Genomic DNA, 115343 nt, shown 5'->3' with positions numbered 1-115343 from the left:
GCTCTTGTCTATTTGTGGCTAGCTAGCCTCAGTCCGCTACTTGCAGTCAGCGGGGCAGTTACATACATCTTCGCCAGAACCGCACGCGCCGTCGCCGCATTTCGCGCACACGTTGGCGTCCGGCGCTGCAGCACAGGCTTGCTTGTCCAGCGTGAGTGAGACCTGAACGAGTCCTTCACAACATGGGGGGTCAAAAGTTTTGCCGCTGCGCTGGTTGCCCTCCGCCACACACCCCGTCGACTGCTTCTCCGCGAGCTCTCGCGACACGCAGTTACTGCCCTGGATCTCTCCAGGGCGGCCGCAACAGATGTGCGTCCCATTGGCGTCCTCGCACGGCCCGTCGGGACCCTTTGCGGGGCCAGCGTTGCTGCCTGACTGACACGCGACGGAAACGAGCGAAACCAAGACACAGACGATGAGTCGTTTCATGGGCCCCGGAACGCCAAGCACATCCATGCCTTACACCCCCGCGTTGCCAGGACCGTCACGGAGCGCTGCTCGCTTCCGGCTCTGCGGCGCGAATCTCGATTGGAAGCGACAAGACCAGCGGCGCCGTCTGCCCCGTACGTCCGGTGTTGACGCTACGAATGACGTTGAGCAAACATGTTGTGAGCGGGGACTTGCGCAGCGACTCAGACGTTTGCTCTTCGTCGACGGCAACTGAGGTCACGCGCCCCGTCGAGTCGATCTCCATGCGAAACACGACTCTGCCGGACAGACTAGGATCCGTCTGAAGCGAGTTGTTGTAGCAGTTGCGAAGCGGCGCTCGCAATCGCGCGACACGCTCTGCTGCGGTCTCGCGCGACCCTGGGCGCGGCGAGCCACCGCTCGGACCAGGAACCTTCGGCGCCCGCCCAGACTCGAGGCCGTAGGGCGCTAGCTCGCCAAGCACGAACCCACCCGCTGCTGCAGTGGTACCCTCAGTGCGGGGCGATGCGCTCGCAATGGGGGCGTCCGTCGGGGGTTCTGTCCGCGCGGAACTAGCTGTCAGGGCGGAGGCAACGACTGTCGGCCGCTGGACCGCAGCACTCGCTTTTGGCTCGTGCGAGTTCGCCTGGCAAGCGACCACGAGCAACCCACAAAACACCGCCCGGCTCACCCAACGAGTCTAGCTCATGAGCCAAGCCGAGCGAGCAACAACAGCCAGGCATCGCGCCGCGCTTCTCCTCCATGAGCGCGGCGCGATGCCTTGTGCTTCCCCTCAATCACTCGATCTACGCTGTGCAAGATCACACGTGGGCGGAGTTCGCAGCCTGGCCCTTCGTGGTCTCGCTCTTGACCGCGAGGCGATCGAAGACGTCCTTGGCAATCTCGTGCTCCGACTTGTTGTCGGTGGAGACCATGACGACGTAGCCGCCCTTCTTGAGCACTTCCTGGCCGAGCTTCGCTTCGTGCTCGGTCACGCCGTAGCCAATCAGGCCACCTAGCGCGCCGCCAACGACGCCACCTGCCCCAGCGCCTGCCAGAGCCGCGACGATCGGCCCCGCGGCGAGAATGCCCACACCAGGAACGATCACGGTCGCAACCGCGGTGAGACCGGCGGCGAGGCCGCCGAGTGCGATACCCGCCGCACCGCCGATCGCGGCGCCCTCGGGTGCCTTGGTGTTGTCATCGATACGAGCGAACTCGTCCTTCGCTTGCTCAGGCATCATCACGCTGATGGCCTGCTGCCGCACGCCACGAGCGTAGAGCTCGTTGATGGCAGAGCGAGCCTTGAGAGACGAATCGAACGCACCGGAAATCACTTTGTTAGTCATGGCCTGGCGAAGAGCAACTCTCAGGCCAGATGAGGAAGTGCAGCTATCGCTTGAAATTCCCTGGCTTGCCTTCGACGTGGGAGCGGCGTACTGCCTCGACTCGCCATTTTTCCATACCACATAGAAACACGCTTACCGACGTCGCCATGGCACGGTGCCCCCATACGCTCCCGCCCGCCCCACCCCACAACACTTCCTTACGGAAATATATCGCAAGCCCAGCGAGGACGGTGAGCGAGGCACACCGCCCCGTCGATGCAGTAGGGCGCGCCCAAGCGCACACTCGGTCGCTGCCGATGTGCGCTTTTGCGGCATGAGGCGACCCAAAACCGAGGCTGTTGGGTGGCACGATCTTTCCAAAGCAGGGGGCGATGCTTACCCGCACTCAGTTGATTTGGACTTGCCTCGTCATCGCCATGCTTGGGGCCAGCGCGGGAGCCGCAGTGGCTCAAGAGAAGGCACAGCCTGACCCGATCCCGACGGTCTCTGCGCCGCCTGCAGTCGTCGTCGCGGCTCCCCCCACCGCAGCCGAGAGCAACTCTGTAACGCCACCCCAGGTGGAGGTAGAAGCGGCGCCGGTGGCGGAGCTGATGGACGACACCGGCACGCGGTTGCAGGCTGTGTTCAGGCGCATCGACCGCTTCGCGGGAGTGCAGGCAGATGCCACGGATGGCGTCGTTCGTCTCCGCGGGGAAGTTAAATCCACGGAGGACGCCAAGGCCGCCGAGCAGCTCGCCAAGAGCTTCAGTGGCGTCATCTACGTAGACAATGGGCTAACGACGCCCATCGCCGTCTCCGACCGCCTCGAGCCAGTCGGAGAGCGCGCCGAGCGCTGGATGGCCGGGGTGATCGCGCGGCTCCCCTTGATGATGATCGCGCTCTTGGCCCTGATCGGCGCGTGGGCCTTGGGGCGCTACGTGAGCCAGAGTCCGCGCCTGTTGAATCGAGTCGTGCGGAAGCCGCTGCTGCGAGACATCGCCCGCCGAGTCACTCGCATGACGTTCACGCTGATCGGCGTGCTGATCGCGCTAGAGATCCTGGACGCAACCGCAGTGCTTGGCACGCTGGTGGGAGCGGCGGGCGTGCTCAGTTTGGTGGTTGGATTCGCGTTTCGCGACATCGCGGAGAACTACCTGGCGTCCCTGCTGTTGATCGGTCGACGTCCCTTCGACGTCGGTGATGCGATCGAGATTGATGGTCAGATCGGCAAGGTGATGCGCCTCACCATGCGGGAAACCGTATTGATGACGTTTGACGGAAATCACCTGAGCTTGCCGAACTCGATGGTCTTCAAGGCGAAGGTGCTCAACTTCACTCGCAACCCACGGCGTCGCTTCGAGTTCGTGGTGGGCGCAGGAGTCGACGCCGATCTTCTGGAGGCCCAGCAGCTCGGCGTGCAGACGCTCCTCGAGGCGCCTGGGGTCATCCCCGACCCCAAGCCGTTCGCCCAGATCGAAGAGCTGGGAGATTCCAACGTGGCGATCCGCTTCTTCGGCTGGGTCGATCAACGAGTCACCGATTTCGCGAAGGCGCGCGGCGAAGCGATCCGCCGAGTCAAGACGGCCTTGGACGACGCGGGCGTCGACATGCCCGAACCGACTTATCGCCTGAAGGTTCAGGAGCGTCCCGCTGCCAAGCCAAGCGCTCGGGTCGAGGCGAGTGAAGTCGATGTCGCTCCGGACGACACCATCGATCGCGAAATCGCGGTCCACCAAGCCGCGGAGACGAACCTCATCGAGGGCCCCCGGGCGCGTCCGACCGCAGCCCAGCAGGCGAGCTTGAACTGAACAAAGACCCTTCACGTTTCGGTTCCACGCGGACTTTTGTTGGGTGCCGGTCTAGACTGCAAACATGCGGCTCCCGCTCTGCCTGTTGCTTGGTTCCCTCACCCTGACCGCCTGTGGCAGCGATGACCCGTCGCCAAGCCAAGAAGCCGGACGCGAGTGCAACCACCCAGAGGGCCAGATCGAGTACTCAGCAGAGAGCGAACTCGGCTATTCGCCGGAGGCGCTACTCGACCCGTTGCTTGGTGACCACACTTGCGTCTGGAATTGGAACGACCTCTCCGGACGCGATATTTCCCCCGCCAACTTCTCCCTCCCCCCAGGAGAGGCATCCAGCACGCTACGCTTTGAACTTGGCGCAGGGCCGTTGCTCTATGGCGTGGATACACGTCCTGGGGACGGCAACGGGGCGTTCAGTGGTTGCGCGTCCACAGCGATCTTCGCCCCAGTCAAGCTCGAGCTCTCCACAGCAGACGGGGTGCTGGACGACGACTTCGAGTTCGATGTCGGTCTCTATCTGGGGAAGCAGTTGGAAGGGGAGACCCGCATCGACCCCAATCAGCTAGAAGGCTACGCCTTCAGCTGGGTCGACTCGACATGGCAGGACCGGGGGCTCTTCCTATCCATCCGCGCGGAAAATAAGAGGCTAGCTGGCGAGCTGTCACAACGCGCTGACTTCCAGTCTGGTAGCCTGATGACGTCCACCGGGGCCGTCACCGGAAGCTTCACCTGCGACTAGCCCACGTTCTTTCGCGACAGCCAAGCGAAGGCAAAGCTATAACGCGAACATGCTGCGCCTCTCGACGTTCATCGTCTGCTTGCTCGGCGCATCGCTAACGTTGGGTTGTAGGAAGTCTGCAGAGCCAGAACAGAAGGCATTGTGCAGCGCTCCTTGCCCGAAGCCTGGACCTAGCAAGGAGGTGCTCAGGTTCCCTGACGTCTGGAAAGACTTCTGCAACGGGCCACGCTCGATCCCGTTCGAGATATTTGGAGGACGCCAGTTCGTCCGCGTGACGCTGCGAGGCCCGAAGGCGACTCGCGAAATTTGGTTCCACGTGGATACAACGGGAACCAGCAAGGGGGTACAGCTCGCTCGCTCAGTCGCGGAAGAGCTCGGGTATGCAAGCATCGCCGACCTGCCCAGCGGCTTGAGCATCGCGGGACACGAGATCGCGTTGCCAACCGGCGCTGAGTGGGAGCTGCAGGACGACGTCGCCTTTCGCCGCGACTACGCGCGACGCAAAGGCTTCTCTGTGGGTCAGCTCGGCGCTGGCTTCTTGAGTCGCTTCCACGTGTGCATCGACCCAGCCTCCAAGCGCTTGAGCCTCGGTGACCCCGCTGCGCTCGAGGTGGATCCGAAAGGAGGGAACGGCATCCGCTTCGTTTCTCAGATTCTGGGGTACAACTCCGCGCTCTACCCGGCCGTCGCCGCGGCGTTGGTGAAACGAGGCGAAATAGCGCATCAATACGGCTTCCTCATCGATACCGGGGCCTCCTCATCCATGCTGGACGAGAGTGTCGTAGCGTTTCACCACGGAAAACATCCAGACTGGCCTTTTGCCAGCGGAGCGTTTGGAGACGCCGATATGCTCGGCGGAGAAATCGCGGAGCAAGTGCTGGTCGTGCCCGAGGTCACGCTACTAGCACCCGGCTACAACCAACCCACCTCCCCCCCAAATGCGCAGAAGTTGAAGGCTGTTCAATTCGTCAGTCGCCCCACCGGTCAATGGGGAATGTTCGGCAGCGTGAAAGGCCGTGGCACGATCGGGGCCGTTGGCAACGATGTGCTTGCTCGCTATCGCCTGTTGATCGACTACGCGCGTTCGCGATTGTTCTTGGCGCCAGTCCCAAACGCCGCTGGGCCACTTTGGGAGCGCGTCGGCCTGAGCTTCGAGTTCAAAGACGGCTGCCCCGTGATCCGTCGCGTCGCCGAAGCGAACTCGCCAGCCCGCAAGCTGGTCAAAGTCGGAGACACGTTACTCAGCGTGGACGGCAAAGACGCGTGCAAGCTGTGGCATCACGAGCTCACTCAGGCCCTCGCCGGCAAAGTCGGGACACTGCACGACCTGGAGCTCCAACGCGGCGGAAGGAAGCTCCAGGTTCAGGTGCCCACGGTCCGCCTGCTCAGCGGCGAATAGGGCGCAGCAGCGAATAGGCAGCGAGCGTCAGCGCAAGGTCGGTTTCAGCGCCTGCTGCAGCAGCTCGTAGCTCGCACCAAAGCCGGTATCCAAGCGACCTGGAGTCGCGCCGTATTGGCAGAGTGACGCGATCTCTCCCCCGGAGTCCTTCGCGACGGCGAACTGACGAATGGTCGGGTAGGCGGGAACGGCTGTTTGCACTCCGCTACTATCGCAAATGGTGGTCTCGTTCGCGGTCTCGCAGAAGCAGCCGGAAGGATCACAGGCAACCGGCGTGGGCAGCGCGTCGATGCAAGCGAACTGTAGGCGACTCGTGAGGCCCGCCACATCGCCGCCATTCACAGCGTTCGTGTCGATGGGCGACAAGCCGTTCAAAGAGCTGGTTATCACGCGCTGCTCCGTAGTGGGCAACATGAACGGATCGCTTGGGCTGACGTAGGTCGACGGGTCGCCAACCAACGCGGGCCAGCGGCCAGCGCTCGTGAGCTCAGCGTTCGTCCGATAGCGCGTCCGACCGGCAGCGTCTGTTTCCGCCAGGAAATCAACGGGAGCACCACCGAGGACCAATAGTTGGACTTGTTGGGCGGCACGCTGGTTGTCGCTGAACAACGGGTTCGGCTGGGGTTCGGCCTTCGCACTTCCAGCTGGGAGCATGCGTTCTTTCAGCCCCGCGACGTAGCGCTCGATCGGGTACATGAAGTCGATACCCATGCGCCGCTTTTGATCCCAGCAGCGGAGCGCCGGGTCGTCGCCGTCCCCTGAGTCGCCTTCGCACTCGGAGAACTTGCTGAAGCATCCGTCCTTCTGGGCCATCGCGCAGGAGTAGCAACACGGGTCATTCGGGTTCGTTTGGCACGTCGCGGTGGAGTGAGCAGGTAGAGCATCAGCGTCCAGCGCAAGCCAGAACTGCCCCGCAGCTTGAATCGAGCAGTCGTCCTCGTCGCCGACAACCACGACAGCGACGTTGCTACCAGGACGCAGGAACGCTTGGCGCTGTTGCAGGAGCGTGTCGTCCACTCCCTGGGCCACGACACAGGAGTTCGTCGTGTCACTCGAGCTACAGGGACCAAGCACCAGTTCCTGGTACGGTTCTGGTTCCACAAGGAATCGGTACATGGCCTCGAGGGGCATCTCGTAGCCGCAACCCGACTCTCCAACGCTCAGAATTGCGTTTTGCAGGTTGGCTTTGAAGCTTGCTACGTCTCCGCCTTCGCGGAACTCAAAGACTCCCGCGGGTGACGCTCCGGAGACTCCTGAGCGCAAGGTGGGGATCAAATGAGCTCGGTCGTTGCGGCCAGCACAAACATCGGAACCCACGCTCCCCAAGCTTGAGCTGATCAGCGCTACGTTTAAATCTTTGACAGGAGCATGGATGCGCTCGCCCGCGGCGCACGGGGCTTCCGGGTCCGTTGGTGTCGTACGAGATCCATCGGGCGCCACGCAGTCGGGATTGGTCAGGCGATCCACCAACGCGCCAACGCTCTCCGCCAGGCGCTTTTGAGTGATCCCTGTGGACGCAGAGTCGTCCACCACCAGCAACAGGTCGAGCTGGGCACCAGCGCTTCCGCCCGAAGTGGCGTCATCGGAACCTCCGCATGCGGCGGCGAGAAGTATCAAGCTAACTGTCGAGAGACCAAGCGTGCGTCGAATCATCTGAGCTAGCTACGCCGGCAGGCGCTGGGTCTACCCCCACGCGAGCTATTTTCAGCGAGCGTCAGAACAGGCTCGGCCGCAAGGCCTGCTGCAGCAGCTCGTAGCTCGCACCAAAGCCGGTATCCAAGCGACCTGGAGTCGCGCCGTATTGGCAGAGTGACGCGATCTCTCCCCCGGAGTCCTTCGCGACGGCGAACTGACGAATGGTCGGGTAGGCAGTCGCGGCGATCTGCAAGCCACCTGAGCTGCACGCGGCGTCATCCTTGGGGACGTCGCACAGGCAGAAGTCTCCAACTGGGCACTCCAGGGGAAAGGAGAGGGGCTCAAGGCAGGCGTACTGCAGGCGATTGCTGATCTGCGTGGAGTCACCGCCGTTCACGGAGTTCGTCGCCGCGGGCGCCACGCCGCTGAGCGTGCTGACTTGAGTGCGCGGCGCGTCTGACTCGACCATGAACGAGTCCTGAGGTGGTTGGTAGGTCGATGGGTTTCCGACTAGCTGCGACCAGGAGCCAGCACCGGTGAGCTCTGAGTTGTCCCTGTAGCGGATGCTGCCATCAGCTTGCGTTTCCGTGATGTAATCTGCGGGCACACCACCGAGGGTCAAGAAGTGAACCTGGTTGGGGCTTCGGGTGCCATCGGCAAAGAGCGCGTTGGCGATCTCGTCGCCATTGGCTTGAGTAATCGTCTTCTTTCGTAGACCGCCAATGTAGCGATCCACGGGGTACAAGAAGTCGATCCCCATGCGGCGCTTCTGGTCCCAGCAGCGCAAGTTGACTTCGCCCTCCGCTGGGGTGTCGATACACTCGGAGTCCTTGCTTGGACAGCCGGCTACCTGCGCTTGCGCACAGGAGTAGCAACATGAGTCATTCGGATCGATGTCGCAGGTCTTGGTTGGTCGCGCGGCGAAGACATCTGGCTCGAACGCAAACCAATACTGGCCTCCGGCCGTGACCGAGCAGTCGTTCTCGTCGCCCACCATCACCACGGCGACGGTACTGCCGGGCCTCAAGAAGGCCCTCCGCTGAGCGAGCAATGCGTCATCCGTACCCTGAAGCTGAATGCAGCTGTTCCCCGGATCCGAACTGCTACACGGGACGTGCGCCAGGGTGGCGTAGGGAGCCGGATCCGAGAGGAAACGGAACATGGCCTCGAGTGGCATCTCGAAGCCGCAGCCGCTCTGCCCCGTGCTACGGATCGCCGCCTGCACGTTGCCAACCAAACCCTCGACGTCGCCGCCCTGCCTGAGTTCGTAGACTCCGTCGGCGCTTGCCCCTGGGAGCGAGTCCGCCAGTGTCGGCACCAGATGAGCTTGATCGTCCTGTAGATCACAATATTGGCTGCCGCCCGCACCCAAGCTGGACGTGATCACGCCGACGTTGAGATCCGACACCGGCGCGTGAACGCGCTCACCGCCGTTCGGGCACGCCTCCCCAGGACTAGCAGGCGTCGAGCGCGTACCGTGTTGTGCGATGCAGTCGGGGTTCCGTAGGCGCCGGATCAGGTCCCCGACGCTTTCAGCCAGGCGCTCGTGATGCACATGGGTGCCTGCGCTGTTGTCGACCACGAAGAGCAAGTCGAGCTGGGAGCTGTAGCCTTGAGGCTCTCCTCCGACGCCACCTCCGCCGCTCGAACCGCCAGCGCCAGATCCCCCGGCGCCCGAGCCGCCGCTCCCAGCGCTGCCAGACGTTCCACCTTCCCCACTCGGCTCACCGCTCGTGGCTCCGCCGCAACCAGCCGCCAACAAGAACAACGTACTCAATCCAGCGACGCACCAACCGAGCTTCTTCATTGAAAACACCTGATCCAAGGGTGAGAGCCAAGCTCTGGCACAACGCGTGAGTCCTGCGCGGGTTCCCGAGCCAACTGGTATGTCGCCCGAGCCGGCCCAGTTGAGCGCTAGGGGGGCGAACACGATCACACGTTTTGGCTCAGACTACTTGTCGTCGAAGACGCCGCCCGCCTCTTTGCGGGCCTCACGCAAGACTTCACGGATCTGCTCGGGGGTGAGTTCAGGCTCCGGGTTACGCGCTTGCTCCAGATCCTCGAGCACGCGCGGATGCAACTTGTCGCGCGGAAGCAGTGGGGAATCGAGGAGCTGAGCGTAGTCGATGCGCAGGTCGTCGAGCTTGCTCGTGAACCAGCCACCCCACTCGCAGAACGGCTCCTCCGAGAGCAGCTCACAGGTGAGCGCGACGGCCTCCGGGTGCCTTGCCCACCAAAAGACCTTGAGCGCGTCCACCCGAAGCGAGATGGGGCGCTCGCCTTGCGGGTCGAACGACATGGGATCCCGCAGCATGCGCTTGACGAGAGCCACATCACCAACGAGCTCACCCATCGCGAGCAGGTCCAAGTACCAGCTGTAGTGGGTCACCTTCAGACCAGGCACCATGAGGTCGCAGATCTTCTCGGCGATCTGCGGCGACATTGCCTCGACCAGCGCTTGTCGAGCCAGGCCATGACCTGAAGGGTGGTAAGGCTTCAAGCCCAATAAGGCGTCCACCGCCGCATCGTCCAAGTTACGAGCCAGCACCGTGATGGCCGCCTCGAACTGCTTCTCGCGGTTCACCAAGGTTGTCTCCTCAGGGAAACCTGCATTCGGCTGATGCAACCACTTGCCGGGTGTGTAGACGCCCTCCCAACGCACCAGCCACTCGAAGGCCGTGCGTCGCGCTTGCTCCGGGTCCACGTCGGCAAGGGCGAGCAATGCCTTGGCGCGGGCTCCCGGCTGTCCCTTCTCCAGCGCCGCCACGAGCTTCTCTGGGGATTGCAGCTTGGATGTCGCGCGGGGTTTCGCAGGTGCCTTCTTCCGCTCTGTCTTCGGTTGGCCGGCCACCGGCGCGGCAGTAGCCAGCGCCGCAGCTGCTTCGTCGACGATCTCGCGCATGCTCTCCACGTGCGCGGCGAACAGCTCCTTTATTTCCGCACGGGTGAGCTTGCGACGCCTCCCGTACACGGGCCACATGACGCCATAGTCGTCGGGCCCGTCTTCCCAGGCGATGCAGCTCAGCTGACCTTGGGCATTCTTGCGCTTCAAGCCGCGCACCGCGGCGGTCAGCTCCTCCTCCGAGCTGGAGTCGCGATCTTCGACTCTCAAGAAGAGCAGGCGTCGCCCCTCCCGCGTCAGGTGATCGATGACGACCGCGCCGCTCTTCGGTGGCTTCGCAAACCCTCGCGGAGTCGGCGCCGCGGGGTTGAGATCGAAGTCACCAATCCAGAAGTAGGACCAACCCATGTGCTCTCTCCCCCGAAAACCCTGAAAGACTCGCTAGGGCGCCGCCGAGGGCGTCACTGGCTTCAGCTTGGGGCTGCCCTTGATGCTCTCCGCCTTGCCCAGCAAGTAGTCCATGATGGCGACGCCGTTCTGCGGATATTCCTCGGGGAAACTATCCTTGCCGGGCTGCTCCAGCAACACGACCGGCCAGCCAGCTCCCGCAGCGAGGCGCTGAAAGCGATAGGAGCGGGGCGCGCTCTCCGCCTCACTGCCCGTAACCACGACCATGCGCGGCTTGGCCGGCGTCTCGAGGGCGAGCTTGTCGCCGAGGGGCTCGGGCGGACCGCCGGGAGCGATGGCAAACACCGCAGAGTAAGCTTCGGAGTGCTCCGTCACGACACCGACGGCGTGCTGAGCGCCCTGCCCATAGCCCACCACGATGACGCGCTTTGGATCGATCACATTGGAGACCAGGTCAGACTTCAGTGCCGCCTGAATGGCGTCGTGGGTCGCCTCGAAAGTGCCCACATGCCAGCAAAGCCGATTCTTTCCGAGAGGCAACGACCCCGGCAGGGCGATCACTACGACGCCGCGCTTTTTCCAGTCTTTTGAGAATTCCACCCAGTTCCCGTGATTGGACGCATAGGCGTGCAGCACGACCAGCACTGGAAAGCCGTTCTTTGGGGGCTTGCCTTTGGGTATGAATGCGTAAGGCGTGCCGATAGGCGGCGGCGTCGTGTTGTAGCGATCGCGCAGGCCGGCGAGGGTCTTCTCGTAGCGCGTGGAGAAGGCAACCGCACCAGGCAGAAAGATGTAGCGAATCGTCGGGTATTCGTTGAAGCCGAGTTTGTACGCGGACTCCAACGCATCGAGCGCCTCGTCTGTACGCCCCATGAACGACAGGTTCACATAGTGCTGGAAGGCGAACTCTGCGTCCTTCGGGGAAGCGGCCACCAGCGTCTTGAATGCGGCCTCCGCCAGATCGAACTGCTTACTCTCTCGCAGGTCGATGGCATCGTTCAGCTCCTCCGAGCCCGGATCCGCCTGGGGGATCTTCGTTTCCGCAGTGTAAAGCTCGAGGGGCTTGGGAGGCGGCACGCGCACCGCCCAGGCGCGACCCTTTGCAACGAACTTACACGCCTCCACCGCGGGCTTCACGAAGCTCGACGATGCGTCCGCCTCCTCCTCCGCCACGAGATCGTCGAAGCGCTTCCCCTTCATGTAGGCGTCAGCGATGCAGCCGCAAATGCGATTCTTCTCGGCGGAAGGGAACGGTGAGTCTGTGTCGTCTCCCTTGATGCACCCCTTGATGAAGTTCGAGCGATACTGATCGAGGGACTTCTGCTCTTTTTCTTCCTCGAACTTCTTGCAAGCAAGCAGCGCGAAGACGACGAGCCCAAGCAACGCGAGCCGCTGTTTCACGCGCCGAGTATAGCGGAGTACCCCGCTGTTCCGGGTAATCACAGCGTTGCTCCCACACCACGGTATTTCAGCCGAAAACGTGAGCCTTCTGGCTGGAGCGGCTGGGCGCGCCCCAAGTAGGATCGGGGGGTGAGGTTCGCTGCGCCCAAATCAAGTCGCGACGAGGCATCGGCGCAGGTGGCGCACCACATCCAAACGCGCGGCCAGCACGTCCACTTGGTCCACCCGACCAGCGTGCCCGGCTGGGGACACACCATCGGGCTCAGTGGGGAGTTTGGCTACGAGCTGATTCTGGCCGGCGCTGCCTACCACACCACCGATGAACTGATGCATGTGCTGAACAGCGTCGCCGCACAGCTGCGTGGAGGAACCACTGATAGGTTCCGCGTCGATGGCCTCGGCAACTTCACGCTGGGTGCGTGCGACGCCTCTTGGAGCGAGCACCTGCTCGGGCGCGCCGCAGCGCACTACGGTTCTAGCAAGATATCCGCGCAGCAATTAGTGCCTGACAGAGAGCACTGGACCGTGGACACGCCGAGCCTGAGTCAGCGTTTCACGCCCGAATCCGCGCCCGCCTGGCGCTGGCTCGCTGAACCTTGGAACCTAGCTATCCCTGAAACGGCGCACGTCGCGACGACGCTCGAGATCTTACAGGGCGCCCACGCGACCCACATCGCGCGCTTCGAAGCAGACGCTTGGGAGGCCTTCGGTGACGAGCCACCGGCGGACGACGACGTGCGGGTTGTGCCGATTTCAGTGATGCTCGCGGCAGACAAGCGCATGCAGGCGCTCTTGAGCCTCGAATTGGGTGGTGAGCTGGATTTGCTGGGCGTGAAGTAGCCTCTCAAAAGTCACACAGTTCACCCCACCACTCGTCAGCGTCCTTCTCGCTGACGTCGGTGAGCGCTACTAGCTGGTGATAAGCCTCGTAGGCCTCTTCGCGACGGATGGTGTCGATGCACTCGTATTTACTGTCGAGCTTGTTAAGCGCCTTGATGTAGTCCGTCAGCACCTTCTTCGCTTCGGCGCCTTTGGCTTTCGTTGCCCCACGGTAAGCGGCCGCGAAGATTTTGCAGGCTTTCTCTCCGAAGGCTTCGTCGTCGTCGACCCAGTTGCGCAACGGGTTGTTCGCGTTGGCGGCGATCCAGGCGTCGTTCTTGGCGCCGTGAATATCTAGGTAGCGCAGCTTGCCAAAGTGCTTCCTCAGCAGCTGGGCATCGGACTTTCGCAAGCCGCCGAACAACACGTGGTTCAGCTTGGGTAGCTTTTCGATTGGGGGGAGAGCGGCGACGTCCAGGTCATACACGTCGTAGAAAGTCAGCGATTCGAGCTCGCTCAACTTGGCTAACGCTTCCGGATGTTCGACCCGTGCAAACTTCCCACGCACGAGCAGCGAGCGCAGCTTGGGGTAAGCCTTGGCGATGGCTTTGAGGTCAATGACCTTCAGCCAGCTCACCTCTAGCTGCGATAGCCGCTCGAGGCCTTTCACCGCTGGTGGGAACAGCTGGTCCACGGGCTGGAACAGCGTGAGCGAGAGCTCCTCACCCCCTGCTGCGTGTTCAACGGAGACCGAGCGGCCCTTGCCGTGGCCGTTCAACGTCAAATCCGTCAGCTCTTGATCGATGCGAACCGATAGCTTTTTGCTGACGTCGAGGCGCAGCTCGAGCAGCGACGCACCACGGAAATCCAGGTTCGATTGAGCGTGGTCGTACCAGGACAGCTCCGTGATAAGTTTCCGTGAGGCAACATACTTTATGACCCCGATGTCTCGGCCATGGTAGAAGAGGTCAGACAGCGTTCCAGCGCCGTCGAGCACTTGCCACGGCACAGGTTCATCCGCTGGCCAGGGGAGCGTCGCGTGCTTGGTCGCGCCGATGGTCATGCTGTAGTTACCCCTGACGGTGGTCTCGCCCAGCGTGATCTGGTGGTCGCCCGCGCGGTAGCGCTCCTTCTCGGCTTTCGGCACCTCATGGTCCCAGCGCTGCTGCAACCGCAGCTGGAAGGCGAAGTTGCTCCAGAAGCCGTAGCTCTGCGGCTTCATCTCGCCGCTGACGACTGGAGGCAGCTCTCCTACCGTGCGGAAATCAGATGGCACCGGCCCGTCAGCGTACATGCGCTGCATGCGGCTCTTGTGAGCGTGATGGTCGAGCACCAAGGGTTTCGCCTTGGCGAGTTGCTTCAAGGTCGGTGGCCGCTTGCCCAGCCAGTCGAAGGCAACGATGTCGGCGTTCTCACCGTCGATACCGAGCACCTGGCAGGCACCCCAGAGCCCTCCTCGGATCGGCATCGCGTAGCAGCAGTTCACCACCGGCTCATGTCCCGCAGTCATGAGCGCAGTGTCTCACACTCCGGGTCAGACTCGTATGCCGTCTCGTATCATGCCGTCCTGAGAGGCGGCCTAGCGAGACCCGCGCCTCAGCCACTGCGTGCGCTCTTCTCGCAGATTGTAGTCTGCAGGAACCGCGATCATCGTGGTGTGACTGCCGGCAGGAACGAATGCGTGGGGCGTTCCAAGGTGGCCAACCTGAACCTGCTCATCGGGCCGCTGCGCCCTCAAACGTCGGCTCCTTCGCAGGTCGAAACCTCCCTCGTCACGCAAACCGACGACGAGTTCCACGTCGGCTACGCGCGGAGCGTCGTGAAATTTCCGCAGAGTATTATTCGAGACCGTCTGGCCAGCTTGGGGCCTATCCTGCGGAGCGCGAGGTCCGAGCCGAGGTGGCGGAGTAAAGCGGCGACGACACCACTCGAAAGGCAAGATCCGGATACGCTGCTCCAACGAACCACTCCACTCACACGCCACGCCATATGACGCCAACGCGAGCAGCGTCTGCTCCGCCAGCCGCTGAGTCTCGATGGCTTCGTCAGGCCCGTCTGTGGCTAGCGAGCCAAAAGCCAGCCACATCCCGCGTCCTTCGAGGGCATCAAGCACATCTTCTTGGTGAAAGAAGACTGCGCCGCGAGCGAGCGGGTCGGCTTGGACGCCAACGTAACCCCAACCATCTTGAATCGTCCGTCCCAAGCACTCCCGCGTGAACACGCCGGCGGCCGCCAAGTCAGCAAACGCGGCAGCGATCCGATCGTTCACGGTTGCGGCTTCCCAGCTCGCTTCACGCACCTGTTCAGCATGCAGGAGCTGGTCCGTGAAGCCGTGGAGCTGCTCTAGCAAGCCTGGCGTAAGCTCCAGCACCTCACCGTACCAGTCGCGCGCACGTTCTTCGAGCACGTCGTGACACTCGGCGGGGTCCGTGTACCCTGCCACCATCTCATATTTCCACGAGGCAATAAACAGCTCGTCGTCGCCGGGAGGGAGTCGACGTCCGCGTTGCTCCCAGCGAAAGTCTGGAAGGTAGATGCGAGTTCGACCGGTGCCGTCCCAGGATGTTCTGAGCCCGCATTGCTGACAGGCGACCACGACCGCTCTGCCTATCTCTTCACCATGGTCAGCTGGCGCGTCGAGAAATGAGCCGAACGCTAGGTACAGGCCATCACTCCCAAGCGCGCTCCAGACGTCTTGCTGATGGCAGAAGCAAAAGCCGACAACGGGACCGAGCCGGGCCTCGTCAAGGGCTGCGGCAACATCAGCTGCTCGAGCGATTCCGTCATCGACTGTCATCCCCCAGTTCGTGCGGGCTACCAATCCCTGCCGCTCGAGTAGCTCGAGCGCTTGTTGCAGGCGGTCACAGTCCGTCAGTTCTGACCACTCCGCCTCGAGGCGCTGCGCGATCTCGAAAGCTTCGAGCGTCGCGCGCCAGACCGCTGCGGGATCACCCTCGGGGTCAGCTTCCGACGCACCGAGCCCGTGTTCGAAAACCGAGAGCGGGGAAGCAAGTCCCGTTCGAGCAAGCAGCAGCAAGTCAGCCTTCAAGTCGTCGAGTGCCATGATGCTCCAATCGTCTCACCGTCGGTGCTTAGCAGAGTAGCCGACCGCCTTTGGTCAGTGACCGACAGGTGTTGTCGACGCGCTCGGAGGCTTTGGTAGGAAGCCTCCCATGACTCGCGCCACTTCCCGCCTTGGTCGCGCCGCTTTCGGCGCTGGTTTCTGCTTTCTCGCGGCTTCGTTGCCGGCCGTTGCGCTGGCAGCGGAACCGCAAGCCGCTGAGCGTGCCGTGCCTTCCGATACGGCAACACCCAGCGAGGCGCCTGAAGCAGCCAGGCCCTCGCGCTGGGATTTTCAAGGTGACGTGGGGGTGCCGCGCTTGGAGTCCGGAGAGACGAAGCTGATTGGCAGCGGCGACGTCGGATACCGCGGAGATGACTACCGGCTCTCCGGTCACCTCGGCATCTCCAACTACGCAGCCGCGACCCCTGGGGCGTACAACGCGACTGCAAAGCGGTCCTTTGGGCTCGGCGGCACGTGGTCCTTGGTGAAGCCCAACGCGACCTCGTCCCTCGAGCTCAAGGGCGCCCTGGACTATACGACCTATGCCACCGTGTATATCCCTACGGATGTGAACAGCGGTGAGCTGTTCAGCGAGTTCTCCGGCATGACGCGAGGGACGCTGCTGCTTGGAGGCACCAAGGAACTCACCCCGAGCTTGCTGGTGGCGCTCGCCGGCGGCGCGGGTCTGCAGTCAGAGAACTACTACGCCTCGAGCGACGCAAACGTGGAGGCGAGCACTTCGTCGACCGCCCGCTACGTCGCTCAGGCGGACGCGCGCTGGAGGATGATCGCGGAAACGCTTGCGGTGCGCGCGCACTCCGACGTCAGCTACGCTTCGGTGACACGCACTCAGTTTGCGGTCGACTCCCTGGACGCGAACGAGCCCACCACGGACTCCTTCGCGCTGATCGAGTCGACCAACCGCCTCTTTGCGGAACTCGAAATGTTTCAATTCGGTGGCGTGGTCCCGAGCGCGTTCGTCGGGCTCGACGTCTTCTCCCTCCAGGGCAGCGCCGGCTCAGCGCTGGCCTACATCCCGTCCGTTGGAGTCGGTTTGTCGAATGCGGGCTTCACTCCCTGACGCTCTTCGCCACGCCTGCTAGCGTGGCGGCGTGGGCAAGCGGGACTCCGAGGGCACCTTCGAAGCGATCCTGAGTGGCGCGCGCAAGGTGCTCGCGCGAGATGGTCACGACGGCTTCTCCCTGCGCAAGGTCGCGGACGAATGTGGCCTGCGCCTCGGCAGCGTGCAGTACTACTTTCCCTCCAAGGACGCGCTCTTCGACGCTTGCCTGCGCGAGCAAGATGACTGGGTGAACTCGCTCATCAGCTCAGGACAGCAAGCGGTGCGCGACGGCGAGTCCGTACGCTCCGTGATGACCCGGGCGACGCTCTTCTCGTTCCACGGCGTGCGTCAACAACGCAGCGTGACTCGCTTGCGCGTGGACCACGTGAACCGCAACGAAGATCGCCTGATGTTACCGGAGCTGCGGCGGACCGCCATCTGGCTCGCAGAACAAGGGATCCCCAGGGATCAAGGCGGGCTCATCGTGCACACGTTGGTCGTCGCGGTCGTCCGCTATGCGTCCTGGGACGCCACGACGCTGATGGCCGCGACCCTCACGGAAACCGAGAGCGCGGCCATCGCTGCTGTGGAGACGCACCTGACCGCTCTCGTCGCGGCGCTGATCCCAGAGCCGCCGACGTAGCGAATCGTTCCCCTAGGGGCGCCAAACGGACTCGTAGACGGCCTCCAGGTCCAAGTCGTGGGTCGCCGGTTGCCGCGCGCGGCGCTTGAAGTCCACGAACACGCCACCACCCCATTGAAGCTCGCCGACGGCCGCGCCAACGACGATGGTGGTGGTGGAGACGCGGTCTTCAACGGGGTGGCCCCGATAGTGTCTATTCCGCGAGGCAACCGGTCCTTTCGCGTCCACACGCACGTAGAGACGGAGCTCATCTGCGTGTCGCTGCGTTGGGCGCACCGGCACTTCACAGCGCGTGACCTCACCCGGCCCGAGCTCCACCTCGAAGGGTTTGGGATATAGCAGCCAGCCGTCACCCAGGCGCTTGCGCGATTCCTCTTCGAAGGAGATGCGCGCAACCCGGGGCGCGTTGACACAGCTTTGGAGCCACACCTCCAGCACCGAGTCGCGGGTGAGCCATGGGTCTGGCTGCACCATCGTCCATTGCACTTCATCGCGCTCATACAGCCCTTCTCGCCCGAAGCGCTCCCCCAAGATGTCTGGCAGCCCGCCACTTGGGTTGCGCGACCTACGCCAAACCACGAGCGCTGCGATGGTGCCGGCAACCAGCAGCACGAGCACGATCGGCGGCATGACACCAGCGCCCAAGCCAAAGACCACCAAGACGGCGGTGTAAACCGCAGCCAACAACCCCAACACCGCAGCCGTGAACAGGCTCGCGACGATTGGATCCGCACGGAATTCTCGATAGAGCACCAGGCCGGCGGGGAGCAGCACCAAGAGCCCCGCCCAAAAGGGCCCAAACGTGAACAGCGGCACGCCGACCATGATGGCCAAGAACGCCAAGGCGAACGCCGGCCGCAAGGTCATGTTCATGACCGCCGCTTAGCACGTTTTCCGCCGCCGTCCGGAACCAAGCGGAGGGCAGCCACAACAAGGCGCTCAGCGCAGGGAATCGAGCCCGTTCGCCAAGCTCTCGACCCACGTCAGGTTCATGCTGCGGCCCGTCTCGCGAAAAGCGGCGAGCAGCTGGTCCTTGTGATCGTCGTGCCCCTCGAGAGACACCTGCACGCGCCCGATGCTCGGACCCTCCACGTGCACATCCTCTTTGAACAGATACACACGGCTGATGCGCTGCCAGGGGATCACGCCGCGAAAGCTCGGCGTCGCGATGCCGAGGCCCTGCCGACTGAAGATCACATCCCCTTCATAGCGACGCTTGGCAGACTCGACGAAGAAGTACAGCGCCAGCGCGGCGAGCAGCGACAACACGATGGTCAGTCCGTGATCGCGCAGCACATCCCAGCCGAACTTCCACACGACGCAGACCAGGAACAGCGGCGGCAGCGCAAACGCAGGCAGCAGCACCGCGCGCGTGTAGGAGGTGCGCTTGGCGACGAAGCGAAGCTCCTGGATCACCGTCTCTCGGTCGCTGTTCACCAGCGAATCAAAGTCCACGCCGATGCTTCGGGCAACGGCCAGCATCGGACAGTGTCCGATTCAAACGCCTGCTTGCGTCTCACGCACGTTCACGAGACAAGCCGGTTGACTCAAGCATGCGACGTCTGCTGGACAACGAGTGGTTTGCCGGGGCTGTTGGCGTGGTGATCGGCGGCCTCATCGTTGCAGGCCTCGTGGCCCCGGTCCCGATCTGGGTGCGCCGTGTCGCGCAAGGCGTCGGACTCCTCGCGATGGCTGCGCCCGTGCTCCCATTCATCGCGCTCATCCCTTGGCACTTCATTGCCGTGCGGCGTGGACTCATTGCGCGCAGCCGCAGGCCGTTCAGCATTGCTGTGGCCGACGGAACTCTCACCGTCGAGCACGGCGCGTCTCGGACCCACTGCGATCTGAGCGAAGTCACCGTCGCTCGACGTGCTTTCAACGACAACTTCTCCGAGTCCAGGATGCTCGAGGACGCCATCGGGCTGTTCTCCGCCAACCGCCGCGAGCTCGTACGCGTCCCCGTCGCGTCTACGGGCATCGATGAGCTGATCCGCGCCTTGCGCCAGCGCAATATCCCAATCGACGACGTGCCCGTGAGCGCACCAACCTTCCTCGATTGAACCCACGTTCTCTGCAGCGCGAGTCGCAGCCGGGTTTGGGGGTGAGGGGTGCGCCTTTGCGACCGCGCGGTGACACGTCAAAGCAGTGACTCGAGTCTCCCCATGATTCGTGTCAGACTCAGCCCATGGGCAGGCGATTGTTGAACTCCGAGTCCTATGCGAACGGCGAAGATTGCGATGACGAAGCGTGCCACAACGCCAGCGTGACGCTGAAGTGAATACCATGGTCGCCAACTCTCGCCTTTTGATCGCGTTATTGGCCTGCCTCGCGCTGAGCCTCGCGGGCTGCATCGGCGGCAAGACCTGCACCCTGATGGGTTGCGTCAGCGGTGTGCAGCTAAACCTCGCGGAATCGGTCTCCACTGAGGGCGAGCTCCTCATCACCGTCGAGGCGGACGGCGAGACGTTCAGCTGCACCCAAATCGACGGCGTCGCCAACCACTGCCCAGACTTCGAATTGCGGAGCAACACTCGCCTGCGCGAAGTCATCTTCCAGAATCACACGCCACGGAGCCTGCACCTTCGCATGCAGAGCAACGGCACAGTCGTCGTGGACCAGGACGTCACCAACATCAGCTACCAACGCTCCTACCCAAACGGCGAAGACTGCGACGACGGGTGCGCATACGCTGAGGTCGAGCTTCGCCAGCAGATGTAGGGTGACGCCACCCAGGTCAAGTCGCAGTCGTGAGCCCCGAAGCCCCAGTGAACCCGAAGCCACAGTGAGCCCCGAAGTCGCAGTACCCAGCTATCCGCTGCTCTCAGAAAGTTAATACCGCGTCGTGCCCGCCTTCGACGCCCAACAGCTACGCGAGTTCAAGCAGCAAAGCAGCGCCATCCTGATCGATGCGGAGTGCCGTCGCTTTCGCTACGCGCCGGCGGCCCGCAAAGAAGGGCGCCTCGAATACGAAGCGCAGCTCTCGCTCGAGGAGGCCAAGCGCCTCGTCTGCCAGGCGGTGATTGCGGGCGAGCCTCGCAGAGCTATCGAAGCGTGTGAGTCGATGCCCGCCATTGCCCGGTACTTCACCAGCGACTTCAACCCTGAAGACTTCGTCCCAGATCCGCGGCGCAGCGCGGGCAGCGTGCGTATCCTCACGGTACTACTGCTCGCTGCGACCGTTGCCGCGCTGTTGCTCGCCAACGGCTCTTATGGCCCTTCGGCCCTCGCTGCCATCGCGGTGATCGGCGCCTTTGCCTTGAGTCGGAAGTTCACGAGCCGCGCGCGATAGCCCCTGGTGAATCGGTCGTCGTAGGTCGGCGGCGCGGGCCATAGGAGTTGAATTGCTTCAGCTATTGGGCGAGTGAGGTGTGGGATGCATACGCGAGCGTCACGCCGACAGCGGACCATGCTAACCGCCTCTTGATGAGTCGTTGGGGGGGACTATGCATGGCGGCGCTGCTGCTCAGCTGCGCTGGCGCACAGAGTTCGGCGCGCGCACCGGAGGCAATGGAAGTTGCGGAGGAGACCGCTGCGCCTCACCCCCAACCCACTCCCGAGGGAACGCCTACGTGGACGCGCTTCTCGGAGTTGGGCGGCAATGTTCCGGCGACTCACGCAGAGCTCGACGACTTGAAGGCTCAGTCAGCGTACGTCGCGACGGTGCGCGGCCGCGTCATCTGGATGGACTTGAGAGATGCGCCGACGCGGGCGTTGCTCCCAACGGTCAGAGGTCCCGTCACGCTGACGCTGAGTGATCCGACGCCCGAGCTGATCGCCGCGGTGAATGACGTCGCACAGCGTTACCCCGTGGAAGTGCTCTGCGAGCTGCAGTGGATGGCAGAGCTGGACGAGCCGCGGGATTTGACGGTGCTCGAAGGGTTGAAGCAGGTGGAAGGGCTTTCAATCAACCTCGGCCGGGGGCAATCGGAGCTGCCCGACTTTCGCAACTTTGCGCGCTTGAAGCGGTTAACCGTCAACGCGCCCGACTCCGGCGAGAACCTCCCGGAAATAGTCCCGAGGACGCTGGAAGAGCTCGACGCGGTCGCCGACTTTTCGTCGGAGGGCTTCTATAACTTCGTGGAGCTCCCGCACCTGCGCCGCTTGTGGGTACCCAATAACCCCGCGGACTTCGAAGGGCTGAGCAACTCCGAGACCATCGAGGAGCTCAGCGTCACGCTCCAGCTCAGCCAAGAAGATGTCGCAGAGCTGCGCGGCTTGAAGAAGCTCCGGGTGCTGCAGCTCACGACCAACCGAGACCCGGCGGCGTTCAAGGCGCTGGCTGATCTACCGCAGCTGAAGGACTTGAGCTTTCCCGTGATGGGTTTCGACCAGGAGGGGATTGCACCGCTCAACGGACTCACGCAGCTCGAAGCCCTCGAGCTTCTCTATCCGCGCCGCACGGAAACGCTGCTCGCGGTGGCGAAGCTGAAGAAGCTGCGCAAGCTCACGCTGCGCGGCGCCAAGCTGAGCCGCGCTGACTTACAAAGCCTGGCTCGTCTCCCGCTGACTGAGCTGGAGCTCTCGACCTGCAACTTCGACGCGGACAGCGCCCCGGTCTTCGCAAGCTTCACTCAGCTCCACCGCCTGAATCTGATCCATTCTCTGGCGGACAACCGCGTGATCGCTGCACTGAAGAAGCTCTCAGAGCTGCGTCACCTCGGCGTCCCCGCAAACGTGGATGATGAGGCAGTCGCGGACCTACGCGACTTGGATCAGCTGCGTGAGCTCGACCTGCGCGGCAGCAAGATCAGCGAAGCCAAGCTTCCCGTGCTCGCCGCGCTGCCCGAGCTGCGCAAGCTGTGGTTCACCGCGACCCCAAGCCGCGCGACCACTGCCAAGCTGGTCGCGACGCCGCAGCTGTTGTTCTTCTCTGAAGGTCCCAGCAAGCTGAACTGCCCAGGGAGTGACTGGCCGGAGTCGTGCCAGTGAAGGTTACTTCGACCTAGCGCGCGCCTTACCTGCGCGAGACCCCAGGAGCTCCTGGCGGCTGCTCACACCGAGCTTCGAGAAAATCGCGGCGACTTGGTTTGCGACGGTGTTCGGCGAGGTGCCGCGTTTCCGTGCGATTTGCGCATTGGACGCGCCGCTGAGTAGCGCCTGATAGACGTCGGCTTCGCTCTCGGTCAGCTCGACAGGGGCACTCTGAGAGGGCTCGCTCCAGACCCGTAGCTCCATGCCCTCTACACTGAGGAGCTTCGCGGGCTGCTTGAGCAAGGTGGTGAGTAGGGACGTGGTTTCCCACTGGGATGATGTCCCGAGCTTTCTCCCGATGTTCACCACGTGGGTGCCGACGGTACTTGGCGACACACCCAGCTCGTAGGCGATCTCCTTCTGGGAGTCTCCCCGCGCGAGCCGGGTGGCCACGCGACGCTCTCCGGCGCTGAGCGCCCGGGGATCGAGCTGGCGATCGGCGTTCACATGGGCAACGACGAAACGGCGTCCGTCGCGATCGAACTGATCGATCAGCGACCAGCGGCCGGTGACCATTGGCGTCCAGGTCTCCAGCGCATCGGCGCTTCGACGGCTGCTACCTCGGGCACGGTCGATGGCGCGAGCCGCTTTCGAGAGCGCGGTCAGGGCGCTGCGCTCCGTCGCGTCACCATTCGCGTGGAGCACCTTGCCGTGCGGATCCAAGAGGGCTCCACCCTTCGGCGCCTCCACCTGCTGGGGCTCCGCCTCCAGCGCACAACGCAAGCGGTAGCCGGCTGCGAGGTGGCTCATCACCCGTTGCCAACGTTTGATCGTGGCGAGGGGGATCACACACGGCTTGCTCGAGGGGGCGACCAACGCCAGGCCCCGAGTGTGCCCCGGCGTCCACGCCATCAACGTGAAGATGTCCGCCGCGCCCGTCGCCCGATCGGCTTCCTCCATCACCGCGCTATCGACCCGCTTCCGCTTGACCAAGCCCTGGAGCGTGTCGACCGACGGCGCATAAACCAGCAGTGGCGCGATCAGCTCCGGCCGCAGATTCGAACACACACGCTCGAAGTAGTCGTAACTCTCCTGACCAACCCAGGTCTTGGGGCTCGCCGACCAAGCCTGATGGGGGGTCCCAGAGACTTCGAGCTCGGCCACGAACACGCCGCGATCCTGCTCAATCGCTGGCGCGATGAGATGACGCAGCCGAGCAAGCCACTCCACCTTGCTGGAGCGCAGGTCGTAGGCGCATTCAGCCACGGTAATCGCGTCAAACGCGCGCTGGTGTTGACGTGCCATGTTTCGAAGTCGAAGCAGTCAGGCTACCGAAGCGACCAAACGGGGCCATAGGCATTTCTTCTAGTCGGAAACACCGGCAGCGCGTTTCCACGCAGCAACTATGCTTCCACGCGCGAATCGAATAAATGCCTACAGCCGGTCGAGCGACGCCCGGCTATCGCCTGGGCGATGTCCCGCAACTCACGTCGATTGTCTTTGGGCGCCGCCTTGCTTGCAGGTGCGGCCGTGTGCTCGATTCACTCCCTCGCCGCCGCACAGGAGGCGACTCCCTGCAATCCCGCTTGCGGCGAGGGCCAGCAATGCGTGAACGGGGTCTGCATGGTCCCGGCTCCGCCGCCAGGTGCCGCTCCGCCGCCAGGTGCCGCTCCGCCGGGTGCCGCTCCGCCGCCTGCCGCTCCGCCGCCCGCTGCTGCTCCACCGCCAGGCGCCGCTCCGCCTCCGGGTGCTGCTCCACCGCCAGGGCAAGGCTATCCCCCGGGCCAGGGCTATCCTCAGGGAAACGGTTATCCGCCCGGTGGTGCACCGCCGCCCGGGCAGATGGGCTATCAGTCTGGGCCGCCAGCTGCGCCGCCTCCACCCGCCGCGCAACCTGAAGAGCGCAGCTGGGCGCTCAGCTTCAAGGGCGGCGCGTTGCTTCCAGGCTCGATGTACGTCGAGATCGCCGACGAGACCTTCGACACGGAGATGGGCGGCCTCTTCATGGCGCGCATCGAAGGCTACGTCGCACCGAAGGTCTCCGTGGGCGCACAAGCCATGCTGGCTTACCCAACGCTGAACGTGAGCGGCGTGGGAGACCAAGATCTCAGCTTGGCGAACTTCGCTCCGGTGCTCATCGCGCACTTTGGCTCCGACGCGTTCCAGATCTCTCCAGGCATCGCCCTTGGCTATCAAACCATCGACTCCGACGACCTCGACTCCAAGGTAGAGGGCTTCAGCCCGGGAGCGTTCGTGGAGCTGAGCTTCCCGCTCTCCAAGGTGCTGCGCGGCTCGGGCGAAGTCGGCTTCATCAGCCAACCTTCTGGCGGCAACGAAGACACCGAAGTGACCTTCGGGCCCATCTTCTACCTCGCCGCTGGTCTCTCGTTTGGCGGCTGAGCGACACCTCATCACGCAAGAGCCGAGGGCCCTTCGGATCGCAACAAGCTGGGGGGGAGAGGGCAGTCGCCGATGGTACTTTGTTCGACGGAGGAAGCCCCATGTCGTTCGAGTCCATCCCCGAGACGTTGCGCCAGGAACTATCGAGTGAGCCACTGCCCGTCGCTGAGCAGTGGCGTGAGCTCATCGGAGACATCGTGCCCGCCGACGTGGCGCGCCACGAACCGGAAGACGGCGGCTTCTTGTTGTCGCACCCGAAGCAGCTGCTAGAGGCTGAAAATTGCTTCGAGCAAGCGATTGTCCACGCTGGGAGCTCGCGCACGGTCGAGCCAGTGCTCCAGGCGTTGACCCTGGTTTTCTTCCTCACGGAAATCCCTGGGGACGGCGACACCTTCATGCTCCAGGTGACGAACGCCGGGGACACTGCCCACGTCGTGAACTGGTCTCACGAAGAAGGCTTCTTCACGGGTCCCGTCGCGTGGGACATCCCGAGCGTGCTCAGGATCGTGAAGGTCTGGGAGAGCAGCGACGACACGGCCAAGCGGCGCGAAGACCTGACCCCCGCCTTTGGCCGCGTCAATGCGTCGCCGTGGCCCTTCTCCTTCATCAGCGAACGGCTGATCGACGATGAGGTGCTGGAGAGCGAAACCGAGCTCAACCGTGAAGGCGAGCGGCCTCGCAACCTGCTCGATGTGGTTCAGCCGCGCGCCTGGTGGCTGGCCCACGCACTCCTGGATCAGCCCTTCGATGCGAACGCGCTGAAGAATCAGCTCGAGTGGGATCCGACGAAGACCCTCGCTGGCCCCCACATGGCGAACTTTCCACCAACGGGGTTGTACTGGCTGTGGCGCAGCTACTTCTTCGGTGAAGCGTGGCTGGACGACATCATCGCTGCCACGCGGAACAGCAAGAGCCGCCTGGTGCGCGATGCGGTCAAGCTGGTTGAAGAGCTTCGCAACGAACAGCGGCGCGAAGTCGGCGGCATTGATCTAATCAAGGTACGCCAAGCCGTCCAAGGGATCCTCGCCAAGTTGCGCAACCCTTACCCCGAGGAACTGACCTCCGGTTCGGTGAAGTTCGTGCGCGATGACAGCCTCGTCTCGCACCTGAGCGATGCCCCTGCGCCGCACCCGAACCCTCCAGAGCCGGCCAAGGACCAGCCGCTGAGCCCTTGGTGGAACACGAACTATCCAGCGATCGGCGTCTCCGGCGATGGTCGCATGCTGGTCTCAGGTCACCGCGCTCACCCCCGCGCCGGCAAGCACCCATCCATCCCGCGGAGCATCCCCTCGGTGTTCGAGATCGACGCCGAGGGCAAGGTGCTGATGACCAGCGACGCGGATCAGGTGAAGGCCGCTCACTACGTCACCAACGACCTGTTCGTCTTCGCGTTCCAGCAGAGGGTGAGCCTGTTCGAGCGTGTCGGCACCCGCGGAGTTGCCACCCAGCAAGCAACCACGGTCCACGACGGCACGCTGTTCACCGACGAAGGTCGCACCATCGTGCGCTTCAGCGGCTTTCACAACTACAACATCAACGGCCGCGACGCGCGGCTAGTCGAAGTCTTCCGCGTGGACGGCGGCGTGCTCAAGCAGATGTGCAAGGCCGAGCTCGAGCTTCCTCAAGCGGCGCTCGTGGATGGTGCGCTGGTGGTCGGCAACACCGAGAAGGGTGTCGCATTCCGCGCGGATTTGTCCGAGGTCAAGACCAAGGACTTTCAGGTGCCGACCTTGGGCAAGAGCTTCGCGGTGCGGCCCAAGCTCGACGCCCGCGAGGGGCCCGAAGTGGCGATGGAAGCACTCAACCCGCTCAACGACTGGGCGTTCCCGATGCCCAACGGCACTTGCGTCATCTTCAAGTACAACGGCACGACGTTCGACTTCTGGATCGGCGACGACCAAGGCGCGCGTCCCTTCGAACCTGCGATCGGCGGCACCCCCGTCGACTACCAGATCTTCGACGAGAGCCACGCGGCGCTGATCGCCAATCGCGCGTCGGTGTGGGAAGCCGATTTCAACACCGGCAAGGCGACGTTCCTGTTCGAGAGCGCCGGGTCGGATCCCCTGGCCATCGTCGGGCGCGGACTTGCGCAAGTCGTCGACAACGATCTGGTCCTGCATCGCCCGTCAGAAGCCGGCTACTCGCAGACGCGAATTCCTCTCGGAAACGACTGCAAGCTCCACGGCTCAATCATGCAAGGCCGCGTGCTCGCGCTCCAAGCCGCCGGCTCACCCTTGGTGCTCCTGGGCGTCGGTGAAGCCGGCGTTCACCTGCTGTGCGCCATGGATCCCGCCGACGAGCGCGCAAGCTTCGCCGTGGAGGAGTACGAGAACCCGCGCGGCATTCACCGCCTCGAGCTCGTCGGCAAAGACAAGCGTCTGTGCTTCCGTGGCTTGGCGGCTGCGCTGGACAAGCTGGCGGACTACCCCCAAATCCACACGGTCCCCGCCGAACCCTGGAAGCAACGCCCCATCGCGTAAACGCGGCAAAAAGCGGACGCCACCACTCGTTCGTTGGTCCGGCGGCATCGACGCTTGTAGCTAGCTGACGGTTCAGCTAACTACAAGCTGTGATACTGCGCGGAATCGTTGTGGTGCTGGGCCTGTGCCTCGTCTTGCCCATGGGTTGCTCGTCTGAAGATGATGCGCCAGCGTGCTTCTCCAACCGGGACTGCACGACTGATGACCCGAGTCAGGACGTCGCTTGTCGCTGCGACTTCGATGCGGGCCGTCAGAAGTGCGTCGTGCTAGCGAAGCCGGGAGAGCCCTGCGTCTACAGTGACGATTGCGAGTTCGACGGCTACTGTGCGGTTCTCTCTGACGGCGATCATCGATGCGTCACGCGAGGTGGCATCGGCGCCCAGTGCAACGACACGACCTTCTTCTGCAGAAAGGACCTCTACTGCGACGAAGGGACGTGCGTCGCGGGGTACCTCAACGAAGACGATGAATGCCGCGCGGATACGCAGTGCTTCCCTGGTTATATCTGCGACCACGAGCTCTCACCTGATCTCTCCCTGGGCCTGTGTCGCCTCAAGTTCAGCCCAGGCGCTACCTGCTACTTCAACAGCTACTCGTGCACTGCAGGTTTCTACTGTGGTTCCGGCCGCGTCTGCACTCCACAGCTCGAGGACGAAGCGGAGTGTTCCGAAGACTACGCCTGTCGATCGGGTGACTGCTTCTACGGAAGGTGCACCCGGAACCCCGAACTCAATTGCAAGTAGCCACCCGGCTTTGAAACAGCGGTCTAACGCAGCAGCTCAGCCTGGGTTTGGGGTGAGGCGCGGTGTACGCTGTCGCGCTGCCCATGAGCGACGAACAGCCTCCCCCCGAAAAGGCCACCCAAGGCACCGAGCTTCAGGGGCAAGTCGTCAAGCCGCCGTACCCCACTGACGATGGCCATGTCGTCGTCGAAATCCTGGCGGAAGACGGCGCACACGTGCGTGGCCTGTTCAAGGACTCGGGCTACGACGCAGACGTCGGCCGAGAAGGCACCCTGGCCCACCGCCAGCTGGCGATGCGCCTCTTGGATGAGCTAGACGCCCAGAGTCCACTCACCCCCCTGCTGCAGGAAGCGCATCGCATGCGCCGTGCCGCATGGAAACACAACACGAGCTACGACCTGTCCCGCCGGGGCCAACTGCTCGGCCCCCCAGAGCCCGGCGTCGTCACCCAGCCCGGGCGAAACACGGGAAAGAAGCTGGTCGTGCTCCAGGTCGAGTCCCTCGGCGTGCAGTACGAAGTCGCGCTCTTCGAAGACGGATTCGTGGTCGAGTGGGTGGACGACTGGGACCTCACCACCGAACAGGGACGCCACGACGCCTGCGCGACCGGGGTCAACTGGGTGCTCGAGCACCCCGAAGAAGCCGCGGCGCTGGGCCTACAAGTCGACCTGTTTCGCCTCTTCTACGAGTGACGTCCGCAACCAGCTCGCGCTCCCACCGATAGGAGCGGCGTGTCAGAACAACGTCCGACTCACGATGCCTTGTTTCGTGGCACCTTTGGTCGACCAGACAACGCGCGGGGACTCCTTCGTCATTGGCTCCCTTCAAGCCTGACCGACCTCGCCGTGTGGGATTCACTTCGGCTTGAGGATCCAAGCGGCCTCGATGAGGACCTACGGCCCTACTACAGCGACCTGCTCTTCTCCCTGACCTACAGGCCAGCTCAAGGGGAGCGCTCAGCAGCAACGCACCCGCACGACCTCATGGTCTACGTGCTCGTAGAGCACCAGTCTACGGTCGACCCACGTATCGCGTGGCGCATGCTGCACTACATTAGCCTCGCGCAGCGTCGCTACCTCGCGGATTCTCCAGAACGAGACATCCCCATCGTCGTCCCCGTGCTCGTGAGCAACGCGACGAAGCCGTGGCCACATGCGCTGGACCTACACTCGGCGTATCCCGAAAGCCTTCGCGCTCTCCCACAGGTCCAACCGCACGTCGCGCAACTTCACGTGATTCTTGACGACTTGCCCGCAACGACCATCGAGGAGTTGGTGCAACGTCAACTCACGGACATGGCGGTGGTGGCGCTCTGCATGCTGAGGGACGCACGCCGCTTCAACCGACTCCTCAGCTCGATTCCGCAGTGGATCGGTCATCTGAGGCGAGTTCTCCACAGCCAGCCTGGCGACTACGCGATCTTGGTGCAGTATCTGAACTCGCTCACCACCGCCGAGCAGCGCGTCCCACTTTGTGACACAATCCTCCGAGAGGCACCCGACATGGCGCAGCAATTCTTGAGCTCTCTAGACGACCTTTGGAACCGAGGCGAGGAGCGAGGTCGAACTGAGGGTCGTATTGAAGGCCGAACCACCATGCTTCGTGAGCAACTGGAAGTGAAGTTTGGCGCGCTCCCGGCGTGGGTCGATGAGCGGCTGCGCAGCGCCACGGATGAACAAATCAGGGAGTTTGCGAAGCGCATCCTCACGGAACAGAGCCTCGAGGCGACGCTGGCGACTGCCGAGCGGTCCTGACAAGAATCACCCAGCGCCCGATAATGGCGCAAGCGGACCGATGCGGTGCAGTGCTATCCACGGCCCATGAGGCACTGGAGAGGGCTGCTCACAAGTTGTGCGGTGTGTCTTGCGAGCTGCAGTGGGGCGACCCTCTCCCCCAACCAACCTGTCGTGGTCGCCAACGAAGCGGAAACGGACGAGGTCGAGGGTAAGGCTCAAGCGCAGAGGCAGGTGTGGACGTACTCTGTGTTGCTGCGCTCGCTGCTGCCGGTGACGGCGGACGAGCTGGATGATTTGCAGGCGGAGTCGCTGTACAGCGCGAGCGTACACGGGCGCCTGGTGTGGCTCGACTTGCATGGTAAGAGCGCGCGGCAGCAGCTGAAGCGCGTGCAGGGGCCAGTGTCGATCACCCTGGGCAATCTGTCCCCGGAGCTGCTCCAGCAGGTGGACGACGTCGCCAAACATTACCCCGTGGCAATTCGCTATGAGCCACCGGTGCACGCACCGCAACCTGCGGACGCATCCAGCAGCGATGAAGAGGCCGCGGCGGCTCAGCAGGATTTGTCTGCCCTCGGCAGCCTGCGCCATGTGCAAGCGCTGGTGCTCAGTGCAGGCCTGGTGGGTGACTTCCCCGACTTGCGCAAGTGCACGGCGCTGAGGCACCTGGAGGTGCTCGAACCGGAGACCCAGGGTGAGCTCTACGAGCGCCTGCCGACCGGGCTCGAGGAGCTGGTGGTCGGTTCTGTCGCGACCACGGGTTCGCCGAAGGCGCTGCTGCGCCTCACCAAGTTGCGGCGCCTGGAGCTCAGCAACTCCCGGGAGTCCCCGCTGCGTGATCTCACAGGCCTCAAGGCGCTCGAAGATCTCACCGTCGGCGACTACCTGCTCGACGAGGACCTCAAGCACCTGACGGCGTTGCCCAAGCTGCGGCGCTTCGTCACCGCTTCGCCCCTCACGAACGAGGCCCTGCGCTACCTCGCGCGGCTCCCCCAGCTGCGCGCCCTGGGCCTGCGCCAGAGCCATTTCGACGACGACGGCGCCATCAAGCTCGGGGAGCTGACCCAGCTAACGGAGCTCACGCCTCCCCAAGACCTGCGCACCGACAGCCTCATGCGCTTGGCCGGGCTCAAGAACCTGAAGGCGCTCTACCTCCACGACTCGCACCTGATCGATAGCGGCCTGCAACACCTCACCACCTTGACCCAACTCGAGATCCTCGACGTCGGCGGCAGCGGACTCACCGACGCCGCCGCACGCAGCATCGACCAGTTCACCAACCTACGCACCCTCGACCTCAGCTCGACCACCGTCGGCGACGAAACCGCCCGCGCCCTCAGCACCCTAACCAAGCTGCGTCGCCTCAACCTGCAATACACCGGCATCACCAACGCCGCCGTCCCCGCCCTGCTCAACCTCAAAGAGCTGCGCACCCTCCACGTCAACACCACGAACCTAGACGGCGACGCCTTCATCGCACTGCTGGCGCTGCCCAACCTCCACCGCTACTACGCCACCACCGGTGAAGCCGACCTGCGCGCCGCAGACCGCATCCGCGGGGATTTACGGCTGATAGACTACTATCTAGTCGACTGTGAGCATCGGAGGATCCGCTTGCCGGAGTCGGAGTGTGAAGACAACTAGCTCCCGAGCGGCGCTAGCAGGTCGTCGAGCAGCGCCTCATCCAGCTGAAGGGCACGCGCCCCGCCGCTGAGCAGAGCCTCGGCAAGGTCTGCCTTTCGAGCCTGCAGCGCGACGATCTTCTCCTCCACGGTTCCGCGCGCAATCAAGCGATGCACGAACACCGGCTTCTCTTGCCCGATACGGTGAGCGCGGTCCGTCGCTTGCGCCTCCACGGCGGGGTTCCACCACGGGTCGTAGTGGATCACCGTATCCGCCGCCGTGAGGTTGAGGCCCACCCCACCCGCCTTGAGGCTGATCAAGAACACGGGCACCTCGCCGCTCTGAAAGAGCTCGATCTGGGTCTTGCGGTTCACCGTGCTGCCAGTGAGATAGGCATAGGGAATTCCGGCGTCCAGCAGGTCCGCGAGCAGCAGCTCGAGCATCTCCACGAACTGCGAGAAGATGAGCACGCGGCGCCCCTCCGAGAGCAGCGTCTGCAGCAGCTCACTCAGGAACTTGCGCTTCGCGCTGGGCACGTTTCGCCGCTGGTTGGTCTTCACCAGGCTCGGATCGCAGCACACCTGACGCAGCTTGAGCAGCGCATCCAGCACCACGATGCGCGAGAGCGCCAGACCTCGCCGTGCAATTTCCTCGCGGACTTGCTTGTCCACCAGCTTGCGCACCGCTTCGTACAGGTCGCGCTGCGGCGCACCAAACTCGATATGGTGAGTGATGACTGTCTTTGGGGGCAGCTCCTTCGCCACTTCTTCCTTCGTGCGCCGGAGCAGGAGCGGCGCCACTCGACGCCGAAGGGCCTCCATGCGCGCAGCGTCGCCGTGCTTCTCGATGGGGCTGCGAAAGGCCTGCGCAAACGCTCGCTCGCTACCGAGCGCGCCTGGCACAGCGAACGCGAACTGACTCCACACCTCCCCCAGGTGATTCTCGAGCGGCGTCCCGGTCACTGCGATGCGCTGCTGCGCCTTAAGTCTCCTCGCGGAATTCGCAGTAGCGGTCTTGGGGTTCTTGATGGCCTGGGCTTCATCCAGGATGGCGACATCCCAGGGGATGGGGGTGAGGAGCGCCTCGTCCCGATGCAGCAAGCTATAGCTCGTCAGCACGAGATCGCACTCCATCAGCTCTGCCTCGCGCGCCTGGCGCTCGGCGCCGTGCCAGAGGACCACGCGCAGCTTCGGCGCAAACTGCTCGAGCTGCTCCGCCCAGGAGACGAGCACGCTGGTAGGCGCCACGACCAAGCTCGGCCCCTTGGCGAGCTTCTTGTGTTTCCGCGCGACCAGGTGTGCGAGCAACTGCACGGTCTTGCCAAGGCCCATGTCGTCGGCGAGCACCGCACCGACGCCGTGCTCCCCGAGCAGGCCGAGCCAGGCGACGCCTTGCGCCTGGTAGTCGCGCAGGGTTGCCTTGAAGCTCTTCGGGAGCCTGGGGCGAGGCAGCGCTCCGCCGGTGAGGGACTCACGTAGCTTGCGCAGACCCTTGCCCGTCTTGCTGTCGAGGCCTAGCGTTTCCGCGAGGTCAAGCGCCTGCCAGCGACTGATGCGGCGCCGCTCGAGCTGCTCCGAGGTCGCGAGCTCGATGACGGTATCGACGAGGGGACGAATGCGGTCGAGCTGTACTTCCGCCAGGCGCCCTGACGGCAGCTCGACGAGCATCGACTCTCCCTCACCCCCGAAATCGTCGCCGTGGGCGATGCCTCGAAGCAACATGGAGAGCAGGCTGATGCGCTCCCCTTGCACGTCGACGCCGAAGTCAAGCTCGAACCAGTCGTTTCCGCTCGGTTCCAGATCGGTGAAGTAGTCGACGGCCTCGGCGATCTCGAGGCTGTACGAAGGGTCGTAGACGACCTCGACGCCCCGAGCCTCCAAGAAGGGCCTGCCCACGCTCTGGAACATGCCCCACTCGAGCGCGTCGGGCTGAGCCCAGTGATCCACAGGGTCGATCTCAGGCAGAAATCCCATGGCCTCCAGCGACTGCCTCGCGTCTTCCTCCGCGTAGAAGTCGCGAACCAGGCGGATCCGTTCGCCGCCGATCTCGAGGAGCGTCTGCTTGGGCGGGTCGTCATCGGCGGGCGCCAGCACGTCTTCGTAACGAAACTCGAGGCGCCCCAGGTGTTCCTTCTGTCCATTGGGCAGCTCCTCGCTGAAGATCACGAGACGCGCCTTCGGGCGTCCCTGCACGACGCGGGTCGGCGTCGTGTTCGGGACCGGCAACCCGTGTTGCTGCAAGGTCGCAGCGAGGCTCGGCGCTTGTTCCTCACGGATAGGCGGCGCGGCGAGCCACTTCGCGACGTCGCCAGCAGCGCGGATCTCCCCCGTCGAACCGTCGCGAGCGTCGACGTAGTAAGGCGGATCCGTACGCACGATCAAGAGCGCTGGATCCCCGAGCTCCACGACGGTCCTCAGCAGCCCGTCCCGCTCTGCCCAGCCAAGCTTTCCGATACGTGGCGGGCCGGCCACGAGCTGCACCTGACGCAGCTCCGAATCCGCACGGCAATCCATGAGCAAGCGCTGCGTGTCGAGCGCGGCCTTCAACCCGAAGGCACCCAGGCGGCCGGTGAGCCTCGCCTCTGCACGCTTGTCCCAGGCCAGGCTCTCGATGGCTGCGTCGAGCCCCTCCCGCGAGTGCTCCCCGCCGATGACTCGCAGCGCCCCCGCCATGCTGATACCGTGGGCGTAACTCCAGTCGCCGCTCGGGGTGCGACGCTGAGTGTGAAGGGTGATCGACGCCTGTTCCCCCACAAAAGCGAGCACGAACACGAGGCGATCCCGCTGCGGCGTTGGCTCGTCCTTCCACGAACCCAGCCAGCGCTGCACCGCGGACGACGTGGACGTTCCGCTCCCATCTAGCGTCACTCGGTCCGCGCTCGAGCGCTCGCCAGCGCCATGCTTGGTCGCAACCGCGAACAGCACCGCCGCCACGTGCTTGCACTCGGAGCGCCAGCTGCAAGTGCAGCCCAAGCCCCCCGTGAGCCAGCCATCAACGCGATAGCTCCCTCGACCTCGAGAGCTCTTCACGATGCAGGCGAGTTGCCCCGTCTCATTGAGGCTCACCGGCCCGACGCTTCCCGTGACAAGCAGCTCAACGCCCAACCGCTGCGTGCCCACCGCCATGAGCTTGAATGCCCGCATCGCGACGTCGGTCCAACCAAGAGCAAGGTCCCGGCTCACGCCCCGGTTGAAGCATGACGCGGGAACCGAGCGCAAGGGCGATCCCGCTGACCAGGAAGCGCCGCCAAAGAGCTCCCCAAGCACCTGAACGACGTCGCCCCCACGTGATCCGCGAGGCAATAGCCGAGGGCGGAGAAGAAGCCGAAGAAGTTGAAGGAAACGCGCAGCCCCTATGCTGAACGCTTGTCCATGAAAACGAGGCGTACTACACTTCCGTCGTGGCACGCGGACCCCGCAATTCCTCGTCGATTTACGACGCACCAAGCTACTCGATAGCCGAGGCGGCGCGCCTCATCGGTGTTCCTCGAACGACGCTTGGCGCGTGGGTGAACGGACGAGTTACGCTTCCAAGGCTGGACGTCGTTCGGTTCAAGGTGTGATCAAGCCCGCGGCCAGCGGGTACCTCTCGTTCACCAATCTCGTTGAAGCCTTCACGCTAGCTGCGATGCGGCGGGAGCATCAGGTGAAGCTAAGTCAAATCCGCGCGGCAATTCACCTCGTCGAGCGCGAGCTTGGCGTCAGCCCAAGACAATCGTGATCGATCCGAACTTGGCCTACGGCAGACCGATTCTCTACGGAACCGGAATTCCAACCAGGATCATTGCGGACCGCTTCAAGGGGGGCGACTCACTGAACGCGCTCGCAAAGGACTACGGGGTAGAGGTAGCGTTGATTGAAGAAGCGGTCCGAGCGGCAGCGGCTTGAAGAGCCATTCACCTTCTTCGTCGATAGGTGCCTCGGGTCGGTTGAAGTTCCAACCGCTCTCACCGCCGTAAGCGGGTGGTGCTTGTTGGTTTGGCGCTGAGGTGCGGTGCGGGCGGTTCAGGGCGCTCAAAGGCGCTTGTCCTGCTTCCGTCGCGCTGTCGCCCCCGATGCGAACCCGTAGGAACCTCGCATGCGCGCACTGACTACTCGGAGCACCTCCGCGGTGATAGACTCGCGGAATGGCGATTCGGCTGGACGAGAAGGCGCAGGAGAACCTGGAGGCCGCACGTCACTTGTTGGACCGGGAAGCCGCCGACCTCTGCAGTGCCTCCGCATCTCGCGCCTACTTCGCCGCGTATCTGGCGGTCGCGGACCTGGCTCTCCAACGCGGGCACCGTTATCCCGACGGAAACTACTTTCGTCACAACGAGTTCCCCCAGCTCGCGCGTACCTGGCGCCTGCTGACGGATGATCAGCGGGACGACCTGGCTCTCATCCGCGACCGCCGCGTGAAGGCAGACTACACGCAGGACTTCGTCGACGTCTCCGAGGCCAGCGAAAGCCTAGAGATAGCCGAGAGTTTCGTCGGGCTCCTAGAGGAGGTGGCCCCATGACGACGCGTGAGGAGTGGGCCGAGCGAATCCAGGCGTTCACGGGCAGGCCAGTCCGGTGGGCGCCGGCGGACCAGCTGTGGGGCGACTACGACGGCCGCAACAACACGATCGAGATCTTCAACGTGGACGGGCCGGAGCAGCGGGAACTCTATCACAGATTACGCAGCCTACGCGAGGACCTGGAAAGCAAGCTGGGCGCCTTGATCGTGATCTTCCACACTCGCAAGGAATCGCAGCGCCTGTACTCTGACTTCATCACGAGGCAGTGGGTGGCGGAAGCCGAGGCGGCGAAGCGAATCACACCCCAACTGGCGTCAGGCCCGCGGCTCGCAACCGACGTGGAGCAGACCGAGTTTCCACCTCGCCGTGAAGAGGCAGCCTGATGCTGTTTAGCGCGCAGAGGGTCCGATCCACGGAGGGCGCCTTGGGCGTCAATCTCTTCGCCTACGAGTATCTTGCCCCTCTGCCGCAACCGTTTCCGAGCGACTTCAAACCCGACGGTCGTCGAACGCGCCTAACCAACAAGGATTGGCCTGTGCCTCCCGGAGGAAACGACGTGTTGAGCTACCTGGACGTCGTCATTCGACCGCAGCTAGATGCGTACGAACGACTCGAGTTCCTCGCTTCGCTGAAGCATCGACTCCCACCCGGCAATCCGTCCACTGCGGCCTGCGACCAGGGGTGGGCTCGCTTCTCCTGCCAAGCAAGGCTCCCCGACCGCACTGAGCTGGCCGCGCTAGTGGGTCACCTAGTGTTGTGGGTCAACGAACTCAACCAAGCCGATCAGAACGCACTCAGCTAGCCCCGGCGCACGTCGATGTACGCCGGGGCCGCAGGCGCTAGGTCGCTCGCTTCAGGACCCAGTACGCTCCCTTGTCAGCCGAATTGACGGGCGGAAAAATCCTTCCAGCATCCAGCGTGATCACCCGCTCTTCCGATGTCGGCGCTGGAAGGCGTGTGCCATCCGTGTACCCGTCCCAGTGGTATACTCCGGTTTGTGTGCACTTCTGTCCGGTACGAAATCTGCTGCCAATTGCTGCCATACTGACCTCCATTCCAAGGCCAAGCACCCGCGCTCGACTATCGAGAACGAGCCCTGCCTGAGTGTATAAACGAACGCCGAATGCGGACTTCCAATGCCCGGCGGAACCGGCGCCTTGTGCGCCGGCCGCTGTCATGAGATCCGCTCCGGCGGCTATTGCGAGCGCTTCGAGTTGCTCACGCGATCCAGCTCAGAGCCACGAGCACTTCTCCCATGCTCTGACAGCGGGAAGCGCGACTGAGGCTCGTCATTCGGCGAAACAACTGGTTTAGCTGCACCGCCGCCGACGTGTGCGGCTGCAGCACGTCCTCGGTGATCCCGAACCCAACCTGTCGGATCTGGATGGCTCTTCCTCTCGCCACTTCGGCCAGCGTCATACCAAGCGAGTAGACGTCACCCAGCGTGCCGCCGTTGCCTGAATTCCACTGCTCTAGGTCGCAATAGTATTCGGTGCCCATGGGGCCCCCGACGGTGAGCTGAAGCACCTTGGAATGCTTGTGGATGAACTGCCCAAGACCCCAATCGCAGATGATTGGACGACCCTCGTCATCAATCAGGATGTTGTCCGGTTTGAGGTCGCGATGGGTGAAACCCAAAGCGTGCGCATAGTCCAACGCCGAAGCGATCGACCTCGCGAGGGCGAGCACGTCGCCGACGCTGTAGTGCACACCCTCCGCAAGTTGCCGACGCAACGTGCTGGGGTACAGCGGCATGCAATACGACCGATCGATGGTCGAGATCGAAACACCGCACAGCGGCACGATGTTGGGATGCTCCATCGCCCGAAGGAGTTCGATCTCACACCCAAACCGCGCCTGCGCACCTGGATCGCTCGCCCAGTTTGCGTTGAGCCGCTTCCGAGCCATCGCCAACGCGAAGCAACACCCTTCATCGCACCCTCACCCCCAAACCTATTGCAGTAACAAGAGTGCTTGAATCGACTTGAGTCTCAGCCGCCGCACCACCTCTCGGGATGGTCTTGGGTGCTCTCGCAGCGGGATTTGAAACCGGCAAGGTCGGGGTCGGTGTCACTCAGGCAGATCCCTTCGGGGTAGTCGTAGGAGCCTTCGATGTGGATGCAGCACTCCGAATAGCGGGTGGGGCAGGGTTGGTTGCTGATGACTTGGTTGAGCTGGACGCAGGTGGAATAGATGGCGTCCGCCGCTTCCTCTGAATACCACTCGTGGCACGTGCCGCTGGTGCTGATGCAGCTCATCACCACCTTGGTTTCACACTCGGCGCGTTGGGGGTCGGTGTTTCCATCGGTGAAGCCACCGTCGTCATCACTGCTACAGGCGATGGTCAGGAGCGCACACGCTGCTGACGCGAGGAGAGCTGGGAGAATTCGCATCGTCGAACGGTAAGCAACGTCTGCGTGTACTGACAATGCTCCCTGCAGGTAGCAAACGCAGGTTTGTAAGACCGCACGGTCTCATTCGCTCGAGCCGCCCACCAGAACCTACATTCGCAACCGCGCGGATTCGGCGATACCAGAAGCACTGAGTTCGTCGCCTGAGGAGCGCATCGAGGACCTCGCGCTGCGGCCCCAGCTGCGACGGCTCTCGCTCCCCCTCACCCCCGTCAGGCTCCATGGGCTGCACCCAGCGACCTCCCTGGAAGAACTGAGCGTCAGCGTCCCCCTCAGAGTACCCGACGTCGTCGAGCTCCGGGCGCTGCCGAAGCTCCACACGCTGGTGCTCCGTACTGATCTGGCGCCAGCAGCTTTCAGCGAGTTGGGTGAACTCACCACGTTACGCACGTTGTGGTTCGACGGCGCGCCAAGCAGCGACATCATCGCGCAGCTGCTCGCCACACCCCGACTCCTCTTCTTCTCCCATGGTCCAGCCAAGCTGAACTGCGTCGGTAGCGACTGGCCAAAGGCGTGCCCGAATTGAGCATCGGAAGGGCCCCTGCCGGGGTGAAGACAACTAGCTCCCGAGTGGTGCTAGCAAGTCGTCGAGCAGCGCCTCATCCAGCTGCAGGGCGCGCGCCCCGCCGCTGAGCAGAGCCTCGGCAAGGTCTGCCTTTCGAGCCTGCAGCGCGACGATCTTTCTTCCACGGTTCCGCGCGCAATCAAGCGATGCACGAACACCCTGGGTAGTCCTTCGGAGGTACTGGCCAGCTATCGCAACGCATTCGAAGACGCGAACAGCTGGGACGACCAGCTGCGTGCCCTAAAAGATTTTCACCCCGGGCCGCACTGGGGCGCCCGAGTCGTCGCACGCGAGGCCTCGCTCTACGATTCGATCACCACCGGCTTGCGCAGCGCGAGGGCACCGGAGCTCAGGCTATTCACTCCCGAGCAAGCACAAACGCTGAGCGATGCAGCGGCTAGCAGCTCCGTGGATCTACGCACGAAGGGTGCGGAGGTGCGCCTCGCCATCGAGCGCTTGGCCTTACTCGTGCCACTGGTGGGCGAGGAAAAGACGCGGGAAATCCTAGAGCGCTGGGCGCCAGAGATCGCCTACAGCCCAGGCTTGCTCGTGCGGCTGCGGGACAACGGTGCGACAGCGCTGCCATAGCGCTTCCCCACGGTCATGCGCGGTCGTGGGTAGACGCCGAAAGCGAGCACTAGCGTCCGAAGGCCGCAGCAGACGCCAGCCCGGAAGCGTGCAATCCTCGCGGAGGAGGTACTTTGGTATGCGCCGACTTGTTCTTGCTTTTTCACTCTTGGGTTTTGGGGGCTGCGGGGATGACACCCAAAGCTGCACCACAGCTGGCTGTTTCGATCAGCTCACCATCGATTTGGCTCAGTCGTTCAGCCCGGACGACGCCTACGACGTCACGGTCGAGCTAGCTGACGAGACGATTACCTGCAGCGGCCAGGGGGACGCTTTCCAATGCGATGGCGTCGGAAACGCGGACTATTCTCCAGCTGCTGTGAACATTCAGGGTGGCCAGGTACGTAGCGTCGTCCTGATGCGCGCGCCGAAGACCTTTCGCCTCGTGATCGAGAGCGGCGGCAGCCCAATCGTCGACGAGACGGTCGACACCATCAGCTACTCCAGTGTGTACCCGAACGGCCCCGAGTGCGGCCCGGCGTGCCACTCCGGTCAAGTTCAACTCTGAACGCGGAAGTGGCCGCGAGCGGCTCCGAAGGACAAGCCCCACGTTCGTCGCCTTCGTGGAGTCCGTCGCGGAGCCTCTATCGCTCCCCGGGCAGGACCCGCCAAACGTGTGCAAGAAGAAGAAGCGGAAGAAGCGCGCAGCGGCTGAAGATCAGCCATCCGCTACTCCGAAGAAGGCGAAGCGCAAGCGCAAACACTTGTGGCTGGTGATCGGTCTCTCCCAGGAACTCAGCTTGCTTGGGGGCGACGACGTCTGTACGGCGGCGGGGCAAGACGACGGCTTCTATTGTTTCCGGGAGGATGGAAGTCAGTACTCCGGCAATCCTGTGAAGGGGCGATACGACTCGATCTCGAGCGGCTTCGCGCTGTCAGCCACCCGCCTCTTCGCTGGGCTCGACTACGTGGTCGGCAAGGCGACGGTCGGCGCGCGACTTGGCTACACCGTGCGCGGCAGCTCGCCAACACCGGTTGGCGGGGGAGACTTCCCCTTCCTGATCGCTGCGCGCGCCGAGTACTGGTTCGCGAAGCACGCTTATCGTACTTCGCGTCTGGGCTTTTACCTCCTCGGGGAAGCAGGTGCGGCAGAGGCCGATTCCAAGCGCGAGAAGGTGCCGGTGGAAGAAGACCGCAGCATGCCATCGAATCAGGTCAATCCAGACCAGCAGTACATGGAAGTGTGGAAGCGCGCAGGCCGAGCCTTCGTCGGTCTAGGCGCAGGGCTGCTCGTCCCCGCCGGAAAGACCGGCGGCGTCGTGATCGAGCTGCCCTTACGCGCCTACGTTCCTGCCAGTGGGTTCACTGTCGCGCCAACCCTCGGCTACGCAGCAGGCTTCTGATAGCGCGAGTGAGAGCGACCGAGCTGAGTCGCGAACACCGCTGGGGTATAAGCCCAAGCCTCGATGAAGACCCTGCTCGCCCACAACCCCGTCTGGGAACTGGAGCTGCTGTGTGCGGCTCAGGAACACCGCCATGCGCTGGATCGCGTTGGGGGCGCGCCCCGGGGCCTTCCGCTGGAGCTGTGGCCGAGCTGCGGCTCGTGCAAGCAGCCGCTCACGTTCATTGGACAGTGGCAGCACGCTGAGGGTCGGCTCGACCTCGGGGGTGCAGGCACGGTGCTGTACTCGTTCCTGTGTACCAACACGGAAACGATGATGGAGTGCCACATGCACGCCGTGGAGCCTGGTGGCGACGTCATCGCGCGCGTCGTCCTGGTGGAGAACGCCGTGGCGACGCCCACGTTGCACCCGAGGTTGAAGAGGCGCCCCGGCGCCAGCGTGGTCGTCAAAGGCTGGACGGAGGAGGCGGAGAGTGCTCCGTCGGAGTTGCTCGACATTGCGCTGTTCGGCTTCGGGGGCACGCGACAGAGCTGGCCCGCGATTGAGGACGAGTTCCCGTCACCAGCCGCAACGACCCGCATCGGTGGACGCCCGGGCTGGATCCAAGATCCCTACTTTCAGCCCAAAGACGACCCGTGGCGCTATCGCTGCGTCGCGCAGTGGACACCGCAGATCGAGCTCGCACACCAGCACCTCCAAAGCGAGCCGGCGTTCCTCGAACTCGAGAACGAACGCAGCAGCACCGACGCCCGCGTCCTCGAGCGGACCGTCAGCATCGGACACGGCAGCGCGCGGATTCGTACCCTGGGGAAACAGTGCGGGGCAATCGACGGCGCCTTCTTCAACACCACCCCGGAAGGCGGTACTCGCCTCAGCACCCCCCTGGAATCCGGCGTCCTCTCCTTGCTAGTCGACGAGCGCTCGGGTGAGTTCTGCCTGCAGTACTTCGGCCGCTGACTCGCGGGCACTCCTCGACTAGCGGACACTGACCTTTGAAAGGATCGGCGCCGCTTCCTCCGCGGGGATCAGTTCGCAGCAGTGCCGGGCCCAAGGTCAGCCAAACGGATGCGTGCAATGGCACCCGGTATGATGGTCAGGTAGACGTGCTCGCAATCGACGGCGAGGGGGCGGGACACAACTGGCAGGTTTGCTACCGAGCCGATGACGTTCCAGTGCTGACCGTCACTCAGACGAGTCACAATCAGCTCTCCCCCCAAACCCAGTCCTGGCTCTGACTTTGGGAGAAACGTGTATTACGGCTTGATTCCGCCCGGTCTCGTTGCAGCCATGGCGAGTAGCTCCCAACAGCAAAGCGAGTATCCTTGACGCGATGGGACGCGGCTACGCTTTGCTCTCACTGGGTCTGCTCGGCGTCTTGCTCGGCTGCAAGCTACTGGATCGCGACCAACCGACTGGGTCGGCTCACTTCCCGCGCTGCGAGGTCAGGAGGACTGAAGCCATCGACCTGAATACCGAGACGCCGATTGGTTCTGCTACTGATTCGCTTGCGCCATATGTCGGCGAGCGCGGCTGCTCGTGGACCTGGATCGACGAGAACCCCAGAGCGAGCGGCCCAGCTGAAGCAGGCGATGTTTCCGCGCGAATTTCTCTCGAGTTCACCTCGAACGAGGCGTTCTTCTTCGAGAATCACGTGATCGACCAGGACCCCGGGTCGCCAAGGAACTGCCCCTCCCACATCGAAACCGGTCTGAACCTTCGCATCGTCACCGACGACGGCATCGTCGACCATGAAGTCGCGCTCAACGCGAGTGTCTACGAGGACCGAATCAGCACCGATCCCGAGGTAGACCTGAGCCTGCTAGGCATTGAAGTCACGTGGGCCTCCGACTGGGACCCTGGGAGCGACAACCTCGTGATCCTGTTTCACGACGACGGCTCGACCAAAGGCTGGTTGTGGGAGGTTGGAACTCAGCCGAATGGGGCCTGGGACATCGTTGGGCTGGCGACGTGGACTTGCCCTGCTCCTTAGCGCGCACCGATCCGCCAGCTCCCTCGCCGCACCAGGTCTCGGATGCGCTTCGGCGCTCTTTTGCCGCCAAGCTTCCTGTCAAACGCACGTCGATTGAATGCAGATCCCGCTCTTGCATTCGATGTCGCGTCGGCACATCTCCCCGGTGGAGAGTGCGTGCGTGCACTGGTTGAGGGCCCAGTTGCAGAGCTGGGAGGCGCACTCGATGTCTCGGCTGCACTCGGTCCCGAGTTCTCCTGGGTCCGAACATTGATTGACGGACCAGTTGCAGAGCTCGGAGTCGCACTCGATGTCTCGACTGCATTCGGTCCCGTTGGCTGCAGGCGGCCCACACTTGTTCGTCTTCCAGTTGCAGATCAGTTCGCCGCAGTGGACGTCCGTCTCGCATGGCTGACCCGTAGAGGCGCCCGAGCCGCCCGTTCCAGAGCCGCCAGAACCTGAGCCGCCGGAACCACCAGCACCGGAGCCACCCGACCCAGAGCCGCCGGATGCTCCGGAACCGCCAGCACCAGAACCGCCTGCACCGCCAACACCCGAGCCGCCCGTTCCAGCGCCCGCGCTGCCCCCGTTGGAGCCCCCTGAGCCTCCGCCTGCGCCCGCGCCGCTGGCCCCCGCTGCGGCTCCGGCACCCGCCGCTTCGAACGCATCACCGCCGCAGCCCACAGCGCAAACCAGCAGTCCGCAGCCTGCAAACGCCGCGACCACAGCAGCCTTCCCGACCCGCATTACCGGCCGCTCCTTAGCCCCGCCTAATCCCATGCGGGAACCCTAGTCCGTTTAGGGGGTGAGGGCGAGCTTGGCAGGTGTTTTTGGCTACTCGTAAATGGGCTTGGCGCGATTGGAGAGAGAGTCCGGGCGGGCGGCCGTGAGCGTCGGTAGCCTTTTATACCGCACGGAATCGACACGCTCCTACTGCGAGCGCTGAGCTTGCTCGGGCTCGGGCTGCTGCTCGGCATCCGCGTCGAATAACCGATAGTGCTCTGGGTGCTTTGGCTTGCTCAGGCGGTGGTGGCCAATCAACCAAGTGACGTGATCCATCTCGAGCACACGCTCGAAGTGCGCGTCTTCGACTTCAATGCGATTCAACGTGCCATCGGGATCAATCCCGATCGCATCGCCGTCGACCGCCAGCGTGCGCGCGTTCGCTAGGCGATAGAGCTTCACCGCGCTTTTCCACGGGGCTTCATCACAGCTCCACTTCTGGTCGACATAGACGCACAAGCGCCAAGCATCGGACACCATCGGTGGTGCGCCAGCGCCCCACACGAACGTGGCGCGCGCCTCGGTGGGCACAGGTGCGGATGCGTAGGCCGCTTTGAGCGCTTCAGGCGGCGGCTTCGGCGGCTCCAGCGGCGGCTCCGGGAAGTAGGCAGCTAGGCCCATCTCCAAGGTCTTGAACTGCGGAAGCTGCTTCTTCCACGCTTCGGTGGGCTTCAGCTCAGGCGCCGGTCGCGCCTTCCCGCCCTCGACTATCCACAGCTCATCTCCAGGCGACGGCGGGAACACGCACGGCGACTTGCACACCACGGCATCGTTACCTAGCGGAAATGCGACTCCCTCCACGTCGCGATAGCGCTCGAACTCCACTTCAGGCACCTCGGCCTCATCCGCTTTCGCTTCCTCCAAGTCGGCGTCCGTTTCAAACTCCTCTTCGTCCGCCGGCTCAAGCACCACAGCCTTCTCTGGGGGTGAGGCACTCTGGGCAGGCGCCGCAACTCGCTCGGGAAGCGACGCAGCTTCGGACGGCAACGCAGCCTCGGACGGCAACGCAGCTTCGGACGGCAGAGCGGTGCGATCCAAGTCGCACCCAACGCACAGCGCCCCAACGCTGATCCCACTGAACAACACCATTCGCCACATAGCGCGGCCCTTCAACGCGCCTCCCCCCAAACCAAAGTCCCAGAAACCGAATAAAGACCGCGCGGACTCGCGAATTTGAGGCACCTTCAGGTTGCCAAGTGTGCGAGTGTCGGCTGTGGGCTTCTTCCTACTGCTCTGGGGTATCGGCACCATCCTCGCGTTGGTGAAGGCGAAGACACCGGCGGACACGGCGCTCGTGCTCGCTCCATCGCTGCTCGTGGTGATTGCCTATGGCGCGCAGCCGTATTTGATCGAGATACACGGCCTGATGCTCAAGATGGGCTGCCTGTTCCTCGCGGCAGGCCTGCCCGTGGTCGCGAGGGCCTACCTCGAGAGCAAGCAGAAGCGCGCCGACGAGGCGGCTCAGGATGTCTCAGGTAAGTGAGCACTCAAGACGAGAGCGCTCGCTTCTCCGAGCAGCTCTCGTCTGGCTGTCGTCTAGTGGGTCGCGGAACTAGGCGATGCGGTCGTTCGCGACTTGCCGAGCGAGCTTGGAGAACTCCTCGGGGCTGAGCTGTTTGAGTCGCGTGCCGGTGCGCTCCGGAGCGAAGTGCGCTTGCTTCGCGTACATGCGTCTCAGCTCGAATATGTCGGCGCGCGTCACACCGCCGGTCTCCAGCAGCATCTCCAGCAGCGGAGGGCGTCGCTGCTGTTGCTCGGCAAGCACGCGGGCTCGCTGACGCTGCGTCATCATGTGTTCGTTGACGGCAAGCTCGCAAAACCTCAGCGTTGACTGTTGCTGCTGATCCAGGAGCGAGAGCACTTGGCGGGGTGACAACACGCCGAGTTCGCGCGCGACCTGTCCCACGAGGGGAGTCCGCTCTGCCTGAGCGTCGAAAGCGGCCTGCAGTTGGTCATCGGCGATGGCGCCGCAGCTCACGATGTAGGCTTCGAACATCTAACCTCCTTTGAAGAGGCTAACGGCAGCTATCTCAGTTTCCTGAAGCACCTTTTTCGAAGCACCTCACCTACACGCGAATCATACAACGGCCGAATTCTCGCATCCCTGAGCGTATTCTTGCCTGCTACCTGGTGGGCGATAGCAGTTATCCCGGAGATCCTCCCGGACGTTAGCCACGGTGACGATGCCCATGCGTCTGCCACCAGCCAGCAACGACGGCACTCAGTTGGCCGCGGCCGAGGCGCAGCTGCGACTCGCATCGGAGAAGCTGCGGTTGGCGACCAGCGCAGCGAAGATCGGCGTTTGGGAGTGGGAGCTCACGACGAACAAGCTCACTTGGGACGCGCGGATGTGCGCGCTGCATGGCTTGCCGGAGGGTGCCGCCCCGACTCTTGAACTCTGGAAGCAACTGATCGCGGATGGAGATCGCGCTCACTTCGAGCATTCGACTGAGCAGGCACTCAACGGGACGCAAGTGTTCGACATCGAATTCAGGGTCACGAACGCGACCACGGAGGAACCCGTATATATCCGCGCGGCAGCATCCATCTTGAGGGATTCCGCAGGTAGGGCTGGCAGCATGGTGGGGGTCAGCTGGGATGTCACGCGGGAGCGTTCGGCCGAAGCGCAACTCAAGAAGCGAACTCGCGAGCTTGAGCGCAGCAACAAGGACCTCGAACAGTTCGCGTACTCCGCCTCCCACGACCTGCAAGAGCCACTGAGGGCGGTAGCAGGGTGTGCCCAGTTGCTGAAGGCGAGGTACGGCAAGCAGCTCGACAGCGGAGGCCATGAGCTGGTGGAGCACATGGCTGATGCGGCGCGGCGCATGCAGAGCTTGATCACCGGCCTCCTCGCCTACTCGCGGGTGTCATCCAAAGGCGCTCCCTTCGAACGCGTCTCGCTCAACGCGGTCGTTGAAGTCGCGCTGAAAAACTTGTCGTCGGCGATCCAAGACTGCGACGCCATGGTGGAGGTCGATCCGCTTCCGACGCTCTCGGGAGACCGGGCTCAGCTCGTCTCCCTCTTTCAGAACGTGATCGGCAACGCGCTCAAGTACCGGGGCAGCAAACCCCCGCACATAAAAATCCACACAGAAATAGTCAAGGGCCGCAACGTCTTCCACGTCACCGACAACGGCATCGGCGTCGAGCTTGAGTACGCCGACCGCATCTTCGAGCTGTTTCAGCGCCTCCACAGCCGAGAGGAATACTCAGGCGCGGGGCTCGGACTCGCGTTGTGCAAGAAGATCGCGGAGCGCCACGGCGGACGGATGTGGGTCAGCTCGACGCTTAACGAAGGAAGCACCTTTCATTTCATCCTCACCGCACTCGGGGAGAGGCTGGTCCCGGAGAGATCAAGATGACGCGCGCCGCCGAGATCCTATTGGTTGAAGACAGCCCAACCGACCGCCTACTGGCCATAGCTGCGTTGGAGGAGTCGAAGGTCTTGAACTCATTGCACTGCGTCGAAAATGGCGTGGATGCTCTGGGGTTCCTGCGCAAGGAAGGCCGATTCGCGGACGTCCCGACGCCAGATCTGATCTTGCTCGACCTGAACCTGCCGAAGATGGATGGCCGGGAGGTGCTGCTGCGAATCAAGGCGGATGCGCGCCTGCGACAGATCCCCGTTGTGGTGTTGACCACCTCGGAGTCCGAGGAAGACATCGCGCGAGCCTACGATTCGAACGCCAACAGCTACATCACGAAGCCCATCGACATCGAACAGTTCGTACGCGCGCTGCGGACGCTCGGGGACTACTGGTTTCAGGTCGTCACCTTGCCCGCTGAAGGACGGCGAGTCGCAGAGCCCATCCCACGCAGCTGGCCGACGGAAGAGACCAAGCGCGTGTTGCTACTCGAGGACAACCCGGGAGATGCCGTGCTCGCGTCCACCGCCCTCGAGGACGTCACAGCGTTTGGTCCGTTTGCAGTCGAGCACGTCTCGCGACTGAGCGAGGCAATTGAAGCCCTCGGACGCCACGCGTACTCGGCAGTAATCTCCGACGTGAACCTCCCGGACAGCGAAGGCGCCGACACCTGGCGTGTGCTCCGCGGCCTCGCACCAACCACCACTCTGGTCGTGCTCACCGGAAACGACAGCGAGTCAGTTGGACGCGCAGCACTGGCGGACGGCGTGGACGACTACCTGCCGAAGAATCAGGTGTTCGCGCTCCCTCGCGTGGTCAGCTACAGCGTGGAGCGTCGACTCAGTCAGGAGCGCCAGTTTCACTCTCAGCGCCTGGAGTCCGTAGGTCGCCTTGCGGGCGGCGTAGCCCATGACTTCAACAACCTGCTCACCATCATCCAGGGAAACGCAGCGCTGATCGAAACCAGCGGTTCCAAGGAGGAAACGCTGGAGGCCACGAGCGAAATCCTGGCGGCGGCGAGCCGCGGGGCGAAGCTCTCGAGGCAGCTCCTCGCCTACAGCCGCAAGCAAATGATGAGCCGTAGCGCCGTCGACCTGAATCGCGTGGTCGAGGAGACGATGCGTATGCTGGCGCGCGTGATGACCAACGTGAAGGTCACCGTCGCGGCTTCGGACCAGGCAATTTCCCTGTTTGCCGATCGCACGATGCTCGAGCAAGTCATCGTGAACCTCGCGGTCAACGCCCGAGACGCTCTGGGCGGTCGCCCCGGCGAGGTGCGTATCAGCACCAGCGTCGCGGTCGTCGACACGCCCGTTCCAGATCATTTCCCCAAGGAATCATACCCAGGCACGTTCGCTCAGTTGAGCGTCAGCGATACGGGCTGTGGGATCCCCGCCTCGTTGCTCGCCAGCATCTGGGAACCCTACGTCACGACCAAACCCCAGGGCAGCGGCCTCGGGCTCTCGACAGTCTACGGCATCGTGTCTCAGCACCAGGGCTGGATCGTGGTGGACAGCACCGCCGGTGAAGGCACGACCTTCAGCGTGTTCGTCCCGATGCACGAAGGCCCACCGGAGTCATGCAGGACGTCCTCTAGCGTCTCGGCGTCGCCAGCGACCACAGGTGGGCGCGTGCTGATCGTCGACGACGAACGTGGCGTGCGGCGCTCGAATCGGCGAATTCTCGAGCGGGAAGGTTACAGCGTGCTCGAGGCGGCGGACGGCGAAGAGGCCCTCTTGCTCGTGGAGCACACACCGGTCGACCTTGTACTGACGGATATCACATTGCCAAACTGCCTGCAGGGGGCGGCCCTCGGGGCAGAACTGAACCACAGTCACCCGGAGCTTGCCGTTGTGTATTGCAGCGGCTTCTCTCGGGGGGTTCTCGAGATGGATCTGCGCGAGGGCGAGAACTTCATCTCGAAGCCGTTCACGGCTGGCCAGCTGCTGGCAGTGGTGCGCGCGCGATTGCGTAGGCAATAGCCCGACAGAGCGCTCAAGGACTTTCGGACGCGGCCGTTTCCATAGTTCAACGTGCTGCCTCGAATCTTGCTAGCTGGCGACGATCCGCGTGCCCTGCATTTCCTAGCGACTCTGCTGGCGGGTCAGGCGTCACTCTGCGTTGCCACCAATGGCGCAGCCGCGCTTCGGATGGCGAGTGAAGCGCCGCCGGATCTGGTGCTGCTCGACACGCAAGTGTCAGGCATGAATGGTATCGAGGTCTGCAGGGCTCTCAAGCGGACCTCGGAGCTCGAACACATCCCGGTGATGTTCGTCACCGCAGACACGAGCGAAGAGTTCGAGATGGCAGGCTTCCATGCCGGAGCCGCAGACTTCGTGCGAAAGCCCGTCAATCCTCGCCTGGTGCGGGTACGCGTGCAGCACCAGCTGCGCTTCAAGGCGATGGGTGACTTGCTGCGCAAGTCCGCGTCCACTGACGGGCTCACTGGTCTAGCCAATCGTGCAACGTTCGACCGCACCTTGGAGCGTGAATGGGCGCGCGCGGAGCGTACGCGCAATCCGCTGTCGTTGCTGATTGTGGATGTCGATCACTTCAAGCTCTACAACGATCGCTATGGTCATCCGGCCGGCGACCAATGCCTGCGGCGCGTCGCGGACGCACTTCAGAGGGTTTGCCGGCGACCCGCCGATCTAGCGGCACGCCTTGGCGGAGAGGAGTTCGCATTAATCCTCCCGGAAACTCCAGAGGTTGGCGCAGCTCGAGTGGCCGAGAGCCTCCTGCTCGAGATCGACGCGCTTGGGATAGCCCACGCGGCTTCAACCACTCGACCGACGGTTAGCGTCAGCGTTGGCATTGCGACCCATGATGCGCGCGAGTCTGGCATCTTCCGGACGGCTTCTGAACCCGAGGGCGGCAGCAGTGAGCGTGCTCTTGAGTTGGTTCAGAGTGCGGATCACGCGCTCTATCAAGCGAAACACAGCGGACGTGCGCGCGCCTGTTCCAGCTTTGGCGAGGTCTTCCAGGCACAAGCGTCGCTCGCGGTTTGATGATACCGCGAGGATAAGCCGACCGGGTCGATCGACGGAGCACGGGGGCGCACAACTAGGTCACCTCACCCCCTCTCGAACTCACCCCGTGAAATTCAAGCGGGGTTTGGGGGAGAGAGACGCCGGTTTCCGGTACATCAACCAGTATGCGTCGTGCGTCCTGGCTGTTGCTTGCTGCGTGCCTAACCGGCTGCGCAGCGACACCTCGACCAACGCAGCTCGTGACGAGTCGGTCAAGTGCCGAGGTAGATCCCAAGCCACCGCAACGCGCATCGACGCCCGGCGCCTCCAAACCAGATTGGACTTACGATCGGGTCCTTAGCGTCCAGCTACCTCCGGGCGTCAGGCGTCAAGAGGTGCGGATGGCGGGCCCAGGGGTGTTGCGCAAAGGGTCCCGGGTGGTTTGGTTCAGCACGGAAACACCCGAGGGCCGAGCGGCGATGCACGAAGTGCGCGACGCAGTTGTCGTACAGCTCCACAGCTTGGACAAAGAGGTGCTTGAAGCCGTCGATTCACTCGCCGCTCAGTATCCGGTATTCGCGGATGTCGCCTACAGGTTCGGGCGGCGAGACTTCAGCGCAGCAACCACGTTGCGCCACGTCGTGGGGCTGCGCTTCTTGACCGAGCTGCATTTCCCCGACTTCGCGCAGTTCACGCGGCTGAGGTGGCTCGAGATGGAACCCAACACGGACGAGCGCGTGCCCCTCGAAACGCTGCCAACGAGCCTCGAACATCTCGCGCTCTGGGAGCTGGACGAAGCGTCGCTTCCAGCCATCTTGCGCTTGGAGAACTTGCGCAGCCTGAGCTACCACGTCGGTCCAAAGTCACCCTCGCCAGAGAGCTTTGCACCACTGAGGCAGCTGGAAGAACTCAGCATCCGCAGCGAACCCTACGAGTCCGTTGGGGGCTTCGCGCACCTTCCACACTTGCAAAAGCTGAGCCTGGTAGGCGGTCACTTGAACGGCGAAACCGTCAAGACAGTCTCCGAAGCCCGCGGGCTGCTCGACCTGGAGCTCATCGCCGATATCAACTACGCAGACATGGCGCCACTCGCCACCTTGAGACAGCTGGAGCGACTGCACTACGTCGCCGCCGGGAGTGGGAACGGCGATGACGCCATGGGTGCAATCGCCAAGCTGCCGAGGCTGCAGGAGCTGTTGCTGGAACAAGCGCCGCTCAGCGACCGAGGCTTGAAGCTCTTGACCCAGCTGCCGTTGAAGCGCCTCTCCCTCGAGAGCGCCTCCATTGACGACCGAAACGCGCAGACGCTCTCGCAGTTCACGGGGCTGGAGAGCCTCAGCCTGCAATGGACGCCCGTCTCCAACGTTACCCTGCGGCAACTTCCAACGACGCTGCGCGAGCTCAACCTTTGGGGCACTCAGGTCACCCAGGCGGACCTACCGCTACTCACGCGCTTTCCCGAGCTCAGCGAGCTGGACCTCACATTCATGGAGATCGACGACGCCCACCTCGAAGCGCTGACGGCCCTGCCCGAGCTACGCCGCCTGAACGTGATGTCACCCCTCCTGACCCCCGCAAGCGAAGCCACCTTGGAGCGCATGCCGAAGCTCGCCGTCTTGATCAGCAGCAACGCCCTCGACTGCGCCACCATCCGCATCGAACGCTTCAGCTGTAGGGGCTCTCTAGGAAGGTAGGCGCAATTTCCCCCCAGAAATTGTCTACCCAAAGATCAGCAGCGCGGTTCACCTGCGCTAGCAGCCAGCGCATAGCGTGTGTTCCGCCCACTGCCTTGCCTGATCACTACACCGCGCTCTGCCAAGCGTCGGAGCAGCCGCAACACCGACGAAGGGGAAAGCTGAAGCTGGCGAGCAACCTCCGTCGACGTAGCCGGGCCGCTGCCCAAGACGCCGAGCAACCGGTGCTCCTCGAGCGGTGGGGGAGGAGAGTTCGCTGGCTTGCTCTCACTGGGCTGTTCGAGGTTCAACAGGTCCACACCGGAGGCCAGGTGGTAGCCGTCTTCATGCGTGACCAACCAGCCCGGCTGCTCGAGGCTTGCTCTCAGCCGTGATAGCGCGGTGTTGATGACCGCGGCGTGGCGATCGGGATGGTATCTGCCGAGTCCCCAGACCTGCTGGGCCAACTGCTCCCGAGATTGAAAACCGGTTCCCAATAGCTGAAGAACCTTGAGCGAGGGACCCTTGGGCGCAGGATGAATGGACACACGGCCGCGATTCTCGGTCAGCAAGTGCTCGTCGGTGAGAATCAGCGATTGGGCAGGCGGCCGCCCGAGCGCCCAGGGGACCAGGCCAAACAAGCCGTGCTCGATGAGTAGGCTCGCGCGACGCTGACTTTCCGCACGCAAACAATCTGCAAGCAGCTTGCAGAGTCCGTCTCCCGCCTGCCGAGTGTTTGGCAACTCCCGGCCGAGCGCGTGCGCTGCGGCGAAGACGGCGCGGGACATCCCCGTGGTTCGCTCGAGCCGTGGGAGATCCCCCTTGAGCTCATTCGAAGCGCCAAGAAACAGAGCCTCGACGAAGGCAAGCTCGGCGAGCAGCGTGACTTGAGACCCCGCCTCCGCGAGCGCCTCAAGCATCACTTCCCGAGCTGGCTCTTGGCCCTCGGAGACTGCGGTGACCAACGCTAGCGCGCCTAACCAACGGGTTCGCGCTCGCCGATCAGATCCGGGCAAGGCGATAGCCCGGGCGTCGTCGAGCGCGGCTCGGGCGAGATCGCTTCTGCCCTGAATTGCCCATGAACTCGCCAGCTCGATCAGGGCGTTTCTGCGGGCGAAGTAGCTGACATCGGGGTTCGACACGGCTTCGACCACTGCTTGCGTCGTTTCAGCCAGTGGTCCCAACAAGTACTGCATCCGGTAGACGAGCGCGGACGTGCGCAGGGTGACGCTGTTCTGAGCGTAGCCGAGAGCGTCAGCCAAGCTGACTGCCTGTTCCAGCATGCGGAGCCCAGCGTGCACATGCCCGGTGAGCACGAAGGCTTGGGCAAGCAAATCGAGGGCAAGTACGCGCGCGTACGGAAAGCGCGCCTGAGTAGCCGATGCCAGCGCCCGCCTACCCGCCGCGCGGGCGAGCCCGAAGCGTCCCTCGAAGAAGCGCACCAGCGCCAAGCCTTGCCAGATCCAGAAACGCACCCGCGGGTCGGTTTCCGCGAGATCGCCTAGGCACTCCCTGACCAAACGGAGGCCCTTCTGTGCCTGACCGGCGTGGCAGAAACCTGCGATCAAATAGAAGCGCGCCTGAGGGACATCAGCTGACTCCGCTGACTCATCAATCAGCGCGCGCAGCGCGCTCTGCGCCTCATCGAGTCGACCGGACAAAGCGAACGCTCCGACCGCGGCGGGGTGCATCCCTGACGTGATGAGCTGGCGCGCCAGGACGGACTCGTAGTCGCCGGAAAACAGCAAGAACTCTAGGGATTTTTCCCCCGTTGCCTGATTCGCCTCGTCCACGTGCCGCGGTTTCCCGTCAGGCACTGTTACCCACCGTTACCCCATTGGCGACATGTTTCCGACAAGTAGGGCATCGGAGCTAGCGCCGCTCGGACAGATGCCGAGGTCTGGCCAACATGAAAGGTCCTACGACGATGAAGAACCTCATCCTGATCACCCTCACCTCATTGCTTGCCACCGCTTGTGTTGGAGGCGCTGGTGAGGACTCGGGCAGTCACCAAGATCGCGTGAGCTGCCAGGACAACGCGGACTGCAGCAGCGGGCGCTGCGAAATCGAAGACGATGGATCGTTCTGTAAGGCAGACGACGATGCATCGGGCGGATCGGGCAATTCCAGCGGGTCCGGTGGCTCGGGCAACTCCAGCGGGTTCGGTGGCTCGGGCAACTCCAGCGGTTCGGGTAGCTCGGGAGGCTCCGACAACTCGGGCGGCTCCAGCGGTTCCGCTGGCTCCGGGGTCTGTTCCGTCGATGCTGATTGCCCAGTTGGTCAAGAGTGCGAGGTCGAACACGGCGTCGGCGCGTGCGTGGACCACGGTGGGTCTGGCGGAAGCGGAGCTGGCGCCGCGGATGAGTGTCAAACGGACGCAGACTGCGCCTCGGGCGAAGAATGCGACCTCGAAGAGGGCGTCTACGTCTGCAAACCGCACGGCGGAGCCTGATCCTCGTGACCTCCTTTCACGACCGCCCTACGCTTCCTGACTCACCCAAAGCGAAGCAACCGAGGCGTGGATTGAGCTGGCTAAGACAAATTGGCTCTGTCGGAGTCCTGTTGATCGCCCCCGGTTTCACCAACTGTGGGGAGCCAGCGCATTCGGCTGCCGCGAGCGCAACTACCGGCGGTGTGGGCGGCACCGCAGGTGGCGGTGTTGGTGGCACTGCGGGCGGCGACGTGGGAGGCACTGCCAACGCTGGCGTGGGCGGTACTGGCAATCCGGTAGGCGGAGCCAGCGGGGCAGCAGGTGGTGGTTCCGCGGGGGAAGCGAGCTTCTTCTACTCGCTTCCCGTTTGCATCCCCGATGGTTCGCTCGAGCCGCCCCATCCAGATCTCAGCGGCAGCTACTCCGTCCCGGTATCAGCGAACTTGGAAGCGTACGCCGCCTACCCAGTTGGCGACATCAGCATTTGTCGCACGGAAACTACAATCGAGCTCGGGTACTCACTCCCCGCACTGCTAGTCGGGAAAAAGACCCGCGTTGACTTCAGCGGTGGCGTAGATCCATCAGCCACCCAGCATGTGCTTTCCGGAAAGGACGGTACAGCGACCTGCAATCGCATCGGAAAGGCATGGAGCTGCCTGGAGCACTTCATGGGAATCGAAGTCGATCTCCAACGTGTCGCAGACGAGGCGGCGGCTCTGAGTCCCGCTGAGGCACAGGGTCGCATAGACGTCGCGACAGTCTTTCAAGGTGATCCGATTGGCGTTCTCGAATTCAAGCAACCCTGACGCGGAGCGGCCCTAGACCCTGAGCTCCTCTCAAGCGACCGCAATCGCAGGCGCACCCATGCTATTCGGTGAGGCGAATGCCACCTTCAGCGATCCGCACGGTTGTACTTGGCCTGACTGGTGCGCTCTCCCTTAGCGCCTGCGCACATCCGCCGCCGCCAGAAGCGCCGCCCAAGGCTCCCTACTGTCCAACGGTGCAAGCAGAAGCCGAACCGCTCTTGGTGTTGGCGGACCAACCTCGCGCGGCACTCCAGGCCAACCGATTCGAGCACGCCGTTGCCGTGCGGTACGAGACCCAGGGTTGTGAGGTGACACTGGAAGTGCTGCAGGATTGTGTGGCGAGTGCGCTACCGTATGAATACAGGCCGTTCCTCAAGCGAGAGGCGCGCATAGCGACCAATGAGGCGGAGGTCTTCAGCCAGCTACCCCTGGGAGCGACCTACGCCGCCCCGCGCCTCGACGGCGAATCCGTTCGCGCGGATACCTTTACCGTGGGCCAACTGAACCTCTCCACCAAGCATGAGCTGCAGCGCAAGAACTTCGAAGGACCCAGCTGCGCCCGCGCGACCCACTACGTGACACACATCCACGTAGGCGGCTTCAGCCTGGTGGCGGGCAACGCGGAGACGCTCGCTAATACCATCTGGTTCGACCCCGCAGCGCACGCCGCGGCGCACCCTGGCGCGCAGCTGATCCGCATGGAGGGCACGCCGGCCCAATGTGGCGAGGCGGTCAGCACCAGCGAACGCCTCGCGCTGTGCAGCGTTCCGTTGCGTCTGGGTCTGGCCCCCCTCGACCCGGCGCCGGTGCCCCCGGGCGCGGCGCTCGACGTCCCGAGGCAGCGGGAGTACGCGCGCATCGACGCTCGTCTCCGTGCGGAATTCGACCGCGAGACGGGGCACCAGCAGCTTCGAGGCTCGGTGACCCAGGTGATCCTGACTTTTCGCGCCTACGCCGCAGACGCGAAGGACTGGTACAAGGCGCTACAGCAACTGCTCGAAGGGCAGCCTGGTGCCAAGTGGGAGGTCAACGTAAAGCTGCGGCAAGCGTCGCTCTACGAAGGCCTTGCAACCAGCCTGCGCGAGGTCAAGGCGCCAGCGCTCCAGATGTTTACCCCACACCAGTTGAACGTGCTGGCGCAAGCAGACGCGAGCGACAACCCCGATCTTCAGGAGAAGGCCGCCGCCATCCGCGCCAAGATCGACAACGCCTGGAAGACCGCGCGCGAGAAGGAGCTGCGCGCCACCTACCACATCGCGATCGTCAAATACGCGGAGCTCCTGCTGAGCGCGAAAGAGCTCACCGGCCCCCTCCCCGAAGCGCGCTTCGCGATCGAGCGGCTCGCGCAGCTGACCACCTGGGTGGGAGAAGAAAGCATGCGCGAACACATGGCGAACTACACGCCACAGATCGCCTACGAAGAGGGCCTGTTCCAGCGCCTGCGAGACAGCGGCGCAACGGGGCTCCCGTAAAGCCTCTCGCAGAACTCCCATGACTCTCAGCCGCGAGGCGCCCTATTCTCGCGCGGATGCGCAGAGCACTCGGTCCGGCGTTCGTGCTTGCAGGGTTCGTGGCCAGCTGCGGCGGCACGCAACCGGCGCCTCCTGTCGAGGTCGCCGCACCCACGGAAGTAGCACCAACCGCCGAGGAGACACCGGTGGAGCCGAGTGCCGCCGACTTCGACCAGGGCAAGCGCCTGGAGCTCGCAGGAGGTCCGGCGCTCGGTTGTGAGGCGCGGCAAGCGGGGGATTGGGTGAGGGTGCGCTGTGGCGAGCTGAGCTACTTCGGTACTCCAGCCTGGCGCGCGAGCGTCGATAAAGCTTCCTCGGGGATACAGCCAAAGGTAACCGGCGGCATGGGGCAGCTCCAGCTGGTGTGGCGCTTCACCGAAGGCAGCAAGCTGGACGCATCGTTCGTGTGGTTTCCGCATCTGGTGCGCTTGCACTCCGAGTGGCCAAAAGGCAGTCCGCGTCCCCTCGCCGTCGCGCGATTTTTCGGCGTACCCCAGCGCAGCGCTGCAGAGCTGATCCAAGCGGCCTGCGCGTGCCCGCCGCGACTCGCACCGGGGCTCATCTTGAAGAGCCACGGCATCAGCTGCGACTCACCCATGATAGATGGTGATGGAGTCGATCCCTGGGAGCCTGAGTGTCTGCGCGGCCTCGAAACGGGCTGTCAGGAGTTCAACGAGTGCCTGACTCACGAGCCGTCGGGCTACCGAGAGTGCATCGACGACGAACACGCAACGGGGCTCGGCCCGTTCACCAGCTGCCACAAGAAGTGCGATGAAACTCGCAAGTGTCCCTCGGGCTTCAGCTGCGAAGACGCCTACGAGCAGAACCCGATGGGCGAACCACCCGAGGAGCGACCCTTCGCCTGCTTCCCCACGGATGAAGCCTCCAGCGAATACTACCAGGCCTTGAACGCCTACCTCGAGCAACACAAGAAGTAGCTCAGAAGTTCCAGCCGTACCCCACGTGGAGACCAAAGAGCGAATAGTGCGCGCGGTAGCTCTGTGTCACCTGCACAGCCTGCGTTTTCATCCGGCTCGTCTCGGAGTAGCTCACCCAGCGCTGCGCAAACAACGGCCCAAAGTTCAACACCGAGTGACCCCAGCGAAACAGGCACTCGAGCTGCCAGCCAACGCTGAACCCGATACTAGCTCGCGTCTCCCGGGTCACGGCTCGCCCCGCCGTAGCCTCGCTCACGTACACCGGCAACAGCAACGCCAGCGGCATGCTGAACGCGAACGCGAACTCGCGTCGCCCGTCCTGTCGCTGGTACACGGGGAGCACCGCGCGTGGAACCGCAGCGGTTTCGAAGAACGCGATGCTCGGCCCGCCGCGCACTCTGAGCAGCTCCCCGGCGCCCATACGCAAGCCGAGGTGTAGCGGCGATAGCACCGGCAGCGACACCCCGACTGCAAGTGGCCAGGTGGGGTCGAAGCTCAGTGACTCGGCGTCGCTGGCGTTGTGAGCTTGGGCTGAACTCTGAGCTTCGTAGTTCGCTGAGTGTAGCGGCCACTCGACACGCAGCTGGGAATAGAACAGCGGCTTGTCCTTCAGATCGCTGGCCGCCGCACTCGCGCTATGGCTACAAGCACCAAGCAGGGCCAGCGCCGTGACCCAGCTCTTCACCGTGGGCACTCCGCTGCTGCTCTCGACGCCAACGGCAGCTCTCCAAGGTATGTTTCCGCAGAGATATTCGGCGCGCTCGTGAGGTACAAACGCTCACCGACGCGCTCCAGGTAGACGGTGTTTGCGTCGGAGCGGGCGCGCCCCTCTCCCCCAAGAACCAGGTCGCGGTCCCAAGACAGCAGAGTCGTGGCGAGTCCGTCGCCCTCCACCACGGCGACCTCACAGGCGTCGCCGTCGTAACTGCTCGGCAGCACCGTGTCGATCCCCGCCGGCAGCTCCAAACACTCCCTCAGCTCCCAGGCCTGGCTAGCGGGCAATGGCCCGTCACAAGCCCACTCCGCCTTCCAAATCCGCACATGCACGGGGAAACTCGTCGCGTTGAAGAGCTTCGCACCGTGGGGTTCGTAGCAACCGGACAAGGCCCCACAAACCCATACGCAAAAGCCAACGGACGCGAGTAGGCGCCAACCGGAGACTTGGCTATCACCGAAGCACGACATGGCTGCTCGGATTTTGGGGGTGAGGATGAGTCGCACCACGGCACTGAAGGTGGCTTGCTTCGGAGGCACGCTGCTCGCCGCTCTCGGCTGCGGCCGGGTGATCGAGCCTGGCGAAGAGGAAGGCGTCCAAGTGGGTCTCTGCGACCCGAGCCAGGAGTGGCACTTGGTCGACGAGCAGCTCGACGAGCGCGCCGGGCAGTCGCTGTTGTGGTTCGGCGATGGCCCCGTGGTCGCGACGCAGTTCACCACGCAGAACAACTGGAGCTCCGTGGAGCGCTTCGATGGCCGTGGCGATGAACTGTTCCGCAAGGATATAAGCCAGCGCGTCAACCTGCTCAGCAAGGTCGGCGACGGATTCCTCGCGGTGGGCCACGGTGACGGCAGCCCGCGCCGTACGACCCTCGAGTATCACACCGGCGGGTCGAGCTTCGAGTGGCGGGTCGCCTTCGAGACGGAAGAAGACGTGTGGCCCGCCGGGGTCTACCAGGTGGACGACGCGTTGTTGCTGATTGGCACCCAAGAGACGTACTCCGGCGCAGATAAGGATCTGGTGGTGTATGGACTAAGCGACCGCGGTGAGCCGAGGTTCACTCGCGTGTATGGCGATGATCCGCCGACCCTGGGTGAGTCGAGCGACGAGCGCGTAGTGGGCAGTTACGCGTTCGAAAATCACGTCGTGATCGTCAGTCAGGCCTGGCTCAACGGTTCTGGAGGCCCGGTGAAGGCGCTCGCCATCAACTCCGCTGGCGAGCTGCTCTGGGAGTACAGCGACACCTTCCAGTACGCGCGGGGCACCAGCTGGACGGTGGCGCCGACGAGCGATGGCGGTGCGTTGATCACCGGAAGCCCGTCTACCGGCGGCGTGGGCACGGGCCCCGGGCGGCTCTTGCGCCTGGACGGCAAGGGTCAGCGTCTGTGGGTGCAGACGCTGAACGATCCGGACATCGAAGATCCCGAAGTGACCGCATCGGTCCAGCTGCCGGACGGCGACTTCTTCATCTCGGCGCTGGGTTGGGGCCCAGCGGTGCGCAGCTACCGCATAGATCCCCAAGGAAATATCCGGAGCACGATCGTGCACACCGAAGAGCAACTCGCCGGCGCGCCGGGCTTCACCCGGGTGCGCTTGATGCCAGGCGGAGGCGTGCTGCTCAGTTCGGAGCTGCGAGAGCTGGATGGCGGCACACTGAACTTGCTTCGGGTCGACAACGCCGGGCAGCCCCTCTGGCAGCACCGCATTGATCGCCCTGGCACGGCCTTCATCGGCGATTTGGTGGTGGGCCCCGACGGCCAAGTCGTGATGGCGGGGCGCTTCGCGAAGCAGGACTCGGTCGATGAACGCCACGTCTTGCAGTTGAGCGACGCGTGTCAGCTCGAGCACGCCGCACCTTGAATCGCAACAACGTACGACCTCCCTCGACACCCGAGGGCGACTGAGGTTACTCGAAGGTCATGGGTCGCAAGCTCACGCTGTGGATTGCGGTTGCGCTCGCAGCCTGCAGCGGGAACCGACCGACGCAATCCCGCGCTCCGGAGCGGAAGCCGACCGCTGCCGCGACGGAGGCGCCGAAGCCCCCACCGCCTGTCGTGCGCGCTCCGCCTCGCGAAGACAACCGCGGGGTCATGGGCGGCCCGCGCGACGACACCGCGTTTGAGTGGGACGTCGCTGACGTCGACGACGTGGTGGAGCCGGAGCTTGAGAACATCCCGCCGATTTCGCGATTCGTCGCGACCCAGCTCGCTCCGTACCTGGAGACCCGACGCGCCAAGCTCGCGACCCAGGGTCCCGCGGGGCACGGCATCGTCGTGCTCACGCGCCTCGCGGAAGCGACTCACCTCCACCAAGTTTTGAGTCCGCTCGCGCTGCGCGAGCAACTGACGTTCGGCAGAGATCCCGTTGAACAGGGTGCGTTCAGCCCCAGCGGCCTGCTGACGTACCGCGGGGATCAGCTGGGGACGGAGAACTTCCAGATCTGGGATCTCAACCTCGAGACGCGCAATCGACAACTGCTGACCGACGGTGAGAGTCGCAACGGCGGGTTTCGTTGGCTGACCGACGGCTCCCTCGCCTTCACGAGCAATCGTCGCAACGGCACGGACATGGACCTGTATCTGCTGTCTGCGAAGGCGGCCGCACAAGGCAAGCCCGCCACCCTGGCCGCAGAGCTTCCAGGCCAGTGGGTCATCCAGTCCACCTCGCGAGACGCAAAGCAGATCCTGCTGCTCGAGTACCTGGCGGCGGATCAAGCCACCCTCCACGTCCTGGATCTCGAGACGGGCAAGCGCCGCCCGGTGCGCGAGCTCGAGCCCGGAGTGTCCACCACGCTCGGCCTGTTCAGCGGAAAGCCTGGCGAGGTTTACGCGCTCTCGGATCGCGGCGGTGAGTTTGCGCGCGTCTTCAAGATCGACACCGATTCCGGTGTGTGGACACCGGTCACCGCGCGCTACAAGTGGAACGTCGAGGAGTTTGCCCTGAGCGGAGACGGCAAGCTGCTGGCGTTCACGCTGAACGAAGACGGCTACTCCATGCTGTACCTGCAGCCGCTCCCAAAGGGCAATCCGCGACCCGCCCGTTCGATTCCGCGAGGAGTCATATCCGCTCTGCGTTTCGCCGACGCCCGCTCGCTGCTGTTCAACCTCTCGACGCCGACCTCGCCGCCAGACGTCTTTGGCTTCGATATCAGGACGTCGAAGCTCACCGCCTGGACCCGTAGCGAAGTCGGCGGCATGCCCAAGTCGAGCTTGGTGAACCCAACCATCGTCACCACGAAAGCACCTGACGGTACCGACCTCCCGAGCTTGTATTACAGGCCCAGCGGAGACGGCCCCTTCCCAGTCCTCTTGTGGATGCACGGTGGCCCCGAACAACAGAGCCGCCCGAGCTTCGACCCACTGATTCAATATTGGGTTGCCACACGGAAAGTCGCCGTACTGGCACCCAACGTGCGCGGCTCAGACGGCTACGGCAAGACGTTCCTGGCGCTCGACAATGGCAACCTGAGGCACAAATCCGTGGAAGACATGGGCACGTGGCTCGACTGGATCGCCAAGCGCAAAGAACTGGACGCAAAGCGTGTGGGGATACACGGAGCAAGCTACGGCGGCTTCATGGTGCTGGCCGCGCTGACGAAGTACGGCGACCGTATCCGCGCGGGTTGCGACGTGGTCGGCGCGAGTGACCTGGTCACCTTCCTCGAGAACACCAGCGACTACCGCCGCGAGCTGCGACGCCGCGAATACGGGGACGAGACCGACGTGGAGATGCGCGACTACCTGCACAGCATCTCGCCGCTGCACCAAGTCTCGAAGATCCAGAGCGCGCTCTTGATCGCGCACGGAGAGAACGATCCGCGCGTGCCCATCACGGAAGCACGCCAAATTGCTGAGGCCGTGCGCGCTTCGGGGCACGACACCTGGTTCTTCCTCGCCAAGAACGAAGGCCACAGTTTCCGCCGCCGACGCACCCGCGATCTGTTCTACAGCGTGATGAGCGAGTTCTTCGAGCGCTACTTGGTACAAGGCCTCGACAGCAAGCTGCCCCCAGAGCCCCAGCTGGCAACCGATCCTCTAGCGCCTACAGATCCTAAACCGTCAACCGATCCTAAACCGCCTACAGAGCCTCCGACAGGGCCGGAACAGCCTGAAGAACCCAAGGTCCCTGCGCCCGGAGCCCCACCGTGAAGTGGCTCGGGCACTCCCCAGTTGCGCCAATCGACTTCAAGTCAGCTCGAGCAACGCGCCCGAGCGCGCGTGGATGAACAGGCGCCGAAGATACGCTGAGCCCGCGTAGGGGTCTGGCAACAGCGCCTTCAAGTCGGCGCAGCGAAGCTCTCCACTCAAGTGCTGACGGCTCTTCAACACGTCGAGCAGGCGCTCTGCGGTCGCCTTGTCCTTGGCCTGCACCACGCTGCGATCCCCCATGGCGAACCTCACGGCGTAAGCCTCGAGACCTGCTCCGTTTCCACGATCCTCCGCGAACAGGCTGGCAACCACCTCGCCGTGGACTTGGGTGCCGTCGCTGTGGTTCACGATCACGATTGGCGTCTTGCACTGGGCGTTGAACTCCGTCGGGTCCTTGATCGGCTTGGCCAGCGTCGAGCTGCCCCTCGCAGTTCGCTTCGGCGGTTGCGCCGACTTGAAGCGTCCCTTTTCCCGGGGTCTCCACAAGTGCGTGTCGTCGAGCAGCCAGGTCTCGCCTGCGATGTCGACTGCCGTTTCCGCGTGGGGTAGCTCGACATCCAGCAGGCTGATCTCTCCTTTGGGTGTGATCAGCCACGCACCCTGCTCGACGACCAACGTGTTCCCATCGGCCAGCCGCGTCAGCTGAGCGTAGCGCCCCCACTCGGCGGGCTTCGTCGTCCACTGCTTGCCGTCGTGGATCAACAACGCGTCCTTGTCCGTCGCCATCGCTGGCGCACCGGCGCCATACGCGAAGGAATAGAGCGGGTTCCGGTCCACCGGTGCCGAGAGCAGCGCTGCATCGTATTCCCGCGGGGGCAGCGAAGGCTTGTCGCTGGGGATCTCCCGATAGTCGCGGCGCCAAGCACCGGAAACGAACCTGACCAGCGGTAGGTTGCCTTCACCACTGCGAGATTCCGCAGCGCCGAAGGCCATCACTTCCCCAGGGTACGCCCCCAAGAAGCTGACCTGCGTATGCAGATCGGCCTGCTGCATCGCGCCGGAGTACGTGCCCCACACATTGCTCGGCCAGTACTGGTCCGCCGGCTCGGCGGCATCAGCCTTCACGAGCCACAGCTTCTGCTTGCCCGCCGCTGGAAACCTGCACGGCTCAGCACAGATCAGCGCCGCGTGCTTCAGCGAGAACACCCGCCCAGTGGCCCCGCGAAAGAGCTCGAAGTCACAGCGGAGCTCGAAGTCACGGCGAATCGCCTCCGAGGATTCTGGGGGTGAGGCGCGCTCCTTCGAAACCGAGCTCTCGCTCTTCAGCGCCGTTCCCGGGGACGCCTGCGGCGAAGAGGAAAACGGCGGCGGAGAGGAAAACGGCGAAGAGGAAACCGCTGCACTGGCTTCAGGGCGCGGGAGTTCTTCAGCGGAGCGCTTTGAGCAGCTCGTCAGGCAGAGCAGCAGGATGCAACGCGGCAGCAGGAGTCGCACGGGTTCTCACCAGGTGAGCGTCGTTCAACAGCGTCGTTTCAACAGCGTCGTTTCAACAGCGTCGTTTCAACAGCGTCGTTTCAACGCTCCTCCCCCCAAACCCAATCCCTGCACCGTGCGCACCTACGAATTCGTACCCGGCTTCGGTGCGCGTACTACGCAGTATGCGCTGACACCGGCGCAGCATGCGCTGACACTCGTGGAGGCTGACACCCGCCCGTACATCTAAACATCCAAGTTCGTACGGCGTTCGATTCCTCCGATCTCCATGCCCCCAATGGAAGCCATCTGCGGTTACTATGCCTTACGCTTAGGCGACTTTCGTCTGCCTCTTTCGTTTTCGCACGGAACCAACGTGCACCCCCACGTTGGTCCATGTGCGGTCAGACAGGCCCGTAGCTCTTTGCCTTCGGGCTGGGCACTACAACTGTTGGGCGCAACCTACAGTCGTCGTGCTGAACGACCGACGATTTTTGCTTCTGGCGAGCGGCACGCTCCGTGCAATCCGCTGAGGGTTGCGCGCGAAGCGTTGCCTCGTGCATGCCGGTCGGCATCTCATTTTGATTTTCCGCAAGGGAACAAAAAGAGCTGACGCTTCGTAAGAAACCGATCGTTAGCCACCCACGAATGATTGCTGGTCCGCACCCCCTCGCGGCCCACCTCTCGAATCGATGAACTCAGTCGTCCCAGCGCCGGTTGGGTCGCACCGCGATCGCAGCGGTACGTCCAGCGATGCCCGTAGCGAGTACAGGGCGCTTCTCAGCTTGCTTGAGGAGCGTGAGTACACGGCCGCCCTCGATCTGCTCACCGAGGCGCGCAGTCGCTACCCGATGGACCGGGCGCTCGAGCGCAGCATCCAGCTTTTGAAAGCGCACATCGATCGCAACACGTCGCGCAACGCTCACCATCCAGTTGAGAGCCTCTCCATGTCAAACATCGATGACTCGCTCCAGCAGCTCCGGTCCCTCGACGGCTTCCTTGCTGCCTCACTCGTGGACTCGGAGTCCGGCATGGTGCTCGGCATGCAAGGCGCCGACGACTACGAACTCGAGCTCGCGAGTGCGCTGAACACCAAGGTGGTCTCCGCAAAGCGCCGAGCGATGAAGCAGCTGGGACTGGGCGACTTGATGGAGGACATCCTGATCACCCTCAGGGACCAGTACCACATCATCCGACCCCTGCGGAGCCGACCCGAGATCTTCCTCTATCTCGTCACGACGCGCGCGAAGTCGAACCTCGCGCTTGCCCGCATGGAGCTCGCACAAGTCGACACGTCCATGAGCCTCTAGCCCAACGCTTGGAATGAGAGACCGAAATGAACGCCATTCCCCTGCAGCTCACAGTTACGGATGAGCCCAGAGCCGCACGCGACTCACGCACGCTTTGCGCTGAGATCAAGTGGAGCGTCGACCGAATCCTGGAGCGGGTGGCCGCTACGGATGCCGATCAGCTAGCGGCAAGCGAAGGAGTCGCCGTGCTCCTGGCAGACACGCGGGGGATCCTGACCTCCGCCACCGCGTGCCTTGGCGAACTCACGCGGCGCATCGAAGCGGCAAACGCCACCACTCTGGCCCACATTGGGGACGCGGCGTTCATCGGTCGCTTCGCGCTCAACGCGTTGCTCCGCGACTTTGCCTCGACGTTGTCCGACGAGCAATCCGCGGAAGCGATTCGATTCGCCGGAAAGGCGCATCGCGAGGCATCTCGAAGCCTGCGCGTCGTTCATCGGCATTGCTGCGAGATCCTGGGCTGCGCGGTGCATCGCCCCTACTTCGCCCGAGAACTCGATGCCGCCCTCGAGACTCGCCAGGCCTATGCAGCGCTGCGACGCGCTGCCCGTCGAGTCGAGGTTCCCGAGCTCAAAGACTCCTTGCGTCACGCGATGACGACCCTGGCCGTCGTGCGCGCCCGACCTTGCTTCCCCAAGCTCCGCGCATACGACCGCGTAGTGCTCGAGGAGCTCTTCCAGCGCATCCGTGGCTGGCTAGTCAGCTCGAGCAAGGGCGCGCACGATGAGCTGGACGGCAGCCGGCTCCTCCAAGAGTACTTCAACTTCGTTGAGTTCGCCCTGGAGGTGAACAAGCGGCCAGAGCTCGTGGAGCACGACATCGAGCTGATAAACCTCGGGCTCAACCAGCTGGAAAGCCACCCGGTAGCCAGCGTACAGCCGCTGCTCGCGCCGCTCTTGGGTAGAGACGAAGCGTTGGACGCTTTGCTGAACTCCACGTGCGACACGCAGTTGCTACGGGATGAGCTCGAGCGCGTGCTGGGTTACATCGGCGGAGAACGCCACTCGGAGGTAGCGCTTCGTCTACCGCTTCAGGACGAGCCCGGCGATCGCAACTAGCTTCCGCTGTTACCCCGCGGCAATTCCATTTCATACCGTCTTAACTCGGCGCGTGCGCTGAGGCGCCGGTATGGCGTGGTGCAACCGCGGTGGTCGAGCAGGAATAGGACGTGGGCTATTCCCTCTCCCGGGGCATGGACGATTGCAGCACCTGGCCTTACGCCCCCGCAAGGATGGGTGCCACAGCTTGAGCCGGCCCGTCTCTGAGCAAGGACCCTCAACGCTGGCTAGCCCAAAGCAGCAGCTCCGAAGCAGAACTTATCCGCCCAGAAATTCCTCCCAGCGACTGCTCGTGGCGGGCCCTCGCCGCGTTCGAGGCAGTGCGGGGTTTGTGTTTGGTTTTAGCCGTAAAAGCGAACAAGCAGTCCTGTCGTACAGCGAACGATTAATCCGCGGCCCCGTTCAGGCGGCACAGAGTAATCAGGCACTAGTTCTCGACCCTTCCCCTCACGTTTTTCAGGAGAACCTTGGCGCGCCCCAAAGAGTCTGACTCGGCGAAGACGCACAAGCAGATCGTGGAGGCGGCGCTGGAGCTGCTCCGCGAGAAGCGGGACCCCTCATTCCTGTCCATGCGTCGCGTGGCAGCGCGCGCTGGCCTGAGCCCGAGCACACTTCAGTACTACTTCACCTCGAAAGAGGCATTGCTCGAAGCGTGCCTGGACGGCTACCACGAGCGACTCTCGCTGCGTGTGAAGGCGGCACTGACCGCAGTCGCCACGACCAGCGACACGCGTCGCAAGGTCGAAGCTACGCTGCGCAGCTTCATCGCGTTTATCCGTGAGGAAGAACTTCTGGTCGCGTTGCGGGTGATGACCACCGCGCGCCGGGGCGGCTTACACCCGAGCCGGCAAGCCGAGTTCCTTGGGTCCTTCGTACGCGAAGCAGTGGCGCTGCTAGGCCAGCACTCCGCGCTGGAGCCATTGGAGGCACGGCTCTTGATCCACGGTTTGACGCTCTCCTTGCCGCGCATCTTGTTGATGAGCCCAGAGGAGCAAGCGGGGCTTCACGGCAAGCACGACATCCCCTCCCAAGCGGAGCTGGATGATGCCCTGGTGCGGATCGTGCTGCGCATCCTGAAGCATTGAGCCGTCTCGGCTCAAAGCTCGTCAGCGCGGCTCAAAGCTCGTCAGCGCGACGCAAGATTCTTCAGCGCGGCTCAGAGTTCGCCAGCGGCAATCAAGCTCCAACCATCTAGCGTCGCTTCACCTTCGCGCTTGGGGTCAACATGGGCCACGCGTTGATAGGTGACCCGCCACCGCAGCTTGCCACCTTCATTGCCGCGTGGCAATTCAAAGGCTACCTCGCGCGGGACCAGGTGTACGCGATCGTCACTCGCTTCACGTCGGCCCGCTGGAGAGTCTACGAAGTGACGCGCAAGGTAGCGTTCGAGCCGCGATCCATCAGCCAGCTCCACTGTCACCGCCAGGCGGCGGAACAAGTCCCCAGTGGGGACGGCGTGAGTCACGTTTCGCGGCGTGAGCACGATGCGTACCTCCTCCGGCCCCAAGCGGCTCGCGGTCACCGTCAAAGCGGAAGCGACGAACTTCGCGTCACGCCCGCCCGGGAACGTGTGGCTCCAGTGCTTGGCGTCCGCCGAGCGCGCCATATGGCACGAGACGCACGTTTCCTTGCTGGTCGCGGCCTGGTGCTCCGCCAGGGTGCGCTGCATCGCGAAGCTCGATGCCTTGTTCTGAAAGCTGAAGTCGTGGCAGGCGCCGCAGGCTTCGTCTCCAGCAGTGCCCATGAAGCCGTGAGGCGCCGTCCGCCCCAGCCCATTCGCGACACGCTTTGCCCGGGCGCTCTCTTCCGTTTCCTCGTGGCAACTCGTGCAAGCGACCCCCAGCGCGCCGGCGCTGGCGCTCACGCCGCCCTCGCCAGAGAGTTGTAGCTCGCGTTCCTTCACGCTCTCCGGGGCGTGACAGTCCGAGCAAAAGCTGCGGGCGTGCTCCGGCTCCCGGAGCAGCGCGTGCTGGAACTCGGGCCGCGTGAAAGCCAGCTGGTGACCCGAGCCGCGCCACTCCCGAGCGACATCCGCGTGGCACTCCTCGCAGCGTCGATTCTGATCCGCTGGCGGCAACGCGCTCAACCGCTCCGAGGCCGCGTGAGACGACCGCTGACTCGCCGCGCCGAGCACCAACAGCACGCTCGCGGCAACCACGCCGATGCTCTGAGGAAGCGAAGCGCTCACGGCAGTTCGATCTGCGCTCCTGACCAGGGGTGAACGAAGAGGCGATCCATACGGTCATCCTTACCGGACGGAAACATGGAGTCGACGTCGACGCATTTCAACTCGGCCTTGAGCTCGCCGCTGACCCAGCCTTCGAACTGCTTCGCCGCCGTCACGTCTTTCGCCCGCACCAGGTAACGCTGACCCGACGTGAACGTGATCCTGTACAGCGGATAGGCGAGAGCGTGATCCGCATGCTTGCGGAACACATCGGCGATCTGGTCGACCCGAGGCAGATAGCCGTCGCTGGTCTGCAACAAGACGACCGGCGTCTTGCACGCGTCGCTGAAGTCGCCAGGTGCCTCGATCGATGCGTTCGGCGCTGCTTCAGCGTCCGCACCTGCGTCCTCAGCGGACGGCTTCTTCACCACCATCGAGCGACTGGCGACGCGCTCCTCAATCGGCGCCAGCTTGAAGCGTTCAGGCTGCTTCGGCTTCAGCACCTGATTCGAGGCAAACAAGTACGCGACGCCGCCTTGATCAACGGCCCTCTCAGCGCCGGATGGCAGCTTGAGCTTGCTGATCTCCCCCTGCTTCGAGATCAAATACGCATCGCCTTGAACCGCGAGCGTGGTGCCGTTGGTCAGGCGATACAGCTGCACCCCGTCCCGCCAAGGCGCGATCTTGTGGACCCACTCCTTTGCCGTGCGGATCCAAAGCGACTTGGCCTCCGCGCCGAGCATGGGCCCGTCTGCGCCGTACCTGAAGCTCTGTCGCGGATCCCGCTTGGTGGGCAAGGAGAGCAGCGCCTCGTCGTACTCCCGCGGCGGCGTCGCTTGCAAATAGCGAAAGCCAAGGTCATCACTGGTGGCGTTCACCCAGTACTTCACGAAGAACTTGACCTGCGGCAGGTTGCCTTCGCCGGTGCGCCCCTCCCCCCAACCCTGGGCGAACAAGCGCTTTGGATAGTCGCCGCTGAAGCGCACCTCGGAGGAGAGCTTCTGCGATTTCATCTCCTGGAGGTACGGCTCCCACGCGTTTGCCGGCCACAGCTCGGGGGCATCCCTCACCACGCCGTTTTCCATGATCTGCATCTTGGGGGGAGGTGTGCTGGGGAACTCACAGCTCCCGCCACAGGAGAGCACCGCGTCTCCCACGAGGAACAACTTCCCGCTGAGGCCCTTCACGACCTCGAAGTCAGCGCCGTCGTCCTTCGCTTGCTCCGGCGCTGCGCTTTCCACGGGCACCGCGCTCTTGGTCGTCACCGCGGTCCCGGCTGACGGCATCGCGGATGGCTCCGGCTGAGGTGTGTCGGCGCTCTCCTTCTTGGAGCACGCCACCAACACCAGTACTGCTGCACCCAACGCTACGCTTCGCATCCTCCGCCTCCTGACTTCGTCGCTAGCGTCGCTGGAGTGCGACAGCAATGGGCACGTCTCTCATCAACGCGCCTCACCCCCAACCCTGTTCCCGCCGGCTTGGTGGTTCGACCGCACCTACATCAGGTGCAGCTCGCTGCCGTCGAACCACGCCATCACGAAGCGACCGCATTGGTACTGCTGGAGCTCTGGGTACTCGAGGCTGAGGAAGATCTCGTCGTCGGCGTTGACGCGGAAGTCATGGATCCTCGCCGGATCGAGGTCGAGCAGCGTTTCATATTGGCCCGTCTCGGCGACGCGATAGAGCTTCGACTCGTCAGCGATGTAGAGGGCGCTCCCTGGAGCTGAACGGAGCGCCGTGTAGCGGCCGAAGCTGAGTCCCGCCGGAGTCCAGCCCTGGTCCTTGTGCATCAGTAGCTGATAGGTGCCTTGCTGAAAACCCATCAGAGCATATCCCCCCGGCAACACAGCGCCAGCTTCATAGATGCCTGGAGGCGCCGCCACCGTCTGAGTGGCGCCACTCTCGGGGTCGATGCGAGCGACGAAGGCGTCGTCTCCCGCGACGAGTAGCTCACTCCCCAAATCGAGCAGCGTCCGCGGGGCGTCAGGAGCCCCGACCCGCGTCAGCTCGGTCCACGCTCCATCAGCGAAGCGTGTGAGCGCGTAGCCATTCTCGCCGTCCGACTCCAATTGATACACGCCTTCGCTCCGCGCCGCGGCGTCTACGGGATGGGCAGCAGGCCGGTTACCCAGACACTCAAAGTTGCCATCCAGTGTGCTTTTCCCCACGGCACAAGCGCCTTGGTAGATCCCCATCGACAGCAGCGCGCTGCCCTGGGTCCCAATCGGACGAGGCGTATACAAGTCACGGAAATGATGAATCGCCTGCCAGCCCTGCCCCTGATTGACGAACAGCGACTGGTATGCCGCTTCTGGCGCCGAGCAGTATTCCTGGATACCGCCTCCAAGTAGCGTGGTGCAGCGCATACCGATCGTAAGGTAAACCGCGTCCTGGGTGCTCCAGAGCGCGGTGAACATGTTGTTCCCCACCCACGGCGAGCAAAACGGCTCAGTCGACTCACGCCAGCCCGGCGTCCCGAACCCGGGACCCAAGCTGAAATCCGCCGGGCGCGCGGGCAACTCCACGGGTGGCGGTGTTACGGCCGTCGGCGGCTCAGGCGGGTCGAGCACTCCGCCGGTACCCCCTATACCACCCACACCGGCGCTGCCTCCGCTTCCCCCCGCACCGCCCGTGTCCGATTCGGAGCCGCAGCCTGCCACAGCGAACGCAAGCGCCAACGATACACAGCCGGCGAGGGAGCGAAGCATCCTGTAAGCATGCCACGGGGCCAGCCATCCGCCCAAGGCGCAACCTTCATCGCCGCCGCTCGCATCCGTTTCCATGCGGCCGCTGCGCTAGTATGTTGCGCAAGGTGCCGACGGATCTGGAACACAGCTTTGCCGAACATCGCCCTGCGATCTTGCGGCACTGTTACCGCATGCTCGGGAGCTTTGCCGAGGCGGAGGAGCTGACCCAGGATACGTTCGAGCGCGCCTGGAAGGCGCGCGAGAGCTTCCAAGGCAGCGCGCCCATCGGTCACTGGTTGATGCGTATTGCGACCAACGGCTGCTTGAACGCCCTGGGGCAGCGCAAGCGCCGCGCATTGCCGAACCTCGAGGCCGATCCGACAACGAGCCACGAGTTTGGTCCAGGCGAGCTCGAGCGCTGGCTCACTCCGGCGCCGGATGCGCTGCTATTTCCCCAGGGCGAGAACCCTGCGAGCCCGGAGCAGCTGGCGGAGACGCGGGAGAGCGTCGCGCTGGCATTCCTCGAGCTCTTGCAGCGGCTCCCTGCCAAGCAACGCGCCGCGCTGTTGCTCAAAGACGTCGTCGGCTGGTCCGCGGAAGAAATCGCGACGACCCTCGAGCTCAGTGTTTCCGCGGTGAATAGCGCGCTGCACCGCGCACGGGACGCCACCCAGCGCGAAACAGCAGCGAGCGAGGCGCCCTCCGCAGCGACGGTCGCAGCGTTCGTCCGCGCCTGGGAGACGCGAGATGTGGACGGCTTGGTCGCGCTGCTGAAGCACGACGTGCAGCTGGCCATGCCTCCGTATCCGGTGTGGTTCAGCGGCCGGGATGCAGTGATGGGCTTCCTGCACTCGGCGCGCTTCGCGCCGTTTTGGTCGAGCCTCTCGGAGGTCGCGCCAACCCAAGGCAATGGTCAGAGCGCCTTCGTGTTCCGGCTCCGGGACGCGACTGGAGGAAGCCAGCGCACCCACTCGGTGATGCTGGTGCGCTTCGCAGCCGAGCAAGTGAAGGAGATGGTGACCTTCGTGGGCGAGACGTATTTCGAGCCGTTTTGCCGCCGTTCTGCAAGTTAGGGAAAGTTTCTCCAGGCGCCGCGCACAGTTTTGGGCCCTCCATTTGTCTGGTTGGGGGTGAGGAGAAACACGACGCACCTAACCCCCAAACAAGTCGCTTTGGCCTACATCGACGCATGTAGCCGTAAGGATTTCGGCGCTGTCGCCGCACTGCTGGCCGCGGATCTCGAGTTCGTCGGACCGGGCAACCGCGTCACCGGCGCAAAGCCATACCTCGCCATCCTGGAACGCCTGGGCAGCGTCTGGGAGCGCAGCGACGTGAAGCACACCTTCAGCGACGGCGACAACGTGTGCGTGATCTACGACTTCGTCACCAACACCGAAGCGGGCGCCGTGCCTATCGTGGAGTGGCTAACCGTCAACGAGCAGCGCATTCAATGCGTGAAACTATTCTTCGATCGCGTCAGCTTCCAACCGGCAAGCGCGAAGCTCGCGAGCGCGCAATAGGCGCGAGTCTTTTGCGCAGGTTTAGTAAGGTGCCTCAATGGCGTCGATTGCGCTCGTGGTTGGAACCTTGGTGTTTCCCGATGGGAACGCGTCCCAGTGGCTATCGACCAGTTGTGAAGGCCGGGCGCCAAAGGGGTTGCCCCCTGAGTTCGAAGCCGGCGCGGCTCCGCCGACAGTGCATGGCATGCTAAGCGCGCTGCTCCAGGTCTCACCCAGCGACGAGCATCCACAACAGCTGCTTTACCGCGCGGATCAGGTCTGGATTCGCGCGAGCATGAGCCAGGACCAGCTGCTTCTGCGAGGGGCTGCACTCGCAAACGCTGTCAAACAAGCCGCAAAGCTGAACGCGAACGGAGAGGTTCAACTCTGCGTACTCCCGGGTTTCGACGTCGCGCTGCGGCTCATCGCAGCGCGCGGGAAGTTCTCAATCAAGCACGCCAACGCCGACGCCGCGCTACTGACGGATGCCGCCGGTTTCGCTGGACCGTTCGAAATTGCGGGCGCAGCGACGGAGCTGCCACAGGCTCCGGCGCCCCAGCGCAAGCCGGTGCGGTCGGTAAAGCCGCTTCCCAAGAAGCGCGCGGCAGGGCCCGCTGCAACTCACCTCGCAGAGCTTCCGTCTTCCCTCGTCGAGCACTTTGGACTGAGTGAGTGCGCCAGCGAGGACGAGGGCGGCCTGCGCCTGGATCTCAGCCACAGCGCGCTCACCTTGGACGACGTCGCCGAGCTGCTTCGCCTGCCCGAGCTCGCTTCACTTCGCGTGACGGAGCTAGACCTTGGCGCTGAACGACTCCTCACCAAGCGCGTTCCCGCCAGTCGCTTCCGCTTCGGCGACGCCGGAGCTCAATACCTCGCGGAATTACCCGAGCTGAGCTGTGTTGAGCGGCTCAGGCTGGCCGACGTGGCCCTCACTGACACGGGTCTTGCAGCCCTCGCAAGCTCCCCCCACTTCGCCAACGTCCACACCCTCGACCTTTCCGGCGCTCAGCTCAGCGGGGAAGGCCTAACGCGTCTCTTTTCTTCACCCTTGGGCGAACGCCTAGAGCACTTGCTGCTGAACGGAGCGACGCTGAGTGAAGCTGCAGTCGCCGCGCTCGGTGAGGCGCGTGCGCTGAGAAAGCTGAGCCTGGCCTACTGCCCCATCGGCGACGCGGGACTCAGCGCGTTTGCCGAGAATGCTGACTCAAGCCGCATCGTCGAACTCGGCTTGTTCAACACCGGGATCGGCAGAGCCGGCGCACTGGCGCTAGCGGAGGCACCCTTGTTCGCGCGCCTCGAAGCGCTCAGCGTGGCGGGCAACCCGCAGCTCGACGAGGTTTCAGGCGAGGCATTCGCGGCAGCGGGCGAAGCGAGTGCGTTGCGGACGCTCTGCGTCGAACGGAGCGTGGGTCTCGAAGCCGCGTTGCCCGCGCTGGTAGGAGCCTTCCCCCGGCTGGCCTGGTTCCACGCCGGGACAGCCTACTCAGACGAGCTCGTCTCTGCCCTCGGACGGCGCACCTGGCAACAGCCAGAGCTCATCTGGTGTGGTGGTTGCCCCACGGATTCAATCGCCATCGCGTTGGTTCGGCACCCAGGGCTCGCTGGGCTTCGCTTCCTCACCCTGCAAAACGCTGCCTTCAGCGTCGTCCAGGCCATCGCCGAGGCAAAGCACCTGGAGAGCCTGGAAAGGCTGCAAATCAAGTGCCACGACGCAAACGTCTTGAAGATGCAGGCAGCGTTCGCGGAGCGACGTGGCTTTCGCAAGCTACGCCTCAACGACGCCTACGATCGACCCATGATCGCGGGCTGGCGCTAGTCCATGGCCTACGACGAGAAACTGGCCGCACGGATCCGTAAGCTGCTCTCCGCCTCACAGCTGCTGGGAGCGCAACAGGTCGAAGAGAAGCGCGTGATGGGCAAGCTCGCCTTCATGGTGAACGGCAGCATGTGCTGTTCCGTTTCGGAAGACAGCTTGCTCATCCGCGTTCACCCCGAAGAGCGTGAGGCTTTGCTCAGTCAGCCTCATGTCAGCGCGATGCAGATGGGCAAGCGAACCATGCGCGGGTTCGTGCGTATCGCGCCCCCTGCGTATCGCAGCGTCGCAGCGCTGAGGCAGTGGCTGGAGCGCGGGATCAACGCTGGGGCAAAATAGAAATGCGCGCACGCCTTGCAATCCGCCATCAATCGCGGTGCATTCCCAGGCGTGAAGTCCCTTGTTTGGTTCCTCGCGGGTCTGGCGATTGCGTGCCAAGCGCAACCACGTGATCCCGCCCCGCCGAAGACTGCTGCATCGCAACCGGTTGCGGCGACGTCTGCAACCTTCGTGTCAAGCAGTGCCCCCTCGCCTGCTAGCCCACCACGGCAAGCTTCGGAATGGACCATTTCACGACGAGTCGGCGCTTGGCTCCCTGTAGGCGAACGGGAACTGGACAATCTGGAGTATGGCAGAGGCGTCGTGACTCTCGGCGGTCACATCGTTTGGCTCGATCTCGGTCAACCCGCTGGCGCTGCTCAGCTGAGCAAGGTCGACGGTCCCCTGGCGCTGACCCTGACGACTCTCGACGCAGCTCAACTCAAGCCAGCACAGGGCTTGGCCCAGCGTTTCCCCACGGACATACGATTCTACCCAAACCGACCCGAGCCCTCGGACCTGCGCCCACTGGGCACCCTGCAGAACGCACGTGGACTGAGCATCTACACCTCGTCGCCGAGCGTGCAGTTCCCTGACCTACGTAGCGACTCAAGGCTCGAGCGCGTGTACGTCTTCAGTAACGCGCCAACCGACCCGCTTCTCCCACTATTGCCATCGGGCCTGAAGTCGCTGTCGATTTTTGGACCACTCGGAGCTGCGTCGTTCTCCAAGCTCGACAGATTTTCCGCGCTGGAAACCCTAGCACTGGGTGGCGATGCGCTAGACGCTCGAGCGCTAGCCAAGCTCAAGCGTCTCAAAGAACTTACGCTTATGCTGCCGCTGGGTGATACAGAGTTCGCGCTGATCGCGGAGCTTGAGCAGCTGGAGCGATTGAGCGTTGCCCGGTCCGAGTTCACCGCGGCCGCGGGGCCACACTTGGCGAAGCTCAAGCAGCTCAAGCAGCTAGATCTGTTGGGGAGCACGGTCGCGCCGGAAGCGCTGTCAAAGCTCGGTACGCTCTCCCACCTGACACAGCTAGGGTTGCCACGCGCCGATGAGCAAATCATGAAGTACGTCGTCACGCTGCCACAGCTGACACGCTTCTCTGCGCCACAAGTCGTCGGCGGGCGCGCCCTGGAGCTCGTGAGCGGGATGTCCCAGCTGCGTGAGCTCGACCTTTCACAGACCGCGCTTGGAGCCAGTGAAGTGCGCCTCCTTGGAAAGCTCGAGTCTCTCGAGGGCCTCACGCTGAACACCATTCAAGCTCCGGGCAGCTTGGCTCCGCTGAGCAAGCTACGTCACCTGCGTCGGCTCTCTTTGGCTCACTCCCAACTCAACGCGGCGGACGTGGGAGTGATCGCTCAGTTGAGCGAGCTGCGTGAGCTTGACCTCTCGGATACCTCGCTCACCGATGCGGGCCTTGAAGCGCTCAGCAAGCTCAAGCAACTGCGGGTGCTGTACATCGACCGAACAGCGATCACGCGCCAAGGCCAGGCGACGCTTCTGAGCTTCCCCAAGCTCACCTTCACGGGTGTGGACGGCACAGCGCTGAGCTGCAAGGAGCTGATGACCGCTAGTACGCGGCTAACCTGTCAGGGCCGCTGACAACGAGAAGCCAACGGGCTAAGCACCTAGCACCAGCACGGCCTGGCGTGTTTGCCCTGCGGTAATCATGAAGCACCTCATCGGCTCGAAGTACTCCAACACCAAATCGAAGGCTTCCGGTTCCTGGCCCCAGAACTCCTCGGGCAGGATCCCAGCGCTGTCCATCGCGTCGGGATCGAAGCGCGCTTGAAGCGAGTCTCTGGAGATCCCCTGCAGTAGCTCCGCGATTCGCGAAACTTCCGCGGGGCGAAACCCCCGCACCTGATACTCACTGAGCGACTCCGTAAGCGGATGTCCGCCCGTCACCAGGAAGGCTGCGGGGAGCGCTCCATCCCACGTGCTCCCCGCTAGCAGCCAGTGGATCCCGTGCCAGAGCTCGCCAAGGTCCAGCATCTCCCAGTCGGGCAGCGGCTCGGAACCGAGCAGCGCCTGCACTGCATCGGGATCCGTTAGGAGCCGCTCGAAGGCGTCTTCCGGGCCACGCAGCAGGCAACTCGAGATCCCCATGGGGTCTGTGAATAGCGCATACCGAAAGTGGCTTCCAAACGCGTAACCACTCTGTTACACGTTTGGACTGTGGACGCCGTCGCCGCTGCCATTGCTCACCCAACTCGCCGCTGCATCTTGGAGCTGCTGAGGAGCGGTGCGCTGTCCGCTGGCCAGATAGCGGAACACTTCAGCGACAGTCGGCCGGCGATCAGCCGCCATTTGCGCGTGCTGCGGGAAGCAGCGCTGGTCACAGCGACCAACGACGGCCGCGAGATCCACTACGTGCGTTGCTTGGATGCCCTCGCTCCACTGGAGCACTGGCTACAGCAGCTGCGCGCGCCCAGCGCAGGAGAGCGCTGGCAGCGGCGCTTCGATGCACTGGAGACGGAGGTCCAGCGCGTCCGCCGACGCCCACAAAAGAACCACACGGAAACGCCTAAGAAGGCCAAGGAGTCCGTCGCATGAGGCAGCCAACTGGGAAAGTCGAGAAAACGTCTACAGGCGCTGATTTGGTGATTGAGCGACGCTTCAAGGGCACGCTCGAAGAGGTATGGGAGAGCGTCACCAACTCCGAGAGCACCGCGCGCTGGATTGGTCCGTGGCGCGGCGAGCCCGGCGTAGGAAAGACGGTCGTGCTCACCATGAGCTTTGAAGACGGAGCACCCGATGATGAGATGCGCATCGAGGCTTGCGACCCTCCCCATCACCTGGCCGTGCGCTCATTCGGCCAGTACGCCGTGTTCCTCGAGGTAACGCTGAAGGAAGTCGCAGCCGGCGAGGTGCTGATGCACTTCGTGCACCACGTGGATCAGCCAGAGATGGTGGGCGACTACGGCGCCGGCTGGGAGTACTACCTGGATCGCCTGGTGGCTTCGCGAGACGATTCGCCGATGCCGACCTTTGACGAGTACTATCCTGGGCAGAAGGCGTACTTCACGAATCAGCTCGAATAGGCTGCGGCTGGGCCTGGCCTAGGCAATGTAGATCAGCAGCGCTTCGCCCTCTTTGGCTGCGCCGAGCACGAAGTCTTTCAGCTGGTCGAAATAGCTATCGAGGTACTCGAAGGCTTCGTCACCCTCTCGCATCCAGATTTCGGATGGATAGATGTCTGCGGTTTCCATGGCCTGGGGGTCGAAGCGCGCGTGCAGGATCTCCGAACTCAGACCATGCAGTGCAGCGGCAATCCCGCGAACCTCTTCGGCGGTGAACCCACGCGCGGGGCCCTGGCCGACCGGTTCGTCACCGACTTGCTCCCCACCGCGCATGATGAAGGCCGTAGGGCCATCGCCTCCCCACGTCGTCCCGGTGAGCAGCCAGTGGATCCCGTGCCAGGCCTTGTCTACGTCTAGCTCGGCGACCTGCCGTGAGGTGTCCTCATCCTCAGGATACAGGTAGTCATGAATGGACTCCGGGTCGGCGAGTAGTGTCGTTAGGTCTCCATCCGGAAGCCTCACGAATCGTCCAATCATTCCCATGTTCGTTGTCCCCCCGGGTGCGCTTCCGCGCGGCTATCAAGTCAGACGTACGAGTTGCACTCGTAGCACCAGGTGAAGTGACCCTCACCCATGGGCAACGACTTGATCACCGGGTGGCCTGCGGCCTTGGCGTGGGCGGTGTTGTGACCCTTCTGGGACTCACAACAACCCACGTGACCGCATGTGGTGCACACGCGCAAGTTGAACTCAGAGCCACACTCTTCGCAGCGCTCGCCGCTGGGCGTCGCCACGTTGCCGTCGAAATGGTTGCACTTGGGGAGCATGTCGCCTCTTGCCTCAGAATGATTGAGTGGCAGCGAGTATTGGGACGATCGAGCGCGATCGCCAGCCGTCTCGAAGCACCTAGCGTCAGCTCCCAGAGCGGAAGCGGCCATCGGCGGAAACATCGCGCGTGCTAAGGTTCACGCTTGTCCCCTCTCCCCCACCCTAGAAAAACCCTAAAATTCCCCGCCAAGCGGTTGGCAACGCTCACGGCACTGGGCGCGTTTGCCACCCTTGGTTGCGGCTCCGACGGCGGCGGAACCGCTGGCAATGGATCGAGCTTTGGCGGCTCATCAAGCGGCGGCTCGGGGAACACGAGCGGCGGTAGCGGTGCTAACGCGGGGACAGGCAACGGGGGCAGCGCAGGAAACGCCGGGAGCGCGAACGGAGGGAGCTCAGCAGGCGGCAACTCCAGCGGAGGCAGCGCTGGCGACGCTGGAGCAGGAGGCAGCGCCGGCGCGGCACCGTGCACCACGCGCATCACCTATGGTTCCGCGTGGATTAGAGGCGGGAGTCATCCAAACGACTACGACGTCGCCGACGGCGTCGTCACCTGGGACGGCAGCTGTCAGGTGGACGGCTCGGGCAACGCCTTTGCCACGCTCTCCAACGGCTGGCAACCGTACTTCACTGGCAAGAACTGCATCATCGCCTTGGACTACGCCGACACGTGCACCGGCGTGCCTTCGAGCTGCAAGACACGCATCGGGTATGGATCCGCGTGGATACCAGGCCCCAGCCACCCAAACTACTACGACGACCAAGCCGGTGTGGTCACCTGGGACGGCGTGTGTACGAGCAGCGGCGGCAACTCCTCGGCCACGCTCTCCAACGGCTGGACACCGACCTACAGCGGAAGCAACGCCTGCGACCTCGCATTCCGCCACACCCAGTGCGGCGGCCTCTACGCGAACCCAGTCGTCGACGTGGACTGCCCCGATCCCGGCGTGATGCGTGACGGCGACACCTACTACATGGCGTGTACTCCGGGCCCGAAGTACCCCATGCGCTCCTCGAAGGACCTGGTGCACTGGCAGAGCGAAGGCAGTGTGTTCAGCGACGCCACCAAGCCGAGCTGGGGCACCGGCTCCTTCTGGGCGCCAGAGCTACACAAGGTCGGTAGCGGGTACGTGGTGTATTTCAGCGCGAAGAGCTCCACTTCCGGCACCTTCGCCATCGGCGCGGCCAGCGCCTCGAGCCCCACGGGGCCGTACACCGACATCGGTCAGCCGCTGATCACCGAGCCGAGCCCCGGCGCCATCGATGCCCATTATTTCCGCGCGTCAACGGGCAAGCACTACGTCTTGTGGAAAATCGACGGCAACGCCGTCGGTCAAGCGACGCCAATCAAGATCCAGGAGCTCGCGGCGGACGGCCTTTCTGTGGTTGGCAACGCGACGACACTCATCACCAACACGGAGAGCTGGGAAGGCGCGCTCGTCGAGGGCCCGTGGATGGTCGAACACGGCGGTGAGTTCTTCCTGTTCTACAGCGCAAACGGCTACGCGAGCGCGAGCTACGCAGTCGGTGTCGCAAAGTCGAGCTCACCCACCGGCCCCTTCACCAAGAAAGGCTCGCCCATCTTGGTTAGCAAAGGCGCTTGGGCTGGCCCCGGCCACGGCTCGGTCTTGCAAGGCCCTTCTGGCGACTGGGTGCACATCTACCACTCGTGGGTCGCTGGTCAGATCCAGCAAGGGCCCGGCCGTGTCGTGCTCGTCGATCGCATCCAGTGGAGCGGCGGGTGGCCCCTGATGCGCGGCGCACCTTCATCGCGCTCTCAGCCATTGCCTTAGGCCTGGGTTTGGGGGTGAGGTGTGGCGCACGGTCACCTAAACCGCCACATGGCCTAGGTCAGCTTACCGTTTCCGCAAGGTTTTAACCAACGGACGCGCAGCTTAACGCGCCTTAACTCGCAACGTGCGACGGCAACGCTAGCTTTCCTTGGATGAAGTATGGGGGCTGCTTGATGCTGGGGTGGCTGGTGCTCTCGGCGTGTAGCAACGCACCTCCCCCCAAGAACCAGCGAACCGGCGAAAGAGCACCTATTGCATTGCCGATCAACGCCCACGAGCCCCACGCCAGCGAACAGGCCGCTCCCCACGTCAGCGACGTCGGCGGCGTACTGCGGTTTTTGAGGGAGCTGTGTGGAGCGGCGGAAAGCGGCAACGATGACTACGTCCGTGCCCACACACGGCTCCCGCTCTACGGACAAGAGGCTACGAAGGTGCGGGACCGAATGCTCGTAGGCGGCGTGATGGACCAACAAGCCCCCCAGAGTCTCCGCCAGCGCGCCGTCTTTCGCTTCCTCAGGGCAACACATCAGAGTCTGGTCGCCCCACAACTGAGCCCCGGCGACGTCAGGGGCACACTCACTCTCGATGGCCAGGAGTACCTGATCCGAATCGAGCGGAGTCCAATGCGCTTGGTCGAGCAGACCCTGCTGGTGAAGACCGACGTCGACCTCCACTCCCCTCTACCCCAAACGTCCGTCGCTCCGGTCCAACCGGACGTCGACTGGCACGCCGAATTCAAAGCCAGTCCAACACAGGACAGGGACAGCTATTCGTTCGGCTCGCTCATGCTTCCGTTCCTCTTCAGCCGCTGGGGCTGCAACTTCTACCAGGCGGTGCGCGACCCCCGACCGGTGACGCTCCACTATCGAAGCGTGACTGGTGAACCCGGCCTGAAACTCTACGCAGTCACGCCGGTGGATGTCGCCTATCTCCAGTGCCTACAGGTCAGCGTCAGCCAGTTCGGACCTGTCGCTGGCATTCCACCGGTGGATGGCGAGCTGACGATCGTCTTTCCACCAGTTCCCGAGGGTTGGGAGCAGAAGGTCCCGACGCCTCCGCATCACTTCAATGAGGGACCTATCTATTGAAGCGCGGATCCCCACGCAGCAAGCGGAACAATGCCGCGAGCAGCACGAGCGCGCCGAGTACCATGACAGCAGGGCCAAGCCAGTGTTCGCCAGCGAAGAGCAGCACCTGCTCGGCGTGGGGCAGGCGCAAGGCGAGCACCTTCTCCCCGATTCCGCTCGGAATGAACTTGGCAAAGTAGGCCGTCGCCACCAGGCCCAAGAGCAGCAGCATGAAGCCCAGCAAAGCTCGACGGCGCGCACGGTGCTTGGTGGCGCCCCTTAGCTGCGAGATCACGTCTTCGATATGCGCGGCGGCTTCACCGCGCTGGAGCCCAGCCTCCCCCAGCTTGCTCAACACGATGCTGCGCTTTTCCCCTCGGGTGAGGCGCGCGCGGGCATCGCTGAGGATGCGAACGCGCTCCGACTCCGAGAGTTCCACCGGCGCGGGCGGCGGCGCGGATGGACGCATCGAGAGCGGTGCGCTTCCCGGAGGCAACGTAAGCGGCGGGCGCGTCGACGCGGGCGCCAGATCCCCCGGGCGCACCGAAGGTGGGCGCACGGAGAGGCTACCGGTCAGCAGTACCTTCACGCGATACGGTCCGACCTTGAGTTCATCACCGTCTTTGAGCTGGTGCTTGCTCTGCATGCGCGCATCGTTCAGCGCCACCACACCACCCAGTGGATCAGCGATGGCACCGGCTCCATCCCGACGCACCAAGAGCGCTTCTGCAGACACTGAAGGATGCTTCAGCACCACATCGCAACCCGACGCGCGCCCGAGCTTCACGCTCCCGCTGACGTTGACTCGCCGTTCCCCCTCAGGTCCGGAGATCTTGAGGGCGACCGCCATACCCGCACATCGATCGTCAGCGCCGTGGCGACGTCAATCTCCGTCTGGAAACGCGAAGCACGAATAGCGAAGGAAACACTCATGCTGCCTCGAGAACGAGGTGTCGAAACGCGTACCGTCAGGAAACCAGGCGCCGTGGAGGCCGCGCGCTCGAGGTTCTGGAGAGCGCCGACTGCAGCCGGCGCAATGACATGGCTAGTTGTGCAGCTCCGCTCGGGCTACCATGCACGAAGTGCGACCCAAGAACGCGGATCCCGCGGCGACTCAGGAGGCAATCCTAAGCGCGGCGATGACGATCGTGAGCGAGAGCGGACCGACGACGCTCTCGCTCAGAGGGGTTGCGCGCAAGGCAGGGCTCAGCACCGGAACGGTGAGCTACTACTTCTCCTCCCTCGACGCGCTTTGCGAGGCGTGTTTGGACGGGCACTACGACCGCATGCGCGTGCTGGCACTGAAGCACTTCCAGCGCCTCGCGGATTCAACGCCTGCTGAAGTCACCGCCGAGGCGACCCGCGAGCTGTATCGCTTCGGTATGGTGGAGCGTCCCATCTTGTTGCTCCAGCTGAGCCGCCTGGCGGAGCACGGCGGTCACACGGTTCAGCGACGGGTCAACCATCATCGAAACATGATGAGGAACGTCGCGGCCAGCGTGGGGACGGACACCTGGCTCAAGATCCAATCACTGGTGTTCGCCGCGACACGCTACTTGTGCCTCAGCGAAGAGGACCTGTTGCTGTTCACGGGGGCGAACACACTGGCTGAAGCCCATGACCGCATCGAGCAACACCTCGTGGATATGGCCCTCCTGACGGTGGGTCAAGCAGCCACCAAGCCCTGAAGCGGCTCGAGCCTTGAAGCGGCTCGAGCCTTGAGCGGCGCTATTCCCAGCAGAAATCGACGCGGATCGGGCTCCGCAACGTGAAGTCTTCTTCGCTGAGCTCGAGCACGCTGAAAGCATCACTCGGCCAAACGACATTCCCGTTGCACGAGTCGTAGTACTTGCTCTGCTCGATGTGCAGCGCGGTGAGCCCTGGCTTGCCCGCCCACATCAGCGCGTTGGAGGAAGGCACGCCGCGTCCCTGATCCGTGCAGATGTTCTGCCGACAACGCGTGCGCAGGAAGACGTTGCCGTCGGCCCCCGCGTAGTTCGAGAAGCAACCGTTGCCCATGCGGATCGCGTCCACGTCCTCCACCCGACCCGTGCTGGTGTCTCCGTCGAAAATCACCCCGACGCCAGACGGCGAGTTGTTGCCGTCCACCAAGCCACGGCGGACCACCGCGTTCAACGACTTGTAGACGTTCACGTTGTCTTCCGGCCACGACTCCGGGGGATTCTCCACGGAGAAGTCCTCCAACAGCCCCGAGTCCGAGGCGTTCCACTGCACCACTTGTCCGCGAGGAAACGGACCGCGAAAGTCGTGGCCCTCGATGAAGCTGAGCTTCGACTCCGGACATGCCTGAAGGTAGATCCCGCTTGACCCACGGGTGAGCCTTGCGCCAGTCACCGTGAGCCTCGCCGACTGGTAGCAGCTGATGTTGAGCAAGTCCGACGAGCTATTCGCGCCCATGACCGGAGCCCCCGTGTACTCGACCGACACATGGTCCAGAAGCACGTCGTCGGAGTTAGCGACACGGATCCCAACACCGCCGGCATGGACGATCTCCACGTTGCGTACCACGACTCCGTTGTAACCATCGATGTCGACCGCTGGGCCACTGGTGGAGGTGATGCGTAGACCTTCGATCACTTGATTGTCTGCCGTTGCCGTCACGGGACCGGAGTCGGTCAGCGCACAGGTCGGCGCTCCGCCAGCACCAGCTGAGCCGGCAGCGCCAGCGGAACCAGCACTCCCGGCAGCCCCGCCAGCACCGGCGCCGCTCGACCCGCCTGAGCCACCGGTCCCAGCCGCGCCGCCATGCCCCGCGGAACCACCAGCGCCGCTACCACCGACGCTGGAACCTCCAGTGCCCCCTGTCGACTCCCCGCCGCTGCCCGCAGCCCCGGAGCTGCCTCCATCGCCCTGGCTACTGCCTCCGTCGCCGCTGCAGCCAGCCAGCACGCCACTCCCAATCACCAACGCCCAGAGGACTCGCATGCCGTCGAGTTTGCCACGCCAAGACGGCGACGGCTGAGGAACGATGGGTAATCGCCACAAAGCGGCGAGTTCTTATCCGTACGGGATGCGATTTGAGTCCGAGTGCTGACTCACGACGGTGTCAGCGAAGAGCAGCGCACCTCCCCCCCGAAAAACGGGCTAGTCGACTCTCGGCCCAGGCAAAACGAAGCGTACACGTGCCTCGGGCGCGTCAAGCTCCGCTTGGCTGTAGTAGCGCCGTAAGTCCCCCGCCTGGTGGTCGAGCAAGCCGGGGTTCTGCGCAAGCAACTCGTCAAAGCTCACCCCCGGAGCGCGCTGCATGGCGTCGTCCAGGAGCGCGACGTAGGCCCAAGTGATCGTGGCGTGGAACTTCTCGGGTACACCTAATTTTTGGGTGAGGCGCTTCAGCCCGCCCACGTAGCGCGCCAGGGCGTCCTCGGCACTCATTTCCCCAAGGTAACACCAGGCCACGTAGAGGTGCTGCCGATGATGAAACTCGGAGGCGTCCAAGGTCGCGCTCTCGAACGCTTCGACGAGGGGGTCGCGAGACATGGGCAAAGCGTAGGAGAAAGTCAGCTGATTTCGACCAGGAAAGCACGAGCGGAAGCGCGACAACGCAAAACGACCGCTAAGGCCCGTCTGCAGTAGTGCTGTCCGGCGTAGCGCCGGTGCCGGCAGCGCCGGTGTCAGCAGTGCCGGCGTCCAGGGTTCCGACAACGGCTGCGTCGGACCCGCCGTCAGATGCCTCCGCCTCTGCTTCGGCCTTGAGGCGGAGGTAGTCCTGCCAGTGTTCGCGCCCTTCCTTGCACTCGATGTTCAAGGCGTCGCACAGGCGTAGGACCTCCTTTTGCGTCTTGATCGCGCCCTCGCTGTCGCCACTGTCCCATTGTGCCAGCCCGTAGCCATCGAGGGTCGCTGGACACCTGGCAGCGGTTCCCTCGTTCGCCAGCTTGGCCAGCTCGAGCACGAACTCGCCGTCGTCGTCCACATCACGAAGGTCCATCGCGACCCTCAGCGCCTGTCCGGCTCTGCCAATCAACGCAGCGCGAAGCGCGTCCGCCTGGGGCGTGAGATCGTCGACTTCGTCATCGTCGTTGGCCTTGCGATAGTCCGCCACGAGCTGCTGAATGTCACGCTTCGCAGTGCGCGACTTCAGCGCGTCGCCAGTGGCTAGCACCTCATCGAGCGTGCCCTGCACGTCTTCAGGGTCGCCGTGCCACACCACTTGCCCGCGATGGATCACCCAGGCGTAAGGCAAGAGGATGAAATCGTGCCCGTATGCTGTTGCCAAATCATCGAGGACGCCTTCGTCTTCTCCGCGGTCAATTGCCAGAGGGAAAGTACGCGACATCCCCGCCTTGGCAAGTCGAGCGTCAAGCTCGTGTAGCTTGTCCTCCGGCTCATCGCTGACAGCGAATACCTCGGAGCGATTCGCATAGCGGTCGTGGAGCGCCGACACGAAGCCAGCTTCCTCGACGCAAACATCCCAGCGAGCGCACAACGAGACCAACACTTGTGGTCGCTCTTCATCCAAGCGCGGGGGCGCGCCAAGCCAACGCTTCACACGGACTGCAGGTGCCGGGCGGACGTCGATGTCGTCGAAGTTCTCAACCGGCTCGGTGTATTGGGCCTGGTGGGGCACGTTTACCTGACGAATGATCGCCCGCCCCAAGCCGCTCAGCAGGAACAGCGCGAAGAGACCAATTCCAAACTGACGCCGCTCAAACACTCGCCAGAGCGTACACGAAGCGCGAACTGCTGCTGAAGGCCAGACTGCTGCTGACGCCAAGCTGGACGGCGAACTCACAGATCCTCGCGGTCTCACCCCACCAGTCGGGCGGCGCTCGGTCAAGGCGAGAATAGGCTAAGTCAGTGCCGCTTCAGCGATGGGTGAGCATCAAGGCGCGATATGCTCTCCAGATGCGCCCGACCTTGCTCTTGAGTGTGCTGCTGATCGCGAGCTGCAGTGACTCGAACCCTCCCGGCGACTGTAGCGACTCGGGCACGGAACGTGGCGGCGTGTATGCGATTGACGCCCAAACACTCGAACCGATCTGCGACATCGGCACCGGCCTCTACGGCGACGGTTACACTTCGCTCTCCCCGCGTTCCGGAGCGCTACCACCATGCGATGGTCTCCACGAGTTCGGCCCCATCGACATCGAGGACCAAGGCAGCTTCCGCCTCGAGGTATTCGCCGACGGCTACCAGAAGGCTAGCGCCCAGATAGTCATCCAGACCGATGGCTGCGGACGACAAGCCGTCTTCCCCAACGGTCCGCGAAACGGCCAACCCGGCGTCGCCGGCTACGTAACCGTCGCGCTCCAGCCGGAATAATCCACACGGCAATTACGCACCCACCCCCGAGCCGAGAAGCCTCCAACCAGTCTGAGGCAATGGGGCAAAGCCCCGAGCCGAGGAGCCTCCAACAGCCTGAGGCAATGGGGCAAAGCCCCGAGCCGAGACTGGCAAGAGCCTGAGGCAATGGGGCGAAGCCCCGAGCCGAGGAGCCTCCAACAGCCTGAGGCAATGGGGCAAAGCCCCGAGCCGAGGAGCCTCCAACAGCCTGAGGCAATGGGGCAAAGCCCCGAGCCGTGAAGCCTGAGGCAATGGGGCAAAGCCCCCGAGCCGAGGAGCCTCCAACAGCCTGAGGCAATGGGGCAAAGCCCCGAGCCGTGAAGCCTGAGGCAATGGGGCAAAGCCCCGAGCCGAGGAGCCTCCAACAGCCTGAGGCAATGGGGCGAAGCCCCTGAGCCGAGACTGCTAAATGCCTGAGGGCAATGGGGCAAAGCCCCCTGAGCCGAGGAGCCTCCAACAGCCTGAGGCAATGGGGCAAAGCCCTGAACCGTGAAGCCTGAGGCAATGGGGCAAAGCCCCGAGCCGAGGAGCCTCCAACAGTCTGAGGCAATGGGGCAAAGCCCCGAGCCGAGGAGCCTGAGGCAAAGGGGCAAAGCCCCGAGCCGAGGAGCCTCCAACAGTCTGAGGCAATGGGGCAAAGCCCCGAGCCAGGAGCCTGAGGCAATGGGGCGAAGCCCCGAGCCGAGACTGGCAAAAGCCTGAGGCAATGGGGCGAAGCCCCGAGCCGAATCGACTCGTGTGCGAACCGCCAAGACCCAACAGCCCACCAGCCTCCAATCGCCATGAGTCACTACCAGAGGCAATGGGGCGAAGCCCCGAGCCGAACCGTAAGGCGCTCAAGGCAACGGACGGCTCAGTCTCCCCGAGGCAACGCCGAAACGTAAGGCGCTCAAGGCAACGGACGGCTCAGTCTTAGGGAGACACTGAGCGCCTTTACCCCTGGAAATACGAGGGAGTTGTGGAGGCGGCGGAACGGCCCGCAGGGGGCGGGCGCAGAGGCGGGTGAGCGTAGCCGGAATGAGGACGATCACGCAGCGGGCCCTCACGATGCTCTTCAGTAGAAGGCGCAGGCCGTTCCGTATCCAATGTTCCAAGCAAAGGCCGAGACTAGCCAGTTACCGCACGGTAACTTAGCTAGCGACCCCATTCAAGCCCGCCCATCGCGGGCCGTGGGGAGCCGCCGCGCTCTACGACTGAGGCAATCTCGGTCTTTGAGAGACTCTGAGCGCCTTTACCCCTGGAAATACGAGGGAGTTGTGGAGGCGGCGGAACGGCCCGCAGGGGGGCGGGCGCAGAGGCGGGTGAGCGTAGCCGGAATGAGGACGATCACGCAGCGGGCCCTCACGATGCTCTTCAGTAGAAGGCGCAGGCCGTTCCGTATCCAATGTTCCAAGCAAAGGCCGAGACTAGCCAGTTACCGCACGGTAACAGCTAGCGACCCCCATTCAAGCCCGCCCATCGCGGGCCGTGGGAGCCGCCGCGCTCTACGACTGAGGCAATCTCGGTCTTTGAGAGACTCTGAGCGCCTTTACCCCTGGAAATACGAGGGAGTTGTGGAGGCGGCGGAACGGCCCGCAGGGGGCGGGCGCAGAGGCGGGTGAGCGTAGACGAAATGAGGACGATCACGCAGCGGGCCCTCACGATGCTCTTCAGTAGAAGGCGCAGGCCGTTCCGTATCCAATGTTCCAAGCGAAGGCCGAGACTAGCCAGTTACCGCACGGTAACTTAGCTAGCGACCCCCATTCAAGCCCGCCCATCGCGGGCCGTGGGAGCCGCCGCGCTCTACGACTGAGTCAGCCGGTGCGCTGGATCAGATGGTACCCGAAGTCCGTCTCGACGATGCCGCTCGTCTGGCCGACATCCATCGAGTAGGTGGCGTCTTCGAAGGGCTTGACCATCTGTCCCTTGCCGAAGCTACCCAGGTCGCCGCCGCTACGGCTCGAGGGGCAGTCCGAGTGCTTGCGAGCGAGGTCGGCAAAGTCCGCACCCGAGTCGATCTGCGCCTTCAAATCCGTGATCTGCTGCAAGGCCTCATCCTTGGAGCGGCTCGCGGTGGAGCGCATGGAGCCTTTGTACATCAGCAGGATGTGGGAAGCTTGAACTTGAGACATGGTCTCTCCTTTTCCGTATGGCAATTATGGCGTGCGCCGGTGGCGCCGACATACGTCGTGCACGCCGAATGGCGTGGCCCAGGCTCAGCCTGGGGAGTCGGAACCTTACGGGAGCACTAGCTCGATACAAGGGCCGCGCGGAGGTCTCACGCCCTATGCCTCGGAGTCGGGGACAGTTGCCACGCGCGGTCCGCGAACAACTGACTGCCGATTTCAGCTAAGAGCGCCGATCGAGCCGCGGTGCTTTGGCGCAGGGTGGTTCGATTGGTCGCTCGTCGGGCGCAGATTCTGCATTCGTTTCAAGTATTTATGGGCGAGAGGACAGTTGTTCAGTCCCTCTCCCCCACCCTCGAGGTCCCCTGAGGAGACTGCGTTCGACGATCGACCTTGAAAGTGATAATCGTTTTCATTACGGCATCACTCAATGACTTGCTTCGGTCGTCTCGGTCTTGGTCTCGCGCTCTCGCTGGGCGTGCTGTGCGCTGCCAGCACGGCGACCGCCAACGACCGACATTTTGGCTACACCTACGAGACGGCGGTGCTGCCGCCTGGACATCGCGAGCTCGAGGTGTGGACCACCTGGCGAGGCGGTCGAGACAGCTATTACTCACGCTTCGATCACCGCCTGGAGTTCGAGGTGGGTCTCACGGGTCAGCTGATGACCGCGTTCTATTTGAACTTCCACGCGCTGACGGAGAAGAACGCAGAAGACGTCCGCGAGAGCCGCTTCGCCTATGACGGCGTGTCCAGCGAGTGGAAGCTCAAGCTGAGCGATCCCGTCGCCGACGCGATCGGTTCCGCGGGGTATTTGGAGTTCACCGCCGGACCGAGCTTGTACGAGATTGAAGCGAAGCTGCTGCTGGACAAGCGGCTCGGCAACATCCTCGTCGCTGCCAACCTGGTCGGTGAACAGGAATGGGAGATCGGCCCGGAAGAGACCGAGCGCGTGCTGCAATTGAACCCGGTGCTGGGAGTCAGCTACGTCGTCAGTCCAAGCTTCGCGGCCGGGCTCGAAGTGGCCAGCCAGACCAGCCTCGTGAGCGGCGACGTAGAAAAGTCCACGATCTCAGCCGGGCCGACCATCGCGGTCTCCGACGAGACCTACTGGGCCACCCTGAGCTTCCTGCCTCAGATCACCGATCTGAAGGCGGGCGAGCGCAACACCTCAACCGACGATGGCTTCGAGCTACGGCTCTTGTTCTCCTTCCACCTGTGATCGATATGCGTCGACTGCTTTGCCTCAGCCTATTCCTTGCGGGCCTCGCCGGCTGCGTTGGCCAGGTACCTGAGCCGTCCACACAGCACGTTGCGCGGGCTCAGAGTCACTGGCCGGGTACGACCCAGGCCGAGCTCAGCGAGGGGCGGGCGCTCTTCGTCGAGCGCTGCTCGGGATGCCACACCTTGCCTATCCCCGCGGAACATAAGGCTGCCGAGTGGCCGGATGTCATGAAGCGCATGACGCCGTTCGTGCGCATGACTCCTGAGCAGCTGAACTCGGTGGAGCGCTACTTGATCGTCGCCTCCGAGGTCGCTGGCGGCGCGCCGGCCCAAGCCAAGAACTGATTCAGGTAGCGGACACCGCGCGACCGCGCGCCCACGTACGTAGTTCGCTGACTTGCTCCGCGGCGGTGACACTCAGCGGACGCGTGCGGGCGAGCTCGGCTTGCAGATGCTGCGTCCCAAGCTCCTCACCCGCGCCGAAGGCTTCGTAGAGCGCGGCGACGATGACCTGCTCCAGCTCGGCACCGCTGAAGCCGTCCGTGGCGCTGACAATCTCTGTCAGGTCGAAGCCACTGGGATCTCGACCGCGGCGCTTCAGATGGATGTTCAGAATCGCCGAGCGCTCTTCTGGATTCGGCAGGTCGACGAAGAAGATCTCGTCAAAGCGCCCCTTGCGAAGCAGCTCCGCCGGTAGTGATGAGACGTCGTTGGAGGTCGCGATCACGAATACGGGCGCGCGCTTCTCCTGCAGCCAAGTGAGGAAGCTGCCGAGCACGCGAGTCGAAACGCCTCCGTCCTCGGAGCCTCCCTGAGGAAAGGCCTTCTCCAGCTCGTCAATCCACAACACGATGGGGGCGAGAGACTCGGCGACACGGATCGCGCGGGAGAGGTTCTTCTCACTCTCACCCACGTACTTGGCGAAGATCCTACTCGGATCAAAACGGATCAGCGGGAGCTGCCACTCGTGGCTCACCGCCTTGGCACACAAGCTCTTTCCGCAGCCCTGGACCCCCAAGAGCAGCAAGCCTCGCGGAGGTTCCAGGCCGAACGAACGCGCTCGCTCGGGTTCGGAGAACGCGACCTTGCGCTGACGCAGCCAGCTCTTGAGCGCATCAAGACCGGCCACGTCGACCATCGATGATTCCGTAGGGATAAAATCCAGGATCCCAGTCGCCTCGACCGCGGTGCGCTTGGCTGCTCGCACTCGGTCCAGCACCGAGCGGTCCAAGCGGCCATGCTCGATGATGGCCTGAGACAGCACCCGCTTGACCTCGAAGAAGGTCAGCCCCTTGAGCTGTTGCAGCAGCACCGCCACGTCTTCCCCCGTGAGCTCCATCTCAACGGTCATGCGCTGGCGCAAGCTCGCCAAGAGCGAACGGGTGTACTCGTAGTACTCGTCCTCGGTGATCGGGTCGATCTGCACTCGCGTGAGCAGCACCTTCACCGCGCGCGGCAGCTCGAGGGGATCGTCTGCCAAGGCGATCGCACCCCGATGCACGGATAGCTGCTGACACGCATCGAGCAGAGCACTCTGCACCTGGGCGTCTTCGGTGAACCGCGCGAAGTCGCGCAGGTAGTAGATGGCTTCGAAACCCGAAGCCCGAATGTGCTCGACGGCCAGCAGCGGCGACTTGGTCCCGTGGATCGGGCCCTGCATGTCCGTGCGCTTCAAGCCGGCGCTGGCGGTCCACACGAAGTACGGGAGCCTGAGCGCCGCGGCCAGGGACTCGAGCAGCACTTCCACGCGATCTTCTTCGTCCGTCTCGAAGCCGATCAGCGGGTGGTGAGCGGCGACCAGCAGTTCGAGGTCACGAAGCTGCGCGAGGGGCACCGGCGGGCGGGTCATTGCCCCTCAATATACACACACTCAGCCGCCGAGTACCTGCACCAGTCGATCCTTGCCGTCCCGCTCCATTACTTCGCCGTGAGCCATGACCACTCGCTCGAAATCCCAGCTCAAGATCTCCTGCAGGCTCTGCTCATAAGCGGCCCGCTGCTTGATCGCCGAGCGAAGTAACCGCGACTGAGCGAGCTTCTTGTGGGTGCCAGTCAAGCGGAACATCACGCCGCTCAGCCAGCCTTTGTACTCCAGGATGTTGAACACCAGGTCGGTGACCACCAACGTGCGGGTCCCTGGGTGTAGGACGACGACCTCGTCTAGCTTCGGCATGCCGCCGACCACCAAGCTCTTGGTCTCCCCGAAGCTCGGCTCAGAACCGGCGACGATCACCTCCCCTTGGAGGTTCGGGCGCTTCGTGACCAACGCCTCTCCGCGCCACAATTTTGCCGCGGGGAATTTATCGGCGGCGGGCCGCGCGTACAGGTGGTGAAAGCTGTTGGGCGCCACGATGTGCTTCACGTCCCCAAGTTTCGCAATGCGCTCCGCCTGCGCTTCATCCAGCGGCACCGGTCCGTGCAACATCAGGCCGTCCCCCGTGTCCAGCACCGTCATTCGCGTGCGGAAGTGAACTGCGCCGAGGAGGAATAGATCGTGCTCCGAGTGCCAAACGCCAGGCGCCAGCTCTTCAAGTACTTTGGGTTGCTCCATCTGGTTCCTTTCCGTGGCCTAGTGAATCACCTTTCCGGATTTAGTCAAGCTTACTTGACGAATATTCCGAGAGCGCGCAAGACTGAGGCTGCATGGCGACCAAACGCGGAAACACCCGTGCCGTTTCGGCCGGTGGAAAAAGAGCAAAGCGGGTAGCTGAACGGGCAACCAGCGACAGCGGCTCTTACGAAACGCGCCTCGAGGCAGCGAAGCAAGCAAGCCTTGGACAGCTGCTCTTCAAGTGTTCTCGCCTGTTCAACGAACAGGCGCTGCGGCTCGCCAGTCAACGCTGGGGAGTGCCCGTGCGAATGGCGCACACCACCTTGTTCCCACACATCGACCTGGAGGGCACGCGCCTCACGACGCTGGCGGATCGTGTGGGGGTGAGCAAGCAAGCTGTGGGGCAGCTGGTTGATGACCTCGTCGACTTCGATCTCGTTGAGCGAGTCCCCGATCCAAGCGACGGCCGAGCGCAGCTGGTTCGCTTCACAGAGCGCGGTAGGCGGGGACTACTGGAAGGGTTGGAGGTACTCGAGGAGCTGCGAGGAGACCTGGGTAGGCGGCTCGGGAATGAGCAAATCCTGCGGGATCTCCTGACGTCACTGCAGAGCTTGCTCGGCGCACTCGAGGCCCGCGCGGAAGTAACAGACCCGTGATAGCGTCATGCCATGTTCGAAACCGCCGAGCTGGGACACGCACTGACCAAGGACGAATACAACGAGCGAGTCCCGCACCTACGGCAAGAGCTCCTCACGATTCAGCGCCAACTTGCGGACGCGCCGTTCCCCGTGTTGATCCTGCTGAACGGCGTCGACGGCGCTGGCAAGGGTGAGTCGGCGAACCTGCTGAACGAGTGGTTCGACGCGCGCTACCTGGAGACGCACGCCTTCGATACGCCAACTCAGGACGAGGCCGAGCGGCCCCGCTTCTGGCGCTACTGGATGAAGACGCCTCCGCGCGGAAAGATCGGCATCTACATCGGCAACTGGTACACCCAGCCGATCGTCTCCCGGGTGTTGGGTAATGAAACCGATGAAGTGCTGGCCGATCAGCTCGCGCACATTCGCAACTTCGAACGCATGCTGTCTGACGACGGCGCGCTGATCATCAAGCTCTGGTTCCACCTCTCCAAGAAAGAGCAGCGCCGACGCCTCAAGAAGCTCGAGAGCAACAAGGAGACTGCGTGGCGCGTCACCAAGCAAGACTGGAAGCGCTTCAAGTCCTACGACGAGTTTCGCGCGGTCAGCGAACGGGCGCTTCGGGATACCGGCAGCGGCGAGGCGCCGTGGACGATCATCGAAGGCACCGATGCTCGTTACCGCGCGGTTACGATGGGGGAGCACATACTCGAGCGCATTCAAGAGCACCTCGCCTCCCATGGGTCGCGCGCGAAGTCGGCTCCTCCGGACCCGAACGTCGCCGATCCGTTGACGGTGCTCGACCGCGTCGACCTGACCAAAGACATCGAGAAGGCGGACTACGAGCATCAACTCGAGCGCCTGCAGGGGCGCATCAACAAGTTGAGCCGCAAGGTCAAAAGCAAGGGCGTGTCCGTCGTCGTGGTGTTTGAAGGGTGGGATGCCGCGGGGAAAGGCGGAGCGATTCGACGCATGATCCGTCCGCTCGACGCACGGCAGTTTCGGGTCATCCCTATCGCCGCGCCTTCGCAAGAGGAACGCGCGCATCACTACCTGTGGCGCTTTTGGCGGCACATCCCCCGTCCCGGTCGCTTCACGATCTATGATCGCAGCTGGTACGGCCGGGTGCTGGTGGAACGGGTGGAGGGGTTTGCCAACCGAGCGGATTGGCGCCGTGCGTACGCCGAGATCAACGACTTTGAAGAGCAGCTGGTGGACTCGGGCACGGTGCTCATCAAGTTCTGGCTCCACCTGAGCAAGGAAGAGCAGCTCCGTCGCTTCAAGGAGCGCGAAGAGACCCCCTACAAGCAGCACAAGATCGGGCCGGAAGACTACAGAAACCGCGAGAAGTGGAACCTGTACGAGTCGGCTGCCGACGACATGGTCAGCCAGACGAGCACTGAACATGCGCCGTGGCACTTGGTGAGCGCAGAAAGCAAGCAGTGGGCGCGGATCGAAGTGCTCAAGACGGTGTGTGACGCAATCGAGGCAAGGCTTGCCAAATAGCTGCTGAGACCACAGCGCAACCTACCCGAAACTTCCGCCGTGGGAGCGTGACGGGACTCGACGTGCACGATCCGAGTCCAGAATCCGATCTCTATGCCGCTGGGTGGTTACAGCGTCGCTCCCGGAACTGCGCGGATCGTCTCTTCAGCGCGCGCGACCGACGACCGGAAACGGTTGGCGATACGCGCCCCCGGGTCCGTGTGGGTGAGGGGATCCGCCGGGCCCGGGGTTGCTGAGCTTTTCTAGACTCTCCCCACTATCGACATCCAAAACTTCCCCACGGAAACAACTTACCTTTACCGCACCTCGGCGCCCGTGGCCTGAGCCTTGTCGAGGACACGCAGTAGCGTCTCCGGCTCTTGAGCGCCCGGCACTGGCCAGCGGCCGTTGATCAGGAAGAAGGGCACCGCGGTGATTCCACGGTCTGCGGTTTCAGCCGCCTGCTCGCGAATCGCCTCCCGGTCGACCCCCGCTGCGAGCCGCTCGACGGAGAGCGCCGGATCGAGGCCGAAATCAGCGCCAAGCTCCGCCAGGACCTGGATATCTCCAACGTCTTTGCCTTCGCAGAAATAGGCGCTGAACAACGCCATCACGAGCGCCGCGCGCTGCTCGGCCGGCGCCCAGCTGATCAGACAGTGGGCGGCGGTCGTGTCGGGCATGCGCTGAATGAGCTCCGGGCGAAACTCGAGACCTGCGTCCCGCGCGACGCCCAGCACCCGCGTGAACAGCTTCCCCGGGTCGCTGCCGAACTTCTGCATCACGAAGGCGGCGAAGTCCTCGCCCTCTGGCTTCAGGTAGGGGTGGAGCAGGAAAGGATGAAAACGCAGGTCGACCTCGAGCTCCGGGCGCTGGGCAAGAGCAAGCTCGAGCTTCCGTTTGCCGATGAAGCACCAGGGACAAACGACGTCGCTGAAGGCATCGATACGCAGCATCTTGGCGATCTAGAGCTGATCTAGGTGCGCGACCAGCTCACCCACGTGATTTAGCACCACGTCCGCCTGACTCAGGTCCACAGCGTCGCCAGCGAAGTCGGAGCGCATGCCGATCACGTACATGCCGGCGCTCCGCGCGGAAGCAACTCCGCGGGGGGAGTCCTCAATCGCCACGCCCGCGGCGGGAGACACGCCGAGCTCCGCGGCAGCGGTCAAATACGGCTCGGGATCGGGCTTGTGGGGACCGTAACGATCCGGCGTCCAGACCAGATCGAAGTGGTCGACCACTTGGCGATCGCGGTGGATTTGCCAGAAGTGGTGCGGCAAGCAGCTGGTGACCAGCGCCATGCGGCGGCTGGTGCCGCGATGGCGAGCCCGCAGCGTGCCGAGCGCATCGAGCACACCGGGGATCGGCTCCACACCGGCCTCCAGCAAGGCTGAATAGCGGGCGTCTCGCTCCGTGCGCAATCGAGGTAGCTCAGCCTCGTCGACGCCCGCACGCAGCGCGAGTTCGAACACCGACTTTCCCTGGTGAAGGCTGATGTCGAGGTGGATGTCATGAGTGAGTTCGATGCCCAGCTCGCCCAGCACACTGCGGGAGGCCTCGAAGTAGAGGCCTTCGGTGTCTACCAGCACGCCGTCGTTGTCGAAGAACAACGCTTGATACGTCATCAGTGACAGGCCTTTCTTGAGAGCTCGGAACGCAGGCGCGGCAACGCTTGCTCGAGATAGCGCGCGCCGAGCTCCTCGAGCGCTTCGAGAGAGAGCAGGCCGCGGCGCTCCAAGGCTGGGTCCCTTGCATCTACGTTGTCTAGGCTCTCGGGCGCGGTGAAGGGGGCGAAGCCTTCCCAGGTGATTTGGGCTGGGCTGACGTCCTCCAAGGTCTTGATTGCGCCACTCGCTGGGCCACCAAGTAGCCACAACAAAGCAGCCCGCGCAAGCTCCAGCCGGTTCCGCGCGGCAGAGCAAATCGCCTCGACGATGGGTGCTATTTCTGGCTCTAGAGTGGTCCTACGGAGCGCTTGGTGGACACCCAGCGCGACCTCACCCCCGAAAAAATCCTCGCAGAAAATTCCGGCGGCTAGCCCGGCAGGCTCCACCCTGAGGGATTGCGGCTCCTCCAGGCCGCCTGGGGAGCGCGGGCCTTCGAGGTAGGCTGAGGCGACGCCAAAGGCCATGGCACTGACATCGGTGAGCTCCGCACAAGACGCCTCGCTGCGATCCAAGATCTCAGCTGGGGCGCCCACGGCCATCAGCTCGAGCGTCATGCGGGAGCCGTCGACGACCCCGCGATGTACGCGCAGCGCCAGCGTGAGCCACGCGTCGCCGACCTTTCGCCGCACGGCACCCGAGACGGACTCGACACCCCGACGCTGTTCGGCCAGCACGCGGGAGTCGATCCAGTCGCTGGCTCGGGACTCTGCGGGCGCCAGGCGAGGCGCACCGAGATGCCCGCCGATGGGACCGACACTGAGTGAGTTCACGGGGTCTGCTTAGCAAGAAACTGGCAGGCCTTGGCTTCCGTCGCCGGCATTACGCGCCAGGTGTTCAGCTAGTTAAACCTGCCCACATGCTGGGCGGCAGGCAAAAGACCTGAATATACTGGCGACAACATGCGCTCAGTCCGCCCCACGTGGATGGTCATCACGACCTTGCTCGCCTCGAGCTTCGCACCGCTCGCTCACGCTCAGACGTCCCCGCAAGATCGGGCGACGGCTGAGGCGCTCTTTCAGCAAGCCAAGAAGCTGAAGGATGCGGAGAACTACGAGGAGGCTTGTCCGAAGTTCGCGGCGAGCAACAAGCTCGACCCCGCACTTGGAACGCTGCTGAACCTCGCCGACTGTCACGAGCAACAGGGCCTGACCGCCAGCGCTTGGGCGGAGTTCCTGGAAGCCGCGACGCTCGCACGGCGCGCAGGACAGAAGGATCGCGCCGACGTCGCACAAGAACGCGCGAGTGCTCTGGAGAGCCGACTCGTGCGCGTGAACATCGTGGTCAAGGGCGCTGCGCGCATCGACGGTCTCGAGATCAAACAAGACGGCTCACCGGTGTATGCGGCGACCTGGAACACCCCGGTGCCCATCGATCCGGGTCCGCACCTGTTGAGCGTGAACGCGCCGGGAAAGAAGGAGTGGGCGAAGGCGTTCGACGTGCCGACCACGGGTGTGACCGAGCCCATCGCGATCGAAGTACCCGAGCTCGAAGACGCACCGGTGGAGAAGCCACCCGAGACGCCAGTGACGCCCGCGCCGGGTCCACAAGTCACTCCGCAACCACAGCCTGGGCCCGTTGATACCGGGAGCGACGGTTCTGGCCAGACCACCGCGGGCATCATCCTCGCTGGCGCAGGCGTCGTGGGTCTCGCCGTTGGCGGCGTGTTTGGGCTCAGCGCCAAGAACAAGTGGGCCGACGCGGACTGCAGCAACGGAGTCTGTCCCACTGCGGAGCGTCAAACGTTGGCAGAGGACGCCAAGAGCCAAGCCAACCTCTCAACGCTGTTCTTCGCTGGTGGCGGAGTGCTCGGCGCCGTCGGCGTGATCTTGCTGCTGACTGCACCGAGTAAGAAGCAAGCACCTGCAACTGGTCACCTTCAAGTCTCTCCAGCGGTCGGTCCCCGTGCGACCGGCGTCTGGCTGGGAGGCAACTTCTGATGATTACCTTACGGAAAAGCGTTCTCGCCTCAGCCCTGCTACTCGTCACCGCTTGCGCCAATGTGCTTGGCATCGAAGACACGGAGGTGGCGGCTTCCTGCAAGCCAGGCGACTACTCGTACGACGGCGGAAACGGCCCTGGCGAGGGCACCCACAACGCTGGCATGGGGGAGGACTTTTCCTGCGTCGGAAACCAGCCAAACAACATGGCGGACACCGACACCGTGAACATCACCCTCGCGATCGTGAACCTGGTGAATCCGTCGGAGGCGATCGAGGGGATCTCCGTCAAGGCTTGCGCCTCACGCAGCGATTTGAAGTGCGAGAACGTGGTCGCCGAAGCAACCAGCGACGCGAGCGGGCTCGCCGTGTTGGCGGTGCCCACCACCTCGAATCGCGGACGCACGGGCTATCAGGGCTACTTCGAGATCAAGGGCCCCGACGCGAAGAACCGCGTCTTCCTGGACTACTTGCAGTACTTCAGCCGCCCCGTCACTCGAGACCGCCTGTACGCGCTGTTCCTGGTGCGGCCAGAAGACTTCGTGAGCTTGTTTCCGGACGACGCGGAGACTGCTGGAGATCCAAACCTCGGCGCGATCGCGATGGAAGCGGTGGACTGCCCCAACGCCGAGAAGGACCCAACTCAGCAAGGCGCGCCCCACGTGCGCTTCGCGATTGAAAACTCTTGCGATGTGATGAGCGCGCAGTCGCGGGAGTTCTACTTCTCGCCTCAGGTGCCATCGACCCAGCTCAGTGAGACGCAGGGCGCGCTGGCCATTGGTGGCTTCATTGGGATCAAGCCCGCGAACGATGTCGTGGTCCAGGCGTACTGGCGGACGGACGCGCAGAACCTGAAGGTGGTCGAAGATCGCTTGATCGTGCGTCCAGGCACCCTCACCACGCTGCGCTTCGAGCCGAACCAGTAGTCCCCAGCTCTGCCGCGTTTGCCAGCGGAAGCGCTCTACTTCTCAGGATAGGCGCAGGGCCGCACCAGGTAGGCAAGCGGTGTTGCGTCGGGCGCTTTGGAGCTCACCGGGTACGTACCGACGAGCTTGAAGCCGAAGCGATCACACAGCTTGAGCACGCCGACGTTGCTCACCAGGGTGAACGCAACGATGTACTGGAGCGGTGACACATCGGCGTTCTCCAGCACGCTCTTCACTGCGAAGCCAGTGACGCCGCTCGACACATGAGCTGGGTCCACATACGCGCTCATTTCGGCCATCACGCCCTTCACGGCCGGGTTCGAGCGGAATGGAGACAGGCTGATCCAACCAACCACTTCACCTGCCGCGTTCTCAGCACAGGTGAAGCTGAAGACGTCCGTCTGATCGAGCAGGCGCTCGGCGAAGTACGTCTTGTAGTCCTTGTCGTCGGGGGGAGGTGTCCCGAGGCTCGACTCGATGCCGCGAGTCCATACGTGGAGAATCCGATCCAGGTCGTCGATGGTCGCCTGGCGCACGCGAAAGCTGTCCGACATCTACCGCACCTCCAAACCGCAGACGCTAACACGGGGGCCTGACGTTCCGCCCCAATGAACAAGCGGTGGCAGCAAGCGACGGGAAGCAAGCGACAGGAAGCAGGCGACAGAAGCAGGCGGCAAGCGGCAACCGTAGCGAGCACTGCTACCGCGACTCGCATTACTTCCCCCCGGGCTTTCGCCAACGCCTCTCTGTCGCGTATGCTTCGGGGTTCATAGCTGTGTTCGATGGGCCGTCTTCACGTGCCAAACGCGACAGCAACAGCCGACACCGCCCACTAAAGCTTCTAGATGCACTCCCTCAAAGCAGGCGACGTCCTCTCCTACTCATCCGGTAGTCACGATCGCGGGCCGTATGGTTTCCGCACGCTACGCGCCGGTGGCAACCTGATGGCCTTGTTTCAAAGCCGTTGGCCACACCTGGTCCAAGGCTTCGAAGGCAAGCTGCCGATGATCATCAACGCGTATCCAGCGTGTGTCGGCACGTTTGACTTTGGCGTTACGGTGGATACCTACCTCAGCCACTCCACTGGCTCGCGGGCGCTGCATTTCGCCCATCTGGAAAAGATGCCGGTCATGTTGATCGGCCAGCCTTTGTTCATGGCGGACTTGTTGTTCCGGCACTTGGCGAAGACGCCCATGCTGCCGGAGACCATGCTCTTCGCCTGTGGTGGTTACGTGATGCCGCGCTCGCTGGAGACGGCGCTGCGTCAGCTCGTCGCGCCCTACTGTCCCGACTTCAACGTCATTCATGGTTATGGCGTGGCCGAAGTCGACGCGGGCTGTCTCTTCGCTTCCGAACGCTCAGAGCACGGCCATTTGGTTTACGAGCCGAGGAGCGCTGATGTCGAGGTGACGCTGGATGGCACCGACCTCGCACTCTCGATGCGTCGTCCTGAAGGTGGCTACGTGATCGAGCGCTTTCCTACGGGCGACTCGGGGATGGTCGCTCAGTCAGCGGAAGGCACGCCTGGCTACGTGATCTGGAACAACGAACGCCTCCACCCCAACGTACTGAAGATCCTCGAGTCGTGGAGCTTCCAAGACTGGGAGCGCCGCACGGGGTACCTCTACTACGGGCGTGAAATCCGCTTCCAGTTGCGCAAAGGTTTCGAGCCTCAGGTCGGCCTGGAAGCGGAGTTCCACGACTACGAGAAGAAGTACGGCCACTATTGGCTGTTCAAGCCAGTGTGGGGACGCGCGCAGGACAGCGGCCGCGAGCATCCGCTACGTCGCACCATCATGTAGCAATCCTGTCGGCCGTCGCTCGCCCCGGAACTCAAGGGACGAAGACGTACGCTCGCCGCGCCTGCCTTTTGGGTTCGGGGGAGCGCGGCGCTTGACAACAGACGGTGCGCCGCAGCCCATCATGCAGGTAGTGCGAGTGGTGTGGGCAACTGTGCTCCGTGAGAATCGAACCGCGCACCAGCCACCTATCGAAGCAGACGCCTGTAGCTGAAGGGGCCCAGCAGCGCACCGTTGCTGCAAGAGCTGAGGCTCGGCCGAAGCGAAGGGGGGGAAGCGTGACGTTACACTCCGAATACGCCGTCCGTACAACGCACCTCCGAAGCGGCCGCCCGGGAAGCGGTGTGGGAGAGCACCTACAAAAGTCCGAACTCATTGGACCTGTTCCTTGCAGGTCCATGGGCCGGAACTCTAAAGTTAGAAGGCTGTGGCGAAGGAAAACAATCAATGAGCGCGGTCGCTGAGAACGTCGATGTAGAGGTCAAGCCGGGCGATGTGCTGGCAGGCAAGTACCGCGTCGAAAAGGTGCTTGGTGCTGGCGGAATGGGCGTCGTCGTCCAAGCGACGCACGTCGTGCTCAACGATCGCGTCGCGCTGAAGTTCTTGCTCCCCGCCGTCGCCAAACACGAGAACACCGCCGCTCGCTTCCTCCGGGAAGCGCAAGCCGCCGTGCGAATCAAGAGCCCGCACGTCGCTCGCGTGATCGACGTCGGCACGATGGAAGACACGGGCTCCCCCTACATGGTGATGGAGTACCTGGAGGGGAAGGACCTGTCGGAGATCGTCGAGTCCGAGGGTCCCTTGGATATTGGGCTAGCGGCTCTGTACACACTCCAGGTGTGCGAGGCACTCGCAGCCGCCCACTCGGCGGGCGTCGTTCATCGCGACATCAAACCCGCGAACATCTTCCTGACCCGCGGGGGGGACGGCTCGCCCATCGCCAAAGTCTTGGACTTCGGGATCAGCAAGGTGACGAGCGATATGGGCGTCTCGAGTCTCACGCAGACTCAGGTCTCCATGGGCTCACCTCTCTACATGTCGCCGGAGCAGATGCGCTCAGCACGCGACGTGGATGCGCGCGCCGACATCTGGTCCCTCGGCGTGGTGCTCTACGAAATGCTCACGGGCACTTTGCCCTTCGTCGCCGACTCGATGCCACAGCTGTGCGCTTTGGTGCTGGAGAACACCGCTCCGCCCATGCGCATCGTGCGCCCGGATCTCCCGGAGGACCTGGAGCCTGTGGTCGCGAAGTGCCTCGAGAAGGACGCGGCCAAGCGCTACCAATCCGTGGGCGAGCTCGCGATGGATCTGGGTCCGTACGCCGGCGATATCGGTGTCTCTTCTGCCGCTCGCGTCGTGCGTATCCTCGAGGGAGGCGGTCGGCCGCGCACGGTGAGCCATATGGAGCCGCCGCGGCCCTCCATGGTTTCAGTGAACCGGCCCAGCGATACGCATTCGACTGCGACCGCATTCGGCGCCACCGGCACCCAGGAGAAGCCGAAGGAGCGCCGCGCGCCGCTGTACATCGCCATCGCTGCCGTGACCGTTGGCTTGATCGCCACCGTATGGGGCTTCACCCGCGGCGGAGATAGTGCGGCGCCCGCGGCGCCAGCAGCACAACCACCGACGCCCGCGGCAGAGGCACCCAAGCCCGAGGCGGAGCAGCCCACCGAGAAGGTTGAGCAAGCCGCCCCCAAGGAAGAGCCCGCAAAGGCAGAGGAGCCCGCAGCCTCAGCGGCGCCCTCCGCTAGCGCGGATGCTCCGCGCGAGCCCTCCGAAGCGGAGAAGAAGGCTTGGGCCAATCGCAAGCCCCAAGCTCCCGCTCCCAAGCCCACACCGAAGCCGAAGACCGACGTCTTCGACGAGCGGCTCTGACGCGCTTCGCGTGACCGGTGAAGCGCGCAGCAACCCTTGGTCCTGCGCAACTCACCCGCCGGCTTCGTCTCAGAGAGACGCGTTTCCGCGCGTAAATACTAGTAGGGGCCGGCTCGCAACCTGTCGGTCCGCACCCGCTCAGCGATTCTCTTCGTCGAGCTCGCGCATTACGTTGAGCAGCACGCCGCCGATGGTGCCGCGTGAGTTCGGCGTCAAAGAATCCGTCGCCGGCGCGAACCAGAAGCGCCCGCGCTTCCAGCCCAGGACGTCGCGGAGCACGCGCTTCAGCTCGAGTGGGCGGCCATCGAGGGTGCTCTCCACGAACGTACCCTCTGCCATCATGAACGCCGCACGCTTGTCTGGCTCCCCGCCGGTCGTGATGGTCAGGCGGCCACTGCGGCGCTCCATCTCGATCACCATCAGCACCGTGGCCAGGCTCATCTGCTCGAGATCTCCACGCAGCGCCAGCGGCCCCAAGCTGCTGGGCGGCAAGAAGGAGTCTCTGCGCTCGCGGATGCGCGTCACCAGACGCATCAACGCCTCGACCTGATGCACGATCGCCTTGTCGGTGATCGGCTTGAGCAGATAGGCGTCAGCCCCCGAGCGCAGGCCCTGAAGCGCTGTGTCCAGATCGAAGGCGTCACCCAGAATCAGCGTAGGCACCATCGCGATCTCACTGCGCTCAGCGCGCAGCTTGGCGATCACCCAGGTGCCCTCGATGTCTTCCAAGTAGAGGTCGCAGATCACACAGTGAGGCTGAGACTCCACCGCCGCGCTCACCCCCGAGATCGCCGAGTCGGCGGTTTCAGTGGTGAAATCCGCTTTGATAAGCGCGCGCTGGAGCGAGAGGCACAGCTCCTCGTCACTGGTGATGATCAGCACTCGCCCTTTGCTCAACCCTTGCCTCGCTGAGGAGGCTAGCACGCGACGCGCCAAAGACGGGAGTTTCGCGCCGAAACACGAGGCTCACGGGAGCGAGCGGAGAAACAACGGCGGACCCAGCGTGAGTCCGCAGGTGAGCCAGCGCGTAGCTCGGTGTAGGTTAGCGATGTGCGGCTGATCTCGTTCGGACTGATGCTGCTCACCTTGTGGAGCCTCTACGACGCAACCAAGCGCCGAGCGCCGGCGTATTGGTACTTCTTGCTCGTACTTGGGTTTCCGATCGGGGCCATTTTGTACCTGGTATGGAGCAAGCTGCAGGGTTTCGATCCGGTGGAGCAGCAGCTGGAGCATGCGGACCGCCTCGAGCGTCAGCAGAACTACCTGGAAGCCGCGAAGATCTACGGGAGCATCCTCGAGATACAGCCGAGTAGGCCCAGGGCACTGCATGGACAGGCGCGCTGCGCGGTAGAGCGCGGAGAGCTACCTCGGGCCCTGGAACTATATGACCGCTTGATGCGCGTCGACCCTCGCTATCGCGAGTACAGCGCCGCCCTGGAATACGCCGAAACGCTCACCCAGTGCAATCGCGCGGAAGACGCCGCAGACCTGATGAGAGGTCTGGTCCGGGAGTCACCGAAACCGAACCACCGACTAGCGCTTGCCCACTACCTGAACCGCAGCGGGCAGCCAGCAGCGGCGCGTTCGAACCTGGAGGCTTTCCTTGCGGATAATCCTCCGGAGCCCTGGCGACAACGCGCGCAGAGCCTCTTGGAGGAGACCTCCGAGACCCAGCACTGACTCGAGCCCACTCAACCGTAGCGAAGCGCCAGATAGCCAATCGCAAAGGCGAACAAAAACGCGATCGAGAGGTAAGAGAGCCACTGGAGCCAAGGTCGCGGGCGCCCGTCTGGGGGCACCTCTTGACCGTTGACGGCGCGGTGGTTCAGCACTGCCAGTAGCGGCGCGGTGAGGCAGCTGAGCGTGGTCGCGACATCGACCATCGTCTTTAGGCTCTTCAAGAACACCGAGATCACGAGGCTCGAGCCGACGAAGAGCACAGCCATGGCGGCCCAATAGCTGATGCGCTGCGGCCGCTCCTCCTGTTCATCGCGCCCAGCCTCTTCAGGCCCTCGGAGGCGGGCCACCAACACGGAAATCGCCCGAGGAAAGCCATCCACTACCGTGAGGGTCGTCGAGAACATCACGGCGAACGCCGCGATTCCTACCACCGGCGCAACCCAGCTCCCGAGGGTCTCCGTGTACAGGCTGATGACCTGGCTCGCGAAGCCCGGCGCCGACTCTGCGAAGCTCCTCCCGGTGTGGAACATCACGCCGGCGCCCATCGTCATGAAGCACGCAGCCAGGACAACCGTACCCACATAACCGATGTGGAAATCGATCATCGACTCTCGCACGCTGGGGACGTGCCCCGTGTCATTGCGCCGGGCAAGCACCCAGAGAGATTGCCACACGGCAACATCAATCGCGGAGGGCATCCAGCCCATGAAGGCCGCGACGAAGAGCAGGGAAGGCTTACCCGCCGCGAACGGCGCGCCGACGTCCACCAGGGACCCCCACGACACACGGGGTAGCACGAGCGCAGTCGAGATCAGCGTCGTCACGGTCAACACGCCGACCAAGAGCTTGGTCACCCTATCCAGCCAGCGGTAGTGCCCGATGCCGAGTAACCCCCCGCACAACGCCATCAACCCGGCGCTGACCAAGATCAGGTTCAGCTTCAGATTCAAGGTCGCAACGAGCAGCGCAGCCGTCACGAACGTCACCGCGGCTTGCACGGTGAACATGGTGAGCAAGGTCAGCAGCGCATAGAGCCAGAGCGCCCACGTACCCTGGCGTCGATAGCCCTCGAGGAGCGAAGTACCCGTGGCCGCGGCGTACTGTTGCCCGAAGCGGAACGCCGGGTACTTGGTCAGGTTGGCAAGCAGCATCACGCCGAACATCCCAAGCCCGAACAACGCTCCCGCGCGCGTCGACTGCACCAAGTGCGAGACGCCGACCGCCGCGGCAGCGAACAGCAACCCAGGCCCGAGCGCCTGAACCCAACCCTTCTCCTGCATGAGCGGCGGGAGGATAGATGCTTTCCTCCGCGCCCTCTACGCCGTCATCCGATCCTCACCAGTTTCCACAGGATCAATTGCTGCCGCCGGTACCCGCGGCACCGCCGGTGGCGCCGCCAACGCCACCAGTACCACCGGTGCCACCGCTGGTTCCGCCAGTGCCACCCGTGCCGGCCGTGCCCCCGGTGCCGCCCGCTCCACCCATCGGGATGCACGGACAGCCGCAGTTGAGTGGCGGCGCGTCGGACGGAACCTGGGAGCACTCCGCTGGAACCTGCGGATCGAAAATCGGCCCCGGCAAGATCTCCTTGGCGGTGAACTGCATCCCCAAGCTCAGGCCATCGCAGTTGGCGTCAGGGTTCGGATCTCCAGCGACCAAGGCATCAGCGTGCTGGTTGATGTAGTCGAGCAAGGGCTGCTCAGCGCCGCAGAGATTGCCACAGACGCCAACCTCCTTCAGGTTGGAGATGAAGTCGCTCGGCGCGATCACACCACCGAGGGTGCCCTCGGAGATCGACCAGTTCTCGGTTTGAAAGTTCAGCTCCAGCTTGCCAGCAATCACACCGCGATGAATCAGCAAGCGTATCCCTGCGGTATGGCCGTAGCTACGCTCGCCGGTAAGCCAGATCTCGAAGGGGTCCGGCAGCTGCACAATCAGATAGCCATTGCGCACGTAGGCACTTGCGTCGGCGTAGATCGAATCCGGTAGGGTACCCATCTCAAAGCCGCTTTGCTTGGTGAGGTAGCGCTTGGAGACGCGGAACGGGTCAAACTCCAACCAAGCGACGTTGTCGTACCAGTCGCTCGGGATGTTGCTGCCCGTCGAACCACAAATGTCATGTGCCAGGCCGTCAGCGCCGTCAGAGGAGTACATATCAACCCGAACTTGCGGATCGTTCAAGGTTCCGTTGTAGCCCGTGAGCTTGAACATCTGCATGAACTCACCGTGGAGCAAGCCGCAATTCCAGTGAGCCTCGGTGTATCCGTACGGTACTAGCTCTGGGATCTCCGCCATCTTGGAGATGACGCCGCCAAAGGCGTTGTCGCGACACTGATCGCCATCCGGCAGAGCGTTGTCATTCTTGCAGCCCAGTTCTGCTGCCTGGCCGGTGCAGGTCGTGGAGTCAGTGCAGCGCCCGTCGATATCGAAGCCAACGGTGTTGCGCACTTCGGGATCCGGGGTGCGAGCCTTGTCGTTCTTCGCACTGCCGAAGCCCATCGTGATCATGCCGAGGTAGAGCGGCGGCAGGTCGTCGCTGTCCGCAGTGGTGGGTCGCTGATCCGCGGTCGGCATGCCCTCTGTGTCACAGCCGTTGGCGGCCTTCTCATGCCAGAAAGGAGTCTTGTCGGGGCCACCGCCGGTGCCGCCGCTGACCCCGCCGCCTCCGTCGACTGTACCGCCGGTGCCACCCGTCTCCCCGGGGAGCAACAGCGACTCGTCGTACTCATTGCAGGCGTAGGCCGCGCCCAGAGACACCCCAACGATCGAGAGCCAAGCCAAGCGTCGTCCAGCCAAGGATTTCGAACCCATATCTTTCAGCATGACCCGTCCATGGGTCCTTAGACCAGCCTGGATGAAGCGAAAGCGGGGCTGACTTTGCGGCTTTTGGCCTCAGGACGGTGACGGGAGTATCCTCGCCCGCGATGGCGTTTGGGGAGCAGCAGGCAAGCCGTGACTGACGCGACCCGCACACTCGTCTCACCCACCCTCTCCGGTGAGCGCGCGAAACACTCTTGGCACCTCCGAGACGCAAAATGGGGGCTCGCGCGCGGTGTGGCTGCGTTTTTTGGAGGTTTCAGCGCCTTGAACGCGCTGGGAGACGCGCTCGCACCTGGTTTCGACGCAAGCGGCTGGTGGGTAGACCTGCGTGGTCTGCCACACTGGCTGAGTTGGTGCGTCGTGCTCCTCTCCGCGATCGTGTTGGGGGCGTTTGCAGCCCGCCCGCGGCTCGGCACACTCCGACGCCAGCTCACCATCGGTTGGAGCATGTTGCTGATGGCGTTCTGCGGTGCAAACGCCATCGCCTTCAGCGTGGCAGTTCATTCCGGGAGGATACACACACCGCGCCCCATCCCCGTGTCGGCGCTGATCTTCGTGGCCCTGCTGAGCGTGATGCTCTGCGCGCTCAAGAACGACTTTCGGCCGGGGCGGTTCGCGAAGTGGCGGGCAGTGGCTGTGTTGGCGCTCGTCGCTTTTGCCTGTCCGGTGGCCCAGATGGTGCTCTTCGGCAAGACCGACTATCGCCGACCGGCGGACGCCGTGGTGGTCTTCGGGGCGCGCGTGTATCCCAACGGGAAGCCATCGCTCGCCCTCGCGGACCGGGTGCGCACGGCGAGCCGTTTGGTGACTTCAGGCAAGGCGGAGTGGCTAGTGGTCTCCGGCGGTCCAGGTGATCGCGGCACCCATGAGACACTCGCGATGCGTCGTCTGGCTATTCGCATGGGTGTACCAGCAAACCGCATCTTGGTTGACCGACAAGGTCTGACGACTCACGACACCGTTCAGAACTCCGTGCCGATGCTGAAGCGCATCGGGGCGAAGCGGGTCCTAGCGGTAAGCCACTTCTATCACCTGCCGCGCATCAAGCTGGCCTACCAGCGCGCCGGAGTCGAGGTCTACACCGTGCCGGCCACGGAATCGCGGCGGCTGCGAAAGCTGCCTTGGTTCATGACCCGAGAGGTCGCTGCGTTGTGGCTCTACTACGTGAGTCCGCTGACGTAGCTAGCCGCCGAGACCTGAGAGCGCGCCGGAGTTGAACTCGGGAAGGCCGAAGCTATCCACAGGCACGTCCAGCGCGTTCAACAGGCTAACCAGCAGTCGATTGTGCGCAACGCCATCGAACTGCAGGTAGCGCCCCATCTTGAAGTTGCCGGCTCCGCCGCCAGCAATCAAAAATGGCATGTCTTTGTGCGAGTGCGTGTTCCCTGCGGAAACTTCGCTGCACCACACGATGAGTGTGTTGTCGAGCACCGTACCGTCACCCTCGGGGATGGCGTCGAGCATCGACATCAAGTAGGCGAGCTGCTCGCAGAACCACGCGCCGCGCTTGACCAGCTGCATGCGGGAGTCTGCGTCGCTTGGCCCCGCGTGGCTCAGTGAATGACCCGAGCCCATGCTGCCAAGCCACGGGAAACGGATGTCATTGATTGCGTTCGAGAACTGAATGCTAGCGACGCGAGTGAGGTCGCAGCGGAAGGCCATCGCTAGGAGCTCGAGCTGCAGCTGGGTGACCCGCGGCATCTCGTTCTCGTCGTCGACGGAGATCTCGCCTGGGTCCTGCGGCTTCGCGCAGCCGTTACCACCGTCAGTACCGCCCGTTCCCGTACCCGAATTCGCAGCGAGCTGCAGGCGCTGCTCCAGCTCACGTACCATCTCGCCATGGGCCTCGAGCTTCTGACGATCTTCAGAGCTCACGCGCTGGTTGAGCAGCGAAAACTGCCCTTGGACCGCGTCGAGTACGCTCTTGCGCTTGTCGAACTGCACCAGGCGTTCGTCTGGGTCCCCGGCAAAGCCGCCGAACAGCCGCGACCACACCTGATGGGGATCGTTGATGGGAGGCAGCGGGCTACCAGGCGCGCCGTACACGATGCGCGAGCGAACCTCTGCGGCCGTTGCGCGGATGCCTAGCTCGAGGCTCGGAAGCGCCGTCACCACACCGAGGTGATCGACGTAAGCCTGGTCCACGCTCTGGCCGTTGGCCCAACCTGCAGTGGAGCCACAGCCATCGGCGAAGTCGCCTTCTTGGAGTTCAGTGCCGGTGAAGAGACCACCGATGCCACGCTGGTGAGGGCCGCCGGGTCCTGTGGTTGTCACCTTGAGGTCGATGCCCTTGAGCAACAGTAGCTTGTCCCGCCAAGCCTCGAGGGGAGCGAGCATCTCGCCGAGCACGAAGTCGGTTTCTCCACCGGAGGTCGGCCAAAACGCGTCGTCGATGGTGCCGTTGGGGTTGTACATCAACACCAGGCGCTTGATCGGCGGCGGGGTACCTGCGTCTACATCGAGGCTGTGAAGCAACGGCAGACCGAGGGCGATACCCCCAGCGCCCTTGAGGAAAGCCCGACGCCGCAGCGTCCCTCGCTTCCGCACGGCAAAATCACTTGAAGAATTCGACGCGCTCTGCAGTCGCTCGCCGGAGGCAGCACGTCGCTTCTTCATTGCGCACCGTCCTGACTGCCGGGGCGGCGATAGCGGAAAGCGTCGCTCAAGGTGATCGCGACGAGCAACTCCTTCAGCTTCCCACCAGAGGCCTGGAAGGCATCGTGCACCTGCTGGAGGCTGCAACCGTCTGCGTCGTTCTCCACCCGCCCGGTCGCGTAGCGATACCACTGGGTGGCGATGCAGTCTTGCACCTGCGCGCTGTCGGCAAGCCGCTTGGAGAGCTGAACGGCGCCGTTGAATTTGCCGTTGAGGCGCTCTTCAGTCGCCTCCAAGACCTGCCCCGAAGCGTCGATTGGAATGCCGAATTCATCCGCACGGAACCGACCGAGCTGATCGTAGTTCTCGAGACCAAAGCCGATGCCGTCGATCTTCTTGTGGCAGTCGATGCAACCTGGGATCGATGTGTGATCCGCGAACCGCTCACGGGTGGTGAGGTTGGGGTTCGGATCCGGTGGTGTCTGGTCCACGCTGGGCGGTGGCGGATCGATGGGCTGACACAGGATCTGCTCCCTCACGAACACGCCGCGCTTGATCGGCGCTGATTGATCGGGGTGTGAGAACATCGCGAGCAGCGCCGGCTGGGTGAGCAACCCAGCGCGTTCGTCCGGGTCGAGTTCCACTCGCGCGAAGCCTTCTGCGGGCGCCTCAACGCCGTAGAGCTTGGCGAGCTCCGCATCCACGTAGACAACTGGGGACGTGAACAGGTCGTGCACGGTGCCCTCTCCGTCGAAGACCACTTCCCCGAGGAACCGTTCCATGGACTCGCGCCACGACCCCGGCAGCTGCATCTGATTGAGCGAAACCGGTGCCTCGACGCCGGGCGTCTCCTCCCGCACCACGCTGTCCAGGCGGTCGAGGCCAAGCCACTGGCGGTTGAAATCCAGTGCAACTTCCCTCGCCCGGGGATCGGCGAGCATGCGCCGCGCCTGAGCCTCGATTTGCTCCGCAGTGCGCAGCTCGTCGTTGTCGGCCGCCTCGAACAGCACAGCGTCAGGTGTGGTGTTCCACAAGAAGTACGAGAGGCGCGAGGCCATCTCATAAGACCCAAGCTGCACGGCGCCGGTCTCCGCGGTGGCCACCGAAATCGACTCCGGCCGATACAAGAACTGCGGGGACTGCAGCAGCGCCTGGAACACCAGGCGGAGCGCTTCTTCTGGTCCGTATTTGGGGGAGGAGTTCTGGAAGACCTTGAGCAAGCCACTCGCCTCGGCGTCCGTTAGGGGGCGGCGGAAAGCGCGCTTGCCAAACTGGGCGATGAAGTCACCAGCGCACGCCTCATCGGCGGTACTCAGCTCACACGGAACGAAAGCCGCTAGCTCATCGGCGGTGAGTTCGCTGCTCAGCACCTCGGCGGCCTCCAGGTACTTCTCGATGCCGAGGGGCGACGCTTGATGCGCCCGGGCGTTATTGCTGAAGCCGTTTGCGGTGTTTTCGAGCGGAAACAGATCCTGCGCGAGGCGGAGATCGAGGCCCAGCAAGTCGCGGATGGTGTTGTCGTATTGCACCCGCGTAAGCAGGCGCGTCTCCGCCGAAACCGTGTTCACGCCGTCACACTGCAGCCGCTCTTTCCCGGAGTGGCTCGTGGGCTCGTCATCCTTGGAGCAAGCAGGCTGGAGAAACGCCGCCAAGCCGAGGCTCAGCACGCCGAGTTTCGTCAGCCCACGCATACTGCTTAAGCCTGCCCCAAGCGTCCCTCCAGCGGCAAGTAACACCGGCAGAGGTGAGCACTTGCTTGGAGGGGTTCGTGGAGCCATTTTTTCAGGGCTCCGCGACATATTGCTGTTTGTTCGCGGCTGAAGCGGCGCTCAAGTCGCCGCTGGATGACTGTTCAGCACCTGCAGGCGCCCGCCCCGGCGCCTCAGGCTCAGTCGACGCAGTCTTTAGGCGGCGGCAGTCTTTCAGGCGCCGCGGTCTTCAGGCGGCGCAGTCCTTGGGCTCGATCCCGAAGGCCGCGAGCTCCTTCCAGGCGCCTTCGAGCGCTGCCTCGAATTGCTCGTCGCTGAGCTCCAGGGTGCGAACCGCGCAGTCGATACAGCGCGCCTCCCCCCCAAACACACCGTAGCCGCTGTTGTAAGCGATGCCGTCCGCGGCATGGACCACGATACCGACCCGCAGCGGCTTGCCGTCGACCATCGGCTGTTGGTGGTGTTGGAGCACGAGTACGACATCCGGCGCGAGCCCCCAAACCCGCGCGAGGACCCCGCTCGCTTGCCCGGACACTTCCATGAGCGCGTCCGCGAACATCGACGGCGCCGGCGGTTGCTTGCGCTGCTTCGTCGCCTTCTCGCTCAGGGCGATCAGCGCACCCGCGGTGCCCACTTCGTGCAGCAACCCACACAAGAACGCATGGTCCGCTCGGAGCCCCGCTTGCTGGGCGATGTGCTTTGCCAGGTAGGCCACGACCAGGCTGTGCTTCTGCAGCTTCCCCATCACCTCGTCGTAGCCCTTGGCGCGGAAGACGCGCATGTTCATCGATGCGACGAGGAACAGTTCGCTCACCCGGCGGAGGCCGAGACGCGTGACCGCTCCCTGGATGGTCAAACCGGGCGCAGCACGGCCGAAGGCTGCTGCCTGACCGAGCTTGACGACTTCGCCTGCGAGCAACGCGTCCTGCTGAAGCAGTTCGGCGATCTTGCGCATGTCCACATCGGGATCATTCGCCAACTCGAGCAACTTGATGCCCACGGCGGGTAGGCGAGGCGGTTGATAGCCAGGTGCGCGAAACGTGGCGAGCAGCTCAGCCACGATGGATTGAGGATCGACTGTGGGCGTAGCGAGGGTGTACTCGCCGCGCCCATAGTCCACGGGGCGGTTTCTTGAAGGCAGCACGCCACTGAGAGCGGCAGGCGGGCGGCGTCCTTGAGCCCTTTAGACTCGAAATTCTCCACCGGAGCCCCGTAGGCGGGTCCGGCCTCTAGATCTTGATTGCGCGGTACTTGATGCGCCGGGGCTGGTCGGCGTCTTCACCGAGCCGCCGGCGACGGTCGGCCTCATAGGCCTCGAAGTTGCCTTCGAACCACACCGCTTGGCTATCGCCCTCGAAGGCGAGGATGTGGGTCGCGATGCGATCGAGGAACCAGCGATCGTGGCTGGTCACCACCGCGCAGCCGGGGAAGTCGAGCAGGGCCTGCTCGAGGGACTGCAGCGTCTCCACGTCGAGGTCGTTGGTCGGCTCGTCGAGCAGCAACACGTTGCCGCCTTGTTTGAGCAGCTTGGCGAGGTGCACGCGGTTCCGCTCACCGCCCGAGAGCTTGCCGACCGGCTTTTGCTGATCGCTGCCGCGGAAGCCGAACCACGAACAGTACGCGCGCGCCTTCACCTCACGCTTGCCGATCTCCACGACCTCGTTGCCGCCGCTGATCACGTCGAACACCGTCTTCTCGGTGCCCATTTCCTCGCGGGATTGGTCGACATAGGAAATCTGCACCGTTTCCCCGACCTTGAGCTCGCCTTGATCGGGTTGTTGCTCACCGACGAGCATGCGGAAGAGCGTGGTCTTGCCGGCGCCGTTGGGGCCGATGATGCCGACGATCCCCGCTCGAGGCAGACGGAAGTCGAGGCCTTCGAACAGCACACGATCGCCAAATGCTTTGGCTAGCCCTTCCGCCTCGATCACGTCGTCACCCAGGCGCGGTCCCGGCGGAATGCTGATTTCACCGCCTTCCACGCTCTTGCTCGACGACTGATTCATCAACTCGTCGTAGGCCTGGAGGCGTGCCTTGCTCTTGGCTTGGCGAGCTTTGGGTGACGCCCGCACCCACTCGAGTTCTTGCTTCAGCTTTCGCTGGCGAGCGCTCTCGGACTTTTCTTCTTGGGCGAGGCGCTCCGTCTTCTGCTCGAGCCACGCTGAGTAGTTACCCTTGAATGGGTATCCGCGACCCCGGTCGAGTTCTAGGATCCAACCAGCAACGTTGTCCAAGAAGTAGCGGTCGTGAGTAACGGCCACGACGGTGCCCGGGTATTCCTGGAGGAAACGCTCGAGCCACGCAACGCTCTCGGCGTCGAGGTGGTTGGTCGGCTCGTCGAGCAGGAGCATGTCGGGGCGCCCGAGTAGGATGCGGCAGAGCGCGACGCGCCGCTTCTCACCACCGGAGAGCTTGCTGATCTCGGCGTCTGGAGGTGGAAGACGCAGCGCTTCCATGGCGATCTCGACGTTGGTGTCGAGGTTCCAGGCATCCGCCGCGTCGATTTGATCTTGCAGCTTGCCCTGCTTCTCGAGCAACGCCGTCATCTCATCGTCACTCATCGGCTCGCCGAGCTTCATCGAGATGGCCTCGAACTCGTCGAGCAGCGCCTTGGTCTCACCGACGGCCTCATCCACCGCTTGCTTCACGGTAGTGGCGCTGCCGAGATCGGGCTCCTGAGCGAAGTAGCCAATCTTGGTCCCTGGATAGGGCTTGGCCTCACCGATGAAGTCTTGATCGACTCCCGCCATGATCTTCAGCAGCGAGCTCTTGCCCGACCCGTTGATGCCGAGCACCCCGATCTTGGCGCCGGGGTAGAAGGCCAGGGTGATGTTCTCGAGCACCTTCTTGTCCGGGGGGTGGACACGGGTGACTCCTTGCATCGTGAAAATGAACTCGGGCATGGGCGCGTTCTCTCCCGGCCCTGAACGTCTGTAAACCGCGATTGTGGACGGACGGTCGGGCCAATCTGAGCGTCTGAGCAGGGTTCGGTCGGGGGCTCGTTTCTCGCCTCCAGAAGCGGCTGCAGGTGGCGTGGTCGCTTGACGCCAGGGGGTGCCACCACTAAACCTTCAAGAGATTTTGAAACTATCGACGCTCTCGAAAGCAGCTGTAAAATAGCCGAAGCGTCTCCACGCAGCGATTCCCGTAGCCCCCTCACCCCCAAATCCTGCAGCCCATGATCGTCAACTTGGAGATCGGTACCGACACCGCCAGCGTCCAGCGGGCGCTGGTCGCGCACGGGCTCTGGGTGCGACGCCTGGAGGGCACCGAAGAGGTCTGCTTCCTCATTGAGCCAAGCTCGCGACGGGTGAGCCGAGAGGAGCTGTTGGCTATCCCGGGAGTTCGCGACGTCGCGCTCCCGAAGTCACCCCATCCCCTGCTCGACGCGCAGCCGAAGCACCCCAGCTTGTGCGGCGTTGCGCTGGGCAAGGAGCCGCTGCTGATTGCCGGCCCTTGCGCCGTCGAATCGCCGGAGCAAATCGATGCGATTGCCGCGCGGATTTCAAACGTCGGGGCGCGGCTGATCCGCGGCGGCGCCTTCAAGCCCCGCACGTCTCCCTACTCCTTCCGAGGCCAGGGCGAGCAGGCGCTGGGGTGGCTGTCGGCAGCGGCACGCAAACACGGCTTGGGCGTGGTCACCGAGGTGATGGCTCCAGAGCAAGCCCCGGCGGTCGCCGAGCACGCCGACCTGCTTCAGATCGGCTGCCGCAACATGCAGAACTACAGCCTGCTCGCGAGCGCCGCGGAACATGAGCGGCCCATGTTGCTCAAGCGCGGCATGAGCGCGACCGTCGAGGAGTGGCTGCTCGCCGCCGAGTACTGCCTGCTGCACGGAGCGCCGTTCGTGGTG

The 115343-nt window shown here is 63.7% G+C and carries 111 protein-coding genes (1 of these 111 cut by a window edge); 64 read left to right on the top strand and 47 right to left on the bottom strand.

Going from position 1 to position 115343, the window contains the following annotated elements; translation table 11 throughout:
* Positions 1–36: 36 nt before the first annotated feature.
* The 3 genes from H6718_21320 to H6718_21310 form a co-directional block, all read right to left on the bottom strand.
* Positions 37–429: a hypothetical protein gene (locus H6718_21320; protein ID MCB9587960.1), complete on the bottom strand. Its 393-nt coding sequence runs from the start codon at positions 427–429 to the stop codon at positions 37–39.
* Between the two features lie 55 nt (positions 430–484).
* The gene (locus H6718_21315) at positions 485–892 is read right to left on the bottom strand and encodes an AgmX/PglI C-terminal domain-containing protein (GenBank protein ID MCB9587959.1); all 408 of its coding nucleotides are present in this window, start codon (positions 890–892) and stop codon (positions 485–487) included.
* A 337-nt stretch (positions 893–1229) separates the two neighbouring features.
* A complete protein-coding gene (locus H6718_21310) occupies positions 1230–1757 on the bottom strand; it encodes a hypothetical protein (protein ID MCB9587958.1) in 528 nt (175 codons plus the stop codon).
* A 371-nt stretch (positions 1758–2128) separates the two neighbouring features.
* Between H6718_21310 and H6718_21305 the strand changes: the two genes are divergently transcribed.
* From H6718_21305 to H6718_21295, 3 genes are all read left to right on the top strand, one after another.
* The gene (locus H6718_21305; GenBank protein MCB9587957.1) at positions 2129–3544 is read left to right on the top strand and encodes a mechanosensitive ion channel; all 1416 of its coding nucleotides are present in this window, start codon (positions 2129–2131) and stop codon (positions 3542–3544) included.
* Positions 3545–3608: 64 nt separating this feature from the next.
* Positions 3609–4280, top strand: coding sequence for a hypothetical protein (locus H6718_21300; protein ID MCB9587956.1), 672 nt, complete (start codon positions 3609–3611; stop codon positions 4278–4280).
* A gap of 49 nt (positions 4281–4329) precedes the next feature.
* Complete coding sequence (locus tag H6718_21295; GenBank protein ID MCB9587955.1) at positions 4330–5679, top strand: hypothetical protein; 1350 nt, start codon at positions 4330–4332, stop codon at positions 5677–5679.
* Positions 5680–5706: 27 nt separating this feature from the next.
* Here the strand turns inward: H6718_21295 and H6718_21290 are convergent, their stop codons facing one another.
* The 4 genes from H6718_21290 to H6718_21275 form a co-directional block, all read right to left on the bottom strand.
* Entirely contained in the window at positions 5707–7332 is a 1626-nt protein-coding gene (locus H6718_21290) for a hypothetical protein (GenBank protein ID MCB9587954.1), read from the bottom strand.
* Positions 7333–7393: 61 nt separating this feature from the next.
* Positions 7394–9121, bottom strand: a complete 1728-nt coding sequence (locus H6718_21285; GenBank protein ID MCB9587953.1) for a hypothetical protein — start codon at positions 9119–9121, stop codon at positions 7394–7396.
* Positions 9122–9265: 144 nt separating this feature from the next.
* Positions 9266–10564, bottom strand: coding sequence for a hypothetical protein (locus H6718_21280; protein MCB9587952.1), 1299 nt, complete (start codon positions 10562–10564; stop codon positions 9266–9268).
* A gap of 33 nt (positions 10565–10597) precedes the next feature.
* On the bottom strand, positions 10598–11965 hold the full coding sequence (locus H6718_21275; protein ID MCB9587951.1) for a hypothetical protein: 1368 nt from the start codon (positions 11963–11965) through the stop codon (positions 10598–10600).
* Positions 11966–12094: 129 nt separating this feature from the next.
* On the opposite strand from H6718_21275, the gene H6718_21270 reads away from it, so the two are divergent.
* On the top strand, positions 12095–12805 hold the full coding sequence (locus tag H6718_21270; protein MCB9587950.1) for a DUF4262 domain-containing protein: 711 nt from the start codon (positions 12095–12097) through the stop codon (positions 12803–12805).
* Between the two features lie 4 nt (positions 12806–12809).
* On the opposite strand, the gene H6718_21265 is transcribed toward H6718_21270, so the two are convergent.
* Together H6718_21265 and H6718_21260 are read right to left on the bottom strand one after the other, a co-directional pair.
* Complete coding sequence (locus H6718_21265) at positions 12810–14294, bottom strand: hypothetical protein (GenBank protein ID MCB9587949.1); 1485 nt, start codon at positions 14292–14294, stop codon at positions 12810–12812.
* 69 nt (positions 14295–14363) lie between these two features.
* Positions 14364–15848 (bottom strand): hypothetical protein, encoded by a 1485-nt coding sequence (locus tag H6718_21260; GenBank protein MCB9587948.1) that lies wholly within the window; start codon positions 15846–15848, stop codon positions 14364–14366.
* Positions 15849–15957: 109 nt separating this feature from the next.
* Between H6718_21260 and H6718_21255 the strand changes: the two genes are divergently transcribed.
* A complete protein-coding gene (locus tag H6718_21255) occupies positions 15958–16929 on the top strand; it encodes a hypothetical protein (GenBank protein MCB9587947.1) in 972 nt (323 codons plus the stop codon).
* Between the two features lie 31 nt (positions 16930–16960).
* Positions 16961–17554: a TetR/AcrR family transcriptional regulator gene (locus H6718_21250; GenBank protein ID MCB9587946.1), complete on the top strand. Its 594-nt coding sequence runs from the start codon at positions 16961–16963 to the stop codon at positions 17552–17554.
* A gap of 12 nt (positions 17555–17566) precedes the next feature.
* Here H6718_21250 and H6718_21245 read toward each other — a convergent pair whose 3' ends face one another.
* Complete coding sequence (locus H6718_21245) at positions 17567–18427, bottom strand: hypothetical protein (protein ID MCB9587945.1); 861 nt, start codon at positions 18425–18427, stop codon at positions 17567–17569.
* A 66-nt stretch (positions 18428–18493) separates the two neighbouring features.
* A complete protein-coding gene (locus H6718_21240; GenBank protein ID MCB9587944.1) occupies positions 18494–19036 on the bottom strand; it encodes a hypothetical protein in 543 nt (180 codons plus the stop codon).
* A gap of 71 nt (positions 19037–19107) precedes the next feature.
* Between H6718_21240 and H6718_21235 the strand changes: the two genes are divergently transcribed.
* The 4 genes from H6718_21235 to H6718_21220 all read left to right on the top strand — a co-directional run bounded on the left by H6718_21235 (position 19108) and on the right by H6718_21220 (position 22483).
* Entirely contained in the window at positions 19108–19614 is a 507-nt protein-coding gene (locus H6718_21235; protein MCB9587943.1) for a hypothetical protein, read from the top strand.
* A gap of 223 nt (positions 19615–19837) precedes the next feature.
* Positions 19838–20272: a hypothetical protein gene (locus tag H6718_21230; protein MCB9587942.1), complete on the top strand. Its 435-nt coding sequence runs from the start codon at positions 19838–19840 to the stop codon at positions 20270–20272.
* Positions 20273–20396: 124 nt separating this feature from the next.
* Positions 20397–20843 (top strand): hypothetical protein, encoded by a 447-nt coding sequence (locus tag H6718_21225; protein MCB9587941.1) that lies wholly within the window; start codon positions 20397–20399, stop codon positions 20841–20843.
* Between the two features lie 134 nt (positions 20844–20977).
* Positions 20978–22483, top strand: coding sequence for a hypothetical protein (locus H6718_21220; GenBank protein MCB9587940.1), 1506 nt, complete (start codon positions 20978–20980; stop codon positions 22481–22483).
* A gap of 3 nt (positions 22484–22486) precedes the next feature.
* Here the strand turns inward: H6718_21220 and H6718_21215 are convergent, their stop codons facing one another.
* On the bottom strand, positions 22487–23770 hold the full coding sequence (locus H6718_21215; GenBank protein MCB9587939.1) for a LuxR family transcriptional regulator: 1284 nt from the start codon (positions 23768–23770) through the stop codon (positions 22487–22489).
* A 168-nt stretch (positions 23771–23938) separates the two neighbouring features.
* Between H6718_21215 and H6718_21210 the strand changes: the two genes are divergently transcribed.
* The 6 genes from H6718_21210 to H6718_21185 all read left to right on the top strand — a co-directional run bounded on the left by H6718_21210 (position 23939) and on the right by H6718_21185 (position 31465).
* On the top strand, positions 23939–24865 hold the full coding sequence (locus H6718_21210) for a hypothetical protein (GenBank protein ID MCB9587938.1): 927 nt from the start codon (positions 23939–23941) through the stop codon (positions 24863–24865).
* Positions 24866–24966: 101 nt separating this feature from the next.
* Positions 24967–27345, top strand: a complete 2379-nt coding sequence (locus H6718_21205) for a hypothetical protein (protein ID MCB9587937.1) — start codon at positions 24967–24969, stop codon at positions 27343–27345.
* 89 nt (positions 27346–27434) lie between these two features.
* Positions 27435–28088, top strand: coding sequence for a hypothetical protein (locus H6718_21200; protein MCB9587936.1), 654 nt, complete (start codon positions 27435–27437; stop codon positions 28086–28088).
* Positions 28089–28171: 83 nt separating this feature from the next.
* On the top strand, positions 28172–28780 hold the full coding sequence (locus H6718_21195; GenBank protein MCB9587935.1) for a hypothetical protein: 609 nt from the start codon (positions 28172–28174) through the stop codon (positions 28778–28780).
* Positions 28781–28819: 39 nt separating this feature from the next.
* A complete protein-coding gene (locus H6718_21190) occupies positions 28820–29842 on the top strand; it encodes an Rpn family recombination-promoting nuclease/putative transposase (protein MCB9587934.1) in 1023 nt (340 codons plus the stop codon).
* A gap of 66 nt (positions 29843–29908) precedes the next feature.
* Positions 29909–31465 (top strand): hypothetical protein, encoded by a 1557-nt coding sequence (locus tag H6718_21185; GenBank protein ID MCB9587933.1) that lies wholly within the window; start codon positions 29909–29911, stop codon positions 31463–31465.
* Here H6718_21185 and H6718_21180 read toward each other — a convergent pair.
* Positions 31462–34626, bottom strand: coding sequence for a hypothetical protein (locus tag H6718_21180; protein MCB9587932.1), 3165 nt, complete (start codon positions 34624–34626; stop codon positions 31462–31464). The two genes, H6718_21185 and H6718_21180, sit on opposite strands and share 4 nt — an antisense overlap.
* Positions 34627–34844: 218 nt before the next feature.
* Between H6718_21180 and H6718_21175 the strand changes: the two genes are divergently transcribed.
* The 6 genes from H6718_21175 (at position 34845) to H6718_21150 (ending at position 36747) form a co-directional block, all read left to right on the top strand.
* Positions 34845–35006, top strand: coding sequence for a helix-turn-helix transcriptional regulator (locus H6718_21175; protein ID MCB9587931.1), 162 nt, complete (start codon positions 34845–34847; stop codon positions 35004–35006).
* On the top strand, positions 34949–35164 hold the full coding sequence (locus H6718_21170; GenBank protein ID MCB9587930.1) for a hypothetical protein: 216 nt from the start codon (positions 34949–34951) through the stop codon (positions 35162–35164). Before H6718_21175 ends, H6718_21170 begins: the two co-directional genes overlap by 58 nt.
* The gene (locus H6718_21165; protein ID MCB9587929.1) at positions 35161–35331 is read left to right on the top strand and encodes a DUF433 domain-containing protein; all 171 of its coding nucleotides are present in this window, start codon (positions 35161–35163) and stop codon (positions 35329–35331) included. Before H6718_21170 ends, H6718_21165 begins: the two co-directional genes overlap by 4 nt.
* Positions 35332–35570: 239 nt before the next feature.
* Entirely contained in the window at positions 35571–35945 is a 375-nt protein-coding gene (locus H6718_21160) for a HEPN domain-containing protein (GenBank protein ID MCB9587928.1), read from the top strand.
* Complete coding sequence (locus H6718_21155) at positions 35942–36328, top strand: hypothetical protein (protein ID MCB9587927.1); 387 nt, start codon at positions 35942–35944, stop codon at positions 36326–36328. Before H6718_21160 ends, H6718_21155 begins: the two co-directional genes overlap by 4 nt.
* 41 nt (positions 36329–36369) lie before the next feature.
* Complete coding sequence (locus H6718_21150) at positions 36370–36747, top strand: hypothetical protein (protein MCB9587926.1); 378 nt, start codon at positions 36370–36372, stop codon at positions 36745–36747.
* Positions 36748–36784: 37 nt separating this feature from the next.
* On the opposite strand, the gene H6718_21145 is transcribed toward H6718_21150, so the two are convergent.
* The 3 genes from H6718_21145 to H6718_21135 form a co-directional block, all read right to left on the bottom strand.
* Positions 36785–36988 (bottom strand): YjzC family protein, encoded by a 204-nt coding sequence (locus tag H6718_21145; protein ID MCB9587925.1) that lies wholly within the window; start codon positions 36986–36988, stop codon positions 36785–36787.
* Positions 36989–37163: 175 nt separating this feature from the next.
* Positions 37164–37853, bottom strand: a complete 690-nt coding sequence (locus H6718_21140) for a protein kinase (protein ID MCB9587924.1) — start codon at positions 37851–37853, stop codon at positions 37164–37166.
* Positions 37854–37936: 83 nt separating this feature from the next.
* The gene (locus H6718_21135; protein ID MCB9587923.1) at positions 37937–38338 is read right to left on the bottom strand and encodes a hypothetical protein; all 402 of its coding nucleotides are present in this window, start codon (positions 38336–38338) and stop codon (positions 37937–37939) included.
* 343 nt (positions 38339–38681) lie between these two features.
* Between H6718_21135 and H6718_21130 the strand changes: the two genes are divergently transcribed.
* The 6 genes from H6718_21130 to H6718_21105 all read left to right on the top strand — a co-directional run bounded on the left by H6718_21130 (position 38682) and on the right by H6718_21105 (position 42881).
* Positions 38682–38882 carry a hypothetical protein gene (locus H6718_21130; GenBank protein ID MCB9587922.1) on the top strand — a complete coding sequence of 67 codons (201 nt, stop codon included), beginning with the start codon at positions 38682–38684 and terminating at the stop codon, positions 38880–38882.
* Positions 38883–39329: 447 nt separating this feature from the next.
* Positions 39330–39509, top strand: a complete 180-nt coding sequence (locus tag H6718_21125) for a hypothetical protein (protein MCB9587921.1) — start codon at positions 39330–39332, stop codon at positions 39507–39509.
* Between the two features lie 118 nt (positions 39510–39627).
* Positions 39628–40056, top strand: coding sequence for a hypothetical protein (locus tag H6718_21120; protein MCB9587920.1), 429 nt, complete (start codon positions 39628–39630; stop codon positions 40054–40056).
* A 55-nt stretch (positions 40057–40111) separates the two neighbouring features.
* A complete protein-coding gene (locus tag H6718_21115; GenBank protein ID MCB9587919.1) occupies positions 40112–40891 on the top strand; it encodes a hypothetical protein in 780 nt (259 codons plus the stop codon).
* 63 nt (positions 40892–40954) lie between these two features.
* Positions 40955–41848, top strand: a complete 894-nt coding sequence (locus H6718_21110) for a hypothetical protein (GenBank protein MCB9587918.1) — start codon at positions 40955–40957, stop codon at positions 41846–41848.
* Positions 41849–42221: 373 nt separating this feature from the next.
* The gene (locus tag H6718_21105; GenBank protein ID MCB9587917.1) at positions 42222–42881 is read left to right on the top strand and encodes a hypothetical protein; all 660 of its coding nucleotides are present in this window, start codon (positions 42222–42224) and stop codon (positions 42879–42881) included.
* A gap of 78 nt (positions 42882–42959) precedes the next feature.
* On the opposite strand, the gene H6718_21100 is transcribed toward H6718_21105, so the two are convergent.
* Both H6718_21100 and H6718_21095 read right to left on the bottom strand, forming a co-directional pair.
* Positions 42960–43607: a hypothetical protein gene (locus H6718_21100; GenBank protein MCB9587916.1), complete on the bottom strand. Its 648-nt coding sequence runs from the start codon at positions 43605–43607 to the stop codon at positions 42960–42962.
* 183 nt (positions 43608–43790) lie between these two features.
* Complete coding sequence (locus tag H6718_21095) at positions 43791–44741, bottom strand: hypothetical protein (GenBank protein MCB9587915.1); 951 nt, start codon at positions 44739–44741, stop codon at positions 43791–43793.
* A gap of 100 nt (positions 44742–44841) precedes the next feature.
* Between H6718_21095 and H6718_21090 the strand changes: the two genes are divergently transcribed.
* A complete protein-coding gene (locus H6718_21090; protein MCB9587914.1) occupies positions 44842–45126 on the top strand; it encodes a hypothetical protein in 285 nt (94 codons plus the stop codon).
* Between the two features lie 69 nt (positions 45127–45195).
* Here H6718_21090 and H6718_21085 read toward each other — a convergent pair whose 3' ends face one another.
* A complete protein-coding gene (locus H6718_21085) occupies positions 45196–45639 on the bottom strand; it encodes a hypothetical protein (GenBank protein ID MCB9587913.1) in 444 nt (147 codons plus the stop codon).
* A 187-nt stretch (positions 45640–45826) separates the two neighbouring features.
* Between H6718_21085 and H6718_21080 the strand changes: the two genes are divergently transcribed.
* The 4 genes from H6718_21080 to H6718_21065 all read left to right on the top strand — a co-directional run bounded on the left by H6718_21080 (position 45827) and on the right by H6718_21065 (position 51671).
* Positions 45827–47005: a PAS domain-containing protein gene (locus H6718_21080; protein MCB9587912.1), complete on the top strand. Its 1179-nt coding sequence runs from the start codon at positions 45827–45829 to the stop codon at positions 47003–47005.
* Positions 47002–48990 carry a response regulator gene (locus H6718_21075; GenBank protein ID MCB9587911.1) on the top strand — a complete coding sequence of 663 codons (1989 nt, stop codon included), beginning with the start codon at positions 47002–47004 and terminating at the stop codon, positions 48988–48990. Before H6718_21080 ends, H6718_21075 begins: the two co-directional genes overlap by 4 nt.
* A 51-nt stretch (positions 48991–49041) precedes the next feature.
* Positions 49042–50016 carry a diguanylate cyclase gene (locus H6718_21070; GenBank protein ID MCB9587910.1) on the top strand — a complete coding sequence of 325 codons (975 nt, stop codon included), beginning with the start codon at positions 49042–49044 and terminating at the stop codon, positions 50014–50016.
* 398 nt (positions 50017–50414) lie between these two features.
* Positions 50415–51671, top strand: a complete 1257-nt coding sequence (locus H6718_21065) for a hypothetical protein (GenBank protein MCB9587909.1) — start codon at positions 50415–50417, stop codon at positions 51669–51671.
* Positions 51672–51706: 35 nt separating this feature from the next.
* Here the strand turns inward: H6718_21065 and H6718_21060 are convergent, their stop codons facing one another.
* Entirely contained in the window at positions 51707–53467 is a 1761-nt protein-coding gene (locus H6718_21060) for a helix-turn-helix domain-containing protein (protein MCB9587908.1), read from the bottom strand.
* 110 nt (positions 53468–53577) lie between these two features.
* Between H6718_21060 and H6718_21055 the strand changes: the two genes are divergently transcribed.
* The 4 genes from H6718_21055 (at position 53578) to H6718_21040 (ending at position 57336) form a co-directional block, all read left to right on the top strand.
* Positions 53578–54102 carry a hypothetical protein gene (locus tag H6718_21055; protein MCB9587907.1) on the top strand — a complete coding sequence of 175 codons (525 nt, stop codon included), beginning with the start codon at positions 53578–53580 and terminating at the stop codon, positions 54100–54102.
* 110 nt (positions 54103–54212) lie between these two features.
* On the top strand, positions 54213–54887 hold the full coding sequence (locus tag H6718_21050; protein MCB9587906.1) for a hypothetical protein: 675 nt from the start codon (positions 54213–54215) through the stop codon (positions 54885–54887).
* 77 nt (positions 54888–54964) lie between these two features.
* On the top strand, positions 54965–56359 hold the full coding sequence (locus tag H6718_21045; GenBank protein ID MCB9587905.1) for a hypothetical protein: 1395 nt from the start codon (positions 54965–54967) through the stop codon (positions 56357–56359).
* A 56-nt stretch (positions 56360–56415) separates the two neighbouring features.
* Positions 56416–57336 carry a hypothetical protein gene (locus H6718_21040; protein ID MCB9587904.1) on the top strand — a complete coding sequence of 307 codons (921 nt, stop codon included), beginning with the start codon at positions 56416–56418 and terminating at the stop codon, positions 57334–57336.
* 1 nt (position 57337) lies between these two features.
* Here the strand turns inward: H6718_21040 and H6718_21035 are convergent, their stop codons facing one another.
* Together H6718_21035 and H6718_21030 are read right to left on the bottom strand one after the other, a co-directional pair.
* Positions 57338–58021 (bottom strand): hypothetical protein, encoded by a 684-nt coding sequence (locus tag H6718_21035; GenBank protein MCB9587903.1) that lies wholly within the window; start codon positions 58019–58021, stop codon positions 57338–57340.
* The gene (locus H6718_21030; protein ID MCB9587902.1) at positions 58018–58521 is read right to left on the bottom strand and encodes a hypothetical protein; all 504 of its coding nucleotides are present in this window, start codon (positions 58519–58521) and stop codon (positions 58018–58020) included. Before H6718_21030 ends, H6718_21035 begins: the two co-directional genes overlap by 4 nt.
* On the opposite strand from H6718_21030, the gene H6718_21025 reads away from it, so the two are divergent.
* Both H6718_21025 and H6718_21020 read left to right on the top strand, forming a co-directional pair.
* Positions 58520–59911, top strand: a complete 1392-nt coding sequence (locus H6718_21025; protein MCB9587901.1) for a hypothetical protein — start codon at positions 58520–58522, stop codon at positions 59909–59911. The genes H6718_21030 and H6718_21025 overlap by 2 nt on opposite strands.
* Positions 59912–59970: 59 nt before the next feature.
* Positions 59971–62199, top strand: a complete 2229-nt coding sequence (locus H6718_21020; protein ID MCB9587900.1) for a S9 family peptidase — start codon at positions 59971–59973, stop codon at positions 62197–62199.
* 36 nt (positions 62200–62235) lie between these two features.
* Here H6718_21020 and H6718_21015 read toward each other — a convergent pair whose 3' ends face one another.
* Positions 62236–63633, bottom strand: coding sequence for a hypothetical protein (locus H6718_21015; GenBank protein MCB9587899.1), 1398 nt, complete (start codon positions 63631–63633; stop codon positions 62236–62238).
* A gap of 926 nt (positions 63634–64559) precedes the next feature.
* On the opposite strand from H6718_21015, the gene H6718_21010 reads away from it, so the two are divergent.
* The 3 genes from H6718_21010 (at position 64560) to H6718_21000 (ending at position 67065) form a co-directional block, all read left to right on the top strand.
* Complete coding sequence (locus H6718_21010) at positions 64560–64922, top strand: hypothetical protein (protein MCB9587898.1); 363 nt, start codon at positions 64560–64562, stop codon at positions 64920–64922.
* Positions 64923–64948: 26 nt separating this feature from the next.
* Positions 64949–65980 carry a hypothetical protein gene (locus tag H6718_21005; GenBank protein MCB9587897.1) on the top strand — a complete coding sequence of 344 codons (1032 nt, stop codon included), beginning with the start codon at positions 64949–64951 and terminating at the stop codon, positions 65978–65980.
* A 467-nt stretch (positions 65981–66447) separates the two neighbouring features.
* Positions 66448–67065: a TetR/AcrR family transcriptional regulator gene (locus tag H6718_21000; GenBank protein ID MCB9587896.1), complete on the top strand. Its 618-nt coding sequence runs from the start codon at positions 66448–66450 to the stop codon at positions 67063–67065.
* A 71-nt stretch (positions 67066–67136) separates the two neighbouring features.
* On the opposite strand, the gene H6718_20995 is transcribed toward H6718_21000, so the two are convergent.
* From H6718_20995 to H6718_20985, 3 genes are all read right to left on the bottom strand, one after another.
* A complete protein-coding gene (locus H6718_20995; protein MCB9587895.1) occupies positions 67137–68168 on the bottom strand; it encodes a hypothetical protein in 1032 nt (343 codons plus the stop codon).
* Positions 68165–69526, bottom strand: coding sequence for a hypothetical protein (locus tag H6718_20990; GenBank protein ID MCB9587894.1), 1362 nt, complete (start codon positions 69524–69526; stop codon positions 68165–68167). The genes H6718_20995 and H6718_20990 overlap by 4 nt, the downstream gene beginning before the upstream one ends.
* A 117-nt stretch (positions 69527–69643) precedes the next feature.
* Positions 69644–70855: a hypothetical protein gene (locus H6718_20985; protein MCB9587893.1), complete on the bottom strand. Its 1212-nt coding sequence runs from the start codon at positions 70853–70855 to the stop codon at positions 69644–69646.
* Between the two features lie 92 nt (positions 70856–70947).
* Between H6718_20985 and H6718_20980 the strand changes: the two genes are divergently transcribed.
* The 5 genes from H6718_20980 to H6718_20960 all read left to right on the top strand — a co-directional run bounded on the left by H6718_20980 (position 70948) and on the right by H6718_20960 (position 76069).
* Positions 70948–71907, top strand: coding sequence for an RNA polymerase subunit sigma-70 (locus H6718_20980; protein ID MCB9587892.1), 960 nt, complete (start codon positions 70948–70950; stop codon positions 71905–71907).
* 57 nt (positions 71908–71964) lie between these two features.
* Positions 71965–72354 carry a nuclear transport factor 2 family protein gene (locus H6718_20975; protein MCB9587891.1) on the top strand — a complete coding sequence of 130 codons (390 nt, stop codon included), beginning with the start codon at positions 71965–71967 and terminating at the stop codon, positions 72352–72354.
* 37 nt (positions 72355–72391) lie between these two features.
* Positions 72392–74149, top strand: coding sequence for a hypothetical protein (locus tag H6718_20970; GenBank protein ID MCB9587890.1), 1758 nt, complete (start codon positions 72392–72394; stop codon positions 74147–74149).
* A 3-nt stretch (positions 74150–74152) separates the two neighbouring features.
* Positions 74153–74485, top strand: a complete 333-nt coding sequence (locus H6718_20965; GenBank protein ID MCB9587889.1) for a TfoX/Sxy family protein — start codon at positions 74153–74155, stop codon at positions 74483–74485.
* A 303-nt stretch (positions 74486–74788) separates the two neighbouring features.
* Entirely contained in the window at positions 74789–76069 is a 1281-nt protein-coding gene (locus H6718_20960) for a hypothetical protein (GenBank protein MCB9587888.1), read from the top strand.
* 18 nt (positions 76070–76087) lie between these two features.
* Here the strand turns inward: H6718_20960 and H6718_20955 are convergent, their stop codons facing one another.
* Positions 76088–76576: a YfbM family protein gene (locus H6718_20955; GenBank protein ID MCB9587887.1), complete on the bottom strand. Its 489-nt coding sequence runs from the start codon at positions 76574–76576 to the stop codon at positions 76088–76090.
* A 69-nt stretch (positions 76577–76645) separates the two neighbouring features.
* Between H6718_20955 and H6718_20950 the strand changes: the two genes are divergently transcribed.
* Positions 76646–77023 carry a winged helix-turn-helix transcriptional regulator gene (locus H6718_20950; protein MCB9587886.1) on the top strand — a complete coding sequence of 126 codons (378 nt, stop codon included), beginning with the start codon at positions 76646–76648 and terminating at the stop codon, positions 77021–77023.
* Positions 77020–77511, top strand: coding sequence for an SRPBCC family protein (locus tag H6718_20945; GenBank protein MCB9587885.1), 492 nt, complete (start codon positions 77020–77022; stop codon positions 77509–77511). Before H6718_20950 ends, H6718_20945 begins: the two co-directional genes overlap by 4 nt.
* Before the next feature lie 18 nt (positions 77512–77529).
* On the opposite strand, the gene H6718_20940 is transcribed toward H6718_20945, so the two are convergent.
* Together H6718_20940 and H6718_20935 are read right to left on the bottom strand one after the other, a co-directional pair.
* The gene (locus H6718_20940) at positions 77530–78027 is read right to left on the bottom strand and encodes a YfbM family protein (protein MCB9587884.1); all 498 of its coding nucleotides are present in this window, start codon (positions 78025–78027) and stop codon (positions 77530–77532) included.
* A gap of 47 nt (positions 78028–78074) precedes the next feature.
* Positions 78075–78317, bottom strand: coding sequence for a UBP-type zinc finger domain-containing protein (locus H6718_20935; protein MCB9587883.1), 243 nt, complete (start codon positions 78315–78317; stop codon positions 78075–78077).
* A 144-nt stretch (positions 78318–78461) separates the two neighbouring features.
* Between H6718_20935 and H6718_20930 the strand changes: the two genes are divergently transcribed.
* Together H6718_20930 and H6718_20925 are read left to right on the top strand one after the other, a co-directional pair.
* Positions 78462–80108 (top strand): family 43 glycosylhydrolase, encoded by a 1647-nt coding sequence (locus H6718_20930; protein ID MCB9587882.1) that lies wholly within the window; start codon positions 78462–78464, stop codon positions 80106–80108.
* Positions 80109–80260: 152 nt separating this feature from the next.
* Positions 80261–81196 carry a hypothetical protein gene (locus H6718_20925; protein MCB9587881.1) on the top strand — a complete coding sequence of 312 codons (936 nt, stop codon included), beginning with the start codon at positions 80261–80263 and terminating at the stop codon, positions 81194–81196.
* Here the strand turns inward: H6718_20925 and H6718_20920 are convergent.
* Positions 81186–82025, bottom strand: coding sequence for an FHA domain-containing protein (locus H6718_20920; protein ID MCB9587880.1), 840 nt, complete (start codon positions 82023–82025; stop codon positions 81186–81188). The two genes, H6718_20925 and H6718_20920, sit on opposite strands and share 11 nt — an antisense overlap.
* A 232-nt stretch (positions 82026–82257) precedes the next feature.
* Here H6718_20920 and H6718_20915 point away from each other — a divergent pair, with 232 nt between their 5' ends.
* Positions 82258–82863, top strand: coding sequence for a TetR/AcrR family transcriptional regulator (locus tag H6718_20915; GenBank protein MCB9587879.1), 606 nt, complete (start codon positions 82258–82260; stop codon positions 82861–82863).
* Positions 82864–82903: 40 nt separating this feature from the next.
* Here H6718_20915 and H6718_20910 read toward each other — a convergent pair whose 3' ends face one another.
* The 3 genes from H6718_20910 to H6718_20900 form a co-directional block, all read right to left on the bottom strand.
* Positions 82904–84121, bottom strand: a complete 1218-nt coding sequence (locus tag H6718_20910; protein ID MCB9587878.1) for a right-handed parallel beta-helix repeat-containing protein — start codon at positions 84119–84121, stop codon at positions 82904–82906.
* A 159-nt stretch (positions 84122–84280) separates the two neighbouring features.
* A complete protein-coding gene (locus tag H6718_20905; GenBank protein ID MCB9587877.1) occupies positions 84281–84673 on the bottom strand; it encodes a hypothetical protein in 393 nt (130 codons plus the stop codon).
* A 76-nt stretch (positions 84674–84749) separates the two neighbouring features.
* Positions 84750–85850 carry a hypothetical protein gene (locus H6718_20900; GenBank protein MCB9587876.1) on the bottom strand — a complete coding sequence of 367 codons (1101 nt, stop codon included), beginning with the start codon at positions 85848–85850 and terminating at the stop codon, positions 84750–84752.
* Positions 85851–86041: 191 nt separating this feature from the next.
* Here H6718_20900 and H6718_20895 point away from each other — a divergent pair, with 191 nt between their 5' ends.
* On the top strand, positions 86042–86458 hold the full coding sequence (locus tag H6718_20895; GenBank protein MCB9587875.1) for a hypothetical protein: 417 nt from the start codon (positions 86042–86044) through the stop codon (positions 86456–86458).
* 1814 nt (positions 86459–88272) lie between these two features.
* Here H6718_20895 and H6718_20890 read toward each other — a convergent pair.
* The gene (locus H6718_20890) at positions 88273–88590 is read right to left on the bottom strand and encodes a peptidylprolyl isomerase (protein MCB9587874.1); all 318 of its coding nucleotides are present in this window, start codon (positions 88588–88590) and stop codon (positions 88273–88275) included.
* Between the two features lie 424 nt (positions 88591–89014).
* Between H6718_20890 and H6718_20885 the strand changes: the two genes are divergently transcribed.
* Together H6718_20885 and H6718_20880 are read left to right on the top strand one after the other, a co-directional pair.
* On the top strand, positions 89015–89806 hold the full coding sequence (locus tag H6718_20885; GenBank protein MCB9587873.1) for a hypothetical protein: 792 nt from the start codon (positions 89015–89017) through the stop codon (positions 89804–89806).
* Between the two features lie 5 nt (positions 89807–89811).
* Complete coding sequence (locus tag H6718_20880; protein ID MCB9587872.1) at positions 89812–90153, top strand: hypothetical protein; 342 nt, start codon at positions 89812–89814, stop codon at positions 90151–90153.
* A 1-nt stretch (position 90154) separates the two neighbouring features.
* On the opposite strand, the gene H6718_20875 is transcribed toward H6718_20880, so the two are convergent.
* Together H6718_20875 and H6718_20870 are read right to left on the bottom strand one after the other, a co-directional pair.
* Positions 90155–91657 carry an AAA family ATPase gene (locus H6718_20875; protein ID MCB9587871.1) on the bottom strand — a complete coding sequence of 501 codons (1503 nt, stop codon included), beginning with the start codon at positions 91655–91657 and terminating at the stop codon, positions 90155–90157.
* Positions 91658–91678: 21 nt separating this feature from the next.
* On the bottom strand, positions 91679–92359 hold the full coding sequence (locus H6718_20870) for a DUF4336 domain-containing protein (protein MCB9587870.1): 681 nt from the start codon (positions 92357–92359) through the stop codon (positions 91679–91681).
* Positions 92360–92451: 92 nt separating this feature from the next.
* On the opposite strand from H6718_20870, the gene H6718_20865 reads away from it, so the two are divergent.
* Both H6718_20865 and pap read left to right on the top strand, forming a co-directional pair.
* Entirely contained in the window at positions 92452–93015 is a 564-nt protein-coding gene (locus H6718_20865) for a winged helix-turn-helix transcriptional regulator (protein MCB9587869.1), read from the top strand.
* A 12-nt stretch (positions 93016–93027) separates the two neighbouring features.
* Positions 93028–94503, top strand: coding sequence for a polyphosphate:AMP phosphotransferase (gene pap / locus H6718_20860; protein MCB9587868.1), 1476 nt, complete (start codon positions 93028–93030; stop codon positions 94501–94503).
* Between the two features lie 296 nt (positions 94504–94799).
* Here the strand turns inward: pap and H6718_20855 are convergent, their stop codons facing one another.
* The 3 genes from H6718_20855 to H6718_20845 are packed head-to-tail and all read right to left on the bottom strand — an operon-like array spanning position 94800 to position 96919.
* Positions 94800–95435: a DsbA family oxidoreductase gene (locus H6718_20855; protein MCB9587867.1), complete on the bottom strand. Its 636-nt coding sequence runs from the start codon at positions 95433–95435 to the stop codon at positions 94800–94802.
* Positions 95436–95444: 9 nt separating this feature from the next.
* Positions 95445–96107, bottom strand: a complete 663-nt coding sequence (locus H6718_20850) for an HAD family phosphatase (protein ID MCB9587866.1) — start codon at positions 96105–96107, stop codon at positions 95445–95447.
* Positions 96107–96919 (bottom strand): hypothetical protein, encoded by an 813-nt coding sequence (locus tag H6718_20845; GenBank protein ID MCB9587865.1) that lies wholly within the window; start codon positions 96917–96919, stop codon positions 96107–96109. The genes H6718_20850 and H6718_20845 overlap by 1 nt, the downstream gene beginning before the upstream one ends.
* 129 nt (positions 96920–97048) lie before the next feature.
* Between H6718_20845 and H6718_20840 the strand changes: the two genes are divergently transcribed.
* Positions 97049–98086 carry a hypothetical protein gene (locus tag H6718_20840; GenBank protein MCB9587864.1) on the top strand — a complete coding sequence of 346 codons (1038 nt, stop codon included), beginning with the start codon at positions 97049–97051 and terminating at the stop codon, positions 98084–98086.
* Positions 98086–99012, top strand: a complete 927-nt coding sequence (locus H6718_20835; protein ID MCB9587863.1) for a hypothetical protein — start codon at positions 98086–98088, stop codon at positions 99010–99012. Before H6718_20840 ends, H6718_20835 begins: the two co-directional genes overlap by 1 nt.
* Before the next feature lie 35 nt (positions 99013–99047).
* Here H6718_20835 and H6718_20830 read toward each other — a convergent pair whose 3' ends face one another.
* Entirely contained in the window at positions 99048–99566 is a 519-nt protein-coding gene (locus tag H6718_20830) for a GNAT family N-acetyltransferase (protein ID MCB9587862.1), read from the bottom strand.
* 291 nt (positions 99567–99857) lie between these two features.
* Here H6718_20830 and H6718_20825 point away from each other — a divergent pair, with 291 nt between their 5' ends.
* Together H6718_20825 and H6718_20820 are read left to right on the top strand one after the other, a co-directional pair.
* Positions 99858–100814 carry a hypothetical protein gene (locus H6718_20825; GenBank protein ID MCB9587861.1) on the top strand — a complete coding sequence of 319 codons (957 nt, stop codon included), beginning with the start codon at positions 99858–99860 and terminating at the stop codon, positions 100812–100814.
* A gap of 444 nt (positions 100815–101258) precedes the next feature.
* On the top strand, positions 101259–102686 hold the full coding sequence (locus tag H6718_20820; protein ID MCB9587860.1) for a serine/threonine protein kinase: 1428 nt from the start codon (positions 101259–101261) through the stop codon (positions 102684–102686).
* 138 nt (positions 102687–102824) lie between these two features.
* On the opposite strand, the gene H6718_20815 is transcribed toward H6718_20820, so the two are convergent.
* The gene (locus tag H6718_20815; GenBank protein MCB9587859.1) at positions 102825–103583 is read right to left on the bottom strand and encodes a response regulator; all 759 of its coding nucleotides are present in this window, start codon (positions 103581–103583) and stop codon (positions 102825–102827) included.
* Positions 103584–103736: 153 nt separating this feature from the next.
* On the opposite strand from H6718_20815, the gene H6718_20810 reads away from it, so the two are divergent.
* Positions 103737–104366 (top strand): tetratricopeptide repeat protein, encoded by a 630-nt coding sequence (locus H6718_20810; GenBank protein ID MCB9587858.1) that lies wholly within the window; start codon positions 103737–103739, stop codon positions 104364–104366.
* A gap of 11 nt (positions 104367–104377) precedes the next feature.
* Here the strand turns inward: H6718_20810 and H6718_20805 are convergent, their stop codons facing one another.
* Positions 104378–105646 carry a divalent metal cation transporter gene (locus H6718_20805; GenBank protein MCB9587857.1) on the bottom strand — a complete coding sequence of 423 codons (1269 nt, stop codon included), beginning with the start codon at positions 105644–105646 and terminating at the stop codon, positions 104378–104380.
* Between the two features lie 73 nt (positions 105647–105719).
* Positions 105720–107177 (bottom strand): hypothetical protein, encoded by a 1458-nt coding sequence (locus H6718_20800; protein MCB9587856.1) that lies wholly within the window; start codon positions 107175–107177, stop codon positions 105720–105722.
* Between the two features lie 141 nt (positions 107178–107318).
* Here H6718_20800 and H6718_20795 point away from each other — a divergent pair, with 141 nt between their 5' ends.
* Complete coding sequence (locus H6718_20795; GenBank protein ID MCB9587855.1) at positions 107319–108368, top strand: YdcF family protein; 1050 nt, start codon at positions 107319–107321, stop codon at positions 108366–108368.
* Here the strand turns inward: H6718_20795 and H6718_20790 are convergent, their stop codons facing one another.
* The 4 genes from H6718_20790 to ettA form a co-directional block, all read right to left on the bottom strand.
* Positions 108369–109802, bottom strand: a complete 1434-nt coding sequence (locus H6718_20790) for a DUF1552 domain-containing protein (protein ID MCB9587854.1) — start codon at positions 109800–109802, stop codon at positions 108369–108371.
* A complete protein-coding gene (locus tag H6718_20785) occupies positions 109799–111472 on the bottom strand; it encodes a DUF1592 domain-containing protein (GenBank protein MCB9587853.1) in 1674 nt (557 codons plus the stop codon). The genes H6718_20790 and H6718_20785 overlap by 4 nt, the downstream gene beginning before the upstream one ends.
* A gap of 247 nt (positions 111473–111719) precedes the next feature.
* Complete coding sequence (locus H6718_20780) at positions 111720–112610, bottom strand: HDOD domain-containing protein (protein MCB9587852.1); 891 nt, start codon at positions 112608–112610, stop codon at positions 111720–111722.
* Positions 112611–112719: 109 nt separating this feature from the next.
* Positions 112720–114393, bottom strand: coding sequence for an energy-dependent translational throttle protein EttA (ettA, locus tag H6718_20775; GenBank protein MCB9587851.1), 1674 nt, complete (start codon positions 114391–114393; stop codon positions 112720–112722).
* A 275-nt stretch (positions 114394–114668) separates the two neighbouring features.
* On the opposite strand from ettA, the gene aroF reads away from it, so the two are divergent.
* Positions 114669–115343 carry the 5' portion of a 3-deoxy-7-phosphoheptulonate synthase gene (gene aroF, locus H6718_20770; protein MCB9587850.1) on the top strand. 381 nt of this gene lie beyond the right edge of the window, so only the first 675 of its 1056 coding nucleotides appear in the window; its start codon is at positions 114669–114671; its stop codon lies off the right edge, out of view.

This window comes from Polyangiaceae bacterium, assembly GCA_020633205.1.
Classification (GTDB): Bacteria; Myxococcota_A; Polyangia; order Polyangiales; family Polyangiaceae; genus JAHBVY01.
This window is presented reverse-complemented; position numbering and strand designations above follow the sequence as displayed.

Excerpts from the sequence above, each read along its gene's own strand:
- H6718_21320 (MCB9587960.1), bottom strand. The coding sequence starts at position 429 with ATGAAACGACTCATCGTCTGTGTCTTGGTTTCGCTCGTTTCCGTCGCG.
- H6718_21310 (MCB9587958.1), bottom strand. The coding sequence starts at position 1,757 with ATGACTAACAAAGTGATTTCCGGTGCGTTCGATTCGTCTCTCAAGGCT.
- H6718_21305 (MCB9587957.1), top strand. The coding sequence starts at position 2,129 with ATGCTTACCCGCACTCAGTTGATTTGGACTTGCCTCGTCATCGCCATG.
- H6718_21300 (MCB9587956.1), top strand. The coding sequence starts at position 3,609 with ATGCGGCTCCCGCTCTGCCTGTTGCTTGGTTCCCTCACCCTGACCGCC.
- H6718_21295 (MCB9587955.1), top strand. The coding sequence starts at position 4,330 with ATGCTGCGCCTCTCGACGTTCATCGTCTGCTTGCTCGGCGCATCGCTA.
- H6718_21290 (MCB9587954.1), bottom strand. The coding sequence starts at position 7,332 with ATGATTCGACGCACGCTTGGTCTCTCGACAGTTAGCTTGATACTTCTC.
- H6718_21285 (MCB9587953.1), bottom strand. The coding sequence starts at position 9,121 with ATGAAGAAGCTCGGTTGGTGCGTCGCTGGATTGAGTACGTTGTTCTTG.
- H6718_21280 (MCB9587952.1), bottom strand. The coding sequence starts at position 10,564 with ATGGGTTGGTCCTACTTCTGGATTGGTGACTTCGATCTCAACCCCGCG.
- H6718_21265 (MCB9587949.1), bottom strand. The coding sequence starts at position 14,294 with ATGACTGCGGGACATGAGCCGGTGGTGAACTGCTGCTACGCGATGCCG.
- H6718_21260 (MCB9587948.1), bottom strand. The coding sequence starts at position 15,848 with ATGGCACTCGACGACTTGAAGGCTGACTTGCTGCTGCTTGCTCGAACG.
- H6718_21255 (MCB9587947.1), top strand. The coding sequence starts at position 15,958 with ATGACTCGCGCCACTTCCCGCCTTGGTCGCGCCGCTTTCGGCGCTGGT.
- H6718_21245 (MCB9587945.1), bottom strand. The coding sequence starts at position 18,427 with ATGAACATGACCTTGCGGCCGGCGTTCGCCTTGGCGTTCTTGGCCATC.
- H6718_21240 (MCB9587944.1), bottom strand. The coding sequence starts at position 19,036 with ATGCTGGCCGTTGCCCGAAGCATCGGCGTGGACTTTGATTCGCTGGTG.
- H6718_21235 (MCB9587943.1), top strand. The coding sequence starts at position 19,108 with ATGCGACGTCTGCTGGACAACGAGTGGTTTGCCGGGGCTGTTGGCGTG.
- H6718_21230 (MCB9587942.1), top strand. The coding sequence starts at position 19,838 with ATGGTCGCCAACTCTCGCCTTTTGATCGCGTTATTGGCCTGCCTCGCG.
- H6718_21220 (MCB9587940.1), top strand. The coding sequence starts at position 20,978 with ATGAGTCGTTGGGGGGGACTATGCATGGCGGCGCTGCTGCTCAGCTGC.
- H6718_21215 (MCB9587939.1), bottom strand. The coding sequence starts at position 23,770 with ATGGCACGTCAACACCAGCGCGCGTTTGACGCGATTACCGTGGCTGAA.
- H6718_21210 (MCB9587938.1), top strand. The coding sequence starts at position 23,939 with ATGTCCCGCAACTCACGTCGATTGTCTTTGGGCGCCGCCTTGCTTGCA.
- H6718_21205 (MCB9587937.1), top strand. The coding sequence starts at position 24,967 with ATGTCGTTCGAGTCCATCCCCGAGACGTTGCGCCAGGAACTATCGAGT.
- H6718_21195 (MCB9587935.1), top strand. The coding sequence starts at position 28,172 with ATGAGCGACGAACAGCCTCCCCCCGAAAAGGCCACCCAAGGCACCGAG.
- H6718_21185 (MCB9587933.1), top strand. The coding sequence starts at position 29,909 with ATGAGGCACTGGAGAGGGCTGCTCACAAGTTGTGCGGTGTGTCTTGCG.
- H6718_21160 (MCB9587928.1), top strand. The coding sequence starts at position 35,571 with ATGGCGATTCGGCTGGACGAGAAGGCGCAGGAGAACCTGGAGGCCGCA.
- H6718_21155 (MCB9587927.1), top strand. The coding sequence starts at position 35,942 with ATGACGACGCGTGAGGAGTGGGCCGAGCGAATCCAGGCGTTCACGGGC.
- H6718_21145 (MCB9587925.1), bottom strand. The coding sequence starts at position 36,988 with ATGGCAGCAATTGGCAGCAGATTTCGTACCGGACAGAAGTGCACACAA.
- H6718_21140 (MCB9587924.1), bottom strand. The coding sequence starts at position 37,853 with ATGGCTCGGAAGCGGCTCAACGCAAACTGGGCGAGCGATCCAGGTGCG.
- H6718_21135 (MCB9587923.1), bottom strand. The coding sequence starts at position 38,338 with ATGCGAATTCTCCCAGCTCTCCTCGCGTCAGCAGCGTGTGCGCTCCTG.
- H6718_21120 (MCB9587920.1), top strand. The coding sequence starts at position 39,628 with ATGCGCCGACTTGTTCTTGCTTTTTCACTCTTGGGTTTTGGGGGCTGC.
- H6718_21110 (MCB9587918.1), top strand. The coding sequence starts at position 40,955 with ATGAAGACCCTGCTCGCCCACAACCCCGTCTGGGAACTGGAGCTGCTG.
- H6718_21105 (MCB9587917.1), top strand. The coding sequence starts at position 42,222 with ATGGGACGCGGCTACGCTTTGCTCTCACTGGGTCTGCTCGGCGTCTTG.
- H6718_21100 (MCB9587916.1), bottom strand. The coding sequence starts at position 43,607 with ATGCGGGTCGGGAAGGCTGCTGTGGTCGCGGCGTTTGCAGGCTGCGGA.
- H6718_21095 (MCB9587915.1), bottom strand. The coding sequence starts at position 44,741 with ATGTGGCGAATGGTGTTGTTCAGTGGGATCAGCGTTGGGGCGCTGTGC.
- H6718_21085 (MCB9587913.1), bottom strand. The coding sequence starts at position 45,639 with ATGTTCGAAGCCTACATCGTGAGCTGCGGCGCCATCGCCGATGACCAA.
- H6718_21080 (MCB9587912.1), top strand. The coding sequence starts at position 45,827 with ATGCCCATGCGTCTGCCACCAGCCAGCAACGACGGCACTCAGTTGGCC.
- H6718_21075 (MCB9587911.1), top strand. The coding sequence starts at position 47,002 with ATGACGCGCGCCGCCGAGATCCTATTGGTTGAAGACAGCCCAACCGAC.
- H6718_21055 (MCB9587907.1), top strand. The coding sequence starts at position 53,578 with ATGAAGAACCTCATCCTGATCACCCTCACCTCATTGCTTGCCACCGCT.
- H6718_21045 (MCB9587905.1), top strand. The coding sequence starts at position 54,965 with ATGCCACCTTCAGCGATCCGCACGGTTGTACTTGGCCTGACTGGTGCG.
- H6718_21040 (MCB9587904.1), top strand. The coding sequence starts at position 56,416 with ATGCGCAGAGCACTCGGTCCGGCGTTCGTGCTTGCAGGGTTCGTGGCC.
- H6718_21025 (MCB9587901.1), top strand. The coding sequence starts at position 58,520 with ATGGCTGCTCGGATTTTGGGGGTGAGGATGAGTCGCACCACGGCACTG.
- H6718_21030 (MCB9587902.1), bottom strand. The coding sequence starts at position 58,521 with ATGTCGTGCTTCGGTGATAGCCAAGTCTCCGGTTGGCGCCTACTCGCG.
- H6718_21020 (MCB9587900.1), top strand. The coding sequence starts at position 59,971 with ATGGGTCGCAAGCTCACGCTGTGGATTGCGGTTGCGCTCGCAGCCTGC.
- H6718_21010 (MCB9587898.1), top strand. The coding sequence starts at position 64,560 with ATGTCAAACATCGATGACTCGCTCCAGCAGCTCCGGTCCCTCGACGGC.
- H6718_21005 (MCB9587897.1), top strand. The coding sequence starts at position 64,949 with ATGAACGCCATTCCCCTGCAGCTCACAGTTACGGATGAGCCCAGAGCC.
- H6718_20990 (MCB9587894.1), bottom strand. The coding sequence starts at position 69,526 with ATGCGAAGCGTAGCGTTGGGTGCAGCAGTACTGGTGTTGGTGGCGTGC.
- H6718_20985 (MCB9587893.1), bottom strand. The coding sequence starts at position 70,855 with ATGCTTCGCTCCCTCGCCGGCTGTGTATCGTTGGCGCTTGCGTTCGCT.
- H6718_20980 (MCB9587892.1), top strand. The coding sequence starts at position 70,948 with ATGTTGCGCAAGGTGCCGACGGATCTGGAACACAGCTTTGCCGAACAT.
- H6718_20970 (MCB9587890.1), top strand. The coding sequence starts at position 72,392 with ATGGCGTCGATTGCGCTCGTGGTTGGAACCTTGGTGTTTCCCGATGGG.
- H6718_20965 (MCB9587889.1), top strand. The coding sequence starts at position 74,153 with ATGGCCTACGACGAGAAACTGGCCGCACGGATCCGTAAGCTGCTCTCC.
- H6718_20955 (MCB9587887.1), bottom strand. The coding sequence starts at position 76,576 with ATGGGGATCTCGAGTTGCCTGCTGCGTGGCCCGGAAGACGCCTTCGAG.
- H6718_20945 (MCB9587885.1), top strand. The coding sequence starts at position 77,020 with ATGAGGCAGCCAACTGGGAAAGTCGAGAAAACGTCTACAGGCGCTGAT.
- H6718_20940 (MCB9587884.1), bottom strand. The coding sequence starts at position 78,027 with ATGATTGGACGATTCGTGAGGCTTCCGGATGGAGACCTAACGACACTA.
- H6718_20935 (MCB9587883.1), bottom strand. The coding sequence starts at position 78,317 with ATGCTCCCCAAGTGCAACCATTTCGACGGCAACGTGGCGACGCCCAGC.
- H6718_20925 (MCB9587881.1), top strand. The coding sequence starts at position 80,261 with ATGAAGTATGGGGGCTGCTTGATGCTGGGGTGGCTGGTGCTCTCGGCG.
- H6718_20920 (MCB9587880.1), bottom strand. The coding sequence starts at position 82,025 with ATGGCGGTCGCCCTCAAGATCTCCGGACCTGAGGGGGAACGGCGAGTC.
- H6718_20910 (MCB9587878.1), bottom strand. The coding sequence starts at position 84,121 with ATGCGAGTCCTCTGGGCGTTGGTGATTGGGAGTGGCGTGCTGGCTGGC.
- H6718_20905 (MCB9587877.1), bottom strand. The coding sequence starts at position 84,673 with ATGTCTCGCGACCCCCTCGTCGAAGCGTTCGAGAGCGCGACCTTGGAC.
- H6718_20895 (MCB9587875.1), top strand. The coding sequence starts at position 86,042 with ATGCGCCCGACCTTGCTCTTGAGTGTGCTGCTGATCGCGAGCTGCAGT.
- H6718_20890 (MCB9587874.1), bottom strand. The coding sequence starts at position 88,590 with ATGTCTCAAGTTCAAGCTTCCCACATCCTGCTGATGTACAAAGGCTCC.
- H6718_20885 (MCB9587873.1), top strand. The coding sequence starts at position 89,015 with ATGACTTGCTTCGGTCGTCTCGGTCTTGGTCTCGCGCTCTCGCTGGGC.
- H6718_20880 (MCB9587872.1), top strand. The coding sequence starts at position 89,812 with ATGCGTCGACTGCTTTGCCTCAGCCTATTCCTTGCGGGCCTCGCCGGC.
- H6718_20875 (MCB9587871.1), bottom strand. The coding sequence starts at position 91,657 with ATGACCCGCCCGCCGGTGCCCCTCGCGCAGCTTCGTGACCTCGAACTG.
- H6718_20870 (MCB9587870.1), bottom strand. The coding sequence starts at position 92,359 with ATGGAGCAACCCAAAGTACTTGAAGAGCTGGCGCCTGGCGTTTGGCAC.
- H6718_20865 (MCB9587869.1), top strand. The coding sequence starts at position 92,452 with ATGGCGACCAAACGCGGAAACACCCGTGCCGTTTCGGCCGGTGGAAAA.
- pap (MCB9587868.1), top strand. The coding sequence starts at position 93,028 with ATGTTCGAAACCGCCGAGCTGGGACACGCACTGACCAAGGACGAATAC.
- H6718_20855 (MCB9587867.1), bottom strand. The coding sequence starts at position 95,435 with ATGCTGCGTATCGATGCCTTCAGCGACGTCGTTTGTCCCTGGTGCTTC.
- H6718_20850 (MCB9587866.1), bottom strand. The coding sequence starts at position 96,107 with ATGACGTATCAAGCGTTGTTCTTCGACAACGACGGCGTGCTGGTAGAC.
- H6718_20840 (MCB9587864.1), top strand. The coding sequence starts at position 97,049 with ATGCGCTCAGTCCGCCCCACGTGGATGGTCATCACGACCTTGCTCGCC.
- H6718_20835 (MCB9587863.1), top strand. The coding sequence starts at position 98,086 with ATGATTACCTTACGGAAAAGCGTTCTCGCCTCAGCCCTGCTACTCGTC.
- H6718_20830 (MCB9587862.1), bottom strand. The coding sequence starts at position 99,566 with ATGTCGGACAGCTTTCGCGTGCGCCAGGCGACCATCGACGACCTGGAT.
- H6718_20825 (MCB9587861.1), top strand. The coding sequence starts at position 99,858 with ATGCACTCCCTCAAAGCAGGCGACGTCCTCTCCTACTCATCCGGTAGT.
- H6718_20820 (MCB9587860.1), top strand. The coding sequence starts at position 101,259 with ATGAGCGCGGTCGCTGAGAACGTCGATGTAGAGGTCAAGCCGGGCGAT.
- H6718_20805 (MCB9587857.1), bottom strand. The coding sequence starts at position 105,646 with ATGCAGGAGAAGGGTTGGGTTCAGGCGCTCGGGCCTGGGTTGCTGTTC.
- H6718_20800 (MCB9587856.1), bottom strand. The coding sequence starts at position 107,177 with ATGGGTTCGAAATCCTTGGCTGGACGACGCTTGGCTTGGCTCTCGATC.
- H6718_20790 (MCB9587854.1), bottom strand. The coding sequence starts at position 109,802 with ATGAAGAAGCGACGTGCTGCCTCCGGCGAGCGACTGCAGAGCGCGTCG.
- H6718_20785 (MCB9587853.1), bottom strand. The coding sequence starts at position 111,472 with ATGCGTGGGCTGACGAAACTCGGCGTGCTGAGCCTCGGCTTGGCGGCG.
- ettA (MCB9587851.1), bottom strand. The coding sequence starts at position 114,393 with ATGCCCGAGTTCATTTTCACGATGCAAGGAGTCACCCGTGTCCACCCC.